At 47.2% G+C, this 83,273-nt stretch carries 86 protein-coding genes, 13 tRNA genes, 6 rRNA genes and 1 other annotated feature (2 of these 106 cut by a window edge); of the genes, 101 read left to right on the top strand and 4 right to left on the bottom strand.

The window, feature by feature from the left end:
* The 10 genes from MKY97_RS25715 to pssA all read left to right on the top strand — a co-directional run.
* A 23S ribosomal RNA gene (locus tag MKY97_RS25715) occupies window positions 1-1,990 on the top strand (it extends 1,076 nt beyond the left edge of the window).
* Window positions 1,991-2,140: 150 nt separating this feature from the next.
* Window positions 2,141-2,257: ribosomal RNA gene (rrf, locus tag MKY97_RS25710) — 5S ribosomal RNA — on the top strand.
* A gap of 187 nt (window positions 2,258-2,444) precedes the next feature.
* The gene (locus MKY97_RS25705; RefSeq protein WP_342552985.1) at window positions 2,445-3,629 is read left to right on the top strand and encodes a GNAT family N-acetyltransferase; all 1,185 of its coding nucleotides are present in this window, start codon (window positions 2,445-2,447) and stop codon (window positions 3,627-3,629) included.
* Between the two features lie 477 nt (window positions 3,630-4,106).
* On the top strand, window positions 4,107-4,568 hold the full coding sequence (locus MKY97_RS25700; protein ID WP_110899255.1) for a CtsR family transcriptional regulator: 462 nt from the start codon (window positions 4,107-4,109) through the stop codon (window positions 4,566-4,568).
* 31 nt (window positions 4,569-4,599) lie between these two features.
* A complete protein-coding gene (locus MKY97_RS25695; protein WP_342552984.1) occupies window positions 4,600-5,112 on the top strand; it encodes a UvrB/UvrC motif-containing protein in 513 nt (170 codons plus the stop codon).
* A 28-nt stretch (window positions 5,113-5,140) separates the two neighbouring features.
* Window positions 5,141-6,211: a protein arginine kinase gene (locus MKY97_RS25690; protein ID WP_342552983.1), complete on the top strand. Its 1,071-nt coding sequence runs from the start codon at window positions 5,141-5,143 to the stop codon at window positions 6,209-6,211.
* A 201-nt stretch (window positions 6,212-6,412) separates the two neighbouring features.
* Window positions 6,413-8,875, top strand: coding sequence for an ATP-dependent Clp protease ATP-binding subunit (locus tag MKY97_RS25685; RefSeq protein WP_342552982.1), 2,463 nt, complete (start codon window positions 6,413-6,415; stop codon window positions 8,873-8,875).
* A gap of 292 nt (window positions 8,876-9,167) precedes the next feature.
* Window positions 9,168-10,535 (top strand): DNA repair protein RadA, encoded by a 1,368-nt coding sequence (gene radA / locus MKY97_RS25680; protein ID WP_090924698.1) that lies wholly within the window; start codon window positions 9,168-9,170, stop codon window positions 10,533-10,535.
* A 13-nt stretch (window positions 10,536-10,548) separates the two neighbouring features.
* Window positions 10,549-11,625, top strand: coding sequence for a DNA integrity scanning diadenylate cyclase DisA (gene disA, locus MKY97_RS25675; RefSeq protein WP_342552981.1), 1,077 nt, complete (start codon window positions 10,549-10,551; stop codon window positions 11,623-11,625).
* Window positions 11,626-11,666: 41 nt separating this feature from the next.
* Window positions 11,667-12,398, top strand: a complete 732-nt coding sequence (pssA, locus tag MKY97_RS25670; RefSeq protein WP_342552980.1) for a CDP-diacylglycerol--serine O-phosphatidyltransferase — start codon at window positions 11,667-11,669, stop codon at window positions 12,396-12,398.
* A 123-nt stretch (window positions 12,399-12,521) separates the two neighbouring features.
* Here pssA and MKY97_RS25665 read toward each other — a convergent pair whose 3' ends face one another.
* Entirely contained in the window at window positions 12,522-12,917 is a 396-nt protein-coding gene (locus tag MKY97_RS25665) for a DUF1573 domain-containing protein (RefSeq protein WP_342552979.1), read from the bottom strand.
* A gap of 172 nt (window positions 12,918-13,089) precedes the next feature.
* On the opposite strand from MKY97_RS25665, the gene MKY97_RS25660 reads away from it, so the two are divergent.
* The 63 genes from MKY97_RS25660 (at window position 13,090) to MKY97_RS25350 (ending at window position 61,972) form a co-directional block, all read left to right on the top strand.
* A complete protein-coding gene (locus MKY97_RS25660) occupies window positions 13,090-14,175 on the top strand; it encodes a PIN/TRAM domain-containing protein (RefSeq protein ID WP_342552978.1) in 1,086 nt (361 codons plus the stop codon).
* Between the two features lie 101 nt (window positions 14,176-14,276).
* A complete protein-coding gene (gene ispD / locus MKY97_RS25655) occupies window positions 14,277-14,969 on the top strand; it encodes a 2-C-methyl-D-erythritol 4-phosphate cytidylyltransferase (RefSeq protein WP_342552977.1) in 693 nt (230 codons plus the stop codon).
* Complete coding sequence (gene ispF / locus MKY97_RS25650; RefSeq protein WP_017692052.1) at window positions 14,966-15,442, top strand: 2-C-methyl-D-erythritol 2,4-cyclodiphosphate synthase; 477 nt, start codon at window positions 14,966-14,968, stop codon at window positions 15,440-15,442. Before ispD ends, ispF begins: the two co-directional genes overlap by 4 nt.
* A gap of 33 nt (window positions 15,443-15,475) precedes the next feature.
* Window positions 15,476-16,939: a glutamate--tRNA ligase gene (gene gltX / locus MKY97_RS25645; protein WP_342552976.1), complete on the top strand. Its 1,464-nt coding sequence runs from the start codon at window positions 15,476-15,478 to the stop codon at window positions 16,937-16,939.
* Window positions 16,940-17,694: 755 nt separating this feature from the next.
* A complete protein-coding gene (gene cysE / locus MKY97_RS25640) occupies window positions 17,695-18,348 on the top strand; it encodes a serine O-acetyltransferase (protein WP_342552975.1) in 654 nt (217 codons plus the stop codon).
* Between the two features lie 65 nt (window positions 18,349-18,413).
* Window positions 18,414-19,814: a cysteine--tRNA ligase gene (gene cysS / locus MKY97_RS25635; protein ID WP_342552974.1), complete on the top strand. Its 1,401-nt coding sequence runs from the start codon at window positions 18,414-18,416 to the stop codon at window positions 19,812-19,814.
* Complete coding sequence (locus MKY97_RS25630) at window positions 19,811-20,338, top strand: ribonuclease III domain-containing protein (protein ID WP_342552973.1); 528 nt, start codon at window positions 19,811-19,813, stop codon at window positions 20,336-20,338. Before cysS ends, MKY97_RS25630 begins: the two co-directional genes overlap by 4 nt.
* A 51-nt stretch (window positions 20,339-20,389) precedes the next feature.
* Window positions 20,390-21,136, top strand: a complete 747-nt coding sequence (rlmB, locus tag MKY97_RS25625) for a 23S rRNA (guanosine(2251)-2'-O)-methyltransferase RlmB (protein WP_342552972.1) — start codon at window positions 20,390-20,392, stop codon at window positions 21,134-21,136.
* A gap of 5 nt (window positions 21,137-21,141) precedes the next feature.
* Window positions 21,142-21,663 carry an NYN domain-containing protein gene (locus MKY97_RS25620; RefSeq protein ID WP_342552971.1) on the top strand — a complete coding sequence of 174 codons (522 nt, stop codon included), beginning with the start codon at window positions 21,142-21,144 and terminating at the stop codon, window positions 21,661-21,663.
* Between the two features lie 172 nt (window positions 21,664-21,835).
* Window positions 21,836-22,480, top strand: a complete 645-nt coding sequence (gene sigH / locus MKY97_RS25615) for an RNA polymerase sporulation sigma factor SigH (protein WP_024633601.1) — start codon at window positions 21,836-21,838, stop codon at window positions 22,478-22,480.
* A gap of 309 nt (window positions 22,481-22,789) precedes the next feature.
* Window positions 22,790-22,939, top strand: a complete 150-nt coding sequence (gene rpmG, locus MKY97_RS25610) for a 50S ribosomal protein L33 (protein WP_072735843.1) — start codon at window positions 22,790-22,792, stop codon at window positions 22,937-22,939.
* Between the two features lie 20 nt (window positions 22,940-22,959).
* Window positions 22,960-23,151 carry a preprotein translocase subunit SecE gene (secE, locus tag MKY97_RS25605; protein ID WP_024633600.1) on the top strand — a complete coding sequence of 64 codons (192 nt, stop codon included), beginning with the start codon at window positions 22,960-22,962 and terminating at the stop codon, window positions 23,149-23,151.
* A gap of 22 nt (window positions 23,152-23,173) precedes the next feature.
* A complete protein-coding gene (nusG, locus tag MKY97_RS25600) occupies window positions 23,174-23,707 on the top strand; it encodes a transcription termination/antitermination protein NusG (RefSeq protein ID WP_024633599.1) in 534 nt (177 codons plus the stop codon).
* Between the two features lie 68 nt (window positions 23,708-23,775).
* Window positions 23,776-24,201: a 50S ribosomal protein L11 gene (gene rplK, locus MKY97_RS25595; protein WP_017692062.1), complete on the top strand. Its 426-nt coding sequence runs from the start codon at window positions 23,776-23,778 to the stop codon at window positions 24,199-24,201.
* Window positions 24,202-24,295: 94 nt separating this feature from the next.
* A complete protein-coding gene (gene rplA / locus MKY97_RS25590) occupies window positions 24,296-24,988 on the top strand; it encodes a 50S ribosomal protein L1 (RefSeq protein WP_342552970.1) in 693 nt (230 codons plus the stop codon).
* A gap of 67 nt (window positions 24,989-25,055) precedes the next feature.
* Window positions 25,056-25,203, top strand: a sequence feature (ribosomal protein L10 leader region).
* 23 nt (window positions 25,204-25,226) lie between these two features.
* Window positions 25,227-25,730, top strand: coding sequence for a 50S ribosomal protein L10 (rplJ, locus tag MKY97_RS25585; RefSeq protein WP_293203415.1), 504 nt, complete (start codon window positions 25,227-25,229; stop codon window positions 25,728-25,730).
* Window positions 25,731-25,801: 71 nt separating this feature from the next.
* Window positions 25,802-26,164 carry a 50S ribosomal protein L7/L12 gene (gene rplL, locus MKY97_RS25580; protein WP_342552969.1) on the top strand — a complete coding sequence of 121 codons (363 nt, stop codon included), beginning with the start codon at window positions 25,802-25,804 and terminating at the stop codon, window positions 26,162-26,164.
* A 96-nt stretch (window positions 26,165-26,260) separates the two neighbouring features.
* On the top strand, window positions 26,261-26,863 hold the full coding sequence (locus MKY97_RS25575; protein WP_342552968.1) for a class I SAM-dependent methyltransferase: 603 nt from the start codon (window positions 26,261-26,263) through the stop codon (window positions 26,861-26,863).
* Between the two features lie 412 nt (window positions 26,864-27,275).
* Window positions 27,276-30,821 carry a DNA-directed RNA polymerase subunit beta gene (gene rpoB, locus MKY97_RS25570; protein ID WP_342552967.1) on the top strand — a complete coding sequence of 1,182 codons (3,546 nt, stop codon included), beginning with the start codon at window positions 27,276-27,278 and terminating at the stop codon, window positions 30,819-30,821.
* Window positions 30,822-30,934: 113 nt separating this feature from the next.
* The gene (gene rpoC, locus MKY97_RS25565) at window positions 30,935-34,549 is read left to right on the top strand and encodes a DNA-directed RNA polymerase subunit beta' (RefSeq protein WP_342552966.1); all 3,615 of its coding nucleotides are present in this window, start codon (window positions 30,935-30,937) and stop codon (window positions 34,547-34,549) included.
* A 203-nt stretch (window positions 34,550-34,752) separates the two neighbouring features.
* Window positions 34,753-35,001: a ribosomal L7Ae/L30e/S12e/Gadd45 family protein gene (locus MKY97_RS25560; RefSeq protein WP_342552965.1), complete on the top strand. Its 249-nt coding sequence runs from the start codon at window positions 34,753-34,755 to the stop codon at window positions 34,999-35,001.
* Between the two features lie 150 nt (window positions 35,002-35,151).
* Entirely contained in the window at window positions 35,152-35,574 is a 423-nt protein-coding gene (rpsL, locus tag MKY97_RS25555) for a 30S ribosomal protein S12 (RefSeq protein WP_017692070.1), read from the top strand.
* Window positions 35,575-35,661: 87 nt separating this feature from the next.
* Window positions 35,662-36,132: a 30S ribosomal protein S7 gene (gene rpsG / locus MKY97_RS25550; protein ID WP_145336474.1), complete on the top strand. Its 471-nt coding sequence runs from the start codon at window positions 35,662-35,664 to the stop codon at window positions 36,130-36,132.
* A 48-nt stretch (window positions 36,133-36,180) separates the two neighbouring features.
* On the top strand, window positions 36,181-38,259 hold the full coding sequence (gene fusA, locus MKY97_RS25545; protein ID WP_342552964.1) for an elongation factor G: 2,079 nt from the start codon (window positions 36,181-36,183) through the stop codon (window positions 38,257-38,259).
* A gap of 95 nt (window positions 38,260-38,354) precedes the next feature.
* The gene (tuf, locus tag MKY97_RS25540; protein ID WP_111271023.1) at window positions 38,355-39,545 is read left to right on the top strand and encodes an elongation factor Tu; all 1,191 of its coding nucleotides are present in this window, start codon (window positions 38,355-38,357) and stop codon (window positions 39,543-39,545) included.
* A gap of 432 nt (window positions 39,546-39,977) precedes the next feature.
* Window positions 39,978-40,286: a 30S ribosomal protein S10 gene (gene rpsJ, locus MKY97_RS25535; protein WP_017692074.1), complete on the top strand. Its 309-nt coding sequence runs from the start codon at window positions 39,978-39,980 to the stop codon at window positions 40,284-40,286.
* 47 nt (window positions 40,287-40,333) lie between these two features.
* The gene (gene rplC / locus MKY97_RS25530) at window positions 40,334-40,957 is read left to right on the top strand and encodes a 50S ribosomal protein L3 (protein WP_111271024.1); all 624 of its coding nucleotides are present in this window, start codon (window positions 40,334-40,336) and stop codon (window positions 40,955-40,957) included.
* A 25-nt stretch (window positions 40,958-40,982) separates the two neighbouring features.
* Window positions 40,983-41,606, top strand: a complete 624-nt coding sequence (gene rplD / locus MKY97_RS25525; RefSeq protein WP_111271025.1) for a 50S ribosomal protein L4 — start codon at window positions 40,983-40,985, stop codon at window positions 41,604-41,606.
* A complete protein-coding gene (rplW, locus tag MKY97_RS25520; RefSeq protein ID WP_090924675.1) occupies window positions 41,606-41,896 on the top strand; it encodes a 50S ribosomal protein L23 in 291 nt (96 codons plus the stop codon). Before rplD ends, rplW begins: the two co-directional genes overlap by 1 nt.
* Window positions 41,897-41,927: 31 nt before the next feature.
* Window positions 41,928-42,758, top strand: a complete 831-nt coding sequence (gene rplB / locus MKY97_RS25515; RefSeq protein WP_111271026.1) for a 50S ribosomal protein L2 — start codon at window positions 41,928-41,930, stop codon at window positions 42,756-42,758.
* A 71-nt stretch (window positions 42,759-42,829) separates the two neighbouring features.
* Window positions 42,830-43,108 (top strand): 30S ribosomal protein S19, encoded by a 279-nt coding sequence (rpsS, locus tag MKY97_RS25510; protein WP_056697694.1) that lies wholly within the window; start codon window positions 42,830-42,832, stop codon window positions 43,106-43,108.
* Window positions 43,109-43,143: 35 nt separating this feature from the next.
* Window positions 43,144-43,476: a 50S ribosomal protein L22 gene (gene rplV / locus MKY97_RS25505; protein WP_090924674.1), complete on the top strand. Its 333-nt coding sequence runs from the start codon at window positions 43,144-43,146 to the stop codon at window positions 43,474-43,476.
* Window positions 43,477-43,491: 15 nt separating this feature from the next.
* Entirely contained in the window at window positions 43,492-44,157 is a 666-nt protein-coding gene (gene rpsC, locus MKY97_RS25500) for a 30S ribosomal protein S3 (protein ID WP_090924673.1), read from the top strand.
* 2 nt (window positions 44,158-44,159) lie between these two features.
* Window positions 44,160-44,594: a 50S ribosomal protein L16 gene (gene rplP, locus MKY97_RS25495; protein WP_017692082.1), complete on the top strand. Its 435-nt coding sequence runs from the start codon at window positions 44,160-44,162 to the stop codon at window positions 44,592-44,594.
* Entirely contained in the window at window positions 44,584-44,781 is a 198-nt protein-coding gene (gene rpmC, locus MKY97_RS25490) for a 50S ribosomal protein L29 (RefSeq protein WP_017692083.1), read from the top strand. Before rplP ends, rpmC begins: the two co-directional genes overlap by 11 nt.
* 48 nt (window positions 44,782-44,829) lie before the next feature.
* On the top strand, window positions 44,830-45,096 hold the full coding sequence (gene rpsQ, locus MKY97_RS25485) for a 30S ribosomal protein S17 (protein WP_110899284.1): 267 nt from the start codon (window positions 44,830-44,832) through the stop codon (window positions 45,094-45,096).
* A gap of 36 nt (window positions 45,097-45,132) precedes the next feature.
* A complete protein-coding gene (gene rplN, locus MKY97_RS25480; RefSeq protein ID WP_272040447.1) occupies window positions 45,133-45,501 on the top strand; it encodes a 50S ribosomal protein L14 in 369 nt (122 codons plus the stop codon).
* Between the two features lie 41 nt (window positions 45,502-45,542).
* Window positions 45,543-45,896, top strand: coding sequence for a 50S ribosomal protein L24 (rplX, locus tag MKY97_RS25475; protein ID WP_090924672.1), 354 nt, complete (start codon window positions 45,543-45,545; stop codon window positions 45,894-45,896).
* A gap of 32 nt (window positions 45,897-45,928) precedes the next feature.
* A complete protein-coding gene (gene rplE, locus MKY97_RS25470; protein WP_111271027.1) occupies window positions 45,929-46,471 on the top strand; it encodes a 50S ribosomal protein L5 in 543 nt (180 codons plus the stop codon).
* A gap of 74 nt (window positions 46,472-46,545) precedes the next feature.
* Complete coding sequence (locus MKY97_RS25465) at window positions 46,546-46,731, top strand: type Z 30S ribosomal protein S14 (RefSeq protein ID WP_013312154.1); 186 nt, start codon at window positions 46,546-46,548, stop codon at window positions 46,729-46,731.
* 32 nt (window positions 46,732-46,763) lie between these two features.
* Window positions 46,764-47,162 (top strand): 30S ribosomal protein S8, encoded by a 399-nt coding sequence (gene rpsH, locus MKY97_RS25460; RefSeq protein ID WP_123067254.1) that lies wholly within the window; start codon window positions 46,764-46,766, stop codon window positions 47,160-47,162.
* A 30-nt stretch (window positions 47,163-47,192) separates the two neighbouring features.
* Window positions 47,193-47,735: a 50S ribosomal protein L6 gene (gene rplF / locus MKY97_RS25455; protein ID WP_090924669.1), complete on the top strand. Its 543-nt coding sequence runs from the start codon at window positions 47,193-47,195 to the stop codon at window positions 47,733-47,735.
* Between the two features lie 117 nt (window positions 47,736-47,852).
* Window positions 47,853-48,221, top strand: coding sequence for a 50S ribosomal protein L18 (gene rplR, locus MKY97_RS25450; RefSeq protein ID WP_017692090.1), 369 nt, complete (start codon window positions 47,853-47,855; stop codon window positions 48,219-48,221).
* A gap of 27 nt (window positions 48,222-48,248) precedes the next feature.
* The gene (gene rpsE, locus MKY97_RS25445) at window positions 48,249-48,746 is read left to right on the top strand and encodes a 30S ribosomal protein S5 (protein ID WP_024633574.1); all 498 of its coding nucleotides are present in this window, start codon (window positions 48,249-48,251) and stop codon (window positions 48,744-48,746) included.
* 12 nt (window positions 48,747-48,758) lie between these two features.
* Window positions 48,759-48,944 (top strand): 50S ribosomal protein L30, encoded by a 186-nt coding sequence (rpmD, locus tag MKY97_RS25440; RefSeq protein WP_090924668.1) that lies wholly within the window; start codon window positions 48,759-48,761, stop codon window positions 48,942-48,944.
* 45 nt (window positions 48,945-48,989) lie between these two features.
* Window positions 48,990-49,430, top strand: coding sequence for a 50S ribosomal protein L15 (rplO, locus tag MKY97_RS25435; protein ID WP_090924667.1), 441 nt, complete (start codon window positions 48,990-48,992; stop codon window positions 49,428-49,430).
* Window positions 49,430-50,728: a preprotein translocase subunit SecY gene (gene secY, locus MKY97_RS25430; RefSeq protein WP_090924666.1), complete on the top strand. Its 1,299-nt coding sequence runs from the start codon at window positions 49,430-49,432 to the stop codon at window positions 50,726-50,728. The genes rplO and secY overlap by 1 nt, the downstream gene beginning before the upstream one ends.
* Window positions 50,729-50,818: 90 nt before the next feature.
* Window positions 50,819-51,463, top strand: a complete 645-nt coding sequence (locus MKY97_RS25425) for an adenylate kinase (protein WP_342552963.1) — start codon at window positions 50,819-50,821, stop codon at window positions 51,461-51,463.
* A 3-nt stretch (window positions 51,464-51,466) separates the two neighbouring features.
* On the top strand, window positions 51,467-52,219 hold the full coding sequence (gene map, locus MKY97_RS25420) for a type I methionyl aminopeptidase (RefSeq protein ID WP_342552962.1): 753 nt from the start codon (window positions 51,467-51,469) through the stop codon (window positions 52,217-52,219).
* A 10-nt stretch (window positions 52,220-52,229) separates the two neighbouring features.
* Window positions 52,230-52,538: a KOW domain-containing RNA-binding protein gene (locus MKY97_RS25415; protein WP_342552961.1), complete on the top strand. Its 309-nt coding sequence runs from the start codon at window positions 52,230-52,232 to the stop codon at window positions 52,536-52,538.
* 3 nt (window positions 52,539-52,541) lie between these two features.
* The gene (gene infA / locus MKY97_RS25410; RefSeq protein WP_017692098.1) at window positions 52,542-52,757 is read left to right on the top strand and encodes a translation initiation factor IF-1; all 216 of its coding nucleotides are present in this window, start codon (window positions 52,542-52,544) and stop codon (window positions 52,755-52,757) included.
* A 152-nt stretch (window positions 52,758-52,909) separates the two neighbouring features.
* The gene (rpmJ, locus tag MKY97_RS25405) at window positions 52,910-53,023 is read left to right on the top strand and encodes a 50S ribosomal protein L36 (RefSeq protein WP_003333770.1); all 114 of its coding nucleotides are present in this window, start codon (window positions 52,910-52,912) and stop codon (window positions 53,021-53,023) included.
* A 20-nt stretch (window positions 53,024-53,043) separates the two neighbouring features.
* Window positions 53,044-53,412, top strand: coding sequence for a 30S ribosomal protein S13 (gene rpsM / locus MKY97_RS25400; protein WP_095293406.1), 369 nt, complete (start codon window positions 53,044-53,046; stop codon window positions 53,410-53,412).
* A gap of 19 nt (window positions 53,413-53,431) precedes the next feature.
* Complete coding sequence (gene rpsK / locus MKY97_RS25395) at window positions 53,432-53,827, top strand: 30S ribosomal protein S11 (RefSeq protein WP_123067258.1); 396 nt, start codon at window positions 53,432-53,434, stop codon at window positions 53,825-53,827.
* 136 nt (window positions 53,828-53,963) lie between these two features.
* A complete protein-coding gene (locus MKY97_RS25390; protein WP_024633566.1) occupies window positions 53,964-54,908 on the top strand; it encodes a DNA-directed RNA polymerase subunit alpha in 945 nt (314 codons plus the stop codon).
* 35 nt (window positions 54,909-54,943) lie between these two features.
* Window positions 54,944-55,309 (top strand): 50S ribosomal protein L17, encoded by a 366-nt coding sequence (gene rplQ / locus MKY97_RS25385; protein WP_017692102.1) that lies wholly within the window; start codon window positions 54,944-54,946, stop codon window positions 55,307-55,309.
* A gap of 160 nt (window positions 55,310-55,469) precedes the next feature.
* The gene (truA, locus tag MKY97_RS25380; protein WP_342552960.1) at window positions 55,470-56,243 is read left to right on the top strand and encodes a tRNA pseudouridine(38-40) synthase TruA; all 774 of its coding nucleotides are present in this window, start codon (window positions 55,470-55,472) and stop codon (window positions 56,241-56,243) included.
* A gap of 205 nt (window positions 56,244-56,448) precedes the next feature.
* A complete protein-coding gene (rplM, locus tag MKY97_RS25375) occupies window positions 56,449-56,886 on the top strand; it encodes a 50S ribosomal protein L13 (protein ID WP_024633564.1) in 438 nt (145 codons plus the stop codon).
* A gap of 19 nt (window positions 56,887-56,905) precedes the next feature.
* A complete protein-coding gene (gene rpsI, locus MKY97_RS25370) occupies window positions 56,906-57,298 on the top strand; it encodes a 30S ribosomal protein S9 (protein WP_024633563.1) in 393 nt (130 codons plus the stop codon).
* A gap of 734 nt (window positions 57,299-58,032) precedes the next feature.
* Window positions 58,033-58,725 carry a phosphoadenylyl-sulfate reductase gene (locus tag MKY97_RS25365; RefSeq protein WP_342552959.1) on the top strand — a complete coding sequence of 231 codons (693 nt, stop codon included), beginning with the start codon at window positions 58,033-58,035 and terminating at the stop codon, window positions 58,723-58,725.
* A gap of 75 nt (window positions 58,726-58,800) precedes the next feature.
* Window positions 58,801-59,970 carry a sulfate adenylyltransferase gene (gene sat, locus MKY97_RS25360; RefSeq protein ID WP_342552958.1) on the top strand — a complete coding sequence of 390 codons (1,170 nt, stop codon included), beginning with the start codon at window positions 58,801-58,803 and terminating at the stop codon, window positions 59,968-59,970.
* Between the two features lie 68 nt (window positions 59,971-60,038).
* On the top strand, window positions 60,039-60,794 hold the full coding sequence (gene cwlD / locus MKY97_RS25355) for an N-acetylmuramoyl-L-alanine amidase CwlD (protein WP_342552957.1): 756 nt from the start codon (window positions 60,039-60,041) through the stop codon (window positions 60,792-60,794).
* 77 nt (window positions 60,795-60,871) lie between these two features.
* Window positions 60,872-61,972 carry an Mrp/NBP35 family ATP-binding protein gene (locus tag MKY97_RS25350; RefSeq protein ID WP_342552956.1) on the top strand — a complete coding sequence of 367 codons (1,101 nt, stop codon included), beginning with the start codon at window positions 60,872-60,874 and terminating at the stop codon, window positions 61,970-61,972.
* A 145-nt stretch (window positions 61,973-62,117) separates the two neighbouring features.
* Here MKY97_RS25350 and gerD read toward each other — a convergent pair whose 3' ends face one another.
* Window positions 62,118-62,855 (bottom strand): spore germination lipoprotein GerD, encoded by a 738-nt coding sequence (gene gerD / locus MKY97_RS25345; RefSeq protein ID WP_342552955.1) that lies wholly within the window; start codon window positions 62,853-62,855, stop codon window positions 62,118-62,120.
* Between the two features lie 125 nt (window positions 62,856-62,980).
* On the opposite strand from gerD, the gene MKY97_RS25340 reads away from it, so the two are divergent.
* Entirely contained in the window at window positions 62,981-63,613 is a 633-nt protein-coding gene (locus tag MKY97_RS25340; protein ID WP_342552954.1) for a KinB-signaling pathway activation protein, read from the top strand.
* Window positions 63,614-63,845: 232 nt separating this feature from the next.
* Here the strand turns inward: MKY97_RS25340 and pdaB are convergent, their stop codons facing one another.
* Window positions 63,846-64,622 carry a polysaccharide deacetylase family sporulation protein PdaB gene (gene pdaB / locus MKY97_RS25335; protein ID WP_342552953.1) on the bottom strand — a complete coding sequence of 259 codons (777 nt, stop codon included), beginning with the start codon at window positions 64,620-64,622 and terminating at the stop codon, window positions 63,846-63,848.
* Between the two features lie 122 nt (window positions 64,623-64,744).
* Here pdaB and MKY97_RS25330 point away from each other — a divergent pair, with 122 nt between their 5' ends.
* The 19 genes from MKY97_RS25330 to MKY97_RS25240 all read left to right on the top strand — a co-directional run bounded on the left by MKY97_RS25330 (window position 64,745) and on the right by MKY97_RS25240 (window position 72,723).
* Window positions 64,745-65,362: a stage II sporulation protein M gene (locus MKY97_RS25330; RefSeq protein WP_342552952.1), complete on the top strand. Its 618-nt coding sequence runs from the start codon at window positions 64,745-64,747 to the stop codon at window positions 65,360-65,362.
* A gap of 167 nt (window positions 65,363-65,529) precedes the next feature.
* A complete protein-coding gene (locus MKY97_RS25325) occupies window positions 65,530-65,760 on the top strand; it encodes a hypothetical protein (RefSeq protein ID WP_342552951.1) in 231 nt (76 codons plus the stop codon).
* Window positions 65,761-66,243: 483 nt separating this feature from the next.
* A 16S ribosomal RNA gene (locus MKY97_RS25320) occupies window positions 66,244-67,798 on the top strand.
* A 100-nt stretch (window positions 67,799-67,898) separates the two neighbouring features.
* Window positions 67,899-68,015: ribosomal RNA gene (rrf, locus tag MKY97_RS25315) — 5S ribosomal RNA — on the top strand.
* A gap of 34 nt (window positions 68,016-68,049) precedes the next feature.
* A tRNA-Ile gene (locus MKY97_RS25310) sits at window positions 68,050-68,126 on the top strand.
* A 21-nt stretch (window positions 68,127-68,147) separates the two neighbouring features.
* A tRNA-Ala gene (locus MKY97_RS25305) sits at window positions 68,148-68,223 on the top strand.
* A gap of 254 nt (window positions 68,224-68,477) precedes the next feature.
* Window positions 68,478-71,420, top strand: a 23S ribosomal RNA gene (locus MKY97_RS25300).
* Window positions 71,421-71,568: 148 nt separating this feature from the next.
* Window positions 71,569-71,685, top strand: a 5S ribosomal RNA gene (rrf, locus tag MKY97_RS25295).
* Together the 16S, 23S and 5S rRNA genes with 13 tRNA genes alongside form the textbook arrangement of a ribosomal RNA operon.
* Window positions 71,686-71,769: 84 nt before the next feature.
* Window positions 71,770-71,845 (top strand) — tRNA-Asn (locus MKY97_RS25290).
* Window positions 71,846-71,848: 3 nt separating this feature from the next.
* Window positions 71,849-71,921, top strand: a tRNA-Thr gene (locus tag MKY97_RS25285).
* Window positions 71,922-71,931: 10 nt separating this feature from the next.
* A tRNA-Glu gene (locus MKY97_RS25280) sits at window positions 71,932-72,003 on the top strand.
* Window positions 72,004-72,048: 45 nt separating this feature from the next.
* Window positions 72,049-72,124 (top strand) — tRNA-Val (locus MKY97_RS25275).
* A gap of 9 nt (window positions 72,125-72,133) precedes the next feature.
* Window positions 72,134-72,208, top strand: a tRNA-Gln gene (locus tag MKY97_RS25270).
* An 8-nt stretch (window positions 72,209-72,216) separates the two neighbouring features.
* Window positions 72,217-72,289 (top strand) — tRNA-Lys (locus MKY97_RS25265).
* A gap of 12 nt (window positions 72,290-72,301) precedes the next feature.
* Window positions 72,302-72,382, top strand: a tRNA-Leu gene (locus tag MKY97_RS25260).
* A gap of 11 nt (window positions 72,383-72,393) precedes the next feature.
* A tRNA-Gly gene (locus MKY97_RS25255) sits at window positions 72,394-72,468 on the top strand.
* A 6-nt stretch (window positions 72,469-72,474) separates the two neighbouring features.
* Window positions 72,475-72,551: transfer RNA gene (locus MKY97_RS25250), tRNA-Arg, on the top strand.
* Between the two features lie 16 nt (window positions 72,552-72,567).
* Window positions 72,568-72,641: transfer RNA gene (locus tag MKY97_RS25245), tRNA-Pro, on the top strand.
* Window positions 72,642-72,652: 11 nt separating this feature from the next.
* Window positions 72,653-72,723: transfer RNA gene (locus MKY97_RS25240), tRNA-Gly, on the top strand.
* 243 nt (window positions 72,724-72,966) lie between these two features.
* Here MKY97_RS25240 and MKY97_RS25235 read toward each other — a convergent pair.
* Window positions 72,967-73,323 (bottom strand): WGxxGxxG family protein, encoded by a 357-nt coding sequence (locus MKY97_RS25235; RefSeq protein ID WP_342552950.1) that lies wholly within the window; start codon window positions 73,321-73,323, stop codon window positions 72,967-72,969.
* A gap of 586 nt (window positions 73,324-73,909) precedes the next feature.
* On the opposite strand from MKY97_RS25235, the gene ppc reads away from it, so the two are divergent.
* From ppc to glmS, 8 genes are all read left to right on the top strand, one after another.
* On the top strand, window positions 73,910-76,702 hold the full coding sequence (gene ppc / locus MKY97_RS25230) for a phosphoenolpyruvate carboxylase (RefSeq protein ID WP_342552949.1): 2,793 nt from the start codon (window positions 73,910-73,912) through the stop codon (window positions 76,700-76,702).
* Between the two features lie 245 nt (window positions 76,703-76,947).
* Window positions 76,948-77,514 carry an RNA polymerase sigma factor SigW gene (gene sigW / locus MKY97_RS25225; RefSeq protein WP_090924356.1) on the top strand — a complete coding sequence of 189 codons (567 nt, stop codon included), beginning with the start codon at window positions 76,948-76,950 and terminating at the stop codon, window positions 77,512-77,514.
* Window positions 77,515-77,649: 135 nt separating this feature from the next.
* Window positions 77,650-78,264, top strand: a complete 615-nt coding sequence (locus MKY97_RS25220) for a zf-HC2 domain-containing protein (RefSeq protein ID WP_342552948.1) — start codon at window positions 77,650-77,652, stop codon at window positions 78,262-78,264.
* A gap of 292 nt (window positions 78,265-78,556) precedes the next feature.
* On the top strand, window positions 78,557-79,396 hold the full coding sequence (gene cdaA / locus MKY97_RS25215) for a diadenylate cyclase CdaA (RefSeq protein WP_342552947.1): 840 nt from the start codon (window positions 78,557-78,559) through the stop codon (window positions 79,394-79,396).
* Entirely contained in the window at window positions 79,389-80,891 is a 1,503-nt protein-coding gene (locus MKY97_RS25210) for a CdaR family protein (protein WP_342552946.1), read from the top strand. The genes cdaA and MKY97_RS25210 overlap by 8 nt, the downstream gene beginning before the upstream one ends.
* Before the next feature lie 73 nt (window positions 80,892-80,964).
* Window positions 80,965-82,305: a phosphoglucosamine mutase gene (glmM, locus tag MKY97_RS25205; RefSeq protein WP_342552945.1), complete on the top strand. Its 1,341-nt coding sequence runs from the start codon at window positions 80,965-80,967 to the stop codon at window positions 82,303-82,305.
* Between the two features lie 370 nt (window positions 82,306-82,675).
* Entirely contained in the window at window positions 82,676-82,834 is a 159-nt protein-coding gene (locus MKY97_RS25200; RefSeq protein WP_342552944.1) for a hypothetical protein, read from the top strand.
* 234 nt (window positions 82,835-83,068) lie between these two features.
* Window positions 83,069-83,273 carry the 5' portion of a glutamine--fructose-6-phosphate transaminase (isomerizing) gene (glmS, locus tag MKY97_RS25195; protein WP_342552943.1) on the top strand. It continues 1,628 nt past the right edge of the window, so the window shows 205 of its 1,833 coding nt (coding positions 1-205); it begins with the start codon at window positions 83,069-83,071; its stop codon lies beyond the right edge, outside the window.

Raw genomic sequence — 83,273 nt, 5'->3', positions numbered from 1 at the left:
GTGTGTGTTAAGTGGGAAAGGATGTGGAGTTGCACAGACAACCAGGATGTTGGCTTAGAAGCAGCCATCATTGAAAGAGTGCGTAATAGCTCACTGGTCGAGTGACTCTGCGCCGAAAATGTAACGGGGCTAAACACACCACCGAAGCTATGGCTTGGATCGACTTCACTGCTTCTTTGAGGCGGTGTTTACCACAAGGACATTTTTGTCTAACAAGGTTTGAAATCTTGGAAGACCAAATGTTTCTCAGGGGATAAACACAGGGCTTCGAAGCTGGAGTGAAGTCGATCCAGGGGTAGGGGAGCGTTGTATGTACGTTGAAGGTGTACCGTAAGGAGCGCTGGAGAGCATACAAGTGAGAATGCCGGTATGAGTAACGAAAAGATCAGTGAGAATCTGATCCGCCGAAAGCCTAAGGGTTCCTGAGGAAGGCTCGTCCGCTCAGGGTAAGTCGGGACCTAAGGCGAGGCCGAAAGGCGTAGTCGAAGGACAACAGGTCGAAATTCCTGTACCACCGTAAATCGTTACGAGCGATGGGGGGACGCAGTAGGGTAGTGACGCAGGCTGATGGATGCCTGTCCAAGCAGTAAGGCTGATGTGTAGGCAAATCCGCACATCGTAAGGCTGAGCTGTGATGGGGAGTGAAAATTACAGTAGCGAAGGTCATGATCTCACACTGCCAAGAAAAGCCTCTAGCCAGATGAAGGTGCCCGTACCGCAAACCGACACAGGTAGGCGAGAAGAGAATTCTAAGGCGCGCGGAAGAACTCTCGTTAAGGAACTCGGCAAAATGACCCCGTAACTTCGGGAGAAGGGGTGCCCCGGTAGTGTGAATAGCACGAGGGGGCCGCAGTGAAAAGGCCCAAGCGACTGTTTAGCAAAAACACAGGTCTGTGCGAAGCCGTAAGGCGAAGTATACGGGCTGACGCCTGCCCGGTGCTGGAAGGTTAAGGGGAGTGGTTAGGAGCAATCCGAAGCTGTGAACCGAAGCCCCAGTAAACGGCGGCCGTAACTATAACGGTCCTAAGGTAGCGAAATTCCTTGTCAGGTAAATTCTGACCCGCACGAATGGCGTAACGACTTGGGCGCTGTCTCAACGAGAGATCCGGTGAAATTTTAATACCTGTGAAGATGCAGGTTACCCGCGACAAGACGGAAAGACCCCATGGAGCTTTACTGCAGCTTGATATTGAATTTGGGTACGATCTGTACAGGATAGGTGGGAGCCTTTGAAGCATGAGCGCCAGCTTGTGTGGAGGCACCGTTGGGATACCACCCTGATCGTATCTAGGTTCTAACCTGGTGCCCTTAGCGGGTACGGGGACAGTGTCAGGTGGGCAGTTTGACTGGGGCGGTCGCCTCCTAAAGAGTAACGGAGGCGCCCAAAGGTTCCCTCAGAATGGTTGGAAATCATTCGAAGAGTGCAAAGGCATAAGGGAGCTTGACTGCGAGACCTACAAGTCGAGCAGGGACGAAAGTCGGGCTTAGTGATCCGGTGGTACCGCATGGAAGGGCCATCGCTCAACGGATAAAAGCTACCCTGGGGATAACAGGCTTATCTCCCCCAAGAGTCCACATCGACGGGGAGGTTTGGCACCTCGATGTCGGCTCATCGCATCCTGGGGCTGAAGTAGGTCCCAAGGGTTGGGCTGTTCGCCCATTAAAGCGGTACGCGAGCTGGGTTCAGAACGTCGTGAGACAGTTCGGTCCCTATCTGTCGTGGGCGTAGGAAATTTGAGAGGAGCTGTCCTTAGTACGAGAGGACCGGGATGGACGTACCGCTGGTGTACCAGTTGTTCCGCCAGGAGCACCGCTGGGTAGCTATGTACGGACGGGATAAGCGCTGAAAGCATCTAAGCGTGAAGCCCCCCTCAAGATGAGATTTCCCAGTATGTAAGACCCCTTGAAGACGACGAGGTAGATAGGCTGGGGGTGGAAGTGCAGCAATGCATGGAGCTGACCAGTACTAATCGGTCGAGGGCTTATCCAATAGCAAGTTTTGAGTCGCGTGAGTTTCGTTTCGAATCTAGTTTTCAGAGAACAACACTCTGAATGACATGAAAATCGGTACATCCCTTAAGGTGTGGTTGGTTTTCAGTTTCATCTGAATGGAAAGAAGTACAACTTCGATCCAATCGCGTTTGGTGGCGATGGCGGAGGGGTTCCACACGTACCCATCCCGAACACGACCGTTAAGCCCTCTAGCGCCGATGGTACTTGGACCGCAGGGTCCTGGGAGAGTAGGACGCCGCCAAGCAAAGAACCACTGCCGATGATGTTCGGTGGTGGTTTTTATTTTATATATCTTTTTCAGGAGATGCATCATGCATCTCCTGTTTGACTTTATGAGTAACCTCTGACAAACTCAAATGTATGGAGCAGCATCGTATAACCTTTTCACAAGAAATGGGCTTACACTACAAGAGAATGAGGTGCAGGATCATATGGAACTTCGCAAATTAACAACTGACGATTATGAGGCATGTATGGCTCTTTCCGAATATGCTTTCCAGTTCACGATGACAGAGGAACAGCTGGAGAGACGCCGTCAGGAATTTGCTGCACACAATGTACTGGGTGTATATGCAGATGGCCAAGTTGGGGCCAAACTTCAGATTATTCCTTTTCAAACCTATATAAATGGAAGATCGTTTGAGATGGGCGGCATCGCGGGTGTAGCCACTTGGCCGGAATACAGACGAAAGGGCTGGGTAGCAGGACTGCTGCAGTATGCACTGGAAGAGATGAATCGGAATAAGCAGAGTGTGTCCTTCCTGCATCCGTTTGCATTTGCGTTCTATCGGAAGTATGGATGGGAAACCTACGTTGAATATAAGAAATACAAACTGACGACTTCCCAACTGCCAGCTAAAAAACAGACGCCAGGTGTGATTAAACGAAATAATCCCGAGCTTGCTGTATTGAAGCAGGTATACAATGTCTATGCAGCGCGTTACAACGGAACGTTGAATCGTGATGACGCTTGGTGGACGAATTCAGTTTATGTCAAAAAAGGAAGCCAGCGGGCTGTTTACTTTGACGAGACGGGTGTACCACAGGGATATGTACTTTACGAAGTTAAGGAAGGCAAATTTACAATTGGTGAGATGATTCATCTCAACGAAGAGGCGAGACAAGGACTATGGACATTCATATCTAATCATGATTCCATGGTTGATGAAGTGACTTTGCAGGCACCTGCACGGGATATGCTTGCTTTTCAATTGGACAATCCTCGGATCCAGCAGGAGATTGTACCATACTTTATGGCGCGAATCGTAAGTGTGGAGCAGTTCATTTCGCAGTACCCTTTTGCAAGCCAGGACTCACCTGTACAGATTTTGCTTGAGGTTGAGGATGCCTATGCTCCTTGGAATGAAGGGGTATGGGAATTGAATGTGGCAATGAACGGAACAGCTTCGATATGGAAAAAGTCCGGATCAGAGCATGTTGGTCAGGAAGATCAGACGCTTCGCCTGAACATTCAATCGCTCACGGCGGTATTAATGGGATATCGCAGACCGGCAGAGATGGCCCAGATCGGCAGACTGGAAGGACCAGCTGCCGCGGTCCAAGCGCTGGAGAAGGCGGTTCCGGAGCGTGAAACCTATTTGCTTGATTTTTTCTAAGAGGTATATTGTTCAGCCGGATTAGACCGGGCAGATTCAGAGGGTAATCGTAAGACAATCAGACTTCTCCTGACATTTGGGAGAGGTTTTTTTGTGTCAGGCGAATATTTCGTGTAAAATCGTAAAAAATGAATAGTGCCCCCACTTGGCAAACCAGTAAAATATGCTATAATGTATATAAAGTCAAAGAAAGTCAAAGTCAACTGAAGGCTGAATAATAATGATTTCACCTATGACAGGATGTCGCGCTCTCTTACTGCTCTCTAATGATTGAAAAGTATCGTATTTCGGATACAAGTCATTTGGAAGATCAAGGGATATTAAAGGACCTTCGTGCTTCCTTTGTTCTCCTGTTTAGCACCTCAGTCAGCAAGATTCGCTGTTTCTCTGAATGGTTAAATGGGTGGAGAAGGTGTACTCTGTGGGGGCGTGCAGGTCCTTATTGACTTAACGTTTCAGACAGTGGAGGATGATTGGATGCGTAATATCTCTGATATTATCGAACGATATCTGAAGGGTATTTTGCATGAAAGTCCCGAAGGAATGATTGAAATTCAGCGTAATGATCTGGCAGATCAGTTTTCATGTGTACCTTCCCAGATCAATTATGTCATCAGCACCCGTTTTACTCTTGAAAAAGGTTACCTGGTAGAGAGTAAACGCGGCGGCGGTGGATATGTTCGCATACAGCGCATTGAATTGCCTGCCCAATCAGCACTGCATAATCATCTGCATCATAGTATTGGTGAGGAGATTGGACAGACTGCTGCTGAAGGGCTGATCTATCAACTGGAAGAAGCGCGTTTTTTAAGCAAGCGGGAAGCCGGTTTGATGCGTGCAGCTGTGTCGAGAGAGGTTCTAATGGTCAAACTTCCTTACCGGGATCAAATTCGTGCCAGAATGTTGAAGGCGATGCTAATATCTTTGCTCGGTAAATGAAAACTATCGGGATCAAAGGAGGTACATCTATATGCTGTGCCAAGAATGTAATAAACGTCCGGCTACACTGCATTTTACGAAAATTGTAAATGGAGAGAAGACGGAATTCCATATCTGTGAGTCATGTGCCCGTGAGAAGGGCGAGATGATTCCTGGAACAGCAGGAGGATTTTCGATTCACAATCTGTTGTCCGGTCTGCTTGATTTTGATCCGGCAGGCAAAAGTGCAGCACCTGCCAAGGCGCTGCAGTGTGAAGAATGCGGCATGACCTATGCCCAGTTCAGTAAAATCGGCCGTTTTGGCTGCAGTTCCTGTTACAAATATTTTGACAGCCGCCTGGACCCGTTATTCAAACGAGTGCATGGCAGTACATCACATGTAGGTAAAGTTCCTGCCAGAGCAGGTGGACGTATCAAAGTGAAACGGCAGATCGCCGATCTGAAGCAGCATCTGCAGCAGAGCATTGCTCAAGAAGAATTTGAAGAGGCTGCTCAGATACGTGACCAAATCAGGGAACTTGAAAAAGGAATAGCTCAGGAGTAAAGTTTGTCATGAGTAGGAGGGAAGCATAATGCCTAATCTGCGCTTTACAGAGAAGGCGCTCAGTGACTGGATGCGCAGCGATGCGGCTGATTCTGAGATTGTCATCAGCAGCCGTGTCCGGATTGCACGTAATCTTCAGCATATCCCGTTTCCCATGCTGGCTTCGGGTGAGCAATCGGAAGAGGTGCTGAATAAGCTGAGCGAAGTACTTCAGTACGATGACGTACACGCCTTTGGAGATTTTACTACACTCGATCTGACGGATATCGACGAACTCGACAAGCGTGTGCTGGTGGAGAAACATCTGATCAGTCCGAATCTTGCGAATGAATCGAGAAACGGGGCCGTAATCCTCAGTGAAGATGAATCGGTAAGTATTATGATTAATGAAGAGGATCATCTGCGTATCCAGTGCCTCTATCCGGGGTTCCAGGTAAAAGAAGCCTGGGAGAAAGCTTCCGCTATAGATGATGCATTTGAAGCGCACGTGGATTATGCCTTTGATGATCGCAGAGGTTATCTGACCAGCTGCCCAACAAACGTGGGCACAGGTGTAAGAGCATCAGTCATGATGCATCTTCCCGCACTCGTCATGACCCAGCAGATCGGTCGTATTCTCAGCGCTGTATCCCAAGTGGGATTAACGGTGCGTGGGATTTACGGTGAAGGCAGTGAGGCGATGGGCAACCTGTTCCAGATCTCCAACCAGATTACACTTGGACAGACGGAGCAAGAAGTGATCGAAAATCTGCACAGTGTCGTTTTACAGATGATCGGTCATGAACGTACAGCAAGAGAACGGCTGATTACGGATTCCAGATTACGTATTACGGATCGTGTGATGCGTTCATATGGAATTCTATCTCATGCGGCCATTGTCGACACGAAGGAAGCTGCGCAGCGGTTGTCTGATGTACGTCTTGGCGTAGACTTGGGACTGCTGAATGGGCTGTCCATTCCAGTGATGAATGAGCTGAATGTGATGACACAGCCTGGATTTTTGCAAAAAACGTATGGGGATATGCGTACCGATGAGCGTGATATCTATCGGGCTCAGTTAATTCGTGATACGATCAATGCAGCTAAAAGTTCTGGGTAAACTCTACCTAAAATTCAAGAAACTATTTCGGTTTCATGCCGCTTCTGCGGCTTTTATATAATAAGGTCTCCGCTTCTGCTGGAGTACCCATGATTTTATTCGCAGCATGGCTGCCAAAAAAATGATATGAAGAATACGAAGGATGATGAACTCGGGTGAGAGTCCCTTCGTTTTATCCAAAACCATGGAGGTGCAGGAGATATGATGTTTGGAAGATTTACGGAACGGGCCCAAAAGGTGCTCGCACTCGCGCAGGAAGAAGCTGTCCGTCTCGGTCATAATAACATCGGTACGGAGCATATTTTGCTCGGCCTCATTCGTGAAGGCGAAGGCATTGCTGCCAAAGCACTGATCGGCCTGGGACTCGGATTGGAAAAAATTCAGGATGAAGTAGAGACGCTGATTGGTCGCGGCCAAGAGCAGCCTACGAACATTGCATATACGCCGCGTGCGAAAAAAGTAATTGAACTGTCCATGGATGAAGCTCGTAAACTTGGCCACACGTATGTGGGCACAGAGCACATTCTGCTTGGATTGATTCGTGAGGGTGAAGGGGTTGCAGCACGTGTGCTCAACAACCTCGGTATCAGTTTGAACAAGGCACGTCAGCAAGTGCTGCAGCTGCTGGGCAGCAGTGAAGCTGTCTCCAGTCACAACGGCACACCGGCTAACGTAAGCACACCTACACTCGACAGTCTGGCACGCGACCTTACCGCTTACGCCAGAGAGAACAACCTGGACCCGGTTATTGGGCGCAGCAAGGAGATTGAACGTGTCATTCAGGTACTGAGCCGTCGTACCAAAAACAACCCGGTATTGATCGGTGAACCTGGCGTAGGTAAAACCGCTATTGCTGAAGGTCTCGCACAGAAAATCATTGCGAACGAAATTCCAGAAACATTGCGAGACAAACGCGTAATGACGCTGGATATGGGTTCGGTTGTAGCCGGAACCAAATATCGTGGTGAATTCGAAGATCGTTTGAAAAAAATCATGGATGAGATTCGTCAGGCCGGTAACATTGTCCTGTTCATCGATGAGCTGCACACGTTGATTGGCGCAGGCGGAGCTGAAGGTGCAATTGATGCATCAAACATTTTGAAACCAGCTCTGGCTCGTGGCGAACTGCAGTGCATTGGTGCAACGACACTTGATGAGTACCGTAAATACATTGAGAAAGATGCTGCGCTGGAGCGCCGCTTCCAACCGATTACAGTGGATCAGCCTTCACCGGAAGAAGCGATTCAAATTCTGCACGGTCTGCGTGATCGTTATGAAGCCCATCACCGTGTGAAAATTACGGATGAAGCGATTGTGCAGGCAGTCAAATTGTCTGATCGGTATATTACGGACCGTTTCCTGCCAGATAAAGCAATCGACTTGATTGATGAAGCTGGATCAAAAGTAAGGCTGAACTCATACACGATTCCGCCAAACTTGAAACAATTGGAGAGCCGTTTGGAGGATATCCGTAAGGAAAAAGACGCTGCGGTTCAGAGCCAAGAATTCGAAAAGGCAGCTGCGCTTCGTGATACAGAACAAAAGATTCGTGAAGAATTAGATACCACGAAAAATCAATGGAAAGAAAAACAAGGCCGTACCGATTCCGAAGTAACGCCAGAGGATATCGCTCAAGTGGTTGCCAACTGGACAGGAATTCCGGTGAACAAGCTGAAGGAAGAAGAAACGCAGCGTTTGATGACTTTGGAGTCCATTCTGCATGAACGAGTGATCGGTCAGGATGAAGCAGTTAAATCAGTAAGCCGTGCCGTTCGCCGTGCACGTGCCGGACTCAAAGATCCGAAACGTCCGATGGGTTCATTTATCTTCCTCGGTCCTACCGGTGTAGGTAAAACCGAACTCGCTCGGGCACTTGCTGAAGCAATGTTTGGCGACGAGAATGCCGTAATCCGGATTGACATGTCCGAGTACGGAGAGAAACATTCCACAGCACGTCTTGTCGGAGCGCCTCCAGGATATGTGGGATACGAAGAAGGCGGTCAGCTGACAGAGAAAGTTCGTCGCAAACCGTACTCCGTTGTCCTCCTGGACGAAGTGGAGAAAGCTCACCCGGAAGTATTCAACATCCTGCTGCAGGTGCTTGAAGATGGTCGTCTGACCGATTCCAAAGGACGTGTGGTTGACTTCCGCAATACACTGATTATCCTGACGTCTAACGTAGGTGCAGAAGCGATCAAACGTAACTCCACCCTTGGTTTCACGGCTGTTGTCGATGCAGGTGCAGATTACGATAACATGAAGGGCAAAGTAATGGATGAGCTGAAGAAAAGCTTCCGTCCTGAGTTCTTGAACCGGATTGACGAAATTATCGTGTTCCACTCCCTCGAACAGAAACATATCGCTGAGATTGTTACACTTATGAGTGAGGAACTGCGGAAACGGCTTAACGAATATGAGGTTGATTTCGAGCTTACGGATAACGCTAAGGCCTTCCTGGCCAAAGCTGGGTTTGATCCTGCTTACGGTGCACGTCCGCTTCGTCGGGCGATCCAGAAGCATATCGAAGATAAATTGTCCGAAGAGCTGCTGACGGGTAATGTGACCAAAGGCGACTCCCTGCTTATTGACGAAGAGAATGGTGCATTGTCGGTTACCAAGAAAGATGCACCGGTGCCATCGAACGAGGAAATTGAAACGAAATAAATACAGCTTGCGCGGCTGACTACAGCAGACCTGCAGGGTGTATGATAATCCTTCCCGGCTTCGACCGGGGAGGATTTTTTTGTATATGTCAGATGCCGGATGGATCTGTTCGAGAAATTAATAGGAATGCAGCGATAATTTTAGGAACATGTGTAAAGTTTGCGATAATCCTTTACGAAAAATCTCAAACAATGGTAAACTTTTAGTAACCCTGCATGTCAGGACTGCGAGCAAAATTCGTCGAATAATGCAAAATGCTGTTATAAAATAATATATTTATAGGAGTGCTGAAGTGGCCAAAGTAAAAACCAAGTTTCAATGTACAGAATGCGGCTATGAAGCCCCAAAATGGTACGGGAAGTGCCCTGGTTGTCAGTCCTGGAATTCGATGATAGAAGAAACCGAAACGGTAGTCAAAACACAAGGGAGAAATTCTCCTCTGTTTGACAGTAAAGATAAACCGCTTCCTATCATAGATATAGATAGCGGTCAGGAGCCGCGTGTACAGACTGGAATCGGGGAGCTTAACCGTGTTTTGGGCGGGGGTATCGTACCTGGTTCGCTCGTTCTGGTGGGGGGCGACCCCGGGATCGGAAAGTCAACGTTAATGTTACAAACGTCTCATGCACTGACCCACTCGGGGCTGCGTGTGTTATATGTGTCCGGGGAGGAATCCGTGAAGCAGACCAAACTGCGTGCAGACCGCCTCGGTGCACTGTCACCTGAGCTGTATGTGCTGTGTGAAACCAATATGGAACGGGTGGAGGAAGCGGTGGATCAGATCCAGCCGCATTTTCTGGTCATCGACTCGATTCAGACCGTATATCTGCCCGAAGTTACCAGTGCACCAGGAAGTGTAGCGCAGGTAAGGGAATGTACGTCCAGATTCATGCGGATTGCCAAAGGGCGAGGCATTGCAACAGTTCTTGTAGGGCATGTTACCAAAGAAGGTGCCATCGCCGGCCCCCGCATGCTGGAACATATGGTGGACTGCGTATTATATTTTGAAGGAGAACGGCATCATACGTATCGTCTCCTCCGTGCCGTGAAGAACCGTTTTGGTTCTACCAACGAAATCGGCATATTTGAAATGGGAGAAGACGGTCTTCGTGAAGTCGGCAATCCCTCAGAGTTATTTTTATCTGAACGTCCGCTCGGAGTAGCGGGATCTACGGTTGTAGCCAGCATGGAGGGTACGCGGCCGATGCTCGTGGAGCTGCAGGCATTGATTTCGACGACGCACTTTCCATCTCCGCGCAGGATGGCAACGGGGATAGATCATCATCGCTTAAATCTGATCATTGCTGTGCTGGAAAAGCGGATGGGCATGTTCCTGCAGACACAGGACGCCTATCTGAACGTGGCTGGCGGGGTAAGGCTGGATGAGCCTGCTGTCGATCTGGCTGTAGCGGTCAGCATTGCCTCCAGCTTGAGGGATGTGCCGACCAAGCCTGATGATGTCATCTTTGGCGAGATTGGCCTGACCGGTGAGGTTCGTGCCGTATCAAGGGCGGAACAGCGTGTGAAAGAAGCCGCGAAGCTGGGATTCAAACGGGTTATTTTACCAGAAAAAAGCTTAAAGGGCTGGAAACATCCTCGCGGGATACAACTGATCGGTGTAAATACCGTGGCAGATGCACTAGCGGTTGCTTTAGATTAGGGGGCATAACAAGATGAAGGATTCAAGCCAACTGGACAATATGAATGATTTGTTAAGGCTGATCGCACCGGGTACACCTTTCCGCGAAGGTCTGGAAAATGTGCTGCGTGCCAAGACGGGCGCACTGCTTGTTGTAGGATACAGCCCTGAAGTGATGGAAGTGGTGGATGGGGGATTTTCGATTAACTGTGATTTCTCCCCGAACTATCTGTATGAGCTGGCTAAAATGGACGGTGCGATTATTCTGAGTGAGGATTTGAAGCGGATTTTGTATGCCAACACCCAGCTGATCCCGGATTCCTCCATCTCGTCATCCGAGACAGGTATTCGTCACCGGACGGCAGAGCGGGTGGCAAAACAAACCGGCAAGCTGGTGGTATCTATCTCACAGCGCCGGAATATTATTACCCTGTATCAGGGAACACTTCGATACTCGCTTAAAGAAATCGGGGTAATTTTGACCAAAGCGAATCAGGCCATTCAAACGCTCGAAAAGTATAAAGCGGTACTGAAGCAATCCCTTACAAATCTGAGTGCCTCTGAGTTTGAGGAACTGGTGACGATTCCAGAAGTGGTTAACGTCATTCAGCGTACAGAAATGGTGCTGCGGATCAAAACGGAGATTGAACGATATATTGATGAACTGGGTAACGAAGGCAGGCTCATTTCCATGCAGATGGAAGAACTTGTGGGTACAACAGAGGAAGAGGCGTGGCTGCTGTATAAAGACTATGCCCGGGACGACAGTGATGACAAAATCCGCGAAATTATTATGGGCCTGAAAAGATTGTCGGACGATGAGCTTCTTGATGCTCACCATATCGTACGGCTGCTCGGTTACCCTTCATCTGCGGCAACGTCTGAGGATTCGGTTGCACCGCGCGGATATCGGGTATTAAATAAGATCCCACGTCTGCCTAATGTAATTATTCATAATCTTGTGGATCAATTCGAGCAATTACCCCATGTCATCATGGCAACAATTGAAGAACTCGATGAGGTGGATGGCATTGGTGAGGTTCGCGCCCGCACCATCAAGCAGGGACTCAAACGTCTGCAGGAGCAGATGTTTATTGACAGACAGATGTAGGAATCGCCGTTAACGGCTTCTAATGAATGAGGTGAAACAACATGTTAACCAGATTCATTCCAAATCTTTTTACCTTGGGTAATCTGTTTCTTGGCATGCTGGCCATTTTGCTGGCGATTAACGGGAAATACAGTTCAGCCGCAATTATGGTTATCGTTGCCATGCTGCTGGATGGTCTGGATGGACGGGTGGCAAGAGCGCTTAATGCACAGAGTGAATTCGGCAAGGAACTGGATTCCTTGTCTGATATGATTTCCTTTGGTGCAGCGCCTGCATTAATCATTTTTATGGTGTCATTTCAGGATGCTATGCCGATCTTTGCCTGGATTGCTACGGCGGCCTTTCCGATCTGTGGTGCAATTCGATTAGCGAGATTTAACGTACGTCCGGGTATTCCGGGGTATTTTACAGGCTTGCCCATTCCGGCTGCAGGTGGGGTACTCGCTACACTTTCCTTGTTTCACAAAGATATCGGGCCGATCAGCATGATGATTGCTGCGCTGTTGTTGTCGTATCTGATGGTCAGTTCGCTGAAATATCCCAATTTCAAAAAAGTCGGATTGCCCCGCAAGGCGATCTGGATCGCCCCGTGGGTTGTGCTGCTGGCCGTAGCGCTGGCTGTTCTTTTCCCGGATCAGCTTTCGAAACTGATCTTTATCCCGCTGGTGCTGTACGCCTTATACGGCATGAGATACAGCATGAGAACGGCAGCTTCCCGCAATCGTGCCCAGAAACGCAAGAATAAGAAATCTTCCCGATCTTCCGACAATTAAAAATGCAGCGCATTTCATCATAAGCACCAACATTATTATAAAAAAGCACGTACGTTCCTGAAAGGGAGCGTACGTGCTTTTTGTTTGATTTTGCTGATCTATGCTAAGGAGCGGACAAATTAACTAGGACAGATTGAACAAGCCCAGCGTTGAACATTTCTGTGATTCGTGATTTACGACCTCTTCCATGTTGATGTCCAGCAGATTGCAGAGAGCAGACATATAGAACAGGTTTCGCCCCAATTCGGAGCTGATTACCTCTTTGCAATTCTCACACAATTCACCTTCCACATGCGTTTCCAGCAAACCCTTGGATTGAGAAATCTCGTTTTCGGGTGCATATTGCTGTTTGGTGGCGTGCAGCTCAATGCAGCCGCATTCGGTAATGGCTTTGGACACAGCACGGTTAACAGAGGCTCCGGCTTGTCCTGTCTTGGACAGTACATCAATCAGGCTGCGATGACGCAGCAGCAGTTCGGAAACTTGATCCTGAAAAGCCTGTAAACTTAGCGTACTCATTTTGCCACTCACCTCGGGATATGAATTGAATTCATTATATGCCAATAAAAGTCTCACTTTCAACTGACGAATGGAACATTTCCAAAAACTTCATGCAGGGGCGATTAGCTTTTCGAAAATTGGATCATACTGGATATGAAAATGAAGAATGATTGAGGAGGTGCAGGAACTCATGTGGAGAAAAGGCATTTTAACTTTTACTGGATTGTGCGGCGCATGGTTCGGGTACACGGCATATTATCTGGCAGGAAAGTCTATACCCTGGATGGCTGAATGGATTCAGTCAGCAGGATTGCTGGGGGCTGGTGTGTCAACACTGCTGGGAGCAGTACTTTTTATGTCCGTATGTACGATTGGCGGCACAATGATTGCAAACCGATTGCACAGCAGTATCGATTCTTTAGCGAGAATACCGATGAACGAACTGGCTGCTGGTGCGGCAGGCATCGTAACCGGACTGCTGGCTGCATTACTGCTGTATCCCTGCCTGGCCTGGCTGGGAACTGCAGGAGAGGTGCTGCAGGTGGCTCTGACGGTCATTGCTGCGTATTCAGGATACAGTTTGGCTATGGCCAAAAAAGACGATCTGGCGGCATTCTGGAAGTCTGGACGGTGGGGACATCCCGAGGCGGAAGAAGAACGACGGATGGAAGAACATAAAATTTTGGACACCAGCGTCATTATAGACGGAAGAATCGCAGATATCTGCAAGACAGGGTTCATCGAAGGCACGATTGTTATTCCCGAATTTGTACTGGAAGAGCTGCAGCATATAGCAGACTCATCGGATCTGCTCAAGCGCAACCGCGGGCGCCGCGGTCTGGATATTTTGAACAAAATCCAGAAGGAGCTTGATGTGCAGGTCCTGATCTACGAAGGCGATTTCGAGGAAATTTCCGAGGTGGACAGCAAACTGGTGAAGCTCGCTAAAGTACTGCAGGGCAAAGTCGTCACCAATGACTTCAACTTGAACAAAGTCTGTGAACTCCAAGGGGTATCTGTACTGAACATCAATGATCTCGCGAATGCGGTGAAACCGGTTGTGCTGCCAGGAGAAGAAATTATGGTGCAGATTATCAAGGATGGCAAGGAACACGGGCAGGGCGTAGCTTATCTGGATGACGGAACGATGATTGTGGTAGAAGGTGGACGCGAGTATATCGGCATGATGATGGAAGTGCTGGTAACGAGCGTACTGCAGACGTCCGCGGGACGAATGATTTTTGCCAAGCCGAAACTGTTGGAAAAAGCCCAATAAAGCGGTATGATGGGTAGTGTATCGTTGAACGATGATGGGTATCGAATCAGATATGAATTGTTGCCCGGCGATAAACTGACAGACAAGGCAGGGATTGCGGCATGGATAAAGGGTGGGGCGTTGTCATTGTAGCGGCTGGTCGGGGAACCCGCATGGGCACAACCGAAAGCAAACAATTTTTGCTGCTGCAGGACAAGCCCGTTTTCATACATACGCTTGAAGTATTTGCGGCTCTGGACGAGATTCGCGAGATGGTCCTGGTTACAGGAGCTGCAGATGTTGAACGATGCCTGAAATGGGTAAAAGAATACCAGCTGGAATCGCGTGTCCGCGTCATCCCCGGAGGGAAAGAGAGACAGCATTCGGTCTATGAAGGCCTTCGGGCGCTCGGTACCGATGGCGTCCTCGTTCACGACGGGGTGCGTCCTTTTGTGACCCGTGAGCAGATCAGAAACTGCATGGCTGCCGCCGCATCGGGCGGAGGTGCTGTGCTGGCTGTGCCGGTGAAGGATACGATCAAACAAGTGAATGCGGAAGGTGTCGTTACGGCGACGCCTGACCGCAGCAGTCTGTGGAGCATTCAAACCCCGCAGGCTTTTCGTCTTTCTTCCCTGCTGGAGGCTTATGAATCGGCGGAGCGTGACGGGTTTCTGGGGACGGATGATGCCATGCTGGCTGAGCGCCAGGGAATGTCGGTCAAGGTTGTGGAAGGCAGTTATACCAACATCAAACTAACGACACCGGAAGATTTACAGTATGCCGCGTTTTGGCTCGAGGGAGAGAAGAAGCGATGATACGTGTAGGACAAGGATTTGACGTGCACCAACTGGTGGAAGGTAGGCCGTGTATTATTGGCGGGGTAACGATTCCTTATGAAAAAGGGCTGCTGGGCCACTCGGACGCAGACGTACTGCTGCATGCCATTAGTGATGCGATTCTTGGTGCGCTGGCACTCGGAGACATCGGCAAACATTTCCCGGATACCGATCCGGAATTCAAGGACGCCGACAGCCTGAAACTGCTGGAGCATGTATGGCAGCTTGTGAAGGACCGCGGTTATAAGCTTGGGAATATCGATTCGACGATTATTGCCCAGAAGCCTAAAATGGCGCCGTATATCCCGCAGATGGCTGAAGTGATCGCTAAAGCGCTGGAAGCGGATGTGACACAAGTGAACGTGAAGGCAACAACAACAGAGCAGCTTGGGTTCCCTGGTCGGGGAGAGGGAATTGCAGCCCAATCGGTTGTATGCCTGGTACGTGTGTGATAATATCAACCAATTAGAGACGGAGGGGATCATATGAGCGCAGAAATTCGGGTGCGCTACGCACCGAGCCCAACGGGACATTTGCATATCGGCAATGCTCGTACGGCACTGTTTAACTACTTGTATGCCAAACATAATAACGGCAAATTTATCATTCGTATCGAAGATACGGACGTGAAGCGGAACATTGCGGGCGGAGAAGAAAGCCAGCTGAAATACTTGAAATGGCTCGGCATCGAGTGGGATGAGAGTATTGATGTAGGCGGAGAATACGGGCCATACCGTCAGACGGAACGTCTGGATTTGTATCGCAAATATACGCAGGAACTGCTGGATAAAGGTCTGGCTTATCGCTGCTACTGCACGGAAGAAGAACTCGAACAGGAGCGCGAAGAGCAGTCAGCTCGTGGAGAGACCCCGCGTTACTCCGGCAAACACCGTGACCTGACACCAGAGCAGATCGAGGCATTTGAAGCTGAAGGCCGCGTGGCGAGCATTCGTTTCCGTGTACCTGCAGATCGCACATACACATTCAACGACATGGTTAAAGGCACAATCTCGTTCAACAGCAAGGAATCAGGCGACTTTGTCATTGTGAAAAAGGACGGCATTCCCACGTACAACTATGCCGTTGCCGTGGACGATCACTTGATGAAGATCTCCCACGTGCTGCGCGGGGAGGATCATATCTCCAACACGCCGCGTCAGCTGATGATCTATGAAGCGCTCGGCTGGGAGCCGCCGCAATTCGGTCATATGACGCTGATCGTGAACGAAAACCACAAAAAACTGAGTAAACGCGATGAATCCGTCATTCAGTTTATTGAGCAGTATGATCAGCTCGGCTATCTGCCGGAAGCGATGTTTAACTTCATCTCCCTGCTTGGCTGGTCGCCTGAAGGGGAAGAAGAAATTTTTTCACAGGAGCAGCTGATCTCTATCTTTGATACGAAGCGTCTGTCCAAGAGTCCGGCTGTATTCGACACACATAAGCTGGCACATTTGAACAACCATTACATCAAAAATGCTGACCCGGCACGAATTGCCGAGATGGCGATTCCGCATCTCCAAAAAGCAGGACGTCTTCCTGCGGACTTGTCTGCTGAGCAAAAAGAATGGGCGCATATGCTCGTGCATCTCTATCAAGAGCAGATGACAGCAGCTTCCGATATCGTGGAACTGTCCGAGGTATTCTTCCGTCCAGAGGTTGAACTGGAAAGTGAGGGTGCTGCGGTTCTTGCTGAGGAGCAGGTTCCCACGGTATTGAAGGCATTTGCTGATAAGGTTCAGGCCAGTGACGAATTTACGCCGAGCAAAATGGCTGCATTGATCAAGGAAGTGCAGAAGGAAACAGGCTTCAAGGGCAAACAGCTCTTCATGCCGATCCGCGTTGCTTTGACTGGACAGACACATGGACGTGATCTCAATCAGACCATTGTGCTGCTGGGCCGTGACACTGTCATAGAGCGTTTGCTGGCACAGGTGAAAGGTGCTTAAACAAGCGTTGTGAGAACGCCTGGTATTTCATAAGTGGAGCTAATCATTTACACAGAAACGGAGAGTACAGAAAAAACCTGAAAAAGCGAAGCGCTCGCCTAAAAGCTTTCTGCAAGAAAGCTGCATCGGAAGCATACGCTTATCACCGGATTTTCCCTTTGGAAAAGGGAATCCAAAAAATCTGGGGATAACAGCGATTGGAAGGTTATTCTGTCATCGGAGTGCTTGTGTAAATATTCATTAGTTCAACTTATGGAATTGGATTCTGCTGGTTGTCAGTAAGAAGGCTTTTCGCTATAATAGCAACACAAGGTTGAATTGTCATAATACGTTCATATAGAACAGCAAAGACCGGGAGAAGTAAGCTGATCCGGACAGACCCAGAGAGGATGGCCCCGCACGCGAGCAGGTATTAGATCTGTTTGGCGGGTGGTGGCTGCGAGCCGTCCACTGTCCAGCAGCCCGAAATGCACCCGTGAGCTGCACCGTCGAATCCGGCCCCGCCTCTGTCAACAAGATGAGGAAAACGTCAGGATAGATGGCGACGACTGGTTCCCGTTACCGAGCCGCCAGAGGGTTCATTCATTTCAGTCAAGATTGAAGAATGAACCAAGCAGAGTGGGACCGCGATTAACGCCTCTGCAGCTTCGTGCTGCAGAGGCGTTTTTTGTTTAGGCGAGTGCGCAGTATACTACCAAGGAACGCGCCGTCCGGCAAACCCGGAGGACGAGGACCTGAACAAGAGGGGAACGAGCATGTTCAAAAAGATCAGATCCGATATCCAGACGGTCTTTGAAAATGATCCGGCCGCCCGGAGTTGGTTTGAAGTGGTATTTACGTATTCTGGGCTGCATGCAATATGGGCCCATCGATTTGCCCACTATCTATACAAACGAAGATGGTTCTCGTTCGCCCGGTTCATATCACAGGTAAGCCGGTTTATGACAGGTATAGAGATTCATCCTGGGGCAACCATCGGCGAAAGGTTGTTCATTGACCACGGTATGGGGGTTGTCATCGGGGAGACCTGTGAGATCGGTGACGATGTCGTAATCTATCAAGGAGTAACGCTGGGTGGAACAGGAAAAGAAAAAGGGAAGAGACACCCGACAATTGGTAATAATGTGGTTATCTCATCTGGTGCCAAGGTACTGGGGTCGTTTCGTGTAGGGGATCAAAGCAACATCGGAGCTAACTCCGTTGTGTTAAAGGAAGTACCTGCGAACAGCACGGTGGTGGGAATTCCCGGAAGAATCGTCAAGCAGGATGGTCGGCGGGTGGATCGTCTCAATCAGCAGCTGCCTGATCCGGTTATTGATTCCCTGCGCAGCATGCAGCGCGAAATTGAGCGTCTGCAGGAGGAAGTGCGTACGCTGCAAAATACGCGTGAATCCGAAAAATGCACATAAATGCATAAGTAAACATAGAACATGGAATATAGTAAAGGCAGTTTAGGACGAAAGGAAAAGTGACTATGGCGCTGCAGATTTATAACACGATGAGTCGTACCAAAGAGGAGTTTGTACCACAAGAGCCTGGCAAAGTGAAAATGTATGTATGCGGACCAACCGTATACGACTACATCCATATTGGGAACGCACGTCCGGTGATCTTTTTCGACACCGTTCGCGGATATTTGGAGCAAACTGGACATGAAGTGAATTATGTCGTGAATTTTACGGATGTGGATGACAAACTGATTCGCAAAGCAGAGCAGCTGGGTACCGATGTTCCACATGTGGCAGAGAAATTTATTGCCGCTTATTATGCGGACCTTGAAGGACTTGGAATCCCTAAGGCCAGCAGTAATCCAAGAGTAACGGAGAATATGCCGCTGATTATTGATTTTATCCGTGAATTGGTTGACAAAGGTTTCGCATATGAGAATGGCGGTGACGTATATTATCGAACAGGCAAGTTCGAAAATTACGGTCAATTGTCGAAACAAAACCTGCAGGAACTGCAGTTTGGTATTCGGATCGGAGTAGATGAGCGAAAGGAGCATCCGGAAGATTTCGTGCTTTGGAAAGCAGCCAAGCCAGGCGAGATTTCCTGGTCCAGTCCTTGGGGAGACGGTCGTCCAGGCTGGCATATCGAGTGCTCTGCCATGGCAAGAGAATACCTTGGGGATACACTGGATATTCACGGCGGCGGACAGGATTTACAGTTCCCTCACCATGAGTGCGAATGCGCGCAGTCAGAAGCCATTACGGGCAAACCGCTCGCGAATTACTGGATGCATAACGGTTTTATTCGCATCGATAACGAGAAAATGTCGAAATCTCTCGGCAACGGTGTTCTCGTCAAAGACCTGCGCAGCGAGTACAAACGGGAAGCGATCCGTTACTTCATGCTGTCTACCCACTATCGTAACCCGCTCAATTTTACGGAAGATACAATGGAACAGGCGCAGAACAGCGTGGAGCGGATTTCCAACGCGGTAGGCAACCTGAAGCATCGTCTGAGTGCGGTGACTGTAAATCAGGAGGTTTCAGCTGAATTTGCAGCAAGATTAGAGCAGATTCGACAGCAGTATCACGAGAAAATGCAGGATGATTTCAATACACCGGATGCGATTACCGCGCTGTTTGAATGGGCTGCGGAAGCGAACCAGCTGCTGCAGCGGGATGTGGTTAATGCCGCTGCGATTCATGCACTGCTTGAACTGTTCAACGAACTGAATGCTGTGCTGCGAATCTATACAGAGGTTGAACCCGAGCTGCTGGATGAGGATATTGAACGATTGATCGCAGAGCGTGTGGAAGCACGTAAGTCGAAGAACTGGGCTCGTGCCGATGAAATTCGCGATGAGCTATCTGCCCAGGGTATCCTGCTGGAGGATACAGCACAGGGAATGAGATGGCGGCGCAAATGAGCAAAGAGAAGGAAAAGATTTTGTCTGCATCTGTCGAAGGGTCTGAAGAGGCCGATCAGTCTACCCGGACTGTGCCAAAGAATAAGGCAGATGTACTGGATGGTGGATGGTTTCCTTATCCGCCTTCCAGACCTGCCCGGCTGATCCCGCCAATTGCACTGGCATACATTGGCGATGCTGTATATGAAGTTGCCGTGAGGCAGTATCTGTTATCCAAAGCAAACATGCGTCCTAATCATCTGCACCGAAGTGCAACCAAATTGGTATCTGCCAAAGCACAAAGCCGCATACTGAATAGTATTGAGGCTGAATTGACGGCAGAAGAACTGGATATTGTCCGGCAGGGACGAAATGCCAAGTCCGGCAGTGTTCCGAAGAATGCGGATGTGCTGGAGTACAGACATGCAACAGCATTTGAATGTCTGATCGGCTATCTGTACAGCAGCAGTCAGCATGATCGAATGATCCAGCTGATCGGACTCGGGATTGAGCAGGCGGAGCAGGCCTCTGCTTCAGCAGAATAACTTTGGTATAAAACATATATAACAAGCAATTAAAGAGAGGAACGAACAAGGATGGAAGAAGAATGGATTGCCGGTAAACACTCCGTAACGGAGGCGCTGCGGTCAGGCCGGACCATTAATAAAATATGGATCGCCGATACGGCGCAGAAACATCTAACGCAGCCGATCATTGCGGAAGCAAAAAAACAGGGGATTGTCATTCAGCATGTGGACAAGCGCAAGCTGGATCAGACGGTTCCCGGTATTCAGCATCAGGGTGTGGTTGCTCAGGCGGCGCCTTATGCCTATGCTGAGGTTGAAGATATTTTAGATGCAGCCAAGTCCAAGAATGAGCAGCCGTTTATTCTTTTGCTGGATGAGATCGAAGATCCCCATAATCTGGGCTCCATTCTGCGTACGGCAGACTGCACAGGAGCTCACGGTGTCATTGTTCCCAAACGGCGCTCAGCTTCAGTAACGGCAACCGTGTCCAAAACATCGGCAGGTGCAGCGGAGTATGTTCCTGTTGCCCGCGTAAGCAATCTGGCACAGACCATTGACCGTCTGAAAGAAGAGGGCGTATGGGTTGTAGGTACGGATGTTACTGCGCGTGAAGCTGTTTTTGGCAATGGTGTATTCACAGGTCCGGTAGCACTCGTAATCGGAAATGAGAACAAAGGCATGGGCCGTCTCATTCGCGAGAAATGTGACGTACTGGTCAAACTGCCGATGCAGGGTCAGATTAATTCCCTGAATGCCTCCGTGGCAGCGGGTGTTGTCATGTACGAGGTGCTTCGCTCCCGCCAAGCACAGGGATAGATGATATGGCTGATTCCCGTGATGTGCTTCTAGTAGACGGGTACAACATGATTGGTGACTGGCCGGAATTATCCAAGTTGGCAGAAAGCGGGCTGGAAGAGGCGAGGAACAGATTGCTCTTCCGGCTTGCGGACTACCAGGCCTTCTCCGGCCGCCGAGTCATTGTTGTGTTTGACGCTTACCTTGTGCCAGGACTCGGTAAATCCTTTACACAGAGCAGAGTTCAAGTTCATTTTACAAAGGAAAAAGAGACGGCAGACGAATGCATCGAGAGACTCGTTCGGGAACTAAGCATGCGAAGACGCCAAATCTATGTAGCAACCAGCGATATGGTAGAGCAACATGTCATCTTCGGACAGGGAGCGCTGCGTGTGTCCGCCAGAGAGCTGCTGATTGAAGTGGAGCAGAACGAAAAGGAGCTCCAGCAGCGGCTTGCGGAAGACCAAGCCAGATCAACACGTAATACAATCGGAGGGAAATTAAGCCCGGATATTTTGAAGCAGTTTGAACGCTGGAGACGAGGCTGACAGCGGACTTTTTACAAATTTTACAATAATGAAACTATTGACAATTATGTTATAGCTGTTCTTTTTTAGGCAGGGCGTGGTTGACGATGGGAGGTACCATCATATATACTTGTCCTATATTTCATAGAGTAGAGTAACGGGGTACCTTGCGTTGCAGCCGGAGGGATTGTCTGTGAGTGTCGACCTCAAAGATATCATGTTATCCAAGTATGATTACCAAAGTGACGAAGACATTGTCGAAGCGGTCCGTGAAGGCGAAAGCGAAGCGCTGGAGTTTTTGATCAACAAGTATCGCAACTTTGTACGCGCCAAGGCAAGATCTTATTTTTTGATCGGAGCTGACCGGGAAGATATTATTCAAGAAGGAATGATTGGCCTTTACAAATCGATTCGTGATTTCAAAGGGGACAAGCTTGCTTCTTTCAAGGCTTTTGCCGAACTGTGCATTACAAGACAGATCATTACGGCGATCAAGACAGCCACACGTCAGAAGCATATTCCGCTTAATTCTTATGTATCTCTGGACAAGCCCATTTATGATGAAGAGTCTGATCGTACGTTACTCGATGTGATTTGTGGAACTCAGGTCAGTGATCCGGAAGAATTGATTATTAACCAGGAGGAGTTCGTAGGCCTGGAAGATAAAATGTCCGAGATTTTAAGTGACCTGGAACGTAAAGTGCTGATGTTGTATCTGGACGGGAGATCTTATCAAGAAATTGCAGTGGATCTGGACCGTCATGTGAAGTCCATTGATAATGCCTTGCAGCGCGTGAAGCGCAAACTTGAAAAGTACCTGGAAGTTCGAGATAATTGAACAAAAGTTGTTGTCGTTGATGGAAAAGGCTCGGTGTTTGAGTCTTTTTTTATTGTCTGAAGTTTATATTGTTCAGGATTGATAAATACTAGTAATCGCTCGGTTCATGCCGGAGCAGTGAAAAAATCAGAGATGAGAGATACGTGCGTTTTGTGCAGAAATAATACCCAATGATGAAAGGTTATTCTTTCATTGACATGCTTATACCCTTGTGATAAAGTGTTTTAGGTAGGCCTATTTTACGGCTTTTTTTTCAGGATCAATTTAGAGACTCTGCTTCAATGTGGAAGTCTTCGGGAGGTGTACATCATGCGGGTAATTATTACTTTGGCTTGTACGAACTGCAAACAAAGAAATTACACTACGACAAAAAACAAGCGTAATCACCCCGACCGCATGGAGATGAAGAAATTTTGCAAGTTTTGTAACGAGCAGACTTCTCATCGCGAAACCAGATAGTTTTTGGAGGTGTAGTCGGCGTGAAACGTAGTTTCAAATCTCTGATTTCCTTTTTCTCTGAAAGCTGGGCTGAACTTAAAAAGGTTCGCTGGCCTAATCGTAAAGAGCTGACGAACTACACGTTAATCGTACTTGGTACTGTTGTGGTTATGACGCTGTTTTTTTGGGTCGTAGATATCGGCATCTCCGCTGTGATCGAAGCGATTATTTAAGAAGGGTCCCAGGTGGCTTGATATGGAAAAAAGATGGTACGTCGTTCATACCTATTCAGGGTATGAAAATAAGGTCAAAGCCAATTTGGAAAAACGCGTAGAGTCCATGGGCATGGAAGACAAGATTTTCCGCGTTCTTGTTCCGATGGAAGAAGAAGTGGTGAACAAAGACGGTAAGAAAAAAACCGTTATGCGTAAAGTTTACCCCGGTTATGTCTTGGTCGAAATGGTTCAGACGGATGATTCTTGGTATGTTGTTCGCAATACACCGGGTGTTACCGGCTTTGTCGGTTCGACAGGTTCCGGTTCCAAACCAACAGCTCTGCTGCCAGAAGAAGTGGAACAAATTCTGAAGCACATGGGTATGGTTGAACCTAAGCCTAAAATTGAATTCGATATTAAGGAATCCGTACGAATCAAAGTCGGTCCTTTTGCGAATTTTGTGGGCTCCGTGGAAGAGATTTTGGTAGACAAAAGCAAGCTGAAGGTACACGTCAACATGTTTGGACGGGAAACGCCGCTTGAGTTGGAATACACCCAAGTGGAGAAGATATAGTTTCTTCAAGTTTCTTGTGGGAGGGCTGTGAAGCCCGCTAACCACTATTTTGCAAGGAGGTGTCAATCATGGCAAAAAAGGTAATCAAAATGGTAAAACTGCAGATTCCAGCAGGTAAAGCGAATCCAGCACCGCCAGTAGGTCCGGCATTGGGTCAAGCAGGTGTCAACATCATGGCATTCTGTAAAGAGTTCAACGCTCGTACAGCTGATCAGGCGGGATTGATCATTCCAGTTGAAATCTCTGTATTCGAGGACCGTTCCTTTACATTCATCACTAAAACTCCACCGGCGGCAGTTCTGTTGAAAGTGGCAGCGAAAGTTGAAAAAGGATCCGGCGAGCCGAATAAGAAAAAAGTTGCTACCGTTAAACGTGATGCGGTACGTCAAATCGCGGAAACAAAAATGCCTGACCTGAATGCTGCTGACGTTGAGTCCGCAATGCGTATGGTCGAAGGTACTGCCCGCAGCATGGGTATCACCATCGAAGACTAATTTTCACATGAAACATGGCTTCGTAAAGCCGGCCGATTCGCGGCCGGTCAATGTGGGAGGTATATCCGCTAAAACCACAAAGGAGGAATAAAACATGGCTAAACACGGTAAAAAATACCTGGAAGCTGCTAAGCTGATCGACAGCGAAGCAACTTACGAGCCTTCAGAAGCTGTAGAGCTTGTGAAAAAGGCAGCTACTGCAAAATTCGATGAAACAATCGAAGCGGCAGTTCGTTTGGGCGTAGACCCACGTAAGCAAGACCAGGCAGTACGTGGTGTTGTTGTCCTGCCACACGGTACAGGTAAAACACAACGCGTATTGGTATTTGCAAAAGGTGACAAAGCGAAAGAAGCGGAAGCGGCTGGCGCGGACTATGTTGGTGATGCAGACATGATCAACAAAATCCAACAAGGCTGGTTCGAGTTCGACGTCTGCGTAGCGACACCAGATATGATGAGCGAAGTAGGTAAATTGGGCCGTCTGCTCGGCGGTAAAGGCCTGATGCCTAACCCTAAAGCCGGAACGGTAACTTTCGATGTATCCAAGGCTGTTCAAGAAATTAAAGCCGGTAAAATCGAATATCGTCTGGATCGTGCAGGTCAAATTCATGCACCGATCGGTAAAGCTTCTTTCTCTTCCGAGCAGTTGAATGAGAACTTTAAAGCTCTCATGGACGCTCTGAACCGTGCTAAACCGGCGGCAGCAAAAGGTGTTTATCTGAAGAATGTAAGTCTTTCTTCTACGATGGGCCCTGGCGCACGCGTGAATGCAGCAGCTTTTAGATAAAATGTCTTGACAGGTTCGGCCTGTTCTGATATTCTATAAAAGTTGTGAGTCCGAGTGACTGACCGTTGACATTTGAATATGCTTGCCGTAGACAGTAGGTGCCATATGGCTTAATTTCCTACCGAGGTGTGATTATACAACTTGAAACGATGCAAATCGGATGCGAGTATATATCAAGCCTTCGTGATTCTACGGAGGCTTTTCTTAATGGGATAAATTTGATCAGGAGGTGTACAGATTGGCAAACGCAAAAGTGATTCAAGCAAAACAAGAATCCGTTGATGTAGTAACAGCAAAATTGCGCGAAAGCGCGACGACTGTTGTTGTTGACTATCGTGGATTGAACGTTTCCCAAGCTACTGAACTGCGCAAGCAGCTTCGTGAAGCTGGTGTAGAATTCCAAGTGCTGAAAAACACATTGCTTCGCCGTGCAACTGCTGCAGCAGAATTGACAGAACTCGATAGCGTTCTGACAGGTCCTACTGCAATTGCATTCAGCGGAGAAGATGCTGTAGCTCCAGCCAAAATTCTGAACGACTTCGCGAAAAAGAACGATGCACTGAAATTGAAAGGTGCTGTCGTAGAAGGTCGCGTAATTGGAGTAGAAGAAGTTAAGGCGTTGGCAGAACTGCCATCCCGCGAAGGTCTCCTCTCCATGCTCCTCAGCGTGCTTCAAGCCCCTATGCGCAACTTCGCGCTTGCGGTTAAAGCCGTTGCAGAAAAAGAAGAACAAGGCGCGTAAGCTGCTTGATCTGAATACTGCTTAGCAGTAATGAAATACAAAAAAATAAAATTATATATGGAGGTTCAATCATGAGTAAAGAGCAAATCTTGGAAGCAATCAAAGGCATGACTGTACTGGAACTGAACGATCTTGTTAAAGCAATCGAAGAAGAATTCGGCGTAACTGCTGCAGCTCCAGTAGCTGTTGTAGGTGGCGGTGCAGCTGCAGCTGAAGCTGAGCAATCCGAGTTCGACGTAATCTTGACTAACGCTGGTGCTTCCAAAATCAACGTTATCAAAGCAGTTCGCGAAATCACAGGTCTTGGCCTGAAAGAAGCAAAAGAACTGGTTGACAACGCTCCAAAACCACTGAAAGAAAAAGTGGCTAAAGAAGAAGCAGACTCCATCAAAGCTAAGCTTGAAGAAGCTGGCGCTACAATCGAAGTTAAATAATTTAGCTTATCCAAGCTGAATGAACAAAACAACAAACCCCTTGACTTATCAAGGGGTTTGTTGCTGTAAATGTAACTATGGAAAGTGAGTGAGGGCATGTCCAATCATTATTATTCGGACAAACCACAAGTGGCGCATGATCGTAAGGACGCAGAAGCGGTCCTCCGCGGATTTAGTCTGCGGCTGGTGACGGATGCTGGGGTTTTTTCCAAAAACGGAATCGATTATGGCAGCAGGGTGTTAATTGATGCAATGGAACTGCCGTCAGGTGCTCATGTTCTTGATGTGGGATGTGGTTACGGGCCAATCGGGCTTACAGCAGCAAAACTTGTACCGGATGGGCATGTCACCATGATCGATATCAATGAGAGAGCCGTTGAGCTTTCCAGAGAAAATGCCAAAGCAAACGGCATTACCAACGTTACGATTATGCAGAGTAATCTACTAACTGAAGTAAACAAGCGGGATTTCGACGTGGTCTTGACTAATCCTCCGATTCGGGCGGGCAAAGAAACAGTACATGCTATCTTTGACCAGGCATATGACCATTTGAAGGTTGGGGGGGCGTTATGGATTGTCATTCAAAAGAAACAAGGTGCACCTTCTGCAAAAGCGAAGCTGGAATCGTTGTTTTCACGAGTGGATGAAGTAACGAAGGATAAAGGCTACCGAATCTTCAAAGCGGTAAAGGAAGAGTAGAGGAACTGTGAGAGGTTCATTCGAATTTGTAAAGTAAGCAGGGGATCATTTTTTTTGCAATAGGACTATTGACTTGAAATTCAAGCCGTGGTATAGTTGTAAAATGTCAGTATTAAGATGCCCTACTTGGCTTTAGCTAACTGAAAATGTCAACCTTTTTTACGCCGAACCGGGCTTATTATGCCTATGTTTGGCGTATAATATGTACATTTTGGGCAAACTGGGGATAAGAATGATTTGGAAAGACATCCGCCGATCAAAGTTGCTCTTTTATCGAACGACATTTCGAATAAGGGCTTTTCTTTATTTGCGGGTGCATTGCTTTGCTCTGTATGTGTACCATTATAAGGTTACAAACAGAGGTTCGCAACGAAATTTTTAAAGTGAGTAGACATTGAGGGGTGAGTTTAAGTTGGCAGGACATCTTGTTCAATATGGTCGACGCACTCGGCGCAGTTATGCACGAATTAACGAGATACTCGAAGTTCCGAACCTGATTGAAATCCAACAAAAATCATATGATTGGTTTTTGGAGGAAGGGTTGCGCGAAATGTTCCAAGATATCTCGCCGATCCAGGATTTCACAGGCAACTTGATTTTGGAATTTATCGATTACAGTCTCGGAGAACCGAAGTATACAGTAGATGACGCGAAAGAGCGCGACGTTACTTATGCAGCACCACTTCGGGTCAAAGTCCGGCTCATTAATAAGGAAACCGGAGAAGTCAAAGAGCAGGAAGTATTCATGGGAGATTTCCCGCTGATGACCAGCACCGGAACATTTATTATTAATGGTGCGGAACGGGTTATTGTCAGCCAGTTGGTTCGCTCTCCTAGCGTTTACTTCAGTACCAAAGTAGATAAGAACGCCAAAAAAACGTATACCGCTACAGTAATTCCTAACCGCGGCGCTTGGCTCGAACTGGAGATGGACGCGAAGGACGTTGTTTACGTTCGGATCGACCGTACGCGTAAAATACCGGTTACGGTTCTCCTGCGTTCTCTTGGTTTTGGCACAGACGCTGAGATTCTGGATTTGCTCGGTAATGACGAATATATCCGCAACACGCTGGACAAAGACAACACGGACTCTACGGAAAAAGCTCTCATTGAAATCTATGAGCGTCTTCGTCCGGGCGAGCCGCCAACGCTGGATAATGCGAAAAGCTTGCTCGTAGCACGTTTCTTTGATCCAAAACGTTATGACCTCGCAAATGTGGGTCGTTACAAAATCAATAAAAAGCTTCACATCAAAAACCGTTTGTTTAATCAGCGCTTGGCAGAGTCTCTGATCGATGCTGAAACAGGCGAAATTATTGCAGAAGCAGGTCAAATGGTAGACCGTCGTTTGCTCGACGAGATCATGCCTTACCTGGAGAAAAGCGTTGGCTTCCGTACGTATCATGTAGGCAACGGCGTTTTGGATGCCAATGATATCCCGATGCAAACGATTGATGTTTTTTCACCAATTGAAGATGGTAAAGTGGTTAAGCTGATTGCCAATGGCGACATTGACAAGTCCGTGAAAAACATCACGCCAGCGGACATCATTTCTTCCATCAGTTACTTCTTGAACCTGCTGCATGGCATCGGAAGCACGGATGATATCGACCACTTGGGTAACCGTCGTCTGCGCTCTGTTGGTGAGCTTTTACAAAACCAGTTCCGTATCGGTTTGTCCCGTATGGAGCGTGTGGTTCGTGAGAGAATGTCCATTCAGGATGCAAACGTCATTACACCTCAAGCATTGATCAACATTCGTCCGGTCATTGCATCGATTAAAGAGTTCTTCGGAAGCTCCCAATTGTCACAGTTTATGGATCAAACGAATCCGCTGGGTGAGTTGACGCATAAACGGCGTCTGTCCGCACTCGGACCAGGCGGTTTGACACGTGAGCGTGCCGGCATGGAAGTCCGTGACGTCCATCCATCCCACTATGGCCGGATGTGCCCGATCGAGACACCAGAGGGACCGAACATCGGTTTGATTAACTCCTTGTCGACGTTTGCGCGTGTGAACGAATATGGCTTCATTGAAGCTCCGTATCGTTGGGTTGATCCGAAGACGGGTGTCGTAACCGAGCAGATCGATTACCTGACAGCAGACGAAGAGGACAACTATGTTATCGCTCAGGCGAATGCGAAGCTGAATGAAGACAGTACCTTCGCAGAGGATGCGATCATTGTGCGTTACAACAAACAGTCGGATAACATCCTTACGATGCCGAGTGAGCGAGTAGACTACATGGACGTATCTCCTAAGCAGGTTGTGTCGGTCGCTACGGCGCTCATTCCGTTCCTTGAGAACGATGACTCCAACCGTGCCCTGATGGGATCAAACATGCAGCGGCAGGCGGTTCCGCTCTTGATTCCTAAAGCTCCGCTTGTAGGAACAGGTATGGAACACAAAGCTGCCAAAGACTCCGGTGTATGTATTGTTGCCGAATATGACGGAATTATTGAACGTTCCTCTGCGAACGAGATTTGGCTTCGTCGTGTAGAAGAGGTAGACGGCCAGGAAGTCAAAGGCGATATCGTTAAATATAAATTACACAAATTTATGCGTTCGAACCAAGGAACATGCATCAACCAACGTCCGATCGTGAAAAGAGGTGCTGCTGTCAAAGCTGGCGACATTCTTGCTGACGGTCCTTCGACGGAAATGGGTGAACTTGCTCTTGGACGCAACGTTGTTGTTGCCTTCATGACTTGGGAAGGTTACAACTACGAGGATGCGATCCTGCTCAGCGAAAAACTCGTTAAGGAAGATGTTTACACATCCATCCACATCGAGGAATATGAGTCGGAAGCTCGAGATACGAAGCTCGGACCTGAAGAGATCACACGTGATATCCCTAACGTTGGGGAAGAAGCGCTGCGTAATCTGGATGAGCGTGGTATTATCCGCATCGGTGCCGAAATTGCTGCTGGCGACATTCTCGTTGGTAAAGTTACGCCGAAGGGTGTGACGGAACTGACTGCAGAAGAGCGTCTCCTGCACGCGATCTTTGGTGAAAAAGCACGTGAAGTGCGTGATACATCGCTGCGTGTACCACACGGTACGGATGGTATCGTTGTTGACGTGAAAGTATTTACCCGTGAAAACGGAGATGAACTGCCACCAGGTGTTAACCAGCTCGTTCGTGTCTATATTGCCCAAAAACGGAAAATTTCCGAGGGTGATAAAATGGCCGGACGTCACGGTAACAAAGGGGTCGTGGCCCGCATCTTGCCGGAAGAGGATATGCCTTTCCTGCCAGACGGTACACCGGTTCAGATCGTTCTTAACCCGCTGGGCGTACCTTCCCGGATGAACATCGGTCAAGTACTCGAAGTTCACTTGGGTATGGCGGCAATGCAGCTGGGGATCCACGTGGCAACACCTGTATTCGACGGAGCGAAAGAGTATGACGTCTTCGATACGATGGAAGAAGCAGGTATGCAGCGTAATGGTAAAACCGTGTTGTATGACGGACGTACAGGTGAAGAGTTTGAACGTGAAGTTACCGTTGGTGTCATGCACATGATCAAACTGGCACACATGGTTGACGATAAAATCCATGCCCGTTCCACAGGTCCTTACTCACTAGTTACGCAGCAGCCGTTGGGTGGTAAAGCCCAATTTGGTGGTCAGCGTTTCGGGGAGATGGAAGTTTGGGCGCTTGAGGCGTACGGTGCCGCTTATACACTGCAAGAAATCTTGACGGTTAAATCCGATGACGTTGTGGGTCGGGTGAAAACGTATGAGTCCATTGTCAAAGGCGAGAACGTACCGGAACCAGGTGTTCCTGAATCGTTCAAAGTATTGATCAAAGAGCTGCAAAGCTTGGGTATGGACGTTAAGATTTTGAGTGAAGATGAGCAGGAGATTGAAATGAAAGAAATGGACGATGAAGATGACGCTGCGAGCGACAAGCTCAGCCTCAACCTTGAGGGTACAGAGGTCGGAGCGGAATAATCGCTTCGGGCGCAAGATGACCGGCGTTTTTCATCAGGCTCGCGTCATGCTCCGGCCTTGGCTGGAGCAGGCGTAACCTAGAATACAGGAATTAGGTTAAGGAGGGTTGCTCCTTGTTGGACGTCAACAATTTCGAATACATGAAGATCGGGCTTGCTTCCCCAGAGAAAATTCGTTCTTGGTCCCGCGGAGAAGTGAAAAAACCGGAAACGATCAACTATCGTACGTTGAAACCGGAAAAAGAAGGGCTGTTCTGCGAAAAGATTTTTGGCCCTACAAAAGACTGGGAATGTCATTGCGGTAAATACAAACGCGTTCGTTATAAAGGCGTTGTCTGTGACCGCTGTGGCGTTGAAGTAACACGTGCGAAAGTTCGTCGTGAACGGATGGGCCATATTGAGCTTGCTGCTCCGGTATCGCATATCTGGTACTTCAAAGGTATTCCGAGCCGTATGGGTCTCGCATTGGATATGTCTCCGAGATCTCTTGAAGAGATCATTTATTTTGCATCATATGTAGTAACCGATCCAGGAGAAACTCCACTGGAGAAAAAACAGCTGTTGTCCGAGAAGGAATATCGCAGCTACCGTGAAAAATACGGATACGGCTTCCAAGCCGGCATGGGTGCAGAAGCAGTTAAAAAATTGCTTCAAGACCTCGATGTAGAGAAAGAGCTTGAATTCCTGAAGGAAGAGCTTCGTACTGCACAAGGCCAGCGCCGCAACCGTGCAATCAAACGTTTGGAAGTTATTGAAGCATTCCGCAACTCTGGGAACAATCCGGAGTGGATGATCATGGATGTACTTCCTGTTATTCCACCGGAACTTCGTCCGATGGTACAGCTGGATGGCGGACGTTTTGCTACGTCTGACTTGAATGACCTGTATCGCCGTGTAATTAACCGGAACAACCGTCTAAAACGTCTGCTTGACCTGGGCGCGCCGGATATCATCGTGCAAAATGAAAAACGGATGCTGCAGGAAGCTGTTGATGCGTTGATCGATAACGGTCGTCGCGGTCGTCCTGTTACAGGTCCGGGTAACCGTCCTTTGAAATCCCTCAGCCACATGCTGAAAGGTAAACAAGGTCGTTTCCGTCAAAACTTGCTCGGTAAACGTGTTGACTATTCCGGCCGTTCCGTTATCGTTGTCGGACCATACCTGAAAATGTATCAGTGCGGTCTGCCGAAAGATATGGCACTGGAACTGTTCAAGCCTTTTGTGATGAAAGAGCTTGTGAATAAAGGGCTTGCCCACAACATCAAGAGCGCAAAACGTAAAGTTGAGCGTGTAAGTCCTGAAGTATGGGATGTTCTTGAAGAAGTTATCAAGGAGCATCCGGTTCTTCTGAACCGTGCCCCTACGCTTCACCGTCTCGGTATTCAAGCGTTTGAACCGATTCTGGTTGAAGGTAAAGCAATTCGTCTTCACCCGCTCGTATGTACGGCGTACAATGCCGACTTTGACGGTGACCAAATGGCCGTGCACGTTCCATTGTCCGCTGAAGCACAAGCGGAAGCACGTATTCTGATGCTTGCATCAGGCAACATTTTGAACCCGAAAGACGGTAAACCGGTTGTAACTCCTTCCCAGGATATGGTTCTTGGTTCGTACTATCTGACGATGGACAACAAAGAAGAGAAGGGTACAGGTATGGTTCTGCGTACAGTCAATGAGGCTGTATCTGCATACCAACGGGGTACTGCTGGTCTGCATGCACGTGTAGCGATTCCGGTTAAAGCGCTTGGTAAAACAAGCTTCACGGAAGAGCAGCAAAAAGGCATGCTGTTAACAACGATCGGTAAAATTATCTTTAATGAGATTTTCCCGGCAAGCTTCCCTTATATCAATGATGCGACGCGTGCAAACCTGTATCAAGGTACAGCCGATCACTCATTCGTATATGAGAAGGGTGCTGACTTGAGAGAAGCAATCATGAATGCTCCTCAAGCAGGCGGTGTCGGTAAAGAATATCTGGGCTCTATCATCGCACGCTGCTTTGAAATTTATCACACAACCGAAACTGCGGTTATCCTCGATAAAATCAAACAGCTCGGATTCACATACTCTACGCGTGCCGGTATTACCGTGGCCGTGTCTGACGTAATCGTTCCGGATGAGAAAACAGACATTCTGAAACAGTCTGAGGAGAAGGCACAAATTGTTACGAATCAGTACCGTCGTGGTCTGATCACGAATGAGGAGCGCTATGACCGCATCATCGATATCTGGTCGAAATCCAAAGATGATATCACAGATATCCTGATGAAATCGATGGATCGTTACAACTCGATCATGATGATGGTTGACTCCAAAGCACGGGGTAACAAATCGCAAATCACACAATTGGGTGGTATGCGTGGTCTGATGGCCAACCCGTCTGGTCGAATTATCGAACTCCCAATCAAATCGAACTTCCGTGAAGGTCTGACAGTACTCGAGTACTTTATTTCCACTCACGGTGCGCGTAAAGGTCTCGCGGATACAGCCCTGCGTACAGCCGACTCAGGTTATCTGACTCGTCGTCTCGTAGACGTAGCCCAAGACGTAATTGTGCGTGAAGACGATTGTGGTACAGATAAAGGCTTTACCGTTAGTCGTATCCAGGATGGTAAAGAGGTCATTGAAGATCTCTACGACCGTATTGAAGGCAGATACTGCTTCGAGACTGTTCGTCATCCGGAAACGAAAGAGATTATTGCCGGCCGCAATGAACTGATCGACTCTGATAAAGCAGAAGCGATTATCAAAGCTGGCGTAACCAAATTGCAAATCCGCTCCGTTCTCAGCTGCCGTGCAAGTCATGGTGTCTGCAAGAAGTGTTACGGTCGCAACCTTGCGACAGGTAAACACGTGGAGATTGGTGAAGCGGTTGGTATTATTGCAGCACAATCCATTGGTGAGCCAGGAACACAGCTTACCATGCGTACGTTCCATACCGGCGGTGTAGCCGGAGACGACATTACGCAAGGTTTGCCGCGTATCCAGGAGTTGTTTGAGGCTCGTAACCCTAAAGGTCAAGCAACAATCAGTGAGATTGATGGTGTGGTTAAAGAGATTCGCGAAGCGAAAGATCGTCGTGAAATCGAAATTCAAGGTGAAGCGGAATCCAAAGTGTACTCTGTTACTTACGGTTCCCGTGTCCGCGTGAGCGAAGGCATGGAAATCGAAGCGGGTGACGAGTTGACAGATGGTTCCATCGATCCAAAAGAAATGCTGCGCATCAAAGGCGTACGCGGCGTACAGAACTACATCTTGCAGGAAGTACAGCGCGTATACCGTAACCAGGGCGTAGAAATCAATGACAAACACGTTGAAGTTATGATCCGTCAAATGCTGCGTAAAATCCGTATCGTAGATGCGGGAGATACAACGCTGCTGCCGGGATCATTTGTGGATACCCATGAGTACGAAAGAGCCAACAAAATTGCGATTCTGAGTGATAAAGAGCCTGCGGTTGCAAAACCAATCCTGCTCGGTATTACAAAAGCATCCCTTGAAACAGACTCCTTCCTCTCTGCGGCATCGTTCCAAGAGACAACACGTGTATTGACAGATGCGGCGATCAAAGGTAAAGTCGATCAGCTGCTCGGTCTGAAGGAAAATGTAATTATCGGTAAATTGATCCCTGCCGGTACAGGTATGAACCGTTACCGCAGCATCAAATTTGCTGAACCAGAAGACGGCCAATCTTCCGTGGAAGAGTTGGAACCTGTTTCTGTAGATTAAATAAGTATTTTCTCTTCATGTGAGAGTAAAGAATGTGTGTTTCAGGAGGAGGACGTTTGTACAATTGAGACGGACGAATCCTGATCTACACAAACTTTATAAAATCTTTTAGGATTAGCATTGACAATGCTTGCGCTAGATGCTAATATATCAAAGGTGCGTGGGCAGCTGATTGTAATTGGTCCTATTCGGAGGAATGTACAATGTCTAATGAAAAAGGCTTGCAAGATGCTCATGTCAAGATTGGTACCAAACAGACCATGCGGACAGTGCAGACAGGAATGGCTTCTGAAGTCTATGTCGCAGAGGATAGTGATCCGCAGCTCACTTCCAAAATCATTGCTTTGTGTGAACAGCACAATGTGAAGTACACGAGAGTGGACACAATGAAAAATCTCGGCAAAGCGTGCGGGATTGGAGTGGGAGCAGCTATGGCTGCTGTCGTAAAATGATAGGGTAAGGAACGTTTTTGTCCGAGAACATTTAAGGATTCTCCAAGGCAAAAACTTTTCATTTGTCTTTTTATGAACCGCCTGGGTCTGTGGGCTTAGATAAAGGTTTGTAAAGAAACATGAATAATTGAGGAAGGGGGTGGCAATCACATGCCAACTATTAACCAACTGGTTCGTAAAGGACGTCAAGCTAAAGTTGAGAAGTCAAAATCACCAGCTTTGCAAAAAGGGTTCAACGCTTTGAAACGTGAATCCACTAACATCAGTGCCCCACAAAAACGTGGTGTCTGCACTCGTGTAGGTACAATGACTCCACGTAAACCGAACTCTGCACTTCGTAAATATGCCCGTGTTCGTTTGACGAACCGTCTCGAGGTAACTGCTTATATCCCGGGAATCGGACATAACCTTCAAGAGCACAGTGTGGTATTGATCCGCGGAGGTAAAGTAAAAGACCTTGCAGGGGTTCGTTATCACATCGTTCGTGGAGCTCTCGATACTGCAGGCGTGAACAACCGTATGCAAGCTCGTTCTAAATACGGTGCAAAACGTCCAAAAGCTAAAAAAGCCTAAATTATGATAAGCAGGTTGCCTGAAAGCCTTCTGGCTTAGGTCTGGAAGGTACAGGGACTGCTGAACAAGAAAGAAAGGGGGATATCCATGCCACGCAAAGGTCCAGTTACGAAAAGAGACGTGCTGCCAGATCCGGTATACAACTCCAAGTTGGTTACTCGTTTGATCAACCGCATCATGCTCGACGGAAAACGCGGTGTTGCTCAAAGCATTCTGTATAATGCGTTCAAGTTGATTCAAGAACGTACGGGTAATGACCCGATGGAAGTATTTGAGACAGCAATCAAAAATATCATGCCAGTCCTGGAAGTTAAAGCTCGCCGTGTCGGCGGTTCCAACTACCAAGTACCAATCGAGGTGAAACCAGAGAGACGTACTGCTTTGGGTTTACGTTGGCTCGTGAACTACTCCCGCAACCGCGGTGAGAAAACAATGGAAGAGCGTTTGGCGGCTGAGATCATCGATGCTTCCAACAACACAGGCGCTTCCGTTAAGAAACGCGAAGATACGCACAAAATGGCTGAAGCGAACAAAGCGTTTGCTCACTACCGTTGGTAGGATTCAGTTCACAATAAAAAACTTCAATTTTGAAGGGAGACCCATTTCATGGCTAGAGAGTTCTCCTTGAAAAATACACGTAATATCGGGATCATGGCTCATATTGATGCGGGTAAAACCACGACAACTGAGCGGATCTTGTTTTACACAGGACGTACGCACAAAATCGGTGAAGTTCACGAAGGCGCTGCGACAATGGACTGGATGGAACAGGAACAGGAGCGCGGAATTACGATTACTTCCGCTGCGACTACCGCTGCTTGGAAAGGCCACCGCGTAAATATCATTGATACCCCGGGACACGTTGACTTCACTGTTGAAGTTGAACGTTCCCTTCGTGTATTGGACGGAGCAGTAGGTGTATTCAGTGCGAAAGAAGGCGTTGAGCCTCAGTCTGAAACTGTATGGAGACAGGCTGACAAGTACGGCGTACCTCGTATCGCATACGTAAACAAAATGGATATCATCGGCGCTGACTTCTTGAACGTTGTATCTGACATGCGTGATCGCCTTCAAGCGAACGCAGTTGCGATTCAACTTCCGATCGGTGCTGAAAATGATTTCAAAGGTATCATTGATATCGTTGCACAACGGGCTCATATGTATAAAGATGATCTCGGACAAGATATCGAAGAAACTGATATTCCTGCGGAATTCGTTGAGCAGGTTGAAGAACTTCGCAACGAATTGATTGAGCGTGTTGCAGAACTTGACGAAGAATTGACAATGAAATACCTGGAAGGCGAAGAAATCTCTATCGATGAGATCAAAGCCGCTCTCCGTAAAGGTGTAGTAGAGGTTAAAATCTTCCCAGTTATCTGTGGTTCCTCATACCGCAACAAAGGTGTTCAACTCATGTTGGACGCTGTTATCGACTACTTGCCAGCTCCAACTGATGTTCCTTCTATTACTGGACATCTTGAAGATGGAACTGAAGCAGTTCGTAAGTCTTCCGATGAAGAGCCATTCTCTGCATTGGCCTTCAAAATCATGACTGACCCTTACGTTGGTAAATTGACATTCTTCCGCGTATACTCCGGTGTACTTCAATCCGGGTCTTATGTATTGAATGCAACTAAAAACAAACGTGAGCGTATCGGTCGTATCCTTCAAATGCACGCAAACAGCCGTCAAGAGATCACTGAAGTTTACTCCGGTGATATTGCAGCAGCTGTAGGTTTGAAAGATACAGGTACAGGTGATACACTATGTGATGAGAAACACCCGGTTATCTTGGAATCAATGAACTTCCCTGATCCGGTAATCGAAATCGCTGTTGAACCTAAAACCAAAGCTGACCAAGATAAAATGGGTGTGGCTCTCGGTAAGTTGACAGAAGAGGATCCAACTCTTCGCGCTCACACTGACGAAGAAACAGGCCAAACCATCTTGGCAGGTATGGGTGAGCTTCACCTTGATATCATCATCGACCGTATGCGTCGTGAGTTCAAGGTGGATACTACTGTGGGTAAACCACAAGTAGCTTACCGTGAAACATTCCGTGCTCCAGCGCGCGTTGAAGGTAAATTCGTACGTCAATCCGGTGGTCGTGGTCAATACGGTCACGTATGGGTTGAGTTCGAACCTCTCGAGCCGGGTACAGGCAGCCAGTTCGAAAGTAAGGTTGTCGGTGGTTCGGTGCCAAGAGAATACATTCAACCTGCACTGTCAGGGATTGAAGAGCAAATGAAAAACGGCGTAATCGCAGGCTTCCCGCTTGTAGACGTTAAGGCTACAATTGTAGACGGATCTTACCATGATGTCGATTCCAACGAGATGGCATTTAAAATTGCCGGATCTATGGCGCTGAAAGCAGCGAAAGACAAATGTAGTCCAGTTCTGCTTGAGCCAATCATGAAAGTAGAAGTAACTGTTCCAGAAGAGTACATGGGTGACGTAATGGGTATGTTGAACTCCCGTCGTGGCCGCATTGAAGGTATGGATTCCCGTAGTGGAGCTCAAATCATCCGTGCTAAGGTGCCTCTCTCTGAAATGTTTGGTTACTCTACAACTCTTCGTTCCGGTACTCAAGGACGCGGTGTATTCTCCATGGAGCTCTCTCACTATGAAGAAGTTCCTAAGAGCATTGCAGAAGAGATCGTTGCCAAAACAAAAGGCACCGAGTAGTTTTCTCACACTGGATGCTTGTGCTTGAAACCTGGTTTGAAGCACCGCATTCAGTGAAAACATAAAATTATAATTTCTAAGGAGGCCACGTTCAAATGGCAAAGGCTAAATACGAACGTACTAAACCACACGTTAACATTGGTACTATCGGTCACGTCGACCATGGTAAAACAACTCTGACTGCTGCAATCACAACTGTATTGTCCAAAACTTACGGTGGTGCAGCAATCGCTTTCGATCAAATCGATAAAGCTCCAGAAGAGCGCGAGCGCGGTATCACAATCTCAACTTCACACGTTGAGTACGAAACTGACACTCGTCACTACGCTCACGTAGACTGCCCAGGTCACGCCGACTATGTTAAAAACATGATCACTGGCGCGGCACAAATGGACGGAGCTATCCTGGTAGTATCCGCAGCTGACGGCCCAATGCCACAAACTCGTGAGCACATCCTGCTCTCCCGTCAAGTAGGCGTACCATACATCGTTGTTTTCTTGAACAAATGTGATATGGTTGAAGACGAAGAGTTGTTGGAACTGGTTGAGATGGAAGTTCGCGACCTTCTTAACGAATACGAGTTCCCAGGTGATGATACTCCAATCACTCGTGGATCCGCTCGTGAAGCTCTGCAAAACCCTGATGGTGAGTGGGCTCAAAAAATCGTTGAGATGTTCAAAGAGATCGACACTTACATCCCACTGCCTGAGCGTCAAACTGACAAACCTTTCTTGATGCCTGTCGAGGACGTATTCTCCATCACTGGTCGTGGTACCGTTGCTACAGGTCGTGTAGAGCGTGGTACTGTTAAAGTCGGCGAAGAGGTTGAGATCGTTGGTATCGTTGAAGAAACTAAAAAATCCGTAGTTACGGGCGTTGAGATGTTCCGTAAATTGTTGGATTCCGCACAAGCGGGTGACAACATCGGTGCATTGCTGCGTGGTGTTGACCGTACTCAAATCGAGCGTGGTCAAGTACTTGCTAAACCAGCATCTGTTAAACCACACACAGAGTTCACTGCACAAATCTACGTTTTGACTAAAGAAGAGGGTGGCCGTCATAAGCCTTTCTTCACTGGATACCGTCCACAGTTCTACTTCCGTACAACTGACGTAACGGGTATCATCAACCTGGCAGAAGGTACTGAAATGGTAATGCCTGGTGACAACGTTACTGTAACTGTTCAACTGATCTCTCCAATCGCGATCGAAGAAGGAACTAAGTTCTCTATTCGTGAAGGTGGACGTACAGTTGGTGCGGGTTCCGTAGCATCGATCCAAAAATAATTTGGCTTTTGCCAAATGAGCATAAGTAACAGTGTACTGTAACGAGTAACATTGTATTGTAACGAAGCTTCGGAAGAGTTCTTTATCCGACATCGGATAAAGAACTCTTTTTTAATGTCAACGTTTCGGAACCTTCGTCATCTAAAATGAACAAGATTTATCTTATAGATTGATAGGTTAGGCAGCCTGGATATTGGTGAAAACATTGTACTAACATAGTCGATTCTCTTGAAAAGACCAGTTTGAATGTTTTTTTTAAATATGCTTGCAATACGCCCATCTTTTCTATATAATAATGAATGTTGTTCTTGTGACGTTGCGATGATGTGAGAGGTTACTGGCACACCCGGCCCCTTTGCCATGGGAGAGTGGTCAGAAAATTTTCACGGAGTATGTCCGATAAAAAATTGGGCGATAGAAGGAGGGACTAAAATGGCAAAGCAAAAAATTCGTATTCGTTTGAAAGCTTACGACCACAGAATTCTTGATCAATCCGCGGAGAAAATTGTTGAAACAGCAAAACGTTCGGGTGCAGGTGTATCCGGTCCGATTCCGCTTCCTACTGAAAAACAAATCATTACTATTCTTCGTGCGGTGCACAAGTACAAGGATTCTCGGGAGCAATTCGAACAACGCACACATAAGCGTTTGATCGATATTGTTAACCCGACTCCACAAACTGTGGATGCCTTGATGCGCTTGGATCTGCCGTCCGGTGTAGATATCGAAATTAAATTGTAATATATAGCAGCAAACAAGACCACGTATAAAGGAAAAGAGGTGTCAACATGAAAGGTATCTTAGGAAAAAAACTTGGAATGACTCAAGTGTTTACCCCTGAAGGTAACGTAGTTCCAGTAACGGTTATCGAAGCAGGCCCTTGTGTTGTTTTGCAAAAGAAAGATATTGAGAACGATGGCTACGAAGCAGTTCAAATCGGTTTCTCCGATAAGAAAGAGAAAAATGCTAACAAGCCAGAAGCAGGACACGCTAAAAAAGCGAATACTGCACCTAAGCGCTACGTTCGTGAGCTTCGCGGCATCAACATCGCGGAATATGAAGTTGGCCAAGAATTGAAAGCTGACATTTTCGCTGAAGGCGAGTTCGTTGACGTAACGGGTATTTCTAAAGGTAAAGGTTTTGCCGGCGTAATCAAACGTTGGGGACAAAGCACTGGACCTATGTCACACGGTTCGCGTTACCACCGTGGCCCGGGTTCGATGGGTTCGATCCAAGCTAACCGCGTTCCTAAAGGCAAACGCCTTCCAGGACATATGGGACATGATACTGTTACAATTCAACGTCTTGAAGTTGTTAAAGTAGACGCTGAGCGTAACGTGATTCTTGTTAAAGGATCCATCCCAGGTCCAAAGAACAGCCTTGTAAGAGTTAAAGAAACGGTGAAAAAATAACCACTGAAGAAAGGAGGAACACAAAATGCCAAAAGTATCAGTTTACAATGTAGATGGTAGCCAAGTAGGTGAAGTTGAACTGAATGATGCTGTATTCGGAATTGAGCCGAATCAACACGTTCTGTACGATGCAGTTCTTATGCAGCGCGCTTCCCTTCGTCAAGGTACCCACAAAGTAAAAGGACGTTCTGAAGTACGTGGCGGTGGACGTAAGCCTTGGAAACAAAAAGGTACAGGTCGCGCTCGTCAAGGTTCAATTCGTTCACCACAATGGAAAGGCGGCGGTATCGTATTTGGTCCGACTCCACGGAGCTATGCGTACAAACTGCCTAAGAAAGTTCGTCGTCTGGCGATCAAATCTGCCCTTTCATCTAAAGTGCAAGACAATGACATTATCGTTTTGGATGCTCTGACTTTGAGCGCTCCTAAAACTAAAGAATTTGCAGCTATCTTGAACAACCTCAAAGTAGGCCGCAAAGCTTTGATTGTAGCACCTAGCTATGATGATAATGTAGCTCTTTCCGCACGGAATATTCCTGGCGTGAAATTCGTAGCTGCTGACGGCATTAATGTTCTTGACGTGCTTGGGCACGACAAACTGATCATTACGAAAGAAGCAGTTCAGAAGGTAGAGGAGGTGCTCGCGTAATGAAGGATCCTCGTGATATTGTAAAACGTCCGATTATTACGGAACGTACTGCTGACATGATGAACGACTTGAAATATGTATTTGAAGTCGATATCCGTGCAAACAAAACCGAGATCAAAAAAGCGGTAGAAGCTATTTTCGGCGTAAAAGTGAAAAACGTGAACACACTTCGTGTTCCAGCTAAACCGAAACGGTACGGACGTTATTCCGGATACACAAGCGAGTGGAAAAAAGCGTTTGTAACACTGACGCAAGACAGCAAATCGCTTGAGTTCTTTGAAACTGTATAATTGAAATCTTTGAAGTAAGGAGGGAAAACTAGTGCCAATCAAAAAGTATAAACCAACATCCCCGGCAAGACGGAACATGTCCGTTTCTACATTTGAGGAAATCACCACAGATAAGCCGGAGAAATCGTTGTTGGCCCCATTGAGCAAACAGGCAGGCCGCAACAACCAAGGTAAAATTACAGTTCGTCACCACGGTGGTGGACATAAACGTAAATACCGTATCATCGACTTCAAACGTACTAAAGATGGAATACCGGGCCGCGTTGCTACAATCGAGTATGACCCGAACCGTACTTCCAACATTGCATTGATTCACTATGCTGATGGTGAGAAACGTTACATCATCGCTCCTAAAGGTCTGAAAGTTGGAGATCAAGTATTCTCAGGTCCTGACGCAGACATTAAAATTGGTAACGCACTGCCGCTTGAAAACATTCCAGTAGGTACCGTTATCCACAACATCGAGTTGAAACCAGGTAAAGGCGGACAATTGGTTCGTGCTGCTGGTACTGAAGCTCAATTGCTTGGTAAAGAAGAAAAATACGTTTCTGTTCGTCTCTCTTCCGGAGAAGTTCGTCGTATTCTGAAAGTTTGCCGCGCAACAATCGGATCCGTTGGTAACCAAGACCACGAGCTTATCAAAATCGGTAAAGCCGGTCGTAGCCGTTGGTTGGGTCAACGCCCTGAGGTTCGTGGTGTGGTAATGAACCCTAACGATCACCCTCACGGTGGTGGTGAAGGTCGTGCTCCAATCGGACGTAAATCGCCAATGTCACCATGGGGTAAACCTACTCTTGGTTTCAAAACGCGTAAGAAAAATAAAGCTTCTGATAAATACATCATCCGTCGCCGCACGAAGTAATACACACTGTGCATAACTTCGTGAGGCATCTACGGATGCATAAAAGCTATGTTTGAAGGGAGGATCTCCACATGAGTCGCAGTTTGAAAAAAGGGCCATTCATTGATGGCTACATGCTCAAGAAGGTAGAAGAGATGGAAGCATCAGGCAAGAAGAACGTTATCAAAACCTGGTCCCGTCGCTCTACAATTTTCCCACAATTCATCGGACACACATTTGGCGTTTACGACGGTCGTAAACACGTGCCAGTGTATGTAACTGAGGACATGGTCGGACACAAACTGGGTGAGTTCGCTCCAACCCGTACGTACAAAGGCCATACTGATGATGATAAGAAAACAAGAAGATAAATGAACATCTCTAATGTTTGAGAGGAGGTTACACAATGGAAGCAAAAGCACATGCTAAGTTTATCCGGATTGCTCCTCGTAAAGTTCAACTCGTTGTTGACTTGATTCGCGGCAAGCAAGTAGGTGAGGCGGTTGCCATTCTCCGTCACACTCCGAAATCCGCTTCTCCAGTTGTTGAGAAGCTGCTTAACTCCGCTATTGCGAATGCGGAACATAATTATTCTTTGGATGTTAATAACTTGGTGATCTCGCAAGCTTACGTAAACCAAGGACCGACTATGAAGCGTTTCCGCCCTCGTGCAATGGGACGTGCAAGTCGTATTAACAAACGTACTAGCCACATTACTTTGGTGGTATCTGAAAAGTAGAAGGAGGGAAAACGTGTGGGCCAAAAGGTAAATCCAGTCGGACTTCGTGTCGGAGTTATCCGTGACTGGGAATCTAAGTGGTATGCAGGCAAAGACTTCGGTGATCTTTTGATGGAAGACGTGAAAATTCGTGAATTCCTGAAAAATAAATTGAAAGACTCCGCTATGTCTCGTGTTGAGATCGAGAGAGCGGCTAACCGCGTAAACGTAACGATTCACACAGCGAAACCAGGTATGGTAATCGGTAAAGGTGGATCCGAAGTTGAAAATCTTCGTAACCAAATTACGAAAATTGCTGGCGGTAAAAAAGTACACATCAACATCTCTGAAATTAAGAATCAAGACCTGGACGCAATCCTGGTAGCAGAAAGCATTGCACAACAATTGGAACGTCGTGTTTCTTTCCGTCGTGCGTTGAAACAAGCTATTCAAAGAACTATGCGCTCCGGGGCTAAAGGTATTAAAACTCAAGTAGGCGGACGTCTTGGCGGTGCTGAGATTGCACGTTCTGAAGGCTACAGCGAAGGAACTGTTCCACTGCACACACTGCGTGCTGACATCGACTATGGTACAGCAGAGGCACATACTACTTACGGACGTATCGGCGTAAAAGTATGGATCTATCGTGGAGAGGTTCTTCCTACGGCTAAGAAACAAGCTGCTAAGGAAGGAGGCAACTAATCATGTTGGTACCAAAACGCGTAAAACACCGTAAGCAACAACGCGGACATATGAAAGGCCAAGCAAAAGGCGGAACTACGCTGAACTTTGGCGAATACGGTCTGCAAGCTACGGAACCGGCTTGGATTACGAACCGTCAAATCGAAGCGGCTCGTATTGCGATGACTCGTTACATCAAACGTGGTGGTAAAGTCTGGATCAAAATTTTCCCTGACAAACCAATCACTCAAAAGCCTCTCGAGGTTCGGATGGGTAGCGGTAAAGGTAACGTAGAAAAATGGGTTGCAGTAGTGAAACCAGGTAAGATCATGTTTGAACTTGCTGGAGTACCGGAGGAGATCGCACGCGAAGCAATGCGTCTTGCCGCTCACAAACTGCCAATCAAAACGAAGTTCGTGAAACGTGAAGAATTGGGTGGTGAAGCAAATGAAAGCTAGTGAATTTCGCAACCTAACCTCTGCTGAAATCGAGCAAAAGATTGCCGGATTTAAAGAAGAACTCTTTAATCTCCGCTTTCAACTCGCTACCGGTCAGCTGGATAACCCGACTCGAATCCGTGATGTGCGGAAAGAAATAGCTCGTGCTAAAACCATCATCCGTGAAAGAGAACTGGGAATCGGTTAATCAGAGGTCGGATATACATTCCGTCCGTAATCAGGAAGGAGGCCAACAATGAGCGAAGAACGTAACGCACGTAAAGTGCAAATCGGTAAAGTGGTCAGCGATAAAATGGACAAAACGATCGTTGTTGCTGTAGAAACTTACAAAAAACACGACTTGTACCATAAACGTATCAAGTACACTAAAAAGTTCAAAGCGCATGACGAAGAAAACACTGCGAAAATCGGTGACACGGTGAAAATCATGGAAACTCGTCCGCTTTCGAAAGATAAACGCTGGAGACTTACTGAAGTCGTAGAAAAAGCGGTTATCATCTAATTGCATGATCAGCATAGCTGGAAGGAGGAATACTAAATGATTCAACCATTTACACGTTTGACTGTAGCTGACAACTCCGGTGCGAAGGAACTGATGTGTATCCGCGTACTCGGCGGTACGGGACGTCGTACAGCTCAAATCGGTGATCTGATCGTTTGTTCTGTAAAACAAGCAACACCAGGCGGCGTTGTCAAAAAAGGTGATGTAGTTAGAGCGGTTATCGTTCGTACGAAACGTTCTGTACGTCGTAAAGACGGTTCCTACATCGGTTTTGATGAAAATGCAGCTGTTGTTGTAAAAGACGACAGAAGCCCGCGTGGAACACGTATTTTCGGACCTGTTGCTCGTGAACTTCGCGAGAAAGACTTCATGAAAATCGTTTCCTTGGCCCCAGAGGTTATCTAATAGATTAAGCTCGTGATGTTTAGAAACAGGAGGTGTACGAAATGCCAAGAGTGAAAAAAGTTCTGGAATCCCATAACAACAAACTTCACGTTAAAAAGGAAGATACGGTTATGGTGATCAGCGGTAAAGACAAAGGTAAAAAAGGCCGTGTCATCGCTGCTTATCCTCGTGAAAACCGCGTCCTTGTGGAAGGTGTTAACATGGTGAAAAAACACCAGAAGCCTAACCAGCAAAACCCGCAAGGCGGCATTATCGAGAAGGAAGCTCCGATTCACGTTTCCAACGTGATGCACATCGATCCAAAGAGCGGAAAAGTAACCCGTATCGGTTACAAAGTGTTGGATAACGGTAAAAAAGTGCGCGTTGCAAAACGTTCCGGAGAAATTATCGACTAATTGAACCGAATGAGAAAGGAGGGCTATGATTCATGGCATCAAGAATGAAAGAACGTTACCTGCAAGAAATTGCTCCTGCTTTGATGCAGAAGTTTAACTATACAACGGTAATGCAAGTGCCGAAAATCGAGAAAATCGTTATCAACATGGGAGTGGGCGACGCTGTCCAAAACTCTAAAGTGTTGGATTCCGCAGTAAACGATTTGCAGCTGATCGCAGGTCAAAAACCTGTAATCACTCGTGCGAAAAAATCTATCGCAGGTTTCAAACTGCGTGAGAACATGCCTATCGGTGTGAAAGTTACATTGCGCGGCGAGCGTATGTACTACTTCCTCGATAAATTGTTCAACGTTACACTTCCACGTGTACGTGACTTCCGTGGTGTATCGAGCAAAGCGTTCGATGGTCGCGGTAACTACACTCTGGGTCTGAAAGAGCAATTGATCTTCCCAGAGATCGAGTATGATAAAGTTGACAAAGTCCGCGGTATGGATATTGTCATCGTAACAACGGCGAAAACAGACGAAGAGTCCCGCGAGTTGCTTACTCAACTGGGAATGCCTTTCGTTAAATAATGTTGGCATAAACGTTCCGGGTGTCTGGAAAGACTCCCTTTTCTCCGAAATTATTTAGGAGGTGTCAGGCTAAAGTGGCAAAAACTTCGATGAAAGTTAAACAACAACGTACACCAAAGTTTAAAGTACGTGCTTATACACGCTGTGAGCGTTGCGGTCGTCCACATTCGGTACTGCAAAAGTTCAAAATTTGCAGAATTTGCTTCCGTGAATTAGCTTATAAAGGCCAGATTCCTGGCGTGAAAAAAGCAAGCTGGTAAAAAGTCCTGAACGGGAAGGAGGTTAACTCACAATGACTATGTCTGATCCAATTGCAGATATGCTTACTCGTATTCGTAACGCGAACACTGTTCGTCACGAAACAGTAGAAATGCCTGCTTCGACAATGAAAAAACAAATCGCCGATATCTTGAAGCGCGAAGGTTTCATCCGTGACGCTGAATTTATCGAAGATAACAAACAAGGGATTATCCGTGTTTTCTTGAAATACGGTCAAAATAACGAGCGCGTTATCACTGGTCTGAAAAGAATCAGTAAACCTGGTCTTCGTGTTTACACGAAAAGCAACGAAGTACCTCGCGTACTTGGTGGCCTGGGAATCGCGATCATCTCGACATCCAAAGGTGTTATGACGGACAAAGAAGCTCGTCAATCGAAATCCGGCGGAGAAGTCGTTTGCTACGTTTGGTAATATAACGTCACAAGATAGGAGGTGCAACACATGTCTCGTATTGGTCGCAAACCAATTACAGTACCAAGTGGTGTAGACATCACTTTGGACAACACCGTTATTACGGTAAAAGGACCAAAAGGAACTTTGACTCGTGAGCTTCATAAAGACATGAAGGTTACAGTTGAAAACAACGAAATTACAGTTGTGCGTCCTTCCGATAACAAAACTCACCGTTCTTTGCACGGTACAACGCGCAGCGTTGTCAGCAACATGGTGAGCGGCGTAACTGAAGGATTCGCTAAATCTCTGGAGCTGGTTGGGGTCGGATATCGTGCAAGCAAATCCGGAGATAAAATCGTTCTGAACGTTGGATACTCTCACCCGGTTGAAATTACACCGGAAGCGGGAATCGAATTCGAAGTACCTTCGAATACGAAAATCATCGTTCGCGGTATCGATAAAGAGCGCGTAGGTGCTTACGCTGCTAAGATTCGTTCCGTTCGTGAACCTGAGCCGTACAAAGGTAAAGGTATTAAATATGAAGGCGAGCGTATCATCCGTAAGGAAGGTAAAGCCGGTAAGAAGAAATAAGATTTCTCTTACCGCCTTTGCGCGGCTTTCGGCTTGCTTGCTTCGTTTGTTTCTAATATACCCCGTGGCTTCTGCTTTGAAGCCAGCGAGGTAACCTGAAAGGAGTGAATCCCTGAGATGATTACGAAACCAGATAAAAACAAGGCTCGTCTGAAAAGACACCTTCGTGTTCGTAAGAAAATCCAAGGAACGGCTGCACGTCCTCGTTTGAACGTTTTCCGTTCTGGTAAACATATGTACGCTCAAATCATCGATGATGTAGCTGGTGTAACAATTGCTTCCGCGTCTACTGTAGACAAAGAATTGAGCACTGACATCAAAAATGGTGCATCTGTTGAATCTGCTCGTAAAGTTGGCGAACTCGTTGCTAAACGTGCAAAAGACAAAGGTGTTTCCAATATCGTATTTGACCGTAGCGGATATCTGTACCATGGTCGTATCGCAGCTTTGGCTGAAGCGGCTCGTGAAGCAGGACTTGAGTTTTAAGATATTTTTCAAAAGGAGGTTAACGACTTGCGTGTAGATCCGAATACTTTGGAACTGTCTGAAAGAGTAGTAAACATTAATCGCGTAGCTAAAGTAGTAAAAGGCGGACGCCGTTTCAGCTTTAGCGCACTGGTTGTAGTCGGCGACGGCAACGGCTGGGTTGGAGCGGGTATCGGTAAAGCTGGCGAAGTACCTGATGCAATTCGCAAAGGTATTGAAGATGCTAAGAAAAACCTTGTACACGTTCCACTCGTAGGAACTTCGATTCCTCACTTGGTAACAGGTAAGTTCGGCGCAGGACGCGTTCTGTTGAAACCAGCATCTGAAGGTACTGGTGTTATCGCTGGTGGTCCTGTACGTGCGGTTCTCGAACTTGCTGGTGTAGGTGATATTTTGACAAAATCTCTGGGTTCTTCGAATTCCATGAACATGGTCAATGCGACTTTGGAAGGTTTGTCCCGTTTGAAGCGTGCTGAAGACGTGGCTAAACTGCGCGGAAAATCCGTCGAAGAGCTTCTGGGTTAGGAGGGAATTCTCATGGCTAAATTAGAAATTACCCTCGTCCGCAGCTTGATCGGACGTCCGGAGACGCAAAGAACAACTGTGAAAACATTGGGATTGCGCAAAATCAACAGCAAAGTGATCCAAAACGATAATCCTGCCATCCGTGGTATGATTAACAAAGTAAGTCACTTGGTAGCTGTCAAAGAAGTAGAAGCTTAAGAAACGGGTATACACCCACAAATCTTTAAGGAGGTGCAACGAACGATGAAGTTACATGAGCTTTCACCATCTCCTGGATCGCGTAAAGAACGCAAACGTGTTGGTCGCGGTCCAAGTAGTGGTACGGGTAAAACATCAGGTCGCGGTCATAAAGGACAAAACGCTCGTTCTGGCGGTGGTGTTCGTCCAGGCTTCGAAGGTGGACAAAATCCATTGTATCGTCGCTTGCCAAAACGCGGTTTCGTAAACCCAACTCGCAAAGAATATGCAGTTGTTAATATCGAAGACCTGAATAGTTTGCCTGCGGGTACTGAAGTAACTCCAGAATTCTTGATGACGAACGGCGTTGTTAAAAACGCTAAGTCCGGAATCAAAGTTCTGGGTAACGGTGAAGTCACTGTGAAGCTGACTGTTAAAGCTAATAAGTTTTCTCAATCTGCGGTGGAGAAAATTGAAGCTGCCGGCGGTACAACCGAGGTGATTTAATGTTCAAGACCCTAAAGAATATCTGGCGGGTTGAGGATCTGCGCAAAAGGGTATTATTTACCCTTTTTGTACTGATCATTTACCGCATCGGCTCCTTTGTTCCCGTTCCGGGAGTTAACAAAGATGTGTTCGAAGCGACAAATTCTGCGGGTAAAGAAGTTTTTGGACTTCTCAATACGTTCTCGGGTGGAGCACTGTTTCAGTTCTCGATATTTGCACTCGGGATCGTACCTTACATCACTGCGTCTATCATAGTACAGCTGCTTTCCATGGACGTTATTCCTAAATTAGCGGAGTGGGCAAAGCAGGGTGAACAAGGTAAGAAAAAGTCTGCACAACTGACTCGTTATTTAACAATCGGGCTGGCATTGATTCAAGCGTTTGGTACGTCGATCGGATTTAACCGCTTGTACAATACAGACATGATTCCTAACGCAACGTTTGCAGATTATATCTTGATCGCAATTGTACTTACGGCCGGTACTTCATTCCTGATGTGGCTTGGTGAGCAGATCACCGAGAAGGGCATCGGAAACGGAATCTCGATTTTGATCTTTGCGGGTATCCTGTCTACAGTGCCTAATATTATCAAACAAACAATCGAGTCCGATTTCATCCAACCTGATCAGCTGTTCATGAACATCCTTAAAGGTGTAATCATCGCGATTGTTATTGTGTTGATTATCATCGGGGTCATTTACATCCAGCAGGCGATTCGGAAAATTCCGGTTCAGTACGCAAAGCGTGTCGTAGGGAACAAAATGTACGGTGGACAGAACACACATATCCCGCTGAAGATTAATGCAGCTGGTGTTATCCCTGTCATCTTCGCATCATCGCTGTTGATGTTCCCAACGATTATCGCCAACTTCTGGGCTAATCATGGTTGGGCACAGTGGATCGGTCAGAACTTGACTACACACAAACCTCTTGGTATGGTGCTTTATGTCGTGATGATCTTCGGATTCACATTCTTCTATACTTTCGTACAGATGAATCCTCAGCAGATGGCTGATAATATGAAAAAGAACGGCGGTTACATCCCAGGCATTCGCCCGGGTAAAGCAACCGAGAAATATCTGACCCGTGTCATGACTCGTTTGACAATGGCCGGAGCCATCTTCTTGGCAGTCATTTCCGTTCTGCCTGTATTCTTAGGGGCACTTTCTGGTTTGCCTCAATCAGCGCAAATTGGGGGAACTTCTCTCCTGATCGTTATCGGTGTTGCGCTGGATACGATGAAGCAAATCGAAAGCCAATTGATCAAACGCCACTACAAAGGTTTTATCAATAAATAGGCAATAGGTTCCGGTTGAGTAAAGATTTACTTGCCGGCACCTATTGTGCTGTTTGTTGATGTAGGGTAGTCTTGGAGGGAGTGACATAACGTGAACATCCTATTCATGGGCCCTCCGGGGGCAGGAAAAGGTACGCAAGCAGACGTCATTGTGAAAGAGTTCGGTATTCCCCATATTTCAACAGGCGATGCATTTCGTCTCGCGATTAAACAGGGAACTCCCATTGGCTTGAAAGCCAAGGAATATATGGATCAAGGATTACTTGTACCAGATGATGTAACCATCGGCATCGTTGAAGAACGTTTGCAGCAGTCCGACTGCAGAGAAGGTTTTCTCTTGGATGGATTTCCAAGAACCCTGTCTCAGGCAGAAGCACTGGATGGCATCCTGGGACGACTGAATTCAGGTCTTGATCATGTGATCAATCTGAAAGTGGATCGCAACAAACTGCTCGCTCGTCTGACGGGTCGTCGCATTTGTAAAAACTGTGGTTCCACGTATCATGTCGTGTTTAATCCACCGAAGCAGGAAGGTATCTGTGATAAATGCGGCGGCGAGCTGTACCAGCGCTCTGATGATAATGAAGAGAGCGTAGGCACTCGTTTGGACGAATATATCAACAAAACAGCACCACTCCTCACGTTCTACGAAACTAAAGGTCTTCTTCGTCAAATGGACGGAGAGCAGGATATCGATCAAGTTTCTCAAGAAATCGTGTCCTTGTTGAGAGGTTAATTGATGATCATTGGTAAGTCCGAAACGGAACTGGGTTTGATGAGGGAAGCAGGGAGAATCGTTGCGGAAACGCATCGTCTCTTGGCAGAGCATATCGCTCCCGGTATTACGACTGGTGAACTTGACCATATGGCTGATCAATATATCCGCAGTCAAGGAGCTGTGCCGTCTTTCAAAGGTTATAACGGTTTCCCTGCCAGTGTGTGCGCTTCAGTAAATGAAGAGTTGGTACATGGATTTCCCGGCAAACGCAAGTTGAACGAGGGCGATATCGTTACGTTTGACATTGGCGCGCAGTACCAGGGGTATCATGGAGATTCTGCCTGGACTTATCCAGTTGGCCGTATTTCCGAAGAAGCCCGTCGTCTTCTGGACGTTACCGAGGCTTCGTTATACGCAGGTCTGGCGCTGGTAAAACCAGATGTTCGCTTGTTTACAATATCTCATGCAATTCAGAAATATATTGAAGATGAAGGGTTCTCCGTCGTTCGTGAATATGTCGGTCACGGCATTGGAGCAGAACTGCACGAGGAACCATCGATTCCGAACTATGGTCTTCCTGATCGTGGACCAAGGCTGAAAGCTGGCATGGTGCTGGCTATTGAGCCGATGGTTAACGCAGGCAGACGGTATGTGAAAACGTTGGAAGATAACTGGACTGTCGTTACAGCCGATGGATCGTTATGTGCCCACTTTGAACACACCGTAGCAGTTACACCTGAGGGTATGGAAATTTTCACAAAACTGAATGCGTAGGTGATTAGGCATGAACAATCCGTCGAATCCGCAGCTCGGTCAACTTGTGAAGATCCGTAAAGGCCGCAATGCGGACCAAGCCGCAGTAATTGTTGCTATAGAGGACAGCAGGTTCGTATATATCGCGGATGGAGACAAACGAAAGTTTGACCAACCCAAGAAGAAGAATATTCTTCATCTTGAACTTCAGCCCATGATTAGCAGTGAGGTTGTAAACAGTTTAAACGAGAGTGGTCGGGTGACAAACGGAAAGCTCCGCTACGCGGTTCATTCGTTTCTGGAATCCACCAACATTCAAGCTGAAGAGAAAGGAGACTGACTAATGGCCAAGGAAGATGTCATTGAAGTGGAAGGTACGGTTCTTGAACCGCTGCCGAATGCAACGTTCAAGGTTGAGCTTGAGAATGGTCATCAAATTCTCGCTCACGTTTCCGGAAAGTTGCGGATGCACTTCATCCGTATCCTGACTGGAGACAAAGTAGTTGTTCAGTTATCGCCTTATGATCTAACAAAAGGTCGTATAACTTACCGTAAATAGTAGTAGACAGTTGCAGTGAACTGTGAAGCTTATGAAGCGGGTTTTGCCCGGCAAAACTTGCGAAAGCTTCGAAGCCGGTTTTACAATAGTAGAACAAGGTCAATGCTTACGAAGAGGGTTTTGCTAAGCAGAACTTTGAGGAGGTAATTCACATGAAGGTAAGACCTTCGGTCAAGCCGATTTGCGAAAAATGCAAAGTCATTCGCCGCAAAGGGAATGTAATGGTTATCTGTGAAAATCCAAAACACAAACAAAAACAAGGTTAATGAAGGGGGTGTAGCGTAAAATGGCACGTATAGCTGGTGTGGATTTGCCACGTGATAAACGCGTTGAGATCGCCTTGACTTATATTTTCGGAATCGGTAAAACGACTTCCCAGAAAATCCTGAGCTCTACAGGCATCAATCCGGACACTCGTGTTCGTGATTTGACGGAAGATGAAGTCAGCAAATTGCGTGAAAGTATCGACAAAGAGGTCAAAGTAGAAGGTGACCTGCGTCGTGAAATCTCTTTGAATATTAAACGTTTGACGGAGATCGGTTGTTACCGTGGAGTTCGTCATCGTCGTGGTCTGCCTGTTCGTGGACAACGTACGAAAACGAATGCTCGTACTCGTAAAGGTCCTCGTCGTACTGTAGCAAACAAGAAGAAATAATAAGGGGGGATAAGAGAAAATGGCTAAACCGAAAAAAGTCGTACGTACTAAACGTCGTGACCGTAAAAATATTGAATCTGGCGTGGCACATATCCGTTCCACTTTCAATAATACTATCGTTACTATTACGGATCCTCACGGAAACGCGATTTCGTGGGCAAGTTCCGGCGGACTCGGGTACAGAGGTTCCCGTAAATCGACTCCGTTTGCTGCACAAATGGCTGCTGAAGCTGCTGCCAAAGCTGCAATGGAACATGGGATGAAATCCGTTGAGGTTATGGTTAAAGGACCAGGCGCAGGCCGTGAAGCAGCGATCCGCTCTTTGCAAGCTGCTGGTCTTGAAGTTAACCTGATCAAAGACGTAACTCCAGTCCCGCATAACGGATGCCGTCCTCCAAAACGTCGTCGTGTCTAATGAGATTTGCCCCTGCGTGTGGTATATTTCCAGCACAATCTGCTAATAATGGTTGTTTAGGCATACTACTACATGTTTTCGCAAGAGAAGGTAAATGTTTCATAGAGGACCGACGTTTTGAAGGAGGGGTATTGCAGTGATAGAAATCGAAAAGCCGAAAATTGAGACGGTAGACGTCAACGATGATGGCACCTATGGGAAATTCGTAGTAGAACCGCTGGAGCGGGGATACGGTACGACGCTTGGAAACTCGCTTCGCCGAATCCTGCTCTCATCACTGCCGGGTGCGGCAGTGTCTTCGGTTCAAATCGATGGCGTTCTGCATGAATTTGCTACAGTTCCTGGCGTAATGGAAGACGTTACAGAGATTATCCTTAACCTGAAAGCTTTATCGCTCAAAATTCATTCTGACGAGGAGAAAGTGCTCGAGATTGATGCTGAAGGCGAAGGAGCAATTACGGCTGGAGATATTCGTGCTGATTCCGATGTGGAAATCCTTAATCCGGATCTTCACATTGCTACGCTTGGACCAGGTTCGAGACTTCACATGCGTATTTTTGCCAATCGCGGTCGCGGATACGTCCAGGCAGATCGGAATAAACGCGATGACCAGCCGATCGGCGTCATCCCTGTCGATTCCATCTTCACCCCGATTAGCCGCGTTAACTACGCTGTGGAAAATACGCGTGTAGGCCAAGTAACCAACTATGACAAGCTCACGTTGGAAGTTTGGACTGACGGAAGTATTCGTCCTGAAGAGGCTGTAAGCCTCGGCGCTAAAATTTTGACCGAGCATCTGATGCTCTTCGTGGGTCTTACAGACGAAGCGAAGGATGCAGAGATCATGGTTGAAAAAGAAGAAGACAAAAAAGAAAAAGTACTCGAAATGACGATTGAAGAGCTGGATCTCTCGGTTCGTTCCTACAACTGCCTCAAACGTGCTGGTATTAATACCGTGCAAGAGCTGACTACGAAAACGGAAGAAGACATGATGAAAGTCCGTAACCTCGGACGCAAGTCTTTGGAAGAAGTTCAAGAGAAGCTTGAGGAGCTTGGTTTGGGATTACGTACAGAAGAATAGACAGCTAGAGTGCTTGAAGTGAAGGAGGGAAAACAATGGCATACCAAAAGTTGGGCCGTAATTCCAGCGCACGTAAAGCTTTGTTCCGTGACCTGGTAACCGACCTGTTCTTATATGAGCGCATTCAGACAACTGAGGCGAAAGCAAAAGAGGTTCGCTCTATTGCTGAAAAACTGATCACTAAAGCGAAAAAGGGAGATCTTCATGCCCGCCGCCAAGTGGCAGCTTACGTTCGTCGCGAAACGATCGATGGTGAGCAAGATGCAATCCAAAAACTGTTTAGCGAATTGTCCGGTCGTTACGCTGAGCGTCCAGGCGGATACACACGTATCCTGAAACTGGGACCTCGTCGTGGTGACGCAGCGCCTATGGTTTACTTGGAACTGGTAGACCGCGCGTAAAACAGATGAGATGAGGAAAGGGGACAGAGTCCAAGCGATTCTGGTTCAACCCTTTTTTTCTCTTCATTTTGGAATTCGTGCTGTAAATGAAGCTCCGTAAGGGGCTTCTTTTGCTGTTCGGGATAGGCTTATGTATAGTATGGAACAAAGGTGTGGTAATATGCGCAACTTATGTATGACGGTCACTTACGATGGAACGGCCTACTACGGCTTTCAAGTACAGCCAGGAGGGAATACCATCCAGGATCACCTTGAAGATGCTATTCGTGCTTTGACTGGTGAGACGGTTAAAATCACGGGTTCAGGCCGAACGGATGCAGGCGTTCATGCTCGCAGACAAATCTTCAATTTCCCTACAGCATCACAGATTCCGGTGGAGCGCTGGTGTATTGCACTCAATTCGAGACTACCATCCGATATTGTTGTTATTGATGCGATTGAGGTACCGCTAGATTTCCATTCTCGTTATGCGGCGAAAAAGAAAACCTATCGATACACGGTCAATGCGAACCAATTTCCGGATGTCTTTAACCGAAGACTGCAGCATCACCATCATGTTAAACTGGACATCGCTGCTATGGAAGAGGGCCTGCGTCATTTCATAGGCACATATGACTTTACGTCCTTTGCTTCACGCAAGTCTCAGAAAGAGAATCATGTACGTTCGGTATACGAAGCATGGATAGAAGTGGACCGTTCAATGTGTAGAGACCATCCACGCGATCAGGGTGTCATTCACATTTATGTGAGTGGTAACGGCTTTTTGCAGCATATGGTGCGAATCATTGTGGGTACGCTGCTGGAGATCGGAGAGGGCAAACGGAAAGCCTCTGATGTGCCGAATATGATTGCTGCACGCGACCGTTCTGCTGCAGGACCTACTGCTGTCAGCTGCGGTTTGATGCTCTGGGATCTTGAATACAAAAAAGATTAAACTTGGTGAGTAAAAAGCTTAATTTATACTTGCGATTTGATCGCCTATCATGTAATATAAAAGTTGTGTTTTCTTAATGGCTTTCCCACAGCCCCAATTAAGATGTTCACATCGCAATAACTATCCATCAACACCTAAAGTTATCACTTAACGAACGAAGATAAATGAAAAATGATGATTTTGAACATTTAAGGAGGAACTTTTCATGCGTACTACGTACATGGCGAAGCCTAACGAAGTTGAGCGCCAATGGCACATCATTGATGCTGAAGGCAAAACCCTCGGACGTTTGGCGAGCGAAGCAGCTGCTTTGATTCGCGGCAAACATAAGCCACAATTCACTCCACATGTGGACACTGGCGATTTCGTTGTTATCATCAATGCAGAGAAAATTGTATTGACTGGTAAAAAAATGCAAGGTAAAAAATACTACCGTCACTCGATGCACCCAGGTGGTTTGAAAGTAACTACTGCAGAAGAGATGGTTAAAAACAAACCTGAACGTATGTTGGAATTGGCTGTTCGCGGTATGCTTCCTAAAACTCGCATGGGCGAGAAAATGAAGCTGAGACTTAAAGCGTACAGAGGCACTGAGCATCCACACGCAGCACAAAAACCAGAAGTTTACGAACTTCGCGGTTAATTAAAAGGAGGACAGTTTCATGGCACAAGTACAATACTATGGGACAGGTCGTCGTAAACATTCGGTAGCACGTGTTCGCCTTGTACCGGGTGAAGGACGCATTGTCATCAATAAACGTGATATTAATGAATACTTCGGTTTGGAAACACTCAAACTGATCGTAAAACAACCACTGAATTTGACTGAAACACTCTCTAACTATGACGTTTTGGTTATCGCTCATGGTGGCGGAATCTCCGGTCAAGCCGGCGCAATCCGTCACGGTATCTCCCGCGCTCTGCTTAAAGCAGATCCAGAATACCGTGCATCCCTGAAAAAAGCAGGATTCCTGACTCGTGACCCACGTATGAAAGAGCGTAAAAAATACGGTCTTAAAGCGGCTCGTCGCGCACCTCAGTTCTCCAAACGTTAAGATTTTTCAAAGTCCTTGGCTTCGGCCAAGGGCTTTTTTTAATTTCACACAAACTAGCGCAGCATCGCATACCTCAAATGTAAAGCGGATGGGTTCTTTGATGTTAGACGTACATATAAATTCGAAGATAGAAAGATTCATATCAAAATACATCGATTAATTAATTCGCACTACAGAGTTTCTACAGTTAATTTCGTACAGCCTTACCTCGTTGTTAATCTCCGCTGCTGTGGATCAATCCACTTCTATTTTCTTCGTTGTTATCTCAGCTGGACTGTCATTCCGGGTCCAATCTTTCTTTTTTATGTATCAGTATTTTTTATAAAAACGATAAAGGGTTCTTACTTTTGATTGACCATAGAGCAGGCTTCCTGCTGCTTCAAATCACCTCAACAGTTGCTGGTCCAACGATGAATAAAACGGATGCCGGTGTTACCAGATTATGCTGATCATGCTTTAAATCCAACAACAGCAACGGTTTTGGGGGCACATATTTCTAAATCACGCAAAATGAATGACTTAATATGTGGATGTTAATTTGTCTTTAATTAGAGTTAAAGACTAATTAACACTAAAACGCAGCCCAGAAGCATCACTGACCTTTCATAATGAACTGATGTATTTTACCAGATGGCAGGCATTGACATCACGACTGAAAGATTTATACTATACATAATTCATATTAGATTAGTCGGTTTTATTTTTTTGAGATGATGAATGGGGGAAATGGAAAGATGAACTTGTTAGAAAAGGAAGAACTGGCTCGTACCAAAGCAGAGGAACTGGAACATGCAAGTCCCGAAGATATTATTCGGTATGCGGTTGAAACGTTTCCTAATATCACATTTGCCTGCAGCTTTGGTGCAGAAGATGTCGTACTCGTAGATATGCTTCAAAAAATCAGCCCTTCTACTGATGTTTTCTATTTGGATACCGATTTTCATTTTCAGGAAACGTATGATACACGTGATCGAATGCAGGAAAAGTACAACCTTGAATTTGTAAGAGTATCGCCAAAGATTACACCGGAAGAACAGGCTGCTCAGCATGGAGAAGAACTATGGAAATCTGATCCTAATGCGTGCTGCAACATTCGTAAGGTGGAGCCGCTCACACGAATCCTATCGCAATATGATGCATGGATTACGGGCATTCGCAGAGATCAGGCGCCAACACGTGCGAATGCGAAGAAGGTTGAGTATGATACGAAATTCGGGCTCATGAAATTCAATCCGATTGCACATTGGACGAGTGAGGATGTATGGGAGTACATTCGTGCCAATAACGTGACCTACAATCCGCTGCATGATCAGAACTATCCAAGCATTGGCTGCGAGTACTGTACACGTCAGGTTATGCCTGGTGAAGATCCTCGTGCCGGACGCTGGTCTGGCAATGATAAAACGGAGTGCGGTTTGCACAAGTAAACGCGATGCCAACGAATAAATGAATTTAACTTTCGGACATTCACAGGATATACGTATAAATAAGGAGCTGACAAGATGACTTCGATTCTGCCTCATGGAGGTGCGCTGGTCCAGCGTGTCGTACAAGGAGAAGAACGTGAGCAATTACTGCAGGAAAGTAAAAACTTGAACTCATTACGAATTAATACCTGGACGATCTCAGATTTGGATTTGATTGGTGTTGGGGCATTTTCTCCGCTTCAAGGATTTATGAATGAAGAAGATTATCTGTCGGTTGTCTCCCGGATGCGTTTGGCTGATGGTACAGTATGGAGTATACCCATTACACTTGCTGTAGATGAGCAGCAGGCAGCTTCCCTTCGCAAAGGTGAGGTTGTAGCCCTTGTTGGTGAGGCAGACGGGGTAACGTATGGTCTGCTTGAAGTTCAAAGCATCTATCAGGTGGACCAGGGAGAGGAAGCACGTCGTGTATTTAAAACCGATGATCCTGAGCACCCTGGTGTCAAAAAACTGTTGGAGCGTCCCGCAACCTATGTAGGAGGCCCGATTCAAGTGCTGAATCGTCCGAAACCAGCCAAGTTTGAAGATTTCTACTATGATCCATCGGAGACACGCCAAATATTTAAGGAAAAAGGATGGAAAACCGTTGTTGGTTTCCAGACACGGAACCCTGTCCATCGTGCGCATGAATATATCCAAAAGAGTGCTATGGAGATCGTTGACGCCCTTTTTCTGAATCCTCTTGTAGGTGAGACCAAGTCTGATGATGTACCTGCGAATGTGCGTATGAAGAGTTATCTGGTGCTGCTGGAGAACTATTATCCGGCAGATCGTGCGTTTCTGGGTGTATTCCCGGCTGCCATGCGGTATGCTGGACCTCGCGAAGCTATTTTCCATGCAATGGTGCGTAAAAATTATGGCTGCACTCACTTTATCGTAGGCCGTGACCATGCGGGTGTAGGCGATTATTACGGAACCTATGAAGCACAGGAGATCTTCTCTAATTTTACAGCTGAGGAACTGGGTATTACACCGCTGTTCTTTGAACACAGTTTCTTCTGCACGAAGTGCGGAAACATGGCTTCGAGCAAAACCTGCCCTCATGACAAGGAATACCACCTGACCTTGTCGGGTACAAAAGTACGTGGATTGCTGCGTAACGGGGAATGTCCACCACCGGAATTTACACGTCCGGAGGTTGCTGAGGTGCTGATTGAGGGAATGGCAGAGCAAGTCCATTCCTAAGGGTATATTTGTCCATCTTGTCCCATATAGATGATTAGAGTCATTTATAGGGACGAGGTGGTTTTTTTATGCGCAAAAACATGGGGAAACATCTGATGGTCTGGGTCCGATTAAAGACAGTGAAGAGAGTTATGCTGAGTTTATGTTTGCTGGCCATGTTTGTGGCGGTTGCCTCGTATGAGATGCCCTCTACCAAAACGTCAGGTTATTGGAGTCTGCCTTTGGCTGGAAAGGTGATCGCCATCGATGCAGGTCATGGGGGGCCAGATGGGGGAGCTGTGAGCAGACAGGGGGTTATCGAGAAGGATATCAATCTGTCCATTGCACTGTATGTAAGAGATTATTTACAGCAGGCAGGGGCTCTGGTTGTCATGACTCGGGAAATCGATAAAGATCTGGCCGAGGAAGGAACAAGAGGGTATTCCAAACGCAAAACGGAGGACCTCAAACAAAGGGTGCGGCAGATCGAAAGCAAACAAGCCGACCTTTTTATCAGTATTCATATGAACAGTGTACCTTCCAACCGCTGGAGCGGCGCACAGGTCTTCTACACGCCTAATCATCCCGATAATGAAGGACTTGCTAACCTGCTTCAAGCCGAGATGATTCGTAATTTGGAAAATACAGACCGTATAGCCAAAACCGTGAGTACAGTTTATCTGCTGCAGGCTCTGAAAATCCCGTCAGCGCTCGTTGAAGTCGGCTTTTTGTCACATCCGGAAGAGGCCCGTCTACTCGCTGATGAAGCATATCAACGGAAGGTAGCTGCCTCCATTTATAACGGTATTCTTAGATATTCCGCAGGGGAGCGTCCGAAAAGTTAGTCATAAGAAGAAAGGTAATGTTATAATTGAACAGCATACCTAACACATGCCAATAGATAAAACCGAGGTGCTGTCTGATGTTATCAAAAGAACAGATACTTGAACTATTACAGCCATTACAGGAACCGCAGCTTGGCCGCAGCTTGACGGAACTGGGATGGATTCGTGACATTATGGTAAAGGAACATCATGTAGCTCTAAGCATGGTGACGTTGGAGAATCGGTCAGAAGATGCAACCGCTTTAACGGACGCTGCACGCAATCTGCTCTCTCAGCAGGGAGTGAAGGACGTGCATATCCGCATGCGTGCGGCGTCTGAGCATGACCGTGAGAGTCTTAACATGGGACAAGCGGAACAAGATCAAGATCAGGATGAAGTGCTGGTGAAAGGTCATGCAGCCGGTCTGGATGGACATGAGCTGTTAAGCCCTGAATCGGGCGTTCGTTTTATAGCAGTAGCTAGTGGTAAAGGCGGAGTAGGCAAATCTACCGTTACCGTTAATCTGGCTGCAGCTTTGGCTCGTCAAGGGAAAAAAGTAGGCCTGATTGATGCTGATATTTATGGTTTCAGTGTGCCTGATATGATGGGCATCGAGGAGTACCCTGTCGTGGAAGACGGCGTCATTCAACCGGTTGAACGTTTTGGTGTCAAAGTGATGTCTATGGGGTTCTTTATTCGGGAAAATAACCCGGTAATCTGGCGTGGACCGATGCTCGGCCGTATGCTGCGTCAGTTCTTCACTGATGTTCAGTGGGGAGAGCTGGATTATATGCTGCTGGACCTGCCTCCAGGTACGGGAGATGTGGCACTTGATGTGCATCAGATGCTGCCGCAGAGCAAAGAGATCATTGTCACAACACCACATGCTACAGCAGCCTTTGTAGCGGCTCGTGCCGGAGCCATGGCGATTCAGACGGAACATGAGCTCCTGGGTGTAGTTGAGAATATGGCATATTATGAATGTGGCAAATGTGGAGAGAAGGAGTATGTGTTTGGTCGCGGTGGTGGTGGACGCCTTGCGGAAAGCCTGCACACGGTGCTGCTGGCTCAGATTCCATTAGGTGCTCCTGACAACCATCCATCCGAGCCAGATTTCTCACCTTCCGTGTACAAAGCGGAAACAACAATCGGGGCTATTTATGATGAAGTGGCTCGGTCCATCGAATCTAAATTTTAACCTAAGCACAGGTAAAAGCCTGCGTCCCGTGCGGATGCAGGCTTTTGGGTATTGATCCGGCACAAAATTTCAGTACATGATCTCAGATATGGGTTTTATCACCATTAAATTTTTCAACAATTCGTGATCCGTGAAAAGCAGCTTTTTATGATCCGCCGCCTCCACCGCCGCTGGAATCACCACTGCCACCATCTCCACCGCCCTGACCACCGGATTCCTGCCCCTTTTGCCCACCACCGCTTTCGGTTTTAGGCTGAAGCTCTTCCTGTACCACTTTTTTCAGCAAAGTAAGAACTTCCATACGAAACAATGGATTCTGCATCACTTCCTGCATAACCGTCATCGTCTGTTTTCGGTATTCCGGCGTTTTGGTCATATCCATAAACATTTTGGATACTTCAGGTGACTTCATAATATCCCCGATCGATTTCTGGTATGTCGGGTCTTTGATCAGCTGCATATGCAGTTGTTTGCTTTGTCCGTTGATCGCTTTGGCGAATTCACCGGCAAATTGCGGATCGGTCATGATTTTTTCGAATTCCTTCTGGTATTCTGGAGCGGTTATGGTATCTTTTACGGCAATACGTATTTGTTCCGAAGATTGCATAGGCATTAACATTTTCATTCCGACTGTTCCCGAGCCTCCGCCAGAGCTGCCCCCTTCTTCTGAGCTGCCTCCACCACCAGCTGAAGAGCTTTGACCTGTCAGGGCCTCTTCCACGGCTTTCTTGCCTTCGTCACTTTTCAAAATATCGACGACCATCGTTTTCATCTCTTTATAACTGCCTTGAGGAGGCGAAGAACTCTGATCTGAACCGCAGCCTGCAAGCATGACGGATAGCCCGAATACAACGCAGCACAGCTGCCACATAGGCCGTTTCATGTGTACAATCCCTCCTTGATTAGATACTGGATGTAGTATGTGATGGGAAAGGGGGAAATATGTTGAGCAATGATGGTTTTTTGCTGTGAAGGTTGGTAAAATAAACTCTCGGGGGTGGAAAACATTTGAATTTGCGTAGATGGTTTTTCCTGTTTTGGACAGCCTTGCTGATTGGCGCCGCAGGAGCATTAGGTACGGGGTTAATCATGATGCTGGTAAATGGCGAAAAGACGAATGGAATCGCTGACTTTATGCTGTATCTTCTGATTCTGTTTGGCTCCGGAGTTATGATTAGCGTATATTCTCAAATGGGTTTCTTTGCATATCTCATACTGAATTATATGGGAAAAGGTGTATTTCCAAAACGCGGATGGCAGGTTGTTCAGATTGTTCTAACTGTTCTGGCACTGCTTGACGTCATGTTTTTGCGTTTGTTCGTTGGGGGAGGTCGAGAACGCCTCTCGGACATTGTACTTGGACTAATCATTTTGGCAGCAGCTGTTGTTACCGCTTACGTGAAAGTGAAACAGACTCATATTTCGGCGCTAGTACCGACGCTTTTCTTCATGATCGCTGTAACTGCTGTGGAAACCATTGGTGTTTTACGTATTGACGTTAATGCTGCGACTATCTTTATTGTAATCCCGCTGCTCTTATGTAATGCATACCAGATGCTGATTCTGCATAAACTGGTCGTTGATCCGAAAGATGGCTCCGTGAGTCCCGCTGCAAAATCTATGAAGGAAAGCAGAGCGTAAGAGGGAGTATAACGGAATTCAAAAAGTTAATTTTTGTGAAATGATAAATTTTAAACAACAGCAGGAAGCAAAACTGAATAGAAGCAGCGTTTAATAAACTTATACTCAATACACCAAAAAAACCAAAAGAGCTAACCAGGTTAGCTCTTTTCATCTTTTTTGTTCATTTAGCCAGTTGTTATGAACGTGCAGGGACTTGATGCCTCAGCTTGAAATTTAGTTATGCCAATTATTATTGGCTGCTGGCTTGATCACGTACCTCCTTGCCTTTAACGCTGGAGTGGTTGAGCAGTTCAGATACGGTCACGAACTCATATCCTTGATTTTTCAATTTATTGATGATGACAGGCAGTGCTTCATGGGTCTGTTTGGACGAATCGCTGGCATGCAGCAGGACAATATCGCCTGGATGGGCTTTGCTTACGACACGATCGACGATCGTCTGCACTCCGGGATTTTTCCAATCCAAAGAATCGGTATCCCATTGGACAACCTGATACTTCAAACTGTTTGCAACCTGAAGCACACGTTTATCAAAATCTCCATTTGGCAATCGCAGCAAATTCGGTTCTTTTCCCGTCAAATCGGTTAAAATGCTGTGAGCTGTCGAAATTTCCTTGCGGATTTGCTCTTCAGTCAAGCTGCTGTAGTTTTCGTGCCGATGCCCATGACTGCCGATCTCATATCCTGCATCTTTGATGGAGGTGACAATCTCGGGATGAGTCTTACTCCAGGGTGAGGAGAGGAAAAAGGTAGCCTTCTGAACTTTATTCTCCTGAAGTACTTTCAAGATTGGTTCAGTTCGTTTATCACCCCAGCTAATGTCAAAGGTAAGTGCAATGACCTTTTTGTCGGTTGGAACACTGTAGACGGCGGAAGGTGCTTCTTCCGAAAACACGGATACGCTGCCGCTCTCCAGATAGATAATACCAATTGCAAAAATGGCAGCAACGAGCACGATCAGGTTACGTTTGATTTTTTTGCCGCTGAATACATAGAACGAGTTCATTTCGCTAAGCGCCCCTCTCCCAATAAAGAAATGCTTGTTTACTTTCCAATGTATGCTCGTACCGCGCAGTTATTCGTTTTACATCGTTGTTTGTCCGACATTTCGATTTACAGGAGGTTGTTATGTTAAGATTTAGTACATTTTTGAGAGACATGAGGAGCATTAAAGGAGCTTTAATCTGGTCTTTTTTATTGTTCGCTGTAGGAATTGGAGCTGGATGGGTAAGTACAGGGCCGCTGGAACAGCTGATGTTGAATCAAATCGAAGGGCTTCGTCAAGTCAGTCAACGGTTGGAGCAGGGCGGGAATGTGCAGTGGAACTTCTTTTTATTCATTTTTTTCAATAATGCGATTAAAAGTGTATTGGTGATATACGCGGGTATTTTCTTCGGTATACTGCCGATTATCTTTCTGCTCATTAACGGTATGGTGCTGGGGTTTGTAGTCCATACCACGATGAATTACGGAGCAAGCTTTTTTGACATCGTCGTTAAGGGGCTGCTTCCACACGGTATTATTGAGATTCCTGTTATTATTATCGCTTGCGCATTTGGATTAAGATTTGGTGGATTGACGGTACGCAGTCTTGCCCAGCTGGGAGGAGATAAACGTGCAGTGATTGCAGGGCGATGGAAAGAGTTTATGAAAATGACGTTAACGGCAAGCTTCTGGGTAGTCATTCTGCTTCTAGCCGCTGCAATTATCGAAAGCACACTCACATATGCACTCGTAAGAGGATAACGTTCTGCGAAATTTTATGATACCCGGCATTCATAAATTCCCAGAAAGTTGACCATAACAATAAAACGGGTTTCAGCAGCACATAAAAAAGAGAGTAGTTTAACAACGCTGCTGCTGAAATGCCGCAGTGTGACTATAGAGGCTATGCACAAAAAGGAGAACTCTTAATGCTGGGTATGCTGTTTAACGAGAAGGAATGTAAGGAACTGGACTATGTATTACGCAAAGAACTAGATGAAATGCTGTTCGATCTGAGTGACCAGCGTCTTGATCAGGAGATAAAATATGCTATAGCGAGCCGGTACAAGACGGTGTTCCGCATGTATGCGAGATTTGCTCCGCCGAAAGAGTTATCTAAGTATGCAAGAGGCGGAAAGTTGAAGAACTCCAAGCGGTGAACTAGGCTGAAAATATAAATAAGCATATGGGCTGATGAGGGGTACAGCATAAATTACAGGATCTGTACCTCGAATTAGTCGGCTGGGGTTATAAGTGGCTTTAGAGAAAATGAAGCTTTTTGTCGAAATAGGGTTGACCTTTTCAATACTATATGTTAAATTAATTTTCGTTTCATTTTTAAGGAACAGTTTGATCTGACAAGCCATTTTTAGAACTTCATTAAAAGTTATTGAAAATAAAGCTTGCACAGAGAAAAAAAATATGTTACATTATAAAAGTCGCCGCTGAAATGACGGCAACATCAAAAACATCATTACAAACGGATGTTTGATCTTTGAAAACTGAACAACGAGTGAGTAATGATCTTGCTTGCAAGATCAACAATGAGATTTTTAATCTCGTCAGATTCAAAATGAGCTTATCGCTCTTTTCAATACCCCGATGAGTTTCACAGCGTTTAACCACGCTGACGAAATTCATCTTTATTGGAGAGTTTGATCCTGGCTCAGGACGAACGCTGGCGGCATGCCTAATACATGCAAGTCGAGCGGACTTGAAGAGAAGCTTGCTTCTCGGATGGTTAGCGGCGGACGGGTGAGTAACACGTAGGCAACCTGCCCTCAAGCTTGGGACAACTACCGGAAACGGTAGCTAATACCGAATACTTGTTTTCTTCGCCTGAAGGAAACTGGAAAGACGGAGCAATCTGTCACTTGGGGATGGGCCTGCGGCGCATTAGCTAGTTGGTGGGGTAACGGCTCACCAAGGCGACGATGCGTAGCCGACCTGAGAGGGTGATCGGCCACACTGGGACTGAGACACGGCCCAGACTCCTACGGGAGGCAGCAGTAGGGAATCTTCCGCAATGGGCGAAAGCCTGACGGAGCAATGCCGCGTGAGTGATGAAGGTTTTCGGATCGTAAAGCTCTGTTGCCAGGGAAGAACGCTTGGGAGAGTAACTGCTCTCAAGGTGACGGTACCTGAGAAGAAAGCCCCGGCTAACTACGTGCCAGCAGCCGCGGTAATACGTAGGGGGCAAGCGTTGTCCGGAATTATTGGGCGTAAAGCGCGCGCAGGCGGTCATGTAAGTCTGGTGTTTAATCCCGGGGCTCAACCCCGGATCGCACTGGAAACTGCGTGACTTGAGTGCAGAAGAGGAGAGTGGAATTCCACGTGTAGCGGTGAAATGCGTAGAGATGTGGAGGAACACCAGTGGCGAAGGCGACTCTCTGGGCTGTAACTGACGCTGAGGCGCGAAAGCGTGGGGAGCAAACAGGATTAGATACCCTGGTAGTCCACGCCGTAAACGATGAATGCTAGGTGTTAGGGGTTTCGATACCCTTGGTGCCGAAGTTAACACATTAAGCATTCCGCCTGGGGAGTACGGTCGCAAGACTGAAACTCAAAGGAATTGACGGGGACCCGCACAAGCAGTGGAGTATGTGGTTTAATTCGAAGCAACGCGAAGAACCTTACCAGGTCTTGACATCCAACTAACGAGGCAGAGATGCGTTAGGTGCCCTTCGGGGAAAGTTGAGACAGGTGGTGCATGGTTGTCGTCAGCTCGTGTCGTGAGATGTTGGGTTAAGTCCCGCAACGAGCGCAACCCTTGATCTTAGTTGCCAGCACTTCGGGTGGGCACTCTAAGGTGACTGCCGGTGACAAACCGGAGGAAGGTGGGGATGACGTCAAATCATCATGCCCCTTATGACCTGGGCTACACACGTACTACAATGGCCGGTACAACGGGCAGTGAAGCCGCGAGGTGGAACCAATCCTAAAAAGCCGGTCTCAGTTCGGATTGCAGGCTGCAACTCGCCTGCATGAAGTCGGAATTGCTAGTAATCGCGGATCAGCATGCCGCGGTGAATACGTTCCCGGGTCTTGTACACACCGCCCGTCACACCACGAGAGTTTATAACACCCGAAGTCGGTGGGGTAACCGCAAGGAGCCAGCCGCCGAAGGTGGGATAGATGATTGGGGTGAAGTCGTAACAAGGTAGCCGTATCGGAAGGTGCGGCTGGATCACCTCCTTTCTATGGAGAATCGTCTTCTGCAATGAAGACATTCAAATATGCAGCTCAGCTGCAAACTACTCACTCGTTGCTCAGTTTTGAGAGCTCAAACTCTCAAACGTTTGGTGGCGATAGCGAAGGGGTTCCACACGTTCCCATCCCGAACACGACCGTTAAGCCCTTCAGCGTCGATGGTACTTGGACCGCAGGGTCCTGGGAGAGTAGAACGCCGCCAAGCGTAACCCATAATGGGTTCAAAAGATATATAATGTGGGCCCTTAGCTCAGTTGGTTAGAGCGCACCTCTGATAAGGGTGAGGCCGGTGGTTCGAGTCCACCAGGGCCCACCATTTACTAATCTAATACGATATGGGGCCATAGCTCAGCTGGGAGAGCGCCTGCCTTGCAAGCAGGAGGTCAGCGGTTCGATCCCGCTTGGCTCCACCAACAAGATTTTACAAGCTTGTTCTTTGAAAACTAGATATCGAAACGAAACAAACGCGAATTAGAACATTCCTTTTAGGGATGAATGCTGGCTCGGTTCAAGTAACCGAACAACAATCATCCAAGCTGAACTTGTGTCAACAAGTGAAAGTTTATATAAGGTAGTTAAATGCAATTGCGATGGTATCGGATGGGAGCGACTTTTGGCTTTGCGTAAGCAAAACAAGGGAAGCGAGCAAACGAAACCTGAGCAATCTGGTTAAGCTGCTAAGAGCACACGGAGGATGCCTAGGCGCTAGGAGCCGATGAAGGACGTGGCGAACAACGATACTGCCTCGGGGAGCTGTAAGCAAGCTTTGATCCGGGGATGTCCGAATGGGGAAACCCAGCTGGGGTAATATCCAGTTACTCACAACTGAATACATAGGTTGTGCAGAGGCATACCAGGGGAACTGAAACATCTAAGTACCCTGAGGAAGAGAAAACAATAGTGATTCCGTCAGTAGCGGCGAGCGAACGCGGAGAAGCCCAAACCAAAGAGCTTGCTCTTTGGGGTTGTGGGACGTCTCACATGGAGTTACAAAGGAGTCAGTTAAACGAAGAGGTCTGGAAAGGCCCGCCAAAGAAGGTAAAAGCCCTGTAATTGAAAGTTGATTCTCTCCGAGACGGATCCCGAGTAGTGCGGGGCACGTGAAACCCCGTATGAATCCGGCAGGACCATCTGCCAAGGCTAAATACTTCCTAGCGACCGATAGTGAAGCAGTACCGTGAGGGAAAGGTGAAAAGCACCCCGGAAGGGGAGTGAAATAGAACCTGAAACCGTGTGCTTACAAAAAGTCAGAGCCCTATGTTGCGAACTTGTTCGTCAACAGGGTGATGGCGTGCCTTTTGTAGAATGAACCGGCGAGTTACGTTCCCGTGCAAGGTTAAGGTGAAGAGCCGGAGCCGCAGCGAAAGCGAGTCTGAATAGGGCGAATGAGTACGTGGACGTAGACCCGAAACCGGGTGATCTACCCCTGTCCAGGGTGAAGGTGCGGTAACACGCACTGGAGGCCCGAACCCACGCACGTTGAAAAGTGCGGGGATGAGGTGGGGGTAGCGGAGAAATTCCAATCGAACTCGGAGATAGCTGGTTCTCCCCGAAATAGCTTTAGGGCTAGCCTCGGAAAACAGAGTCGTGGAGGTAGAGCACTGATTGGGTGCGGGGCCCGCAAGGGTTACCAAGCTCAGTCAAACTCCGAATGCCATAGACTTACTTCCGGGAGTCAGACAGTGAGTGCTAAGATCCATTGTCAAAAGGGAAACAGCCCAGACCATCAGCTAAGGTCCCCAAGTGTGTGTTAAGTGGGAAAGGATGTGGAGTTGCACAGACAACCAGGATGTTGGCTTAGAAGCAGCCATCATTGAAAGAGTGCGTAATAGCTCACTGGTCGAGTGACTCTGCGCCGAAAATGTAACGGGGCTAAACACACCACCGAAGCTATGGCTTGATGCTTGCATCAGGGGTAGGGGAGCGTTGTATAAGGGTTGAAGGTGTACCGTAAGGAGCGCTGGACATTATACAAGTGAGAATGCCGGTATGAGTAACGAAAAGATCAGTGAGAATCTGATCCGCCGAAAGCCTAAGGGTTCCTGAGGAAGGCTCGTCCGCTCAGGGTAAGTCGGGACCTAAGGCGAGGCCGAAAGGCGTAGTCGAAGGACAACAGGTCGAAATTCCTGTACCACCGTAAATCGTTACGAGCGATGGGGGGACGCAGTAGGGTAGTGACGCAGGCTGATGGATGCCTGTCCAAGCAGTAAGGCTGATGTGTAGGCAAATCCGCACATCATAAGGCTGAGCTGTGATGGGGAGTGAAAATTACAGTAGCGAAGGTCATGATCTCACACTGCCAAGAAAAGCCTCTAGCCAGATGAAGGTGCCCGTACCGCAAACCGACACAGGTAGGCGAGAAGAGAATTCTAAGGCGCGCGGAAGAACTCTCGTTAAGGAACTCGGCAAAATGACCCCGTAACTTCGGGAGAAGGGGTGCCCCGGTAGTGTGAATAGCACGAGGGGGCCGCAGTGAAAAGGCCCAAGCGACTGTTTAGCAAAAACACAGGTCTGTGCGAAGCCGTAAGGCGAAGTATACGGGCTGACGCCTGCCCGGTGCTGGAAGGTTAAGGGGAGTGGTTAGGAGCAATCCGAAGCTGTGAACCGAAGCCCCAGTAAACGGCGGCCGTAACTATAACGGTCCTAAGGTAGCGAAATTCCTTGTCAGGTAAATTCTGACCCGCACGAATGGCGTAACGACTTGGGCGCTGTCTCAACGAGAGATCCGGTGAAATTTTAATACCTGTGAAGATGCAGGTTACCCGCGACAAGACGGAAAGACCCCATGGAGCTTTACTGCAGCTTGATATTGAATTTGGGTACGATCTGTACAGGATAGGTGGGAGCCTTTGAAGCATGAGCGCCAGCTTGTGTGGAGGCACCGTTGGGATACCACCCTGATCGTATCTAGGTTCTAACCTGGTGCCCTTAGCGGGTACGGGGACAGTGTCAGGTGGGCAGTTTGACTGGGGCGGTCGCCTCCTAAAGAGTAACGGAGGCGCCCAAAGGTTCCCTCAGAATGGTTGGAAATCATTCGAAGAGTGCAAAGGCATAAGGGAGCTTGACTGCGAGACCTACAAGTCGAGCAGGGACGAAAGTCGGGCTTAGTGATCCGGTGGTACCGCATGGAAGGGCCATCGCTCAACGGATAAAAGCTACCCTGGGGATAACAGGCTTATCTCCCCCAAGAGTCCACATCGACGGGGAGGTTTGGCACCTCGATGTCGGCTCATCGCATCCTGGGGCTGAAGTAGGTCCCAAGGGTTGGGCTGTTCGCCCATTAAAGCGGTACGCGAGCTGGGTTCAGAACGTCGTGAGACAGTTCGGTCCCTATCTGTCGTGGGCGTAGGAAATTTGAGAGGAGCTGTCCTTAGTACGAGAGGACCGGGATGGACGTACCGCTGGTGTACCAGTTGTTCCGCCAGGAGCACCGCTGGGTAGCTATGTACGGACGGGATAAGCGCTGAAAGCATCTAAGCGTGAAGCCCCCCTCAAGATGAGATTTCCCAGTATGTAAGACCCCTTGAAGACGACGAGGTAGATAGGCTGGGGGTGGAAGTGCAGCAATGCATGGAGCTGACCAGTACTAATCGGTCGAGGGCTTATCCAATAGCAGGTTTTAGTCGCGTAAGTTTCGTTTCGAATCTAGTTTTCAGAGAACAACACTCTGAATGACATGAAAATCGGTACATCCCTTAAGGTGTGGTTGATTTTCAGTTCCGACTGAATGGAAGAAGCACAGCTTCGATCCAATCGCGTTTGGTGGCGATGGCGGAGGGGTTCCACACGTACCCATCCCGAACACGACCGTTAAGCCCTCTAGCGCCGATGGTACTTGGACCGCAGGGTCCTGGGAGAGTAGGACGCCGCCAAGCGAACTCTTTCATCATACATAGAAAACAGGCTCTGCATGTGGACGTTGTACGATGAATTGCATTTGCTCAGCAAATGCATATTATTCCCTGATAGCTCAGTTGGTAGAGCACTCGACTGTTAATCGAGTTGTCACAGGTTCGAGTCCTGTTCGGGGAGCCATTTGCTCTCATAGCTCAGTAGGTAGAGTGCATCCATGGTAAGGATGAGGTCACCGGTTCGATCCCGGTTGAGAGCTCTGCAAATGGGGCCCGTTGGTCAAGGGGTTAAGACACCTCCCTTTCACGGAGGTAACAGGGGTTCGAATCCCCTACGGGTCATAGTTATTTTAATAACTAAAGAAATGGGATGAGAATCCCAAAGATGGAGGCTTAGCTCAGCTGGGAGAGCATCTGCCTTACAAGCAGAGGGTCGGGGGTTCGATCCCCTCAGCCTCCACCATCTTATTATTGGGGATTAGCCAAGCGGTAAGGCAACGGACTTTGACTCCGTCATGCATAGGTTCAAATCCTATATCCCCAGCCATTTTATATGAGCCATTAGCTCAGTTGGTAGAGCACCTGACTTTTAATCAGGGTGTCGAAGGTTCGAGTCCTTCATGGCTCACTTGTTATATATGCGCGTGTGGCGGAATTGGCAGACGCACTAGACTTAGGATCTAGCGTCTTTGACGTGGGGGTTCAAGTCCCTCCACGCGCATCCTTTATTATGCGGAAGTGGCTCAGCGGTAGAGCATCGCCTTGCCAAGGCGAGGGTCGCGGGTTCGATTCCCGTCTTCCGCTCCAATATTTGCGCCCTTAGCTCAGCTGGATAGAGCGTTTGACTACGAATCAAAAGGCCGGGAGTTCGAATCTCTCAGGGCGCGCCATTATTTCTATTCATATCGGGATGTAGCTCAGCTTGGTAGAGCACCTGGTTTGGGACCAGGGGGTCGCATGTTCAAATCGTGTCATCCCGATATTTGTTTATGCGGGTGTAGTTCAATGGTAGAACTTTAGCCTTCCAAGCTAATAGCGTGGGTTCGATTCCCATCACCCGCTTACTGATCAAAGTCTCTGCTGTAGAAGCAGAGACTTTTTTGTTTGGGAACATGAAATGCAGAACAGATATGAATGCGGGCCAGGAGGCGATCTAAGGAACGTATCGCCTCATATGTATTCCAAGAGCCAAGATCTTCGTGCGAAGCAGCACAGAAGGTCTTGGCTCTTTTAGGTTTGCTTTACGCTAATGGTCAGCAGTACTCTGACAGCAGCGGAGGTTTTTTTTACAACGGAACCAATGAATTAACGCTCGTGATGATCAGTTACTCTTTTACGCATGCCGGCCAATCCCAGCAATCCCAGCAAACCAAGCCATCCCCAGTCCATGCCCCGGTCACGATCTGTTGTGGCAGCGTTCGTACGTACATTGTTTGTCCGGTAATCTCCGTTGCTGCGGTAGTCACCGTTCGTACGATAGTTACCATCCATGTTCATGTTCATATTGCTGTTTGTACGATCCATATAGCCGCTGTTCTGATACGATTGAACACGTGAACCATTGGCATCAGTTCCTTTAGCCATGTGGCCTTCAGCACCTGCGGAACCAGCCATTGCGGCAACCAGAAGTACTGAAGCAATCATTGTTGTGGTCTTTTTCATGATGTGAACTCCTCCTTTTTTTTGTACGAACTATCAAGTAATCTGCCCAAATACATAAGAACATTATGTAGTGGGAGGAGTGTTAACTTATGGGCAAGGCTATATACAAATTGATACCAAGATACATAAGAAAACAGTTGAAAGCAGACGGTAACAGGTAGAAAATAAAAATTTCATCTTTAATTTATTACGTCACTGTGGTAAAGTATACAAAAGCTTGCTTTGCCGGTCATGTTTCTTTGGAACCCTCTGTTATCAATGAATGGTAAAACTGGATATCAGGTGATTTGTGCGCGTACATCTAGACCTATGTAGAAGAACTGTATAATTATAAGTTTTTTAGAATAGGTATGAGTATTTTTGAATATCAAAAGTACGTGAAAAAGGTATCATGCTACAGCATATGACCATTCATTGAAGCAGAATAAGAAAATGAATAAAAAAGCGTGTTTTTGTGCTGTAAATCGGGGATAATCCCCATTTTTTCTAGTAGAAAAATGAAGATTTTCGTACCATTTTATTGTATGATGTTATGAAGGTGTCAAATTTACGTGTACGAATGGAACGATCAGATGGGAGGATAAGCATGACTGAAACTATGGTAACCGCCAGCAAAAGCCAATCCAACAACCTGCTTCGGCGAGACGTGCGGTTCCTGGGCAATATACTCGGAGAAGTTCTTGTCCATCAAGGCGGCACGGAGCTTCTAGATATCGTTGAGAAGATTCGAGAAACGAGCAAATCATTGCGTGCAGAGTTTTTGCCGGAACTGTATGAAGAGTTCAAAAAGATGATCCAGGAATTAGACTCGGACAATCGTCATCAGGTTATTCGGGCTTTCGCTATTTATTTTCAATTAGTTAATATTGCTGAACAAAACCATCGGATCCGGCGTAAACGGGACTATGAGCGTTCTGCAGGAGATACTGTGCAGCCAGGTTCGATTGAAAAGGCAGTACAGGATTTGAAGGAACGTGGACTGTCTCATACCGAGGTAGAAGAGATTCTGGATGATTTATCACTGGAACTCGTCATGACAGCTCACCCGACGGAGGCGATGCGCCGGGTTATTCTGGATATCCACAAACGGATCTCAGAAGATGTCATGCTGCTCGATAATCCTACGCTGACGTTGCGTGAACGTGAACAGCTGCGCGAGAAACTGCTGAATGAGGTTATCACTCTTTGGCAGACGGATGAACTCCGCGATCGCAAACCGACTGTGCTCGATGAAGTGCGGAACGGGATGTACTACTTTCATGAAACGTTGTTCCACGTACTTCCGGATGTATACCAGGAGCTGGAACGCTGCCTGAATAAATTTTATCCAGACCATGACTGGCATGTGCCGACGTATTTGCGTTTCGGTTCCTGGATTGGTGGAGACCGGGATGGAAATCCATCGGTAACTTCAGATGTAACATGGAAAACACTGCTTATGCAGCGCAAGCTCGCTTTGCGTGAGTACCAGCGGATTATGATTGAGCTTATGGGTCACTTGAGCTTCAGCACCAATATCATTCACATCTCGGATGAACTGGCGCAGTCAATTGAGCAGGACCGCAGCTGTGTTACTTTGAAAAAAGTGGACATTTGGCGTAATGAGAAAGAGCCGTATCGCATCAAACTGGCTTACATGATCGCCAAGCTGAATAATGTTCTTGACGAGAACAAGGTGAGTCAGCCTGACCGATACCAGAACGCTCAAGACTTAATTGATGATTTGTTAATTATCGACCGAAGCCTGCGCCACCATTTTGCTGACTATGTAGCGGATACCACCGTTCGCAAAATGATTCGTCAGGTTGAACTATTCGGTTTCCATACGGCAGCTCTGGATGTGCGTCAGCACAGCAAAGAGCATGAAAGTGCGATGTCGGAAATTTTGGCCAAAATGAACATCGTAGAAGATTACGCACGCCTGACAGAAGACGGTAAAATTGATCTGCTTGCTCGCTTGCTGGATGACCCAAGGCCGCTTACATCGCCTTACCATCAATATACGGAAGGAACCAGAGAGTGTCTGGATGTGTTCCGTACCATCAAACGTGCACAGAATGAATTTGGCACAGGCTGCATCACGAGTTATCTGATTAGTATGACCCAAGGAGCAAGTGACCTGCTTGAAGTCATGGTGTTTGCCAAAGAAGTTGGTTTGTTCTCCAAGGGAGCAAACGGTGAAGTCATTTCTACACTGCAGGCTGTTCCATTGTTTGAGACGATTGATGACCTTCATGCGGCATCCGAGATTATGCAGCGGTTGTTTAACCTGCCTGTGTACCGTGCAAGCGTGAGAGGACGTAATGAGCTTCACGAAATTATGCTCGGTTACTCTGACAGCAATAAAGATGGCGGCGTAGTCACTGCGAACTGGGAACTGCGAGTAGCGATGAACGCAATTACGGCTGTCGGTGACGAGCATGGTGTGAAGTTGAAGTTCTTCCACGGACGCGGAGGAGCCCTTGGACGCGGAGGCATGCCGCTGAACCGCAGTATCCTTGCCCAACCGCCGCATACCATTGGTGGCGGAATCAAGATCACAGAACAAGGCGAGGTTATTTCATCCCGTTATTCTCTTCAGGGGATTGCATACCGCAGTCTGGAGCAGGCTACTTCAGCGTTGATTACAGCTGCTTTGAATGGTCTGGAGCCGCAAGAGTCAGCATCAGAGCAGGCATGGGATGAGATTATCAAAGACATTTCGGAAGTGTCACTGACAAAATATCAGGATCTCATTTTCCGTGACCCGGACTTCTTCACGTTCTTTAAAGAGTCTACTCCGCTTCCAGAAGTAGGCGAACTCAACATTGGTTCACGTCCATCCAAACGGAAGGGCAGTGACAAGTTTGAAGATTTGCGTGCAATTCCTTGGGTATTTGCCTGGACCCAAAGCCGTTACTTGCTTCCGGCATGGTATGCGGCAGGTACGGGTCTGCAAAGTTACTATCAGGGTAAAGAGGAAAACCTTAACGTCCTGAAAGACATGTATGCTAACTTCCCGTTTTTCCGCACGCTGATTGATACGGTGCAGATGGCGATTGCCAAAGCAGATCTCGTGATTGCCAAAGAGTATTCGGCCATGACTTCGAATAAGGAAGCTCGGGATCGGATCTTTGGTCAGATCGAAACAGAGTTTAAACTTACAAAAGAGTTGATTCTGAAAATTACAGGCGAAGCCGAGATTCTGGATGATGTACCTGTTATTCAGGAGTCCATTCGTTTGCGTAATCCGTATGTTGACCCATTATCCTACATGCAGGTGCAGCTCCTGAGTGAACTGCGTGATATGCGTGAACGTGGGGATGATGATACGGAACTGCTCCGGGAAGTACTGCTGACCATCAATGGTATCGCTGCAGGATTGCGTAATACAGGCTGATGTCTGTTCCGGTAATCATTCATATAATGAATGGTTAATGTAATAAATAACAATCCATCTCTCCTTTAAGAAGGCGGGATTAGACGGGACTCCTTCGGGAGTTCCCGTTTTTACTGTTTTTGGAGCATATTTGTCATACAGTCTTGATTTTTGACCAAAGTTGATTTACGATTTGATTGGTGAATTACAAGTGTGGACGGGTATTAGAAGACGGAAGACCCATCAGCATGTCTGGGGGAATTAGGGTGGACAATTTGGAGAACAGGCTGGTAAAGCTGGTGCTTAAGGGTGACCAGAGAGCCTTTGCAGAAATCGTTGAACTATACAAGGACAAGCTGTTTCATTTGGCATACCGGATGCTGAGCAATCGTCACGAAGCAGAAGACGTTGTTCAGGAGACGTTTTTGCGTGTGTTTCGAAATATGGAGAAGTATGATCCGAATCAGAAGTTCTCGACTTGGATCTATCGGATTGCAACAAATTTATGTATTGACAGGCTTCGCAGGAAGAAACCTTCTTACTCATTGGATGCCGAGTTGAATGATCAGGAAGGATCAGACGGATATGCCATGCTTCCCAGTGATGATCGAACACCGGAGTCCGAAGCACTGCTCTCCGAAACACAGACCCTCATTCGTGAGGCAATCGACAGCTTACCCGCTAAGTACAAGTCTGTTATGGTTCTAAGATACCTGCAGGACTTGTCATTACAAGAAATTAGTGATGTCACAGGGATGCCCGTAACAACGATCAAGACACGAGTGCATCGGGGCCGTGACTTTTTGCGTAAAAAATTGGAATACAAGTTATAATTTCAGATTCACCGAATTTTGGGCAAAATTATTTGAAACATATCTGAAACGGATGCGTATGTAATGTATGCAAGTCTTATGCGTGCTTTTTACAGGCGCAGGGACTAAGTGTCTAAGGAAAGGATTGGCTCTCATATGGATTGCAACTCGGCCGTCTCTTTAATGCATGAATGTTTGGATGAGTCGTTGTCCCCGGAACAGAAGGTTGAACTGAAAAGCCATTTATTGATCTGTCCGGATTGTCGCATGCGCTTTAAAGAGTTGGAACAGACGGAAATGCTGCTCTTTGCCATGAAACATTATTCACCGTCTGCCTCGGATGAGCTGACCAATCGAATTATGAATGCTCTGCCACAGCCCAAGAGACAGCAAATATGGCTCAAATGGGTCAAAGGACATCCCGCGATGACGGCGGCAGCCTTCTTTTTGGTCGTGATGCTCTTTAGCGCCTTCAATTTCTGGAATCAGAACAACGAAATGGTGGTTAAGGGGAACAGTCTGGATCAGCTCGTGATTCAAGGCAGCACGGTTATTGTCCCGGAAGGTAAGTCAGTTGCTGGCGATCTTACGATAGAGAATGGAACCGCTCAGGTGTACGGTGATGTGAATGGTAATCTGACGGTCATCGACGGACAACTGTTTCAAGCCTCCACAGCTCACGTGTCAGGTCAAGTGAAAAGCATTGATCAGGCGCTGGACTGGTTCTGGTACAAAATAACCAATATGGTAAATGAAGTGGCATACCGTTAAGACAAGGGATCAACTTCAATAGGTATATACCAAGCAGGGTACCTCCGAATTGCGTGGGGTACTCTTTTTTTATTGTTCAAATGTCAGAAAAAGTGGGAAAAGTAAGCTTATATTCAGTTTGTGACCGGAGTAACTTGCAACCTGAACGGTAACGTTATAACCTAGATAGTAAAGAGAACATACTACATATAGATAAGCATTAGATAAATGCGAAGAAGGGATTATGTAAAATCCCGAATGGTTAATATGAGATCAGTGTTTACTCATCAATGGGGATAGCGGGGGCTGGCTTATGAATTATTTTGCTGACTTAACGTGGAAAGAGTCCATTAAGGACGTTATCGATATATTGATCGTTACCTATATTATGTACAAACTGATTTTGCTTGTGCGTGGTACACGTGCGGTTCAGCTTCTGAAAGGGATTTTGTTCCTTGTATTGATCTGGGCACTAAGCACATGGTTAAATCTATATACCCTTAAATGGTTGATGAACCAGATGTTTACGTTTGGGGTCGTTGCAGTGTTTATCATTTTCCAACCAGAACTTCGACGTGGTCTGGAGCAATTGGGCCGGGGTAAGTTATTTGGCCGCTCGGCCGCTGCAAGTGATGAAGAATTAACGGTGTTAATTGGTGAGATTATTAAGTCTGTTAATTATTTGTCCCGGCGTAAAATCGGTGCTCTGGTGGTTTTTGAACGTGAAACAGGTCTGAATGACTACACCGAATCAGGAATCAAAATGCAATCGCTTGTCAGTTCGGAACTGATGATTAACATCTTTATTCCAAATACACCACTTCATGATGGCGCAGTAATTATCCAAGGAAAACAAATATCTGCAGCTGCCTGTTATCTGCCATTATCCGAGAATCCGTTTATCAGCAAGGAATTGGGAACACGTCATCGTGCGGCAATCGGAATTACTGAGGTGGCCGATGCAATCTGTCTGATTGTTTCGGAGGAGACAGGACAAGTTTCTCTGGCGATGAACGGACAGGTGGTCCGTGATATTAAGGAAGAGTCGCTGATAGCCAAACTGTATGAGGAATTGCGCCCAACCTCCAATCTGAGCAAAAAGAATGCATGGTCAACCTTCTGGAAACGGAAGGGAGGACGTAACAATGGATAAATGGTTTAACAATAACAACTTTGCCAAAATACTTGCACTGGCGGTAAGTCTGCTTCTCTGGTTCATGATTCATCTGGATGAAGTACCTACAACTCCAACCATTACAACGGGGATATCCAGTAAAATTGTGGAACGGAATGTTCCTGTTCAGCCCTACGGGCTGGATAGTAACGCGTATGTTCTTACATCTCTCAGCACAGATGAAGTGCGGCTGGAGATCAAAGGGCAGCGTTCAATGCTGACTTCCATTTTCACAAATGACGATTATAAAGTGCTGGTTGATTTGAGCCAGGTAAAGGAGGGTTCAAACACGCTGCCGCTTGTGCCTGATTTACCTTCCGGGGTTGAAGTTGTCAGCATGGAACCTTCCATGGTAACGGTGAATGTAGAAAAATTGGGCACCAAATCATTTAATGTGAATATTGTACCCGAAGGAGAGCCTTCCGCTGGATATCGTGCTGGAAAGCCTGTGGTTGAGCCCTTGGCTCCGGTTAAGGTAACTCTGCCGGAAGGGCAGCTTGAAGCTGTAGCGAAGGTTCAGGGCAGTGTAAGCATAAAAGATGCGAAGGAAGACGTGATTCAGAAAAAAGTGAAACTTCAGGCATATGATGCCGAGGGCAAAGTGATTGAAAATGCGGCTATAACACCACAGACAGTCGAAGTCCGTGTTCCGGTCAATCAGCCCTATACAAAAGTGCCCTTGAGGATCAAATATTCAGGACAGCTGCCCGATGGTCTGGTACTCTCTTCGGTCGAGCCGAGCGTGAAAGAAGTCTCGATTTATGGGAGTGAGGAATCACTTGCGGGTATACAGTCCTATGACCAGGCTGCGCTTGATCTTACACAGTTCACTCAGTCCGGCACTACAACAGTTAACGTGGACTTGACGCCGCCTTCGGGTTCTGAGAAAATCGAGCCTAGTTCGATTCAGATCAAAGTCACGGTGTCGCCTTACGATGAGGTCGAGACAACCACGAAAGTTTTTCCCAACGTACCGATTCTTCTGAGCGGATTGGGAAATGGGCTTGAAAGTGAGCTGGTTACTCCCAAAAGCGGGGGCCTGAACATTACACTAACGGGATCACAAAGCATGCTTGAAGGTTTAAGTGGGGATGACATCAAGCTTACGGGAAATCTTCAAGGCCTTGGTGAAGGTACACATGAGATTGAACTGGAAGCTGCTTTACCCCGGTTTGCGAAGCTGGATGGGGCGTCCACTGATTTAAGTGCGACGGTCAAGATCAGCGAAAAGGCCAAAGATGCAGCTGTGCCTCCAGAGCAAAACTCCAGTGAGGATAATCAAACAGGACCAGATCCATCGCCGGCAGAAGTTGAAAACGGACAGCCAAACACGGATCCTGTGGAAGAGCAAGATGAATCGAATACGGAGCATCAGGATCAAAGCCAGCAGGGAAGTGCAGCAGTGAACCGTGGTAGTGTAAACAGCAATGAGAATAACAGCAGTAACGGTGGTAAATCGGGTTCAAATCCGTAAGATGTCATTTTATTTCAATTTCTAAAAATGTATTGATGCGCTCATATAAGATGCAAATAGAAGGAGTTAGATCATGGGTAAATATTTTGGTACAGATGGTGTCAGAGGGGTTGCCAATAAAGAGTTGACGGCGGAGCTGGCATACAGCATCGGACGGTGCGGCGGATATGTGCTTGCAGGCGGTGTAGAAAGACCGAAGGTAGTCATTGGTATGGATACACGGATTTCTGGACTGATGCTGGAATCAGCACTGGTTGCAGGACTTCTGTCTATCGGTGCGGATGTCATTCGTTTAGGTGTTGTTTCTACTCCAGGTGTGGCTTACATTACTCGTCTGCTTAAAGCTGATGCGGGTGTAATGATCTCGGCTTCCCACAACCCTGTGGAGGATAACGGGATCAAATTTTTCGGTGGAGATGGTTTCAAGCTGTCGGATGAAACAGAAAACCGGATCGAAGAGCTGATGGATGCGGAAAAAGATGAGCTGCCGCGCCCGGTTGGTGCAGGTCTTGGAACTGTGACGATGGATGAAGAATCCCGTTACCGTTATTTGGATTACCTGAAAACAACCGTATCCGAATCGTTCTCCGGTCTCAAAATTGTACTCGATTGTGCTAATGGTGCAGCCTATGAGCTGGCACCAAAATTGTTTAGTGAGCTTGGTGCTGAAGTCATTGCTATTGGCTCGGAACCGAATGGTCTGAACATTAACGAAAAGTGTGGTTCGACTCATCCGGAGCACTTGAAGCAAGAGGTGCTGAAGCATAAAGCAGACCTTGGTCTTGCTTTTGACGGGGATGCGGATCGTCTGATTGCCATTGATGAAACAGGTGCCGAAGTGGATGGCGACTTTATTCTGTGCATTTGCGGAGACGCGATGAATCGGGCAGGCAAATTGAAAGACAGCACAGTGGTATCAACCGTAATGAGCAACATCGGTTTTTACAAAGCAACAGAGAAGCTCGCGCTGAAAACGGCCAAAACAGCTGTAGGGGATCGCTACGTGATGGAGGAAATGCGACGTGGCGGATATAATCTGGGCGGTGAGCAGTCTGGTCATGTTATTTTCCTGGACTACAATACAACAGGAGACGGCATGCTGACGGCTATTCAACTCGTAGATACGCTCAAGGCTTCGGGTAAAAAGCTTAGTGACCTGAAAGCGATCATGACACAGTATCCACAAGTGCTGGTTAATGTTCGTGTGGAAGATAAGAGTAAATATGAGGGTAACACTGCAATCGGTGAAGCTATTGCTGCGGTAGAAGCACAGCTGGGAGATAATGGTCGTGTGTTGGTTCGTGCATCAGGTACAGAGTCACTGATCCGAGTTATGGCCGAAGGTCCTGATAAACATGAGCTTGAGCAGTTTGTATCCCAGATTGCAGATGTTGTGCAAAAAGAACTGATCTAGTTTGCTTGAAAAGCCTGCTGTTATGCAGTCTGAGTGTTCGTTTTCACAAGATTGTTTTATAAGCATATGGGTATACAGAGGCTGATGAGTTTCCAAATACTAACGTTTGATTATTGTTCCTGCGTCCTGATTAGATAAGACCATGGGTCTGATTATCTGGTCAGGAGCGTGGGTAAATGTGCTGAAATTGTTACAGGTACTTTGCTCCATTGCAAAATGAACTTAAGGTGCATATAATGAGTGGAGTCGTCATTCAGACACAGAAAGTGAGGATTGTAAGGTTACAGTTACACAAGCGCCAGAGCTTGAAATTGCGCGGGACGCATGTTGATGAGTATCTCTTTTGGAAAAGGAAGAGGACATACTCAACATGGACGGCAATCAAGCTGACGAGGTGGAGGTGTTCGGATTGTTCGGCGGGGACCTCCCGGTGATGCATCAGAGCCGTAAACCGGATTGCGGAAAATGGATGGGTGACTGTCCACACAACGCGCCGGTAGGTGCAGGAGATAAGACAAAATTAAAATGAATGTGCGTGAAGAGCGTAAACAGTGCGCGGACGGGAAAATGATGTACATTCATGATTGCATTCGTAATACAGCATGAACACAGCGGGACGGCAGCAGGCCGTTCTGATCGTTGATAATTGAATAGGAAATGATATTCATGATACGGTTAAGCAATCTATCATTTTCCAATACGTCCACCTCTGCCTGTTTCTCTTCCTGTCACAGTATTCATATACAAACGGAGGAAATAAACTATGTGCGGTATTGTTGGATATATTGGTAATAAGAACACTCAATCGGTATTGGTTGAAGGATTGAAAAAACTCGAGTATCGTGGTTATGATTCTGCGGGTATTGCGGTATTTACACCGCAAGGTCTGCAAATTACGAAAGCTCTCGGACGTTTGGCAAACCTGGAAGCAAAGCTTGATGGTGCTCCGCTGGTAGGTAATGCCGGAA

Source organism: Paenibacillus sp. FSL R7-0652 (assembly GCF_038595045.1).
GTDB lineage: Bacteria > Bacillota > Bacilli > Paenibacillales > Paenibacillaceae > Paenibacillus.
Note: the sequence above shows the minus strand (reverse complement) of the source record. Positions and strands in the feature narration are given on the sequence as shown.

Coding starts and splice junctions, on each gene's coding strand:
- rplA (WP_342552970.1), top strand. CDS start 24,296: ATGGCTAAACACGGTAAAAAATACCTGGAAGCTGCTAAGCTGATCGAC.
- MKY97_RS25415 (WP_342552961.1), top strand. CDS start 52,230: ATGAACAATCCGTCGAATCCGCAGCTCGGTCAACTTGTGAAGATCCGT.
- rplM (WP_024633564.1), top strand. CDS start 56,449: ATGCGTACTACGTACATGGCGAAGCCTAACGAAGTTGAGCGCCAATGG.
- MKY97_RS25200 (WP_342552944.1), top strand. CDS start 82,676: ATGGACGGCAATCAAGCTGACGAGGTGGAGGTGTTCGGATTGTTCGGC.
- MKY97_RS25685 (WP_342552982.1), top strand. CDS start 6,413: ATGATGTTTGGAAGATTTACGGAACGGGCCCAAAAGGTGCTCGCACTC.
- ispF (WP_017692052.1), top strand. CDS start 14,966: ATGATACGTGTAGGACAAGGATTTGACGTGCACCAACTGGTGGAAGGT.
- MKY97_RS25700 (WP_110899255.1), top strand. CDS start 4,107: ATGCGTAATATCTCTGATATTATCGAACGATATCTGAAGGGTATTTTG.
- MKY97_RS25325 (WP_342552951.1), top strand. CDS start 65,530: ATGCTGGGTATGCTGTTTAACGAGAAGGAATGTAAGGAACTGGACTAT.
- rpsI (WP_024633563.1), top strand. CDS start 56,906: ATGGCACAAGTACAATACTATGGGACAGGTCGTCGTAAACATTCGGTA.
- rpsS (WP_056697694.1), top strand. CDS start 42,830: ATGAGTCGCAGTTTGAAAAAAGGGCCATTCATTGATGGCTACATGCTC.
- MKY97_RS25690 (WP_342552983.1), top strand. CDS start 5,141: ATGCCTAATCTGCGCTTTACAGAGAAGGCGCTCAGTGACTGGATGCGC.
- MKY97_RS25620 (WP_342552971.1), top strand. CDS start 21,142: ATGGCTGATTCCCGTGATGTGCTTCTAGTAGACGGGTACAACATGATT.
- rpmJ (WP_003333770.1), top strand. CDS start 52,910: ATGAAGGTAAGACCTTCGGTCAAGCCGATTTGCGAAAAATGCAAAGTC.
- cdaA (WP_342552947.1), top strand. CDS start 78,557: ATGAATTATTTTGCTGACTTAACGTGGAAAGAGTCCATTAAGGACGTT.
- rplR (WP_017692090.1), top strand. CDS start 47,853: ATGATTACGAAACCAGATAAAAACAAGGCTCGTCTGAAAAGACACCTT.
- MKY97_RS25210 (WP_342552946.1), top strand. CDS start 79,389: ATGGATAAATGGTTTAACAATAACAACTTTGCCAAAATACTTGCACTG.
- ppc (WP_342552949.1), top strand. CDS start 73,910: ATGACTGAAACTATGGTAACCGCCAGCAAAAGCCAATCCAACAACCTG.
- ispD (WP_342552977.1), top strand. CDS start 14,277: ATGGATAAAGGGTGGGGCGTTGTCATTGTAGCGGCTGGTCGGGGAACC.
- cysE (WP_342552975.1), top strand. CDS start 17,695: ATGTTCAAAAAGATCAGATCCGATATCCAGACGGTCTTTGAAAATGAT.
- rpmG (WP_072735843.1), top strand. CDS start 22,790: ATGCGGGTAATTATTACTTTGGCTTGTACGAACTGCAAACAAAGAAAT.
- rpmC (WP_017692083.1), top strand. CDS start 44,584: ATGAAAGCTAGTGAATTTCGCAACCTAACCTCTGCTGAAATCGAGCAA.
- rpsH (WP_123067254.1), top strand. CDS start 46,764: ATGACTATGTCTGATCCAATTGCAGATATGCTTACTCGTATTCGTAAC.
- rplE (WP_111271027.1), top strand. CDS start 45,929: ATGGCATCAAGAATGAAAGAACGTTACCTGCAAGAAATTGCTCCTGCT.
- rpsJ (WP_017692074.1), top strand. CDS start 39,978: ATGGCAAAGCAAAAAATTCGTATTCGTTTGAAAGCTTACGACCACAGA.
- rplC (WP_111271024.1), top strand. CDS start 40,334: ATGAAAGGTATCTTAGGAAAAAAACTTGGAATGACTCAAGTGTTTACC.
- truA (WP_342552960.1), top strand. CDS start 55,470: ATGCGCAACTTATGTATGACGGTCACTTACGATGGAACGGCCTACTAC.
- disA (WP_342552981.1), top strand. CDS start 10,549: ATGAAGGATTCAAGCCAACTGGACAATATGAATGATTTGTTAAGGCTG.
- rplV (WP_090924674.1), top strand. CDS start 43,144: ATGGAAGCAAAAGCACATGCTAAGTTTATCCGGATTGCTCCTCGTAAA.
- cysS (WP_342552974.1), top strand. CDS start 18,414: ATGGCGCTGCAGATTTATAACACGATGAGTCGTACCAAAGAGGAGTTT.
- rplO (WP_090924667.1), top strand. CDS start 48,990: ATGAAGTTACATGAGCTTTCACCATCTCCTGGATCGCGTAAAGAACGC.
- MKY97_RS25365 (WP_342552959.1), top strand. CDS start 58,033: ATGAACTTGTTAGAAAAGGAAGAACTGGCTCGTACCAAAGCAGAGGAA.
- rpsQ (WP_110899284.1), top strand. CDS start 44,830: ATGAGCGAAGAACGTAACGCACGTAAAGTGCAAATCGGTAAAGTGGTC.
- rplX (WP_090924672.1), top strand. CDS start 45,543: ATGCCAAGAGTGAAAAAAGTTCTGGAATCCCATAACAACAAACTTCAC.
- map (WP_342552962.1), top strand. CDS start 51,467: ATGATCATTGGTAAGTCCGAAACGGAACTGGGTTTGATGAGGGAAGCA.
- rplK (WP_017692062.1), top strand. CDS start 23,776: ATGGCAAAAAAGGTAATCAAAATGGTAAAACTGCAGATTCCAGCAGGT.
- MKY97_RS25235 (WP_342552950.1), bottom strand. CDS start 73,323: ATGAAAAAGACCACAACAATGATTGCTTCAGTACTTCTGGTTGCCGCA.
- glmM (WP_342552945.1), top strand. CDS start 80,965: ATGGGTAAATATTTTGGTACAGATGGTGTCAGAGGGGTTGCCAATAAA.
- rplW (WP_090924675.1), top strand. CDS start 41,606: ATGAAGGATCCTCGTGATATTGTAAAACGTCCGATTATTACGGAACGT.
- MKY97_RS25220 (WP_342552948.1), top strand. CDS start 77,650: ATGGATTGCAACTCGGCCGTCTCTTTAATGCATGAATGTTTGGATGAG.
- rplP (WP_017692082.1), top strand. CDS start 44,160: ATGTTGGTACCAAAACGCGTAAAACACCGTAAGCAACAACGCGGACAT.
- rpsM (WP_095293406.1), top strand. CDS start 53,044: ATGGCACGTATAGCTGGTGTGGATTTGCCACGTGATAAACGCGTTGAG.
- MKY97_RS25705 (WP_342552985.1), top strand. CDS start 2,445: ATGGAACTTCGCAAATTAACAACTGACGATTATGAGGCATGTATGGCT.
- MKY97_RS25560 (WP_342552965.1), top strand. CDS start 34,753: ATGTCTAATGAAAAAGGCTTGCAAGATGCTCATGTCAAGATTGGTACC.
- tuf (WP_111271023.1), top strand. CDS start 38,355: ATGGCAAAGGCTAAATACGAACGTACTAAACCACACGTTAACATTGGT.
- sat (WP_342552958.1), top strand. CDS start 58,801: ATGACTTCGATTCTGCCTCATGGAGGTGCGCTGGTCCAGCGTGTCGTA.
- pssA (WP_342552980.1), top strand. CDS start 11,667: ATGTTAACCAGATTCATTCCAAATCTTTTTACCTTGGGTAATCTGTTT.
- MKY97_RS25330 (WP_342552952.1), top strand. CDS start 64,745: ATGTTAAGATTTAGTACATTTTTGAGAGACATGAGGAGCATTAAAGGA.
- infA (WP_017692098.1), top strand. CDS start 52,542: ATGGCCAAGGAAGATGTCATTGAAGTGGAAGGTACGGTTCTTGAACCG.
- MKY97_RS25575 (WP_342552968.1), top strand. CDS start 26,261: ATGTCCAATCATTATTATTCGGACAAACCACAAGTGGCGCATGATCGT.
- fusA (WP_342552964.1), top strand. CDS start 36,181: ATGGCTAGAGAGTTCTCCTTGAAAAATACACGTAATATCGGGATCATG.
- pdaB (WP_342552953.1), bottom strand. CDS start 64,622: ATGAACTCGTTCTATGTATTCAGCGGCAAAAAAATCAAACGTAACCTG.
- rpsL (WP_017692070.1), top strand. CDS start 35,152: ATGCCAACTATTAACCAACTGGTTCGTAAAGGACGTCAAGCTAAAGTT.
- rplQ (WP_017692102.1), top strand. CDS start 54,944: ATGGCATACCAAAAGTTGGGCCGTAATTCCAGCGCACGTAAAGCTTTG.
- secY (WP_090924666.1), top strand. CDS start 49,430: ATGTTCAAGACCCTAAAGAATATCTGGCGGGTTGAGGATCTGCGCAAA.
- MKY97_RS25660 (WP_342552978.1), top strand. CDS start 13,090: ATGTGGAGAAAAGGCATTTTAACTTTTACTGGATTGTGCGGCGCATGG.
- rplD (WP_111271025.1), top strand. CDS start 40,983: ATGCCAAAAGTATCAGTTTACAATGTAGATGGTAGCCAAGTAGGTGAA.
- gltX (WP_342552976.1), top strand. CDS start 15,476: ATGAGCGCAGAAATTCGGGTGCGCTACGCACCGAGCCCAACGGGACAT.
- rplF (WP_090924669.1), top strand. CDS start 47,193: ATGTCTCGTATTGGTCGCAAACCAATTACAGTACCAAGTGGTGTAGAC.
- MKY97_RS25665 (WP_342552979.1), bottom strand. CDS start 12,917: ATGAGTACGCTAAGTTTACAGGCTTTTCAGGATCAAGTTTCCGAACTG.
- MKY97_RS25630 (WP_342552973.1), top strand. CDS start 19,811: ATGAGCAAAGAGAAGGAAAAGATTTTGTCTGCATCTGTCGAAGGGTCT.
- MKY97_RS25695 (WP_342552984.1), top strand. CDS start 4,600: ATGCTGTGCCAAGAATGTAATAAACGTCCGGCTACACTGCATTTTACG.
- rpsG (WP_145336474.1), top strand. CDS start 35,662: ATGCCACGCAAAGGTCCAGTTACGAAAAGAGACGTGCTGCCAGATCCG.
- rlmB (WP_342552972.1), top strand. CDS start 20,390: ATGGAAGAAGAATGGATTGCCGGTAAACACTCCGTAACGGAGGCGCTG.
- rpmD (WP_090924668.1), top strand. CDS start 48,759: ATGGCTAAATTAGAAATTACCCTCGTCCGCAGCTTGATCGGACGTCCG.
- cwlD (WP_342552957.1), top strand. CDS start 60,039: ATGCGCAAAAACATGGGGAAACATCTGATGGTCTGGGTCCGATTAAAG.
- rplL (WP_342552969.1), top strand. CDS start 25,802: ATGAGTAAAGAGCAAATCTTGGAAGCAATCAAAGGCATGACTGTACTG.
- rpsK (WP_123067258.1), top strand. CDS start 53,432: ATGGCTAAACCGAAAAAAGTCGTACGTACTAAACGTCGTGACCGTAAA.
- rplN (WP_272040447.1), top strand. CDS start 45,133: ATGATTCAACCATTTACACGTTTGACTGTAGCTGACAACTCCGGTGCG.
- gerD (WP_342552955.1), bottom strand. CDS start 62,855: ATGAAACGGCCTATGTGGCAGCTGTGCTGCGTTGTATTCGGGCTATCC.
- MKY97_RS25350 (WP_342552956.1), top strand. CDS start 60,872: ATGTTATCAAAAGAACAGATACTTGAACTATTACAGCCATTACAGGAA.
- nusG (WP_024633599.1), top strand. CDS start 23,174: ATGGAAAAAAGATGGTACGTCGTTCATACCTATTCAGGGTATGAAAAT.